The 82557-nt window shown below is 74.4% G+C and carries 59 protein-coding genes and 1 pseudogene; 27 read left to right on the top strand and 33 right to left on the bottom strand.

Annotated features, from left to right (window positions below; genetic code table 11):
- Together ACFWTC_RS26405 and ACFWTC_RS26400 are read left to right on the top strand one after the other, a co-directional pair.
- Positions 1 to 2757: ATP-binding protein (locus ACFWTC_RS26405; protein ID WP_383931857.1), on the top strand; the 2757-nt coding region annotated here is incomplete at its 5' end.
- Between the two features lie 42 nt (positions 2758 to 2799).
- Positions 2800 to 5307 (top strand): SpoIIE family protein phosphatase, encoded by a 2508-nt coding sequence (locus tag ACFWTC_RS26400; RefSeq protein WP_384028754.1) that lies wholly within the window; start codon positions 2800 to 2802, stop codon positions 5305 to 5307.
- Positions 5308 to 5314: 7 nt separating this feature from the next.
- Here ACFWTC_RS26400 and ACFWTC_RS26395 read toward each other — a convergent pair whose 3' ends face one another.
- From ACFWTC_RS26395 to ACFWTC_RS26385, 3 genes and pseudogenes are all read right to left on the bottom strand, one after another.
- On the bottom strand, positions 5315 to 5788 hold the full coding sequence (locus ACFWTC_RS26395) for an ATP-binding protein (protein ID WP_383931853.1): 474 nt from the start codon (positions 5786 to 5788) through the stop codon (positions 5315 to 5317).
- Between the two features lie 107 nt (positions 5789 to 5895).
- Positions 5896 to 7019: pseudogene (locus ACFWTC_RS26390) on the bottom strand (YihY/virulence factor BrkB family protein).
- A 93-nt stretch (positions 7020 to 7112) separates the two neighbouring features.
- Positions 7113 to 8096 carry a magnesium and cobalt transport protein CorA gene (locus ACFWTC_RS26385; RefSeq protein ID WP_384028748.1) on the bottom strand — a complete coding sequence of 328 codons (984 nt, stop codon included), beginning with the start codon at positions 8094 to 8096 and terminating at the stop codon, positions 7113 to 7115.
- A gap of 158 nt (positions 8097 to 8254) precedes the next feature.
- Here ACFWTC_RS26385 and ACFWTC_RS26380 point away from each other — a divergent pair, with 158 nt between their 5' ends.
- The 5 genes from ACFWTC_RS26380 (at position 8255) to ACFWTC_RS26360 (ending at position 12723) form a co-directional block, all read left to right on the top strand.
- Positions 8255 to 9247: a GlxA family transcriptional regulator gene (locus ACFWTC_RS26380; protein ID WP_383931847.1), complete on the top strand. Its 993-nt coding sequence runs from the start codon at positions 8255 to 8257 to the stop codon at positions 9245 to 9247.
- 192 nt (positions 9248 to 9439) lie between these two features.
- Positions 9440 to 10063 carry an isochorismatase family protein gene (locus ACFWTC_RS26375; RefSeq protein ID WP_383931845.1) on the top strand — a complete coding sequence of 208 codons (624 nt, stop codon included), beginning with the start codon at positions 9440 to 9442 and terminating at the stop codon, positions 10061 to 10063.
- A 186-nt stretch (positions 10064 to 10249) separates the two neighbouring features.
- Entirely contained in the window at positions 10250 to 10621 is a 372-nt protein-coding gene (locus ACFWTC_RS26370) for an STAS domain-containing protein (RefSeq protein ID WP_383931843.1), read from the top strand.
- A 78-nt stretch (positions 10622 to 10699) separates the two neighbouring features.
- Positions 10700 to 11158: an ATP-binding protein gene (locus tag ACFWTC_RS26365; protein WP_383931841.1), complete on the top strand. Its 459-nt coding sequence runs from the start codon at positions 10700 to 10702 to the stop codon at positions 11156 to 11158.
- A gap of 455 nt (positions 11159 to 11613) precedes the next feature.
- Complete coding sequence (locus ACFWTC_RS26360) at positions 11614 to 12723, top strand: enoyl-CoA hydratase/isomerase family protein (protein ID WP_383931858.1); 1110 nt, start codon at positions 11614 to 11616, stop codon at positions 12721 to 12723.
- A 115-nt stretch (positions 12724 to 12838) separates the two neighbouring features.
- On the opposite strand, the gene ACFWTC_RS26355 is transcribed toward ACFWTC_RS26360, so the two are convergent.
- Positions 12839 to 15115: an ATP-binding cassette domain-containing protein gene (locus ACFWTC_RS26355; RefSeq protein ID WP_384028746.1), complete on the bottom strand. Its 2277-nt coding sequence runs from the start codon at positions 15113 to 15115 to the stop codon at positions 12839 to 12841.
- A gap of 103 nt (positions 15116 to 15218) precedes the next feature.
- On the opposite strand from ACFWTC_RS26355, the gene ACFWTC_RS26350 reads away from it, so the two are divergent.
- Positions 15219 to 15989 (top strand): TetR/AcrR family transcriptional regulator, encoded by a 771-nt coding sequence (locus ACFWTC_RS26350; RefSeq protein WP_384028744.1) that lies wholly within the window; start codon positions 15219 to 15221, stop codon positions 15987 to 15989.
- Between the two features lie 54 nt (positions 15990 to 16043).
- Here the strand turns inward: ACFWTC_RS26350 and ACFWTC_RS26345 are convergent, their stop codons facing one another.
- The 10 genes from ACFWTC_RS26345 to ACFWTC_RS26300 all read right to left on the bottom strand — a co-directional run bounded on the left by ACFWTC_RS26345 (position 16044) and on the right by ACFWTC_RS26300 (position 37435).
- Complete coding sequence (locus tag ACFWTC_RS26345) at positions 16044 to 16985, bottom strand: SDR family oxidoreductase (protein ID WP_383931835.1); 942 nt, start codon at positions 16983 to 16985, stop codon at positions 16044 to 16046.
- 10 nt (positions 16986 to 16995) lie between these two features.
- Positions 16996 to 18294: an MFS transporter gene (locus tag ACFWTC_RS26340; RefSeq protein ID WP_384028742.1), complete on the bottom strand. Its 1299-nt coding sequence runs from the start codon at positions 18292 to 18294 to the stop codon at positions 16996 to 16998.
- An 11-nt stretch (positions 18295 to 18305) separates the two neighbouring features.
- On the bottom strand, positions 18306 to 19529 hold the full coding sequence (locus tag ACFWTC_RS26335) for an alkaline phosphatase family protein (RefSeq protein WP_384074673.1): 1224 nt from the start codon (positions 19527 to 19529) through the stop codon (positions 18306 to 18308).
- A 375-nt stretch (positions 19530 to 19904) separates the two neighbouring features.
- Positions 19905 to 21017, bottom strand: coding sequence for a galactokinase (locus ACFWTC_RS26330; protein WP_384028738.1), 1113 nt, complete (start codon positions 21015 to 21017; stop codon positions 19905 to 19907).
- A 107-nt stretch (positions 21018 to 21124) separates the two neighbouring features.
- Positions 21125 to 23026, bottom strand: coding sequence for a class I SAM-dependent methyltransferase (locus ACFWTC_RS26325; protein WP_384028736.1), 1902 nt, complete (start codon positions 23024 to 23026; stop codon positions 21125 to 21127).
- The gene (locus ACFWTC_RS26320) at positions 23023 to 24216 is read right to left on the bottom strand and encodes a glycosyltransferase (RefSeq protein ID WP_384028734.1); all 1194 of its coding nucleotides are present in this window, start codon (positions 24214 to 24216) and stop codon (positions 23023 to 23025) included. Before ACFWTC_RS26320 ends, ACFWTC_RS26325 begins: the two co-directional genes overlap by 4 nt.
- A complete protein-coding gene (locus ACFWTC_RS26315) occupies positions 24213 to 25064 on the bottom strand; it encodes an alpha/beta fold hydrolase (protein WP_383931270.1) in 852 nt (283 codons plus the stop codon). Before ACFWTC_RS26315 ends, ACFWTC_RS26320 begins: the two co-directional genes overlap by 4 nt.
- 6 nt (positions 25065 to 25070) lie before the next feature.
- On the bottom strand, positions 25071 to 25427 hold the full coding sequence (locus ACFWTC_RS26310) for an acyl carrier protein (protein ID WP_383931273.1): 357 nt from the start codon (positions 25425 to 25427) through the stop codon (positions 25071 to 25073).
- Entirely contained in the window at positions 25417 to 30063 is a 4647-nt protein-coding gene (locus tag ACFWTC_RS26305) for a beta-ketoacyl synthase N-terminal-like domain-containing protein (protein WP_384028732.1), read from the bottom strand. Before ACFWTC_RS26305 ends, ACFWTC_RS26310 begins: the two co-directional genes overlap by 11 nt.
- The gene (locus tag ACFWTC_RS26300; RefSeq protein ID WP_384028730.1) at positions 30056 to 37435 is read right to left on the bottom strand and encodes an SDR family NAD(P)-dependent oxidoreductase; all 7380 of its coding nucleotides are present in this window, start codon (positions 37433 to 37435) and stop codon (positions 30056 to 30058) included. The genes ACFWTC_RS26305 and ACFWTC_RS26300 overlap by 8 nt, the downstream gene beginning before the upstream one ends.
- Before the next feature lie 496 nt (positions 37436 to 37931).
- On the opposite strand from ACFWTC_RS26300, the gene ACFWTC_RS26295 reads away from it, so the two are divergent.
- From ACFWTC_RS26295 to ACFWTC_RS26280, 4 genes are all read left to right on the top strand, one after another.
- Positions 37932 to 38825, top strand: coding sequence for a LysR family transcriptional regulator (locus ACFWTC_RS26295; RefSeq protein ID WP_383931281.1), 894 nt, complete (start codon positions 37932 to 37934; stop codon positions 38823 to 38825).
- Positions 38826 to 38934: 109 nt separating this feature from the next.
- Entirely contained in the window at positions 38935 to 40245 is a 1311-nt protein-coding gene (locus ACFWTC_RS26290) for a putative Ig domain-containing protein (protein ID WP_384074670.1), read from the top strand.
- An 83-nt stretch (positions 40246 to 40328) separates the two neighbouring features.
- Positions 40329 to 41639 (top strand): cytochrome P450, encoded by a 1311-nt coding sequence (locus tag ACFWTC_RS26285; protein ID WP_384028726.1) that lies wholly within the window; start codon positions 40329 to 40331, stop codon positions 41637 to 41639.
- Positions 41640 to 41690: 51 nt separating this feature from the next.
- On the top strand, positions 41691 to 42344 hold the full coding sequence (locus tag ACFWTC_RS26280; RefSeq protein WP_384028724.1) for a GPP34 family phosphoprotein: 654 nt from the start codon (positions 41691 to 41693) through the stop codon (positions 42342 to 42344).
- 586 nt (positions 42345 to 42930) lie between these two features.
- Here the strand turns inward: ACFWTC_RS26280 and ACFWTC_RS26275 are convergent.
- From ACFWTC_RS26275 to ACFWTC_RS26250, 6 genes are all read right to left on the bottom strand, one after another.
- Entirely contained in the window at positions 42931 to 43140 is a 210-nt protein-coding gene (locus ACFWTC_RS26275) for a hypothetical protein (RefSeq protein WP_384028723.1), read from the bottom strand.
- Between the two features lie 52 nt (positions 43141 to 43192).
- Entirely contained in the window at positions 43193 to 44143 is a 951-nt protein-coding gene (locus ACFWTC_RS26270) for an anti-sigma factor domain-containing protein (RefSeq protein WP_383933033.1), read from the bottom strand.
- On the bottom strand, positions 44140 to 44700 hold the full coding sequence (gene sigK / locus ACFWTC_RS26265) for an ECF RNA polymerase sigma factor SigK (protein WP_383933035.1): 561 nt from the start codon (positions 44698 to 44700) through the stop codon (positions 44140 to 44142). The genes ACFWTC_RS26270 and sigK overlap by 4 nt, the downstream gene beginning before the upstream one ends.
- Before the next feature lie 86 nt (positions 44701 to 44786).
- Positions 44787 to 45146 (bottom strand): hypothetical protein, encoded by a 360-nt coding sequence (locus ACFWTC_RS26260; protein WP_383933037.1) that lies wholly within the window; start codon positions 45144 to 45146, stop codon positions 44787 to 44789.
- A gap of 238 nt (positions 45147 to 45384) precedes the next feature.
- Positions 45385 to 47730 (bottom strand): alpha-N-acetylglucosaminidase, encoded by a 2346-nt coding sequence (locus tag ACFWTC_RS26255; protein WP_384028721.1) that lies wholly within the window; start codon positions 47728 to 47730, stop codon positions 45385 to 45387.
- A gap of 99 nt (positions 47731 to 47829) precedes the next feature.
- Positions 47830 to 49518, bottom strand: coding sequence for a ricin-type beta-trefoil lectin domain protein (locus ACFWTC_RS26250; RefSeq protein ID WP_383932157.1), 1689 nt, complete (start codon positions 49516 to 49518; stop codon positions 47830 to 47832).
- Positions 49519 to 49712: 194 nt separating this feature from the next.
- Here ACFWTC_RS26250 and ACFWTC_RS26245 point away from each other — a divergent pair, with 194 nt between their 5' ends.
- Complete coding sequence (locus tag ACFWTC_RS26245; RefSeq protein WP_383932159.1) at positions 49713 to 50354, top strand: TetR/AcrR family transcriptional regulator; 642 nt, start codon at positions 49713 to 49715, stop codon at positions 50352 to 50354.
- 14 nt (positions 50355 to 50368) lie between these two features.
- Positions 50369 to 51310 carry a serine/threonine dehydratase gene (locus ACFWTC_RS26240; protein WP_383932161.1) on the top strand — a complete coding sequence of 314 codons (942 nt, stop codon included), beginning with the start codon at positions 50369 to 50371 and terminating at the stop codon, positions 51308 to 51310.
- Positions 51311 to 51322: 12 nt separating this feature from the next.
- Here the strand turns inward: ACFWTC_RS26240 and ACFWTC_RS26235 are convergent, their stop codons facing one another.
- Entirely contained in the window at positions 51323 to 51787 is a 465-nt protein-coding gene (locus tag ACFWTC_RS26235; protein ID WP_383932163.1) for a universal stress protein, read from the bottom strand.
- Between the two features lie 190 nt (positions 51788 to 51977).
- On the opposite strand from ACFWTC_RS26235, the gene ACFWTC_RS26230 reads away from it, so the two are divergent.
- From ACFWTC_RS26230 to ACFWTC_RS26195, 8 genes are all read left to right on the top strand, one after another.
- Entirely contained in the window at positions 51978 to 52343 is a 366-nt protein-coding gene (locus tag ACFWTC_RS26230; protein ID WP_383932164.1) for a hypothetical protein, read from the top strand.
- Positions 52344 to 52934: 591 nt separating this feature from the next.
- The gene (locus ACFWTC_RS26225) at positions 52935 to 54170 is read left to right on the top strand and encodes an ABC transporter substrate-binding protein (RefSeq protein ID WP_384028719.1); all 1236 of its coding nucleotides are present in this window, start codon (positions 52935 to 52937) and stop codon (positions 54168 to 54170) included.
- 176 nt (positions 54171 to 54346) lie between these two features.
- A complete protein-coding gene (locus ACFWTC_RS26220) occupies positions 54347 to 55240 on the top strand; it encodes a carbohydrate ABC transporter permease (RefSeq protein WP_383932168.1) in 894 nt (297 codons plus the stop codon).
- The gene (locus tag ACFWTC_RS26215; protein WP_383932170.1) at positions 55237 to 56112 is read left to right on the top strand and encodes a carbohydrate ABC transporter permease; all 876 of its coding nucleotides are present in this window, start codon (positions 55237 to 55239) and stop codon (positions 56110 to 56112) included. The genes ACFWTC_RS26220 and ACFWTC_RS26215 overlap by 4 nt, the downstream gene beginning before the upstream one ends.
- Positions 56113 to 56199: 87 nt before the next feature.
- On the top strand, positions 56200 to 59223 hold the full coding sequence (locus tag ACFWTC_RS26210) for an alpha-mannosidase (protein ID WP_384028717.1): 3024 nt from the start codon (positions 56200 to 56202) through the stop codon (positions 59221 to 59223).
- 209 nt (positions 59224 to 59432) lie between these two features.
- Positions 59433 to 61454, top strand: coding sequence for an FAD-dependent oxidoreductase (locus ACFWTC_RS26205; RefSeq protein WP_383932174.1), 2022 nt, complete (start codon positions 59433 to 59435; stop codon positions 61452 to 61454).
- Between the two features lie 94 nt (positions 61455 to 61548).
- Positions 61549 to 61962: a PaaI family thioesterase gene (locus ACFWTC_RS26200; RefSeq protein ID WP_383932176.1), complete on the top strand. Its 414-nt coding sequence runs from the start codon at positions 61549 to 61551 to the stop codon at positions 61960 to 61962.
- Between the two features lie 379 nt (positions 61963 to 62341).
- Entirely contained in the window at positions 62342 to 62794 is a 453-nt protein-coding gene (locus ACFWTC_RS26195) for an SRPBCC family protein (protein WP_383932178.1), read from the top strand.
- 400 nt (positions 62795 to 63194) lie between these two features.
- On the opposite strand, the gene ACFWTC_RS26190 is transcribed toward ACFWTC_RS26195, so the two are convergent.
- From ACFWTC_RS26190 to ACFWTC_RS26165, 6 genes are all read right to left on the bottom strand, one after another.
- The gene (locus tag ACFWTC_RS26190; RefSeq protein WP_383931381.1) at positions 63195 to 63365 is read right to left on the bottom strand and encodes an epoxide hydrolase N-terminal domain-containing protein; all 171 of its coding nucleotides are present in this window, start codon (positions 63363 to 63365) and stop codon (positions 63195 to 63197) included.
- Between the two features lie 141 nt (positions 63366 to 63506).
- Complete coding sequence (locus ACFWTC_RS26185; protein WP_383931378.1) at positions 63507 to 65096, bottom strand: alpha/beta fold hydrolase; 1590 nt, start codon at positions 65094 to 65096, stop codon at positions 63507 to 63509.
- Between the two features lie 243 nt (positions 65097 to 65339).
- Complete coding sequence (locus tag ACFWTC_RS26180; protein ID WP_383931375.1) at positions 65340 to 65864, bottom strand: hypothetical protein; 525 nt, start codon at positions 65862 to 65864, stop codon at positions 65340 to 65342.
- 199 nt (positions 65865 to 66063) lie between these two features.
- A complete protein-coding gene (locus ACFWTC_RS26175) occupies positions 66064 to 67134 on the bottom strand; it encodes an SCO0930 family lipoprotein (RefSeq protein WP_384028715.1) in 1071 nt (356 codons plus the stop codon).
- Positions 67135 to 67276: 142 nt separating this feature from the next.
- Complete coding sequence (locus ACFWTC_RS26170) at positions 67277 to 68692, bottom strand: NADH-ubiquinone oxidoreductase-F iron-sulfur binding region domain-containing protein (RefSeq protein ID WP_383931369.1); 1416 nt, start codon at positions 68690 to 68692, stop codon at positions 67277 to 67279.
- Positions 68693 to 68721: 29 nt separating this feature from the next.
- The gene (locus ACFWTC_RS26165; RefSeq protein WP_384028713.1) at positions 68722 to 69636 is read right to left on the bottom strand and encodes a hypothetical protein; all 915 of its coding nucleotides are present in this window, start codon (positions 69634 to 69636) and stop codon (positions 68722 to 68724) included.
- Positions 69637 to 70199: 563 nt separating this feature from the next.
- On the opposite strand from ACFWTC_RS26165, the gene ACFWTC_RS26160 reads away from it, so the two are divergent.
- The gene (locus tag ACFWTC_RS26160; protein ID WP_384074667.1) at positions 70200 to 71567 is read left to right on the top strand and encodes a PucR family transcriptional regulator; all 1368 of its coding nucleotides are present in this window, start codon (positions 70200 to 70202) and stop codon (positions 71565 to 71567) included.
- Positions 71568 to 71694: 127 nt separating this feature from the next.
- Here ACFWTC_RS26160 and ACFWTC_RS26155 read toward each other — a convergent pair whose 3' ends face one another.
- From ACFWTC_RS26155 to ACFWTC_RS26135, 5 genes are all read right to left on the bottom strand, one after another.
- The gene (locus tag ACFWTC_RS26155; protein ID WP_383931360.1) at positions 71695 to 72513 is read right to left on the bottom strand and encodes an RNA polymerase sigma factor; all 819 of its coding nucleotides are present in this window, start codon (positions 72511 to 72513) and stop codon (positions 71695 to 71697) included.
- Positions 72514 to 72677: 164 nt separating this feature from the next.
- Positions 72678 to 74039: a DUF1996 domain-containing protein gene (locus tag ACFWTC_RS26150; protein ID WP_383931357.1), complete on the bottom strand. Its 1362-nt coding sequence runs from the start codon at positions 74037 to 74039 to the stop codon at positions 72678 to 72680.
- Between the two features lie 9 nt (positions 74040 to 74048).
- Positions 74049 to 74750 (bottom strand): DUF4142 domain-containing protein, encoded by a 702-nt coding sequence (locus ACFWTC_RS26145; protein WP_383931354.1) that lies wholly within the window; start codon positions 74748 to 74750, stop codon positions 74049 to 74051.
- Between the two features lie 415 nt (positions 74751 to 75165).
- The gene (locus ACFWTC_RS26140; protein ID WP_384028710.1) at positions 75166 to 76311 is read right to left on the bottom strand and encodes an ABC transporter substrate-binding protein; all 1146 of its coding nucleotides are present in this window, start codon (positions 76309 to 76311) and stop codon (positions 75166 to 75168) included.
- Positions 76312 to 76430: 119 nt separating this feature from the next.
- Positions 76431 to 79214 carry a SpoIIE family protein phosphatase gene (locus ACFWTC_RS26135; protein ID WP_383931348.1) on the bottom strand — a complete coding sequence of 928 codons (2784 nt, stop codon included), beginning with the start codon at positions 79212 to 79214 and terminating at the stop codon, positions 76431 to 76433.
- Positions 79215 to 79424: 210 nt separating this feature from the next.
- Here ACFWTC_RS26135 and ACFWTC_RS26130 point away from each other — a divergent pair, with 210 nt between their 5' ends.
- Entirely contained in the window at positions 79425 to 80525 is a 1101-nt protein-coding gene (locus ACFWTC_RS26130) for a PP2C family protein-serine/threonine phosphatase (RefSeq protein ID WP_383931345.1), read from the top strand.
- 75 nt (positions 80526 to 80600) lie between these two features.
- On the opposite strand, the gene ACFWTC_RS26125 is transcribed toward ACFWTC_RS26130, so the two are convergent.
- Entirely contained in the window at positions 80601 to 81398 is a 798-nt protein-coding gene (locus tag ACFWTC_RS26125; protein ID WP_383931342.1) for a hypothetical protein, read from the bottom strand.
- 4 nt (positions 81399 to 81402) lie between these two features.
- On the opposite strand from ACFWTC_RS26125, the gene ACFWTC_RS26120 reads away from it, so the two are divergent.
- From ACFWTC_RS26120 to ACFWTC_RS26110, 3 genes are all read left to right on the top strand, one after another.
- Positions 81403 to 81699, top strand: a complete 297-nt coding sequence (locus ACFWTC_RS26120) for a winged helix-turn-helix domain-containing protein (RefSeq protein ID WP_384028708.1) — start codon at positions 81403 to 81405, stop codon at positions 81697 to 81699.
- Between the two features lie 411 nt (positions 81700 to 82110).
- Positions 82111 to 82284, top strand: coding sequence for a hypothetical protein (locus ACFWTC_RS26115; RefSeq protein ID WP_383931336.1), 174 nt, complete (start codon positions 82111 to 82113; stop codon positions 82282 to 82284).
- Between the two features lie 46 nt (positions 82285 to 82330).
- Positions 82331 to 82480, top strand: a complete 150-nt coding sequence (locus ACFWTC_RS26110; RefSeq protein WP_384028706.1) for a hypothetical protein — start codon at positions 82331 to 82333, stop codon at positions 82478 to 82480.
- Positions 82481 to 82557 lie beyond the last annotated feature (77 nt).

The raw sequence follows: 82557 nt of genomic DNA, 5'->3' as shown, positions 1-82557 counted from the left end.
AAGACGACGATCAACACGATGGTCGACCAGCTGTCGTCGTTCGCGGCGGAGGTGACGCGTGTGGCGCGCGAGGTCGGCAGTGAGGGCCGGCTGGGTGGTCAGGCCGAGGTCGAGGGCGTGTCGGGTACGTGGAAGCGGCTGACGGAGAACGTCAACGAGCTGGCCGGGAACCTGACCCGGCAGGTCCGTGCGATCGCGGAGGTGGCCAGCGCGGTCGCCGAGGGCGACCTGACCCGGTCGATCACGGTGGACGCCTCCGGTGAGGTCGCCGAGCTCAAGGACAACATCAACTCGATGGTCGGCTCGCTGCGCGAGACGACCCGGGCCAACCAGGTACAGGACTGGCTGAAGTCCAACCTGGCGCAGATCTCCGGCCTGATGCAGGGCCACCGCGACCTCGCCGTCGTCGCCGAACTCGTCATGGACGAACTGGCCCCCCTGGTCGACGCCAGCTACGGGGCCTTCTACCTCGCCGAGGAAGCCGACGGCGAAACCTGGCTGTCCCTGATCGGCTCGTTCGGACGGCCCGCCGACCACCCCGCCGCCCGGCGGGTGCGCCGCGGCGAGACCCTGGTGGGACAGGCGGCCCGCAGCCGCCGCATCCTCACCACCGACAACCTGCCGCCCGGCTACCTGATCTCCTCCGGGCTCGGAGCGGCCGCCCCCGCCAACCTCATCGTGCTGCCCATCCTCGTCGAGGACCAGGTCCTCGGGGTCATCGAGCTGGCCACCTTCAACTCCTTCACCCCCGTGCACCGCGACTTCCTCGGGCGCCTGATGGAGACCGTCGGCGTCAACGTCAGCACCATCGTCGCCAACGCCCGTACCGACGAACTCCTCGGGGAGTCACAGCGCCTCACGGGCGAACTGCAGGCACGGTCCGAGCAGTTGCAGGTCCAGCAGGACGAACTCCAGCGGTCCAACGCCGAACTGGAGGAGAAGGCCGCCCTCCTCGCCACGCAGAACCGCGACATCGAGACGAAGAACCTGGAGATCGAGCAGGCCCGCCAGGAACTGGAGGACCGGGCCCAGCAGTTGTCGCTGGCCTCGAAGTACAAGTCCGAGTTCCTCGCCAACATGAGCCACGAGCTGCGCACCCCGCTCAACAGCCTCCTCATCCTGGCCCAGCTCCTCTCGCAGAACCCGAGCCGCAACCTCACCCCCAAGCAGGTGGAGTACGCGGGCATCATCCACTCCGCCGGCTCCGACCTCCTCCAGCTCATCAACGACATCCTCGACCTGTCGAAGGTCGAGGCGGGCAAGATGGACGTCAACCTGGAACGGGTCTCGCTCAAGCGGCTCCTCAACTACGTGGAAGCCTCCTTCCGGCCCCTCACCAGCCAGAAGGGCCTCGACTTCGACATCACGAGCTCGGCCGGCGTACCGGTGGACCTGCACACCGACGACGCGCGGCTCCAGCAGATCCTGCGCAACCTGCTGTCCAACGCCGTCAAGTTCACCGAGAGCGGCCGGGTCCAGCTGCGGATCGAACCCGCGAACGCCGCGGAGCTCCCCGAGGAACTGGCCCGGTCCGGGTCCGTCGTCGCCTTCAAGGTCGTCGACACGGGCATCGGCATCGCCGAGGAGCAGCTGGAGGTCATCTTCGCGGCGTTCCAGCAGGCCGACGGCACGACCAGCCGCAAGTACGGCGGCACCGGACTGGGGCTGTCCATCACCCGGGAGATCGCCCGGCTCCTCGGCGGCGTGGTCACCGCGAGCAGTGCGCCGGGCGAGGGGTCCACGTTCACGCTGTACCTGCCGGTGTCGCGCCCCGACTTCGTCGAACGGGACGCCGAGGTCCCCGCGCTGGAGGGCGCCGCACCCGACTCCGCCGACCAGGGCGAGAGCGCCGCGGACGCCGGCGGGGACCGCCACCCCCGGCGGCTCCTGGTGATCGAGGAGCGCAGCAACGGCCTCCTCAGCCTCGTCGCCGAGAGCGCCGCGGCCGACCTGATCGCCGGACGGGCCGCCGTGGGACCGTCCGACCGGGTCGAGGTGGTCGCCGCCGTGACCGCCGCGGACGCCGCCGCCGTGCTCGCCCAGTCCCCGTTCCACTGCGTGGTCCTCGAACTGGGCTCCAGCGGCGAGGCCCTGAGCTTCCTCCGCGCCATGGCGGGGGACTCCGCCCTGGCGTCCCTGCCGGTGCTGGCCCACGACAACCGGCGCATGACGGGGGACCAGCAGCGGGAGGTCGCCCGGCACGCGACCGGCCAGCGCCTGGAGATCCTCTCCAGCCTGGACGAACTGCGCGAACGGATCACCCTGCACCTCTCGGTGGACCGGCTCGGGGACGTCCTCCCCCTCGTCCGGACCGAGGCCGAGACCGCCCCGTCGGAGCAGGCCTACATCGAACCCGGCCTCGCCGACATGTCCGTGCTGGTGGTCGACGACGACCCGCGCAACCTGTACGCGATCAGCGGCATCCTCGAACTCCACGGCATCCGGGTCCTGCACGCCGAGAACGGCCGCAAGGGCATCGACACCCTGATGAGCACCCCGGGCATCGACCTGATCCTGATGGACGTCATGATGCCCGAGCTCGACGGGTACGCCGCGACCGCGGAGATCAGGAACATGCCCCAGTACGCGGACCTGCCCATCATCTCGGTCACCGCCAAGGCCATGCCCGGCGACCGCGAGAAGAGCATCGCCTCCGGATCGAGCGACTACGTCACCAAGCCCGTCGACGCGAACGACCTGATCGCCCGGCTCCGCCGCTGGCTCCTGCCGCAGGACACCTCGGGCTCCCGTGCCTGACGTTCCCGCCCCCACCGCCCCCACGGAAGAAGCCGACCTCCGGTGAACAGCGCCCACGACGAGTCCGGAGCCCCCCGGCGCCCCGTCCCGCCGCCCGGGCAGGGCGGCGCCGCGGACGTCCCGGCCGCGCGCCGCACCGCGGAGCACGACGCCCGCGCGACGGCCGGGGACGAGGGGGCCCCTCCCCACGGCCGGCCGGCCGGCGAGGTGGGCCGGCTCGCCGCCACCGTGGAGCGGCTGCGCCAGGAGGCCCAGGAGGCCCAGTGGGCCGCCGACGGGCGCGCGCTGATCGAGATGGCCAAGGGGATCCTCGTGGGCCGGCTGGGCTGCGGGCCCGCCGAGGCCTCCCGGCAACTGACCCGGCTCGCGGCGCAGTCGGACGTCACCGTCCTCGGCCTGGCCGTCGACGTCATCAACCAGGCCGCCCGCGACCAGGTCAGCGCGGTCGCCGCGCAGTTCCTCAAGTCCGCGGACGGCGAGCCGTCGACCGCGGGGGACCCCGCCCCGGCGGTCCGGCTGAGGGCCGCGGAGAGCCGGGCGCTGGCCGCGACCGACTCCCAGGCCGTCGCCACCGCGCTGCTGGAGAACGCGCTCGGACCGCTCGGCGCGTACGGCGTCGCCATCTGGCTCGTGGGTCCGGACTCCTCGCTCGCCCTGGTCGGCCAGGCCGGGTTCACGGAAGAGGAGGCAGCCCGCTGGCGCTACGTCCCCCCGGAGGTCGCCACCTGCGCCCGGCTGGCGCTGCACAGCCGGGACCTCGCCGTGGTGCCCTGCCTCTCCGACGCGGGGATCCCGACGATCGGCCGGCGCCAGTACCCCGACGGCGGACGCGTCGTGGTCCCGGCGGGGACCGGGGGGCGGATCCACGGGGTGCTCGAAGTGAGCTGGCCGGACCGGCTGCCGCCCCAGCCGCCTCAGGTCCTGCGGCAACTGGAGGCCCTGGCCGAGCTGTGCGCCCACACCCTCGGGGACCGGCCCCCGCAGGAGCACCCCCGGTCCGCGGGCACCCCGTACCCGGCGGGCGTCGCCGGGCCGGCGGGGGTCGCCGAACTGTTGGACCTCGCCGACCACCTCCACGACCCCGTACTGATCCTGACCCCCCACCTCGACGCGGGCGGGCAACTGGCCGACTTCCGCATCCACCACACGAACAAGCGGTTCGTCGACCCCGCCGGCCGCCCCCGCTCGCTCGTCACCGGCGCGCACTTCCTGGAGGCCTACCCCGCCGCCGCCGAGGCCGACGGGCTCTTCTCCCGGCTGGAACGGGTCTACGCCACGGGCGAGCCGTGCCAGGCGCCGCGCATGACCCTGACCGCCTTCGTCGGCGAGGTCCCCCTCACCTCCGTCGCCGACGTCGGCATCAGCCGGCACGGCGCCGCCCTCCTGCTCGTCTGGAAGATCGAGGACGAGGCCGCGCGGCTCGCCAGCCTCCTGCAGCACGCGCAGCGCCTCGGCCGGGTCGGCGGTTTCGAACAGGACCTCCGGACCGGTTCCATCACCTGGAACGGCCAGCTCTTCGCCCTCTTCGGGCTTCCCGAGACCGCCCCTCCCGTCCCCTTGGAGGACCTGGCCGCCCACGCCCACCCCCACGACGTCAACTCGATCGGCCGCTTCCTGCGCACGCTTCTGCACCGGCTCCGCGAGTCATCGGTGGACTTCCGCCTGCGCCGCCCCGACGGCATCATCCGCCACATCCGGATCGTGGCCGAACCCGTTCTGGACGAGCGGGGGCGGCTGCGGTCCGTACGGGGCGCCTGCCAGGACATCTCGGCGCAGCACTGGACCGAGGTGGCCCTCGCCGCCACGCGTGACCAGCTCGCCAGCAGCGAGGCCGCTTCCGCGGACCGCACCCGGCTCGCCCTCCAGCTCCAGCAGGCCATCATGCCCCCGGCCCCGGCGCCCCTGGAGGTCCCCGGCATCCGCATCGCCGTCCGCTACCGGCCGGCGGAGTCGCAATCGCTCGTCGGCGGCGACTGGTACGACTCGGTCGTGCTGCCCGACCAGAAGATCCTCATCAGCGTCGGCGACGTGGCCGGGCACGGCATCCAGGCGGCCACCGGCATGGTCGTCCTGCGCAACGCGCTGCGCGGCCTCGCCGTGACCGGCGCCGGCCCCGCGCAGCTGCTCTCCTGGCTGAACACCGTCACCTACCACCTCACCAGCTACCTGACCGCGACCGCCGTCTGCGGGATCTACGACCCGGCCACCCGCTCGCTGCGCTGGGCGCGCGCCGGCCACCTGCCGCCCGTCCTGGTGCGAGGGGGCAGTGCCCGGGCGTTCCCGCTGACCTCCGGGGCGCTCCTGGGGGCCATGCCCGACGTGGTCTACGCGGAGGAGGAGGTGCAGCTGGAGCGGGAGGACGTCCTGCTCATGTACACCGACGGGCTCGTCGAACGCCGGGACGTGTCGGTGATGGACGCGCTGGCCCAGCTGCTCTCCGTGGCCTCGCGGCCGGCCGACTCGCTGGAGAAGCGTCTCGACAACCTGCTGACCTACAGTGCGTCCGACACCGACGACGACACGTGCCTCATCGGGGTCCAGGTGCACTGATCGGTGATCAGTCCGGTGCGGGTCCGCCCGCCGGACGGTCGGCCTCGGTCAGCGCGATCGCGGCCGTGACCCGCTTGCCGGCGCCCTCCGGCCGGACGCGGAAGCTCCGGGCGGCGGCGATGACGATCTCCAGGCCGTGCTGGCCGATGCGGTACGGGTCGGGCGTCAGGATGCCCGGAGGCGTCGGGTTGTCGTCCCTCACGCCGATCTCGACGGCGCCGTCCCGGACCTCCAGCGCGAGGAGGTAGGGGCCGGGGGCGTACTTGCGGGCGTTGGTGACCAGCTCGCTGACCACCAACTCGACGGTCTCCAGGACGTTTTGCGACACGGGAAGCCCGTGCTTGTCCCGTACGTCCGCCAGGAACGAGCGGGCCAGCTCCCGTGCGGCCGCGACCTTCTCGGTGCCCTTGAACGCGGCGGTGACCGATATGGGGCGATGGGTCCACATGCGCCGGTCGCTGCCCTCCGCCGATTCGTTCATCGGTTCCGTCCCGCTCGCCCGGCACGCACACCCGCGCGGGGACGTCTTCCCGCGCATTCTACGGACACCGCCGGACGGCGCGCTCCCGGGGCACCGGCTGGACCGGGTCACTCCATCCGGCGGCGGTCCTCGTCGCTCCAGGCGCGGGTGTCGCGGGGCCGGACGTACGGCTCCTCGTCCGCGGGCATCCCCCCGGCGATCGCGCGCTGGCGGGCCATCTCCGCGTCGAACTCCAGCCCGAGGAGGACGGCGAGGTTGGTGATCCACAGCCACACGAGGAAGACGACCACACCGGCGACCGTGCCGTACGTCTTGTTGTACGAGGCGAAGTTCGCGACGTAGAAGGCGAATCCGGCCGAGGCGGCCATCCAGATCACCAGCGCCAGCACACTGCCCGGAGTCACCCACTTGAGGCCGCGGCCCTTGGCGTTCGGGGCGGCCCAGTACAGCAGCGCGATCATGATCGTGACGAGGAGCACCAGGACCGGCCACTTCGCGATCGACCACACCGTCAGGGCCTGGTCGCCGATGCCCAGGGCGGCGCCCGCCTGCCGGGCCAGGCCGCCGGTGAAGACGACGATGAGCGCGCTGGCACAGGCCAGGACCATCAGGGTGACGGTGAGCGCCAGGCGCAGCGGCAGCACCTTCCACACCGGCCGGCCCTCGGGGATGTCGTAGACGGCGTTGGAGGCGCGGATGAACGCGGCGATGTAGCCGGAGGCGGACCACACGGCCACGACCAGGCCGACGACCGCCAGCAGCGATCCGACGCCGCTGTTGCCCTGCAGCTGGACGACCGCGTCGCTGATCACGTCGCGGGCGGAGCCGGGAGCCAGCTGCTGCAGGTTGTCCAGCACCTGTTTGGTCGCCGACTCGCCCGCCATGCCCAGCAGGGACACGAGGACCAGGAGGGCGGGGAAGAGCGCGAGGACCCCACCTGTTTGGTCGCCGACTCGCCCGCCATGCCCAGCAGGGACACGAGGACCAGGAGGGCGGGGAAGAGCGCGAGGACCCCGTAGTAGGTCAGGGCGGCGGCGCGGTCGGCGAGTTCGTCGTTCGTGAACTCCTTGACCGTGCCGCGCAGGACGGCGAGCCACGACCGTGCCGGGAGCCCGGAGGGCTGGTCGGGGGCCCGCTCCTCCACGTCCCGGTCCGGGCCCGCCTGGTCGTCCCTGCCGGTGTCGGGACGCGCGTGCCCGCCGTCCCGGTCCGCCTTCGCGATGTGTGTCATTCCCCGCGGGTTACCCGTTCGGCGGCAGTCATGTCCGTACCGGGGCGGTCATGTCCGTACGAGGGCGGCGGCGGTGGGCGGAACGCACCGGCCTCACAGCCAGCCGTTGCGGCGGAAGGAACGGTAGAGGGCGCCCGACGCGGCCGCCATGAGGCCGACGGCCAGGGGGTAGCCGTACGTCCAGCCGAGCTCGGGCATGTGCGCGAAGTTCATTCCGTACACCCCGGCGACCATCGTCGGGACCGCGAAGATCGCCGCCCAGGCGGAGATGCGCCGCATGTCGTCGTTCTGCCAGGTGCCCACCCGGGCCTGCTGGGCGTCGAGGACCGAGTTCAGCAGCTCGTCGAGGGTGCGGACCTCGATGTCCGTGCGGTGCAGGTGGTCGGCGACGTCACGGAAGTACGGGACGATCTCCGGCGGATGGTCCTCCTGGCCCAGCCCGCTCAGCAGGCCGCCCAGCACCGGGACGAGGGGCTGCACCGCGTCACGGAACTCGCGGACCTCCCGCTTGAGGGAGTAGATGCGCTCCGTGTGGTCCACGCGCGAGGTGGAGAAGACCTGGTCCTCCAGCCGGTTCAGCGCGCTGCGCACCCTGGCGGCGGCGTCGCTGTAGGCGTCGACGATGACGTCCAGGACGGCGTGCAGGGCGGCCCAGGAGCCGAGGTGCAGCAGGTCGGGGTCGGCGTCGAGCCGGCGGGCGGCCTCGGGGCAGGGGTCGACCGTGCCGTGCCGCACGGTGAGGAGGTAGCGGGGGCCGACGAAGAGCATCATCTCGCCGGTCTCCACCGCGGCCTCCTCCTCGACGTACCAGAGGGTCTTCAGCGCGACGGCCAGGACGTCGCCGAAGCGCTCACGCTTCGGGCGCTGGTGCGCGTGGACCGCGTCCTCGACGGCCAGGGGGTGCAGGCCCAGCTCCTCGGCCAGCTGCACGAGTTCGTCCTCGGACGGATCGGCCAGGCGCACCCAGCCGAACTCGCCGTCGCCGAGCCCCCGCAGCCGCTTGAGGACCAGCTGGCAGGCCTCGTCCTCCACGGCGCACTCCACGGTCTCCGACCGGTCCGCCCGCTTCCCGTACACCACGCATTCCATCCCCCGCGCATGCTTCGGCGCTCCGGATTCATGCGCGGCCGCCCGTGTGGCGTGCGTCCCGCGGCTGGATGTGCGGATGTCCGGATGTCCGGATGTGACAGGGAATCGTCATTGCGGCCGTCGGCGGGCGGGCCGAGGATGGGGGCATGTCCCCTTCGCACCGGGTCGTCATCGCGGTCTTCCCCGATGTCGACCTCCTCGACGTCACCGGCCCGGCCGAGGTGTTCGCGCTGGCCAACCGGGAGACCGGCGGCCGCGCCGGATACCAGGTCCGCCTGGCCGGAACACTCGCCGGCGAGGTCCGCACGTCGGCGGGGGTACGGCTGCTCACCGACCTGACCTTCGACGAGGTCGGCGGACAGGTGGACACCCTGCTGGTGCCCGGCGCGGTCGACCTGACCGGTGACGGCCCGGTGGCCCGCGTCGACGCCGGGGTCGTGGAGTGGGTGAGGGTGACCGCCCCGCAGGCCCGGCGCGTGGCATCGGTGTGCGTGGGAGCGCACGTGCTGGCCGCCGCGGGACTGCTCGACGGGAAGACGGCGACCACCCACTGGTCGACGGCCGCCCAGCTCGCGGCCGACCACCCGGCCGTCACCGTCGACCCGGACCCGATCTTCGTCCGCACCGACCGCGGCCGGCTGTGGACCGGGGCCGGGATCAGCGCCTGTCTGGACCTCGCCCTGGCCCTGGTGGCCGAAGACCTCGGGGAGGACGTCGCCCTGTCGGTGGCGCGGCAGTTGGTGATGTACCTCAAGCGCCAGGGCGGCCAGAGCCAGTTCTCCGTGCCGCTCAGCAGCCCCGCCTCCGAGCGGCGTGACATCGACGCACTGCGCCTGTGGATCGCCGACCACCTGGACGAGGACCTGTCCGCGCCGGCCCTGGCGGCCCGGATGTGCCTGAGCGAACGGCACTTCGCCCGGGTGTTCAAGCAGGAGACGGGCACCAGTACGGCCGACTACGTCGCCGCCGCCCGGGTGGAGGCGGCCCGCCGGCTGCTGGAGCGCACCGACCGCCCCCTGGAGCAGGTCGCCGCCGTCGCCGGTTTCGGCTCGGCCGAGACCCTGCACCGCGCCTTCCGGCGGCAGCTCGCCACGACCCCGGGTGCCTACCGCCGCCGTTTCCGCACCCGGTCCTCCTGACCCGTACCTCCTGACCGGTACCTCCTGACCGGTACCTCCTCGACCCGTACCCCGTGACCCGTACCCCCTCGCCCCGGTCGCTCCGACCCGGACCCCCCCGATCCCGCCGCCACCGGAACCCCGGTACTCCCGGCCCGCATGCGGGCCGCCCGGCGGCTCCGCCCTGCCCGAAACCCCTTCGAAAGGCTCCCGATGAACGCGATCCACCCCTCCACGACCCTGCGCGACGTGATCGGCCTGGACAGCCGCCCGCCCCGCCTGGCCGAATCCGCCCTGATCATGATCGACTTCCAGAACACCTACCGCACCGGGGTCATGGCCCTCGAAGGGGCCGAGGCAGCGCTCGCGGCGGCCGCCCGCCTGCTGGAGCGCGCCCGCGCCGCGGGCATCCCGGTCGTCCACGTCGTCAACGACGGCGGCGAGGGCAGCCCGTACGACATCCGGGCCCACATCGGGGCCGTCAGCGACGAAGTCGCCCCGACGGACGGCGAACCGGTCGTGGTCAAGCAGTTCCCCGACTCCTTCCACGCCACCGTGCTGGAGAAGACGCTGCGCGACCTCGGCGTGGTCCCGGAGGGCGGCGCGAGCCTGGTCCTGGCCGGCTTCATGACGCACATGTGTGTCAGCCACACCGCCCAGGGCGCCTTCCACCTCGGCTACCGGCCGACCGTCGTCGCCGACGCGACCGCCACGCGGGCCCTCACCGCCCCGGACGGCTCCGTCCTGCCCGCCACCGCACTCCAGGCCGCGGCCCTGACCACCGTCACCGACCTGTTCGGCACCGTCGTCCCCACCGCCGACGCCCTCCCCGCCTGACGGAGCCTTCCGGTCGGCGCCGCTCACGCCATGTCGGTTGCCGCGCGGGCGGTGGTTCCTCCGTACCCTTCTCGTCAGGCTTCCGTCACCGCAGCCGCCCGGCCCCGTCCCGCTTCCCGTCAGGGCGCAGGCGTATCGCCGCGGCTTTCGGGAAGGGGCATGGACGAGATGGAAGGGTGATGCCGGATGGTTGGCGGAGCGGACAGCGAGCGCTTCACCGTCGCGGTGCGGGCGGTGGACGGAGTCGTCGTCCTGGAGCTTGCGGGCGAGCTGGACCACGACACCGCGCAGCCCCTGCGCGAGGCCCTGGACGCGGCGGTCACCCCCGGTGGCCGGCTGCTGGTGGACCTGGCGGGGCTGGGCTTCTGCGATTCCACCGGCCTGAACGTGCTCCTCCACGGCCGGCTCACGGCCCGGGAGGCCGGCGCCACCGTGGAGCTGGCCGGTTTGCGCGGGTCGGTCTCCCGGATGTTCCGCATCACTGGCGCGGACGGGGTCTTCCCCGTACACGCCAGCGTGGCGGAGGCGCTGAGCCCGGCCGCCGGTCCGCCCGGCTGACGGGCGCTGCCGCGGCCGCGTACGGACCACGCCGACGGCACCGGCCGGCCGCCACCCGACACGAGGAGTCCGATCGCCATGGAACAGCGGGGGTCACCCGGCAGGACCTGGTACCTGGGGCTGGACGGCACCACCGACGTCGTGACGCGCAGCCGCGACTTCGCGCGCCGGGCCCTGACCGCCTGGCGCTGGCTCCCGGCTTCGGCGGAGGACGAGCAGGCGGCCGCCGACGACGTCCTGCTCCTGGTCTCCGAGGTGGTGGCCAACGCCTGCCTGCACGGGGGCGGACCCGGTTCCCTGGTGCTCGACTGCACCGAGGAGCGGCTCCGGATCGAGGTGACCGACGGCAACCCCGCGCCGCCGGTGCCCGTGCGCCCCCCGGCCCCGGACCGGCGGGGGCGGCCGGGCGGGCACGGGCTGCTGATCGTGGAGCGGCTGGCCCGCAGCTGGGGCTCGCGCCCCTGGTCGGGCGGGAAGTGCGTGTGGGTGGAGGTGGCCGTTCCCTCGCCGGTGCTCCGGGCCTGGTCGGCGGGATGAGGGGCGGACGCCCACCGGTCCCGCGCCGGGCTCGGGCCAGGCGCTGCGCCTCGGTCCCCGTGAGCGGCTCGCCCGCCTCCACCCCGTGCAGCAGCCGGGCCAGGACCTCCGCCCCGCGCAGGTCCGGGGGAGCACCACGTCGGGGGCCGGCGCGGCGAGGGCCCCGGTGTCCAGGGTGTACGACGAGGAGCCGCTGTGCGCCGCCCCGCCCCCGGCCTCGGAGATCTCCCGGCTGGTCAGGTTCAGGGTCAGGGCCAGGGTCTCTGCGGCGAACTCGGCGGCCGCGGCCACGGGCACCCCGGCGACCGCGGCCGGCGGCCGGTCGCACGCGTGCGACCGGCCCACGAGATCGGCGGCGAGACCGGTTCGGCGACGATGTCGGTGGCGGCGGGCAGCAGGGAGACGATGCGTATCCCCCGGCCCCGAGCGGGCGCGGACATACTGGCGGGGTGAAGATCGAAGACGACAACGCCGTCCTGTTCGACGTGGAGGGCCACACCGGTGTGGTCACCCTGAACCGGCCGAAGGCCCTGAACGCCCTGACCCGCCCCATGGTGGTGCGCATCGACGAGGCGCTGGCGGCCTGGGAGCACGATCCGGCGATCGCGCAGGTCCTGATCCGCGGTGCGGGTGAGCGGGGGTTGTGCGCGGGGGGTGACATCCGGGCGATCTACGAGGACGCGCGGGTGGGCGGGGGTGGTTCGGCGGAGTTCTGGCGGGACGAGTACCGGTTGAACGCGCGGATCGCGGGGTTCGCGAAGCCGTACGTGGCGTTGATGGACGGGCTCGTGATGGGGGGCGGGGTGGGTGTGTCGGCGCACGGGAGCGTGCGGATCGTCACGGAGCGCTCGCGGGTGGCGATGCCGGAGACGGGGATCGGGTTCGTGCCGGATGTGGGTGGGACGTATCTGCTGGCGCTGGCGCCGGGGGAGTTGGGTACGCATCTGGCGTTGACGGGCGCGGTGGTGGGCGCGGCGGACGCGTTGGTGTGCGGGCTGGCGGATCATTTCGTGCCGTCGCAGGCGTTGCCGGGGTTGGTGGCGGATCTGGCGGCGGCTCCGGTGCGGGAGGTGTTGGAGCGGTACGTGGCGGTGCCGCCGCCGGGTGTGCTGGCGGAGCGGCGGGGGTGGATCGACGCGTGCTACGCGGGGGATTCGGTTGAGGAGATCGTCGAGCGGTTGCAGGGGCACGGTGATCCGGCCGCGAAGGAGGCGGGGGAGACGCTGCTGGCGAAGTCGCCGACCGCGGTGAAGGTGACCCTGGCGGCGTTGCGGCGGGCGGCGGTGCTGGGTCCGTTGGAGCGGGTGCTGGAGCAGGAGTACCGGGTGTCGTGCAACGCGTTGGCGTCGGCGGACCTGGTGGAGGGGATCCGGGCGCAGGTCATCGACAAGGACCGGGCGCCGCGCTGGTCCCCGGCCACCCTCGGAGAGGTCACCGACGCCGATGCGGCCCGCTACTTCAGCCCCCTCGGCGCCGGCGAACTGCGCCTCGCGGACGCCGGGACCGAGGCGGGGGACGGGCCGGGGTCGGGCGCGGAGCCCGGGCCGGGCGACGGCCGCGGCTGAGCCGGACCCGGGCGCGGGCCGTCCGGAACCCGGCCCGCGCCGAGCGCACCGGACGCGCCCTCGGTGTGCCCCGCTCGGCGTGCCCCGCGCCCCGCCCCCCGCGCACCGCGGCGGGCTACGAGGAGACGTACTCGCGCAGGTGGCGGGCGGTCAGCGTGTCCGACCCGGCCACCAGGGCCGCCGGAGTGCCCTCGAAGACCACCTCGCCGCCGGCGTGCCCGCCGCCCGGCCCGATGTCGATCAGCCAGTCCGCGTGCGCCATCACCGCCTGATGGTGCTCGATGACGATCACCGAGTTGCCGTCGTCGACGAGCCGGTCCAGCAGGGCGAGCAGCTTGTCGACATCGGCCATGTGCAGCCCGGTCGTCGGCTCGTCCAGGATGTACGTCGAGGACTTCTCCGCCATGTTGATCGCGAGCTTGAGCCGCTGCCGTTCCCCGCCCGAAAGGGTGTTGAGCGGCTGACCGAGCCGCAGGTAGCCCAGCCCCACGTCGGCCAGCCGGCCCAGGATCGCCCGCGCCTGTCCGGTGGTGAAGAACTCGCGGGCCTCCGCCACCGGCATGTCGAGCACCTCGCTGATGTTCTTGCCCCGCAGCTCGTACGTGAGAACCTCGGGCGTGAACCGCTTGCCCTCGCACTCCTCGCAGACCGAGGACACCCCCGCCATCATCGCCAGGTCCGTGTAGACGAGCCCGAGGCCGTTGCACTTCGGGCAGGCGCCCTCCGAATTCGCGCTGAACAGCGCCGCCTTGACGCCGTTGGCCTTGGCGAAGGCCGTACGGATCGGGCTCAGCAGGCCGGTGTACGTAGCCGGGTTGGACCGGCGCGAGCCGCGGATCGGCGACTGGTCGGCGACGACCACCCCGTCCTGCCCGGCCAGGTAGCCGTGGATCAGCGAGCTCTTCCCGGAACCCGCGACCCCGGTCACCACCGCCAGCACCCCCAGCGGAACGTCCACGCTGACGTCCTTCAGGTTGTGCAGGTCGGCCCCCTTCACCGACAGCTGCCCGCGCGGCGTGCGCACCGACTCCCGCAGCCGCGCCCGGTGTTCGAGGTGGCGGCCGGTGAGCGTGCCCGAGGAGCGCAGCCCGGCGACGTCGCCCTCGTAGCAGAGCTCGCCGCCCGCCGTGCCCGCGCCGGGACCGAGGTCCACCACGTGGTCGGCGATCGCGATGACCTCCGGCTTGTGCTCCACCACCAGCACCGTGTTGCCCTTGTCGCGCAGGCGCAGCAGCAGGTCGTTCATCCGCCGGATGTCGTGCGGGTGCAGGCCGATGGTGGGCTCGTCGAAGACGTATGTGACGTCCGAGAGCGAGGAGCCCAGGTGGCGGACCATCTTGACCCGCTGCGCCTCCCCGCCGGAGAGGGTGCCCGAGGGGCGGTCAAGGCTGAGGTAGCCCAGCCCGATCTCCACGAGCGAGTCCAGGAGCTCCCGCAGGCTCGTGAGCAGCGGTGCCACACCCGGGTCGGCGAGCCGCCGGACGAACGTCGCCAGGTCGCTGATCTGCATCGCCGAGCATTCGGCGATGTTCAGGCCGTCGATGCGCGAGGAGAGCGCGGCCGCCGAGAGCCGGGTGCCCCCGCAGTCCGGACAGTCCGTGAAGACCACGGCGCGGTCCACGAACGACCGGATGTGGGGCTGCATGGCCTCGCGGTCCTTGGCGAGGTAGGTCCGCTGGATCTTGGTGATCAGACCCTCGTACGTGAAGTTGTTCGAGCCGACCTTGACCTTCACCGAGTCCTTGTGGAGGAAGTCCGCCCACTCCTGCTCGGTGAAGTCCTTCAGTTTGGTGTCGGGGGAGTAGAAGCCCGAACCCGCCATGACCTGCCAGTACCAGGAGTCCACCGCGTATCCGGGCACGGTGATCGCACCCTCGTTGACGGAGAGCTCCCGGTCCACCAGCTGGTCGACGTCGATGTCGGAGATCTGGCCGATGCCCTCGCAGCGCAGGCACATGCCGTCGGGGGTGTTGAAGCTGAAGGCGGTGGAGGTGCCGATGTGCGGGGTGCCGAGGCGGGAGAAGATGATCCGCAGCATGGTGTAGGCGTCGGTGGCGGTGCCCACGGTGGAACGGGAGTTGGCTCCCATCCGCTCCTGGTCGACCACGATGGCGGCGCTCAGGTTGTTCAGACCGTCCACGTCCGGCCGGCCCAGGGTCGGCATGAAGGACTGGATGAAGGCCGTGTACGTCTCGTTGATCATGCGCTGCGACTCGGCGGCGATGGTGCCGAAGACGAGGGAGGACTTTCCGGAGCCCGAGACGCCCGTGAAGACGCTGAGGCGGCGCTTGGGGATGTCCAGGGAGATGTTCCGGAGATTGTTCCCCCGGGCTCCGCGGACCTGGATGACCTGATGGCTGTCGGCGTCATGACCGGCGGCGTCGATCTGCACGGAACTCCTCGCGGTGGCGGCGGCGCGGCTTATTTCGTACACCGTACTCTATACGCTGTAGTGAGTTCCCGGCCCGCGATCGACCGAACCCGAAGGAGTCCGTATGGCGAAGGACCGGAGCGGCGCGGGCGACCCCGTCCGCACCCTGCGGCTGCTCTGGCGCGAACCCGGACAGGACCCGCCCGCGCGGCGCGGACCGCGGCAGGGCCTGACCGTGGACGCCGTCGTACGGGCCGCCACCGACCTCGCCGACGAGGAGGGGCTGGACGCTCTCACGATGCGGGCGCTCGCCCAGCGGCTCGGAGTGACCCCCATGACCCTGTACACCTACGTTCCGGGCAAGGCCGAGCTGCTCGACCTCATGCTCGACGGGGCCTACCGGGACACGGGCAGCGGGGGGAGCGACCTCGGCGAGCCCTGGCGCGCCAAGGTCACCCGCGTCGCCGAGGACAACCGCGCCCTGCTCGAACGCCACCCGTGGATCGCCGACCTCGCCGTGACCCGCCCGCCGCTGGGGCCGGGCGTCATCGGGAAGTACGACCGCGAGCTCGCGGCCTTCGACGGAATCGGCCTGAGCGACGCCGAGATGGACGCCGCCCTGACCCACCTGCTCGGCTTCGTCCACGCCAACGCCCTCGCCGCCGCCGACGCCGCAGCGCACAACAGCCGCCAGAGCGACGACGAGTGGTGGGCCGTCAGCGCCCCGCTGCTGGAGCGGGCCATGGACCCCGAGCGCTATCCGCTGGCCGGCCGGGTCGGCAGCACGGTCGGGGCCTACGACCCCGAGGCCGTCTGGGCGTTCGGCCTGCGGTGCGTGCTGGAGGGGCTGACCCGGATGGTCGAGGCCGCCGCCCCGTCCACCCGCCGGGGCTGAACCGGGTCCGCCTGGTGGCCGCGCCGTCTTGGTGGCCCCCGTCCCGTGCCGGGGTCAGCGGTAGCCGGTGGCGTCAGCCGGGTGGCCCGGGTCCTGGACCTCGACCATGTACCGCCAGGCGTCCGGGCGGCTCCCGTCGAGGTCGGTGAAGCCGTACTCCCCGGCCAGCTGCCCGCTGGAGAGCGACTGCCCGTTCCAGCGCGCCACCTCCGGGTCCGCGGCGAGCGCCGCGACCGCCCGGCCCACGTACGCCGGGGTCTCGGAGATGCCGAAGTGCGGGACCTTTTCCAGTGCGTCCCGCCAGTTCGCCTCCGTCACCCCGAAGGTGTCGAGCATCATCTCCGAACGCAGCCAGCCCGGGGTCAGCGCCACGGCCGTCACCCCGCGCGGCCCCAGCTCGTGGCCCAGCGCGAACGCCATCCGCAGCACGGAGGACTTGGCGATGTCGTAGAAGAACGACACCCGGTAGCGGCTCGCGTTGTACTCGGCCGTGCCGTCCGTCATCTCCACCACGAGCCCGCCCGGCGTGCGCAGCAGCAGCGGCACCGCGAAGTGGCTGGTGATCGCGTGGGTCTCCACCGCCAGCCGCAGCAGCCGCAACCCCTTGTCCAGGTCGTGCTCCCAGACCGTGCTGTCCCACTCGAAAAGGAGCTCGCCGCCCCAGATGTCGTTCACCAGGACGTCCAGGCGGCCCTGCTCGGCGTCGATCCGGCCGACGAGCGCCTCGACCTCGCCCGGCACCAGATGGTCCGCGACCACCGCGATGCCCTGCCCGCCCGCCGCCGTGACCAGCTCGGCGGTCTCCTCGATCGTCTCGGGCCGGTCGTACTCCGAGCGCCGGTCGCGGGTGCTGCGACCGGACACGTACACGGTCGCGCCCTGCGCGCCCAGCTGGACCGCGATGCCGCGGCCCGCTCCCCTCGTCGCCCCGGCCACCAGGGCGACCCTGCCCTCCAGCATCCGCTGCCCGTTCGATGTGCCCTGTGCGTCAGACATGCCCCCGACCCTACGTCGCCCCGCCCGCCCCCCGCCCGCCGAACGCGGAGGTCGCCGCCAGGGCGAGCAACAGCCCGCAGGCCGCGGCCGCCAGCGCGGCACCGGGCCCCCACAGCGTCCAGGCCGCCCCGAACAGCAGCGAACCGGCGAACCGGGCCAGCGCCTGCGCGGTCTGCAGCACGGCGAGGCCGGTGGTCCGCAGTCCGGCCGGCAGCAGCGGCGCGGCGGCCGCCATCAGCACCCCGTCGGTGGCCGCGTAGAACAGGCCGAGCAGCGCCACGACGGCCAGGCCCGCGCCGGCGAGGGCCGGGCCGGCGGGCAGCGGAGCCAGGAGCAGCAGGCACGCGCCGAGCAGCAGCAGGTGCCCGGCGAGGAAGACGCGGCGGCGGCCCAGCCGGTCGGCGAGCCGGCCCACGGGCAGCGCGGCCAGCAGGAACACGGCCGCCGTGCCGACGGGCAGCAGCGGGAACCAGGCGAGCGGCAGGTCGAGCCGCCGCTGGAGCAGGAGGTAGAGGAAGGCGTCGCCGACGGTGAACACGCCGAGCGCGGTGGCGGTCAGGCAGAGCCGTCGCAGCTCCGGCAGGCGCAGCAGGCTCCGTACGGCGGACGCGGGCGGCGCCGCGGCCGGGGCAGCCGGCACGCGGGGAGTCGGCGCCGGGAGCGCGGGTGCCGGCGGCGCGGGTGCCTCGCGTACGAACAAGGCCAGCAGTACGACCCCCAGGACGCCGAAGCAGCAGCTCACGGTGAACACGGCGTCGTATCCGTCGGCCGCGACCCACAGCACCTCGAACGCGGCCAGCGGCCCCAGCAGCGCGCCCGCGGTGTCCATCGCGCGGTGCACGCCGAAGGCCCGCCCCTGCTCCCCGGGCGCACAGGACAGCGAGATCAGCGCATCGCGGGGCGCGGTGCGCAGGCCCTTGCCGGTCCGGTCGGCGGCGAGCACCGCCGCCACCGACCAGGGGGTGGTGACGGTGAGCAGGGCCGCTTTGCAGGCGGCGGACAGCGCGTACCCGGCGCCCGCGACGAGCTTCCGCCGGCGGGTCCGGTCGGCGACCCGCGCGCCCAGCAGCCGCAGCAGCGCGGTGGCGCCCTGCTGCAGCCCGTCCAGCGCGCCGAACGCGAGCGGGGACATCCCGAGCCCGGCCACCAGGTACAGCGGCAGGACGGCGGTGACCATCTCCGCGGAGACATCCGTGACCAGGCTGACCAGGCCGAGCGCGAAGACGGTGCCGGGGACGGCCCGCACGGGGCCCGTGCGCGACGGGGTGTCCGCGGCGATGTCCGCCGCCCTGCCGGTCGACAGGTACACGGAGGCCTCCCTTAGAACCAGTTGAGGGTGAGGGGGAAGGTGGTGGTTGCGGTGGTGGGGGTGGCGTCGGTGGCGGTGGCGGTGATCCGGAGGGTTCCGGTGGCCCAGGGTTTGCCGGTGATGCGTCCGGTGGCGGGGTCGAGGGTGAGGCCCCAGGGGAGTCCGGTGGCGGTGTAGCGGACGGGGGGTTTGGCTCCGGTGGTGGTGAGCTGGATGGTGCAGGTCTGGTTGAACGTGCAGGTGCGCGGGCCGGGGTCGACCAGCTTGAGCCCGCCGGGAGTCGGGGTGGGGGTAGGAGTCGGGGTCGGGGTGGGTGTGGGTGTGGGAGTCGGCGTGGGCGTGGGTTCCGTGGAATCCGCGAACACCTCGCTGATCGGCTGGACGTTGGCGGCGTTGCCCGCGTGCGTCGCCGTGCCGAAGAGGTCCTCGAAGGTCCGGAGCAGGTGGTGGTGGTTGAAGGCCGTCGCGTACCGGCCCGGCTTGACGTGCGCCCCGTGGAAGACCGTGGCGATCTGGTTGGAACCCAGGTAGTTGTCCTCGTCCCAGGTCAGTACGAGCAGGCTGTTGTTGGCCTTCGCCCACTGCGCGTAGGCGTCGAGGTGGGTGCGCGTCCAGGTGTCACCGGTGGCGACCGGGCAGGAGTGCATGTCGTTGCACTGGTTGGGCACCACGAAGGACAGGTCCGGCAGCGCCGCGAAGTTGCCCTGCGGGAACTGCGCCCAGGTCTTCCCGGTGTTCAGCGGCACGTTCTTGAAGGCGAACCACGGATTGTGCTTCTGCGCGTACTGGCCGCTGGTGCACGCCGTGGAACCCTCGGACGGCAGGTCCTCGTTGTACGTCGCGAACGTCTTGCCGGCCGCGATCAGCTCCTGCCCGAGGTTGGGCGCGGTCATCGACTGCGGGGCGTAGCAGCCGTCGCCGGTGATGCCCTGGGTGGAGCCGGAGAAGAGGTTGAAGTAGTTCGGCTGGCTGGGGTGGGTCAGCGCCTTCATCCCGGTCAGGCTCGCGCCGCCGTTGGCGAGTTGGTTGATGTACGGGGCGTTCGCGCTGCCGATGATCTCGCCGTACTGCTTGTTCTCGTAGACGACGACCACCACGTGGTCGTACGCCGGCAGCGCGGCCGTGGCCGTCGCCGTACGGGCGGGGTCGGCTCCCGCGGCGGCCTGGGAGCCGGCGATGGTGAACGCGGCCAGCAGGCCGAGCGCGCCGAGCCCGGCCACGAGCGCGGACCGCACGGCCCTGCGGCTCGCTGCCGCTGCCGATGCCGCGGGCGCGGGCGAGGGGGACGGGGGCGGGGGTGGGGGTGGGGTGACGGGCATGGGTGGTGCCTCCTCGTGGTGGTCGCGGAGCCCGCGGCATGGCGGATCCGGGTGTGCGGGTGTGCGGGTGTGGGCCCGGGTGGCCCGGGTGGCCCTGGATGGGGTCCCGGGCCACCCGGCGGTTCGTCGGGGCCGTCGCCGCGCGGGCCTGGGGCGGTGCCCTCGGTGGCCCGGGCGGCGACCGTGGCCGCCAGGCCGGCGGTCCCTCGGTCCGGCCGGGTCGGGGTTCCGCGTGCTGCCCGGGACCGGAGGGGGCCCCGGGCCGGCCGCAGGCCCCGGACGGGCGGGGCGCTATTCCTCGCGGCGGGCCGGGCCGGCCACGGCGATGTTCAGGAACCGGGGTACGGGGCGCCCCCGTTCGCGGAACTCCGCCGCGACCGCGGTGCGCACCGCAGCCAGCCGTGTCTCGGGCAGCAGCACCAGCACGCTGCTCCCCGGTCGCGGCCCGGGCGGCCAGGTGCTCAGGGCTCCGGCCCGCCGGGCGCAGGCCACCGCCCGGGCCAGTTCCGCCTGCCGGTCGGCGGCGCCCGAGCGGCCGCGTACCGCCATCAGCACCAGGCGGGCCCGTGTGGCCGCCGGGTCGAAGGCCACGTACCGCGGGGGCCGCGCGTCGTCCCGGCCCGGCAGCAGGGCCTCGCCCGGGCGGGCGAAAAGCGCCGCGCGGCGCAACGCCCCGTCCCCGTCGGGCAGGGCCCGGTCCAGCAGCAGGGCGAGGTGCGCGCGGTCGGGCTCGTCGCCCGCCGGGGTGTGCACGTCGACCACGGCCAGCGCCACCGCGCAGTCCGCCGGCTCCGCCGTGGCCAGCCCGGCGGCCGGCGTGAGGGAGCCCTGGACGTGCAGGTCGGTCCCGCCGCGGCCGAAACCGGCCCGGGCGAGCTCGCGCAGCAGCGCGTACGGCCGGGCCGCCCAGGCGGGGGTGTCGGGCGGCGGCCCGGTCAGGGCGAGGGGTACGTCGCAGCTGTCCGCGGGGTGGGCGAGCGAGCTGAGCCGCACCAGGCCGTCGGTGCGCGGCGCCGCGGCCGCGGCCACCGGCCAGCCGGCCGCCGCGACGAGCCCGGGGGAGTGCAGATGGAAGGCGTACGGGGCACTCCAGACGGCGGCCGGGGGCCGGCCGTGCGCGGACTCCAGGGCGTACGCGACGAGCCGGAACAGCGGATCGGCGCTTGCCCGCCGCGCGATCCCGCCCCCGCCGGACCCGGCCTCCCCGGGGCGGCCCGGGCCACCGCCGGTGGGGCCGGGCGCCGGGTGGCGCGCGCCGGTCGCGGTGGAGGTGGCGTGTTCCGGGCGCGGGGGGTGCTCGGTGGGGCCCGTGGGTGCCGGGGGGCTGGTTGCCGGGCCGGGGTCGTTCGGGAGGGGTTCCGTCGCGGGGCTGCGGACGGGCTCCGCGGCCGCCTGGGTCCGCACGGTCGCGCCGCTCCCGGCCGGAGCGGGTGCCGTAGGGGGCGCACCGCTTCCGGCAGGCCCCGCCGGGGCGCCGGCGGGGCGGCCCGCGATGCCCGGGCCGGGCCGGGTCATCGGGGCGCCTTGCGGGCCAGGAGGCGGTAGGCGTTGCCGCCGTCCGTACGCCGGGCCGCCGCCGAGCGCACCGCGTCCAGCACCGCCGCGCCGACGAAGGAGGGCAGCGCGGCGGCCCGTACCGCGCGGGCGAGGGCCCGTCGGCCCGGGCCGGGGGCGGGGGCGGGGGCCCACGGCCGGTCGGGGTCGGGGGCCAGCCGGGTCGTGGTCAGGGCCACGGCGCCGAAGAAGTCGTTCCCCTGGTGGGCCGGCCCGTGCTCCTCGGCGAGGACCGTGAAGCCCCGGTCCGCCAGCGCCTCGCGCAGGTTCCCCGCCGGAATGAGGTGCTGGTGCTGCGGCTGGAACCACGGCAGCCAGGCCGGGCCCAGCAGCCGGGCCATCCGCGATTGGGGGTCGGGGAGTTCGATGGCCAGGAACCCGCCGGGGGCGAGCACGGCGGCCGCCGCGTCCAGTTCCGCGAACGGGTCCCGGGTGTGCTCCAGGTAGTGGTACATGCTCACCACCTCGTACTGGCCCGCCAACTTCTCGGCGAATTCCGGGAACTGGCCCTGGTAGCCCGTCTCCACCCAGCCGCGCCGCTCCGCCCCGCGGACGCCGTCGCCCATGTCCAGCCCGTCGAACCGGGTGTCCGGCCAGACGGCCCGCGCCGCGTTGCAGAAGTGCCCCTGACCGGTGCCGACGTCGAGCCACGACCCCGGGGCCGTGTGCGGCCTCAGCATCTCGGCCCGGCCCCGGTAGGCGGCGCCGAGCCGCCCGAAGACCGTGCCGGCGCCCTCGCCGCCCCGGCCGTCGTAGAAGTCGCGGTAGTAGAACTCCAGCCCCTCCGGGCTCAGTCGGGGGTTCTGGAAGACGTGCCCGCAGCCCCCGCACTGCTCCAGCGTGAACCGGCCCGGCTTGCCCTGGAGCAGGTCCGGCACCCGGACCCGTACGGTGAGCTCCCGGGAGCCGCACCAGGGGCAGTCCGGCCGCCTCGGTTCGAGGAACCGTTCGGTCCCGGCAGCCAGTTCGGCCCGGTACGCCTCGGCGCGCGCCGCGTCCGCAGCGTCCGTTCCGGTGGGACGGGCGGCGGCCGCCGCCGTACGCAGGGCCGTGCCGAGGGAGCGCACCGGCCGGGCGGCCGTGGCCGGCGCCAGGTCCGCCGGGTGCAGCGGGCTGCCCGGCCCGCCGAGGACCAGGTACGGCTGGAGCCAGTACAGCCCCGCCGCGGCCGCTCCCCACCGGCCCTGGCGTACGGCGACGCCCGCCAGCAGGGCCAGCCCGGCCAGCTGCGCGGCCGCCAGCGCCCCCGGCGGCAGCCCCTGGGCCCGCAGTTCGGCCGCCCGGACCACTCCGCCCGCCCCCTCCGCCGCGGCCCGACCGCAGCTCAGCCCCGGGGCGATGGCCAGCCCCGTGGCGTCGGGGGCGTACTCCTTCAGCAGCCGCGTCAGCTCCAGCAGCCGTACGGGCTCGGGCGGCGGCCCGTCGGGGTCCACCCCGGCGCGCGCCAGCACCCCGTCGGCCACGAGGACGGCGTACCCGGCGCCCCGGCCCTCGCCGAGGCGGTCCTCCCGGTAGCGGGCGGGATCGACCAGTCGCAGCAGCCCCAGCGCCCGCTCGGCACCGAGGTCCCCCGGCAGCAGGTCCAGCACCGCGAGCCCCTCCCGGTCGGCGTGGGCGCACGCGGCGAGGAAGGTCGCGGCGTCCGCCTCGACCCCCCGGGCGGTCAGCAGCCGCCAGCCGGAGGCCCGCGGGACCCCGGCGGCCGCACCCGCCGGCGGCAGGGGCAGTACGGGGACGGCCCGCAGCCTGCGGGCGGCCCGTACGGTGCCGGCACCGAGCACGGCCAGCAGCGCCGCGGAGGTCCACGGGATCCGGACCGGCGGGCGCCCTCGGCCCGGGGGGAGGGGGGATGGCGTCATAGCAGCTTCTCCAACCGGTCGGCCGCGGCGGCGGCACCGCCCGCCGCGGCGAATGAGGCCTGGATCCGCCGGGCGCCCCGGCGGGGGCCGGGGTCGTCCAGCACGGCCGTGAGCGCGTCGCGCAGTTCCTCGGCCCGGGTCCGGCCGAACCGCACCCGGACCCCGGCGCCGGCCGCGACGACCTGCCGGGCCACGATCGGCTGGTCGTCGCGGATCGGCGCGACCACGAGCGGCAGCCCGTGCGCGAGGGACTCGCAGACGGTGTTGTGCCCGCCGTGGCAGACCACGGCGTCCAGGTGCGGCAGCAGCTCCAGCTGCGGCACGCTCTTCCGGAGCAGGACGTTCGCGGGCACCGACCCGCCCGGCGCGACGGCCCGCACCAGCGCGGCCGGGGCCGCGAGGACCAGCTGGACCTCGCCGGCCAGCCGCTCGGCGGCGCCGAGCACGGCGCCGTAGAACCGGCCGCCGGCCTCCTGGTTGAGGGTGCCCAGCGACACGAGGACCCGGCGCCGGGCCGGGTCCAGCCGCCGCCACGGGAATCCGGGCGCGGCCGGCCGGGCGCCGAAGGCGGGACCGACGAAGGCGTAGTGGGACGGGAACTCCTGGTCCGGTCCGACCAGTTCACGGCTGGAGAACACCACGACCAGCCGGTCCGAGAAGAGCGGGTCCCAGTCAGGCACCGCGTCCGGGCCGCCGGCCCCGCACTCCGCGAGCAGCCCGGACACCTGGCCGGCCACCCACGCGCCGACCTTCGGGAAGTCGGCGAAGGGACGGGTGAGTTCGGCGGAGGTACTGGCGGAGGTCACCCACGGCACCCCGAGCCGCCGGGCGGCCAGCGGCCCGGCGAGGGCCTGCTGATCGGCGACCACCACGTCCGGCCGGAAGGCGCGCACCGCCCCTGTCACCCCCGGCACCATCGCCCGGGCCAGCGGGACGAGGGCCTCCTCCCAGAGGAAGCGCAGTGCGGCGATCCCGCGCAGGTCGCGCCAGCGGGCGTGCAGCAGCGCGTACCCGCCGCCGGCCTCCTCCCCGGCCGGCAGGACGCGGGCGTTCGGGGGCAGCAGCCGGGCCAGGGCGCCGGCCGGCCCGGTCCAGGCGATCTCGTGCCCCCGGGCAGCCAGTTCGGCGCCGACGGCCACGGTCGGATTGACGTGCCCCGCGAGCGGCGGCACCGTGAAGAGCACCCTCATCGGGCCGACGCCCCCGCCCGCGGCCGCCGCGCCGCTCCCGCGGCCCGCGCGGCCGCCGCGGCCGTCGCGTCGAGGTGCGCGAGGACGGCCGACCGCAGCGCTCCGCTGCTCTCCTTCAGCACGTCGTGGCCGAGCCCCGGGAGGACCTTGACCCGGGCGGCCCGCGGGGCGTGACGGGCCAGTTCCCGCGCGCCCGGAACCAGTTCGGAATGCTCCCCGCACACGATCAGCAGCGGGCAGGCCACCCGGGCGTAGTCGGCCGGGGTGAACGTGCGGCCGGCCGCCACGTCGTCGATGAGGGAGGTCCGGTTGAGCAGGTCGTCGGCGATGGCCGTGAGGTGGGCGGCCTTGCGCAGGCGCAGGGTGAGCAGCTCGGCGGGCACCGGGCTGTCCTCCAGGCTGAGGGCGGCCGCCGACAGGGTGTCCACCATGTTCTCCATCCAGGCCCCGTCGAGGAGGGGTTCGAGGAGGGTGAGCCCGGCGACCAGGTCGGGCCGGGCGAGGGCGGCGTGCAGGGCGAGGGTGGCGCCGTAGCTGTTGCCGACCAGGTGGACCGGGCGCCGGCCGAGGCCGAGCGCGCCGAGCAGCGTGAAGAGGTCCCGCACGGCGGTCCCGGTGTCGTAGCCGGTGGGCGGGCGTTCGCTGCGGCCGTGGCCGCGCAGGTCGTAGAGGACGGTGCGGTGCCCGGACAGCGCCACGGGGACGGCCAGCGGGCAGTAGAAGGAGGACAGGTTGTCGACGACCAGCCCGTGCAGGAACACGACCACGGGACGGCCCGGGCGGTCGGGGCCGGTGGCGGGCGGCTGCTGTACGTGGAAGCGGACCGGGCCCGCCGGGACGAAGGCCACGGCGGCTCAGCCGTCCGTGGCGGGGACGCCGGAGGCGCCCGTCGCGGCCGGGGCGAGGGGGGCTGGGCCCGCCGGGGTCCGGGTGAGGGAGGCGTGGGTGATCCGGCCGATGTGGGTGACGAGTTCCCCCACAGACATGGCGAGGATGTCGTCCATGTCCTTCTCGGCGAGGAAGCCCATCAGGTCGACGCGGGAGCCGTACCGCTGGTGCAGCAGCTCCGCCAGGGCCACGAACTCGATGCTCTCCAGGGCCAGGTCCTCGTTGAACGTCGTCTTCATCGTGACCTCGTCCGCGAGGAGGTACTCGTCACCGACGATCTCCACGAGCATGCCGGTGATCTCGGCGAGGATGTCAGCTGCCATGACTGGTCTCCGTGAGGTGGAAGGGGACGGGGGACACCGCCGCGGGGTGGGCGGTCCAGGCGACGACGTGGTCGGCGGGCGGGCCCGCGACGAGGGCGGTGCGGACCGGGTGCGGGTGCCCGTCGGGGGACAGCACGCGCAGGCCGCCGGTGTCCGGGTCCCCGGCCACCCGCCAGTCGCGCGGGCGGCCGCCCAGCCCCGTGCCCCCGGCCTTGGCCGCGGCCTCCTTGGCACACCACAGGGCGGTCAGCGCGGCCGGCAGACCGGTGCCCCCGCGGGCGGCCAGGTCCTCGGCGAGCCGGAGCTCGTCCGGCCCGAGCGCGACGCGGATCAGCGCGCCGGGGTCCCCGGTCACCGGCTCCACGTCGATGCCGACGGTCCGGGAGGGGTGGGCGAGCGCGACCGCCACCCGGTCCTTGTGCGCGAGCGACAGCCGGAACCCGCGGACGAGCGGCCCCCCGGCCAGGGGCCGGCCCGCCGGATCGTTGCCGACCGGCACCTCCGCCGGGAACACCGGCCCCGCCCCGCGCTCCCACAGGAGTCCGCGCAGCGCGTCCTTGGCGGCGATCCGGCCCAGCAGCCAGGGGGTCCGCGCCCGCGGCGACAGCCGCTCGTAGGCGAGGCGCTCGGCGGCGCCGAGGTAGCGGCGCATCACCAGCTCCTGCGACGCCGGGTCGGTCCAGCGGCGCCGGGCCAGGCACCAGCCCGCGGGCTGCGCCTCACCGATGCCGCACACCTCCGGCGTGAACTTCATCGGCCAGACCCGCTCGTCGGCCCCGAACCGGCGGTACGTCCAGCCGTCGATCCGGGCCCACACCCCGCCGTCCGCCCGGCGCAGCTCCAGGTCCCCGCGGACGGTGACCTCGCGGACCTCGCGGACGCGGGCGGTGGCGCCGACCAGCTCGCCCGGGGCCGGCGGGGGACCGGCGTACCGGATGCGGTCCACGGTGGCCGGGAACACCAGACGGTCCACCGGCAGCCGCAGCTGCATCCAGTGGCCGAACAGCTGCCCGGCGGCGTCCAGCAGCGCCCCCGGGTCGGGGAGCGCCCGCAGGACGCCCTCGATGCCGTCCGAGCCGACCGTGCGCACCTCGTGGACCCCGGCGAACCGCGGTCCGTGGAACATCCACCGGTCGCGGTAGAGCGCGTCGGCGCTGACCGGGGCCGGACCCGGGCCGGACAGCGGGGCCGGGTCGGGCGCGGGGAGCTCCCCGTACCGCGCGCCGAGCAGGACGACGGTGTCCGCGTAGCCGCCGAGGGAGACGCGGACCCGGCCCGGCCCGTCGTCCCGGACGGTGACGTCGACGTCGACGGCCGGTTCGACGGGGAGCCACCGCAGGGCGCGGACCTGCGCGTGGCCGACGACGTGCAGGCCGGGCGGGGCGTGCCGCAGGGCGGCCCGCTCCGCGAGCTCCAGCATGGTGGTCATGGGGACGACGGGGAACCGGTCGGAGTCCTCGGCCCAGTCGTCGGGCTGGAGGTACACGCAGTGGTCCCGTACGTAGGGCAGGGCCGCGAGCGAGAGGTGCAGGCGCTCCACGCGGGCCGGCCCGGCCGGTACGGGCGGGCGCACGGGCGGCGGTACGGGTACGGCCACCGGCGCGGCCGCCTCCCGGACCGGACGGGGCTCCGGCGGGGGTGCGGCCGACCAGGCCGCGGTGACGCTCAGGGCGGCCGAGCGGGTGTCGTCGAGGACCGCGTCGAGGGCGGACAGCAGCACGGGCCGGGGCGCGGCCGGTCCGGGTGGCGCGGTGGGTTGCGACGGCGCGGTGGGTCCCGGTACCGCGGGCCGCAGGCCGCCCAGGGCGGTACGGGCCGCCCCGCCGAGGCGGACGAGCGGCGAACCGAGGTCGAGCGGCACCGCCCGCCCGGCGGCGGCGGGGACGGCCCGAGCCCTGACGCCGGCCGCGGGGACGGCCGCGCCGGGGGCGGCCGGGGGGACGCCCCCCGGTCCGGCCGCCGCCGGGGCGGCGCCCGGCCGGGGCTCCGGCGTCGCCGGGCCCGTGGACAGCAGCTCCCAGCGCGGCTCGCGACCCTCCGCCCACAGGGCCGCACAGGTACGGCGCAGCGCCGCCAGACCCGGCAGCCGGGGGGAGGCGGTGGACACAGACAGGTGGGGCCGCTCGCGCAGGGTGTCCTCGACGAACCCCGGCAGGCCGCCCGGGCCCAGGGTCACGAACGTGCGCACCCCCGCGTCCTCGTACAGCCGCAGCACCAGCTCGCGGAAGCGCACCGGCTCCAGCAGGTGGCGGACCACCAGCTCGCGCACCTCCTCCGGCTCGGCGGGGAACGGCGCACCCGTCGTCGCCGACCAGACGGGCAGGGTGCCGGGCCGCAGCGGCAGCCGGCCGAAGGCGGCTCGGACCTGGCCGAGGTACGGCTCCCACATCGGGGTGTGGAAGCCCGACCGGAACGGGAGCTCCTGGCCGTGCACCCCCTCGGCCCGCAACCGCCGCACCACATCCGCCACTTGGTCCGGGTCCCCGCACACGACCGACTGGTGCGGGCAGTTGTCGTGGCTGACCACCACCCGGTCCAGGCCGTGCAGGGCCGCCTCCGCCCGCCGGACACCACACCCCAGCGCCGCGTACACCAGGTCCGGGACCTTCACCGAGCCGGGCCGCAGGGAGTCCAGGAACGTGTCGGCCGCGTCCTGCGGGTACATCCCGGCCGCGACCATCGCCGCCCACTCGCCCAGGCTGTGCCCCGCCAGCACGTCGGCGTCGATCCCCACCCCGGGCAGCACCCGGGCGAAGAACCGGCCCGTGGCGATCGCGTCCAGCGCCCGCCGCTCCAGCGCCCCGTCCCGGGTCAGCCGGGGCCGGTCCAGGCCGAGCCGGTCCGCCACATCGTCCAGGACGGGGGCGAACTCCGGTTCCAGCCCCGGGAAGAGGAACGCCACCCGGCCGGCCGGCGGCTCCGGCGCGAACCACACCTCCCCGCGCCCCCGCCAGGGCCGGCCGCGCGCCACGACCTTCGCGGCCAGCGCGAGCCGCTGCGGCGTCGGCCCGGCCACGGCGAGCCGGCACGGCCCGGACCCGCCGGACACCGGGGACCCGGCCGCCAGCCGGGCCGCCAGCTCCGCCGGCCGGTCCGCCGCCATCAGCAGGACGTCCTCCCGCGCCGCCGGACCCACCGGCACGGCCGGGCCGGCCAGCGGCAGGAAGCGCCGCACCTGAGCGGCGGGGCGGGACGCGGCGCCGGGGGCCTCCTCCAGCACCACGTGGGCGTTGATCCCGCCGAAGCCGAAGGCGTTGACCCCCGCCCGGCGGGGCTCCGGACCGCGTTCCCACGGCTCCGCCGCCGTCACCGGCCGCATCCGGGTCAGGGCGAGGCCGGGGTGCGGCTCCTCCAGGTGCAGGGTGGGCGGCAGCACCCCCTCGTGCACCGCGAGCGCGGCCTTGATCAGACCGGCCATGCCGGAGGCCTGCATGGTGTGCCCGAGCATCGACTTCACCGAGCCGAACCCGATGGTCCGGCCGCCGAGCGCGGGCGGCCCGAACACCTGGGCCAGGGTGTCCAGTTCGGCCGCGTCGCCCACGGGCGTACCCGTGCCGTGCGCCTCCAGCAGCCCCAGTGCGCCGGCCGCCCGGGGATCGAGGCCGGCGTCCTGCCAGGCCCGCTCCAGCGCCCGTACCTGGCCCGCGACGAGGGGGCTCATCAGGCTGGCCGCCCGGCCGTCACCGGCCACCCCGGTGCCCCGGACGACCGCGTAGATCCGGTCCCCGTCCCGTTCCGCGTCCGCCAGCCGTTTCATCAGCACCACTCCGGTCCCCTCGGACAGCAGGGTCCCGTCGGCCCGCCGGTCGAAGGGCCGGATCCGCTCGCTCGCGCTCAGGGCCCGCAGCTGCGTGAACACGCTCCACAGCGTGGCGATGTGGCAGTGGTGCACCGCTCCCGCCACCACGGCGTCGCACCGGTCGCCCGCCAGCAGCCCCACCGCCTGGTCCACCGCCAGCAGCGAGGACGCGCAGGCCGCGTCCAGGGTGTAGGCGGGGCCCCGGAAGTCCAGCCGGTTCGCCGTCCGGGCCGCCGTGAAGCTGGGCACGAGACCGATCGACGCGTCCGGCCGCTCGGGGCCCAGCGCCTCCTGGAACGCCGATCGCACCGCGGCGATCCGCCGCTCGCCCAGCTCGGGCACGACATCCCGCAGGGTCTGCGCCAACTGGTGTGCCGTACGCACCCGTTGATCGAGTCGGGCGGTGGCCACGCCCATGAAGCCGCCGCGCCCCAGCACCACCCCGATCCGCGCGCGGTCGGCCGGCAGCCGCGCGTCCCCGCCCGCGTCCGCGACGGCCTCGGCCGTGGCGTGCAGGGCCAGCATCTGGTCCGGCTCGGCGCCCTCCACCGCGGCGGGCATGATCCCGAACCGGGTCGGGTCGAAGGCGGCGAGCCCGTCCACGAACCCGCCGCGCCGGCAGTAGAACCGGTCGCCGACCGCCGGTCCGGCGGCGCCGCCCGGGTCGTAGTACACCTCCGGGTCCCAGCGCCCGGGCGGGACGTCGCCGATGCAGTCCGTACCGGCGAGGAGGTTGCGGCGGTAGGCGGCCAGGTCCCCCGCACCGGGGAACACCGCGCCCATCCCGACGATCGCGGCGTCCGCCGGGCGCGGACCGCGCCGGCCCCGGTCAGCCACGGCCCCCGCCCTCCCCGGCCATCAGGACCACCTGTACGTCGTCCCCGTACGCGAGTTCGGCGAGGAACGCCTCGGTGCCCGCCTCCGGCGCGATCAGCGGGATCCCGCGCCGCGCGTACGCCCGCTCCAGCTCGGGGGTGACCATCCCGCCGGCCTCCGCCGCCCAGGGGCCCCAGTCCACGGACAGCACGCGCCCCGGGAAGGACTCCGCCCACGTGCGCGCGAGGCCGTCGAGGGCGTCGTTCGCCGCGGCGTAGTCGCTCTGGCCCCGGTTGCCGTAGACGCCCGCGACGCTGCCGAACAGCACCAGGAAGCGGGGTGCGGGCACCGGGCCGTGCTCGGCGGCCGCGGCGGCCAGGTGCCGGGCGCCGGCCACCTTCGTGTGGAACACCTCGGCGAACGCGTCGGGTGCCTTGTCGCACAGCAGCCCGTCGCGCAGCGTCCCGGCCCCGTGGACGATGCCGTCGAGCCGGCCGTGGCGGGCCCGTACGCCGGCTACGACGGCCCGGACCGCCCGCTCGTCCGTGACGTCCGCGCAGTGGTAGCGGACGGAGGCCGCCACCGCGCCGAGGGCCGCGAGGGTGGCCCGCACCTCGCGCGCGGCCAGGATGCGCGAGGCCGCCGCCTCGATCTCGGCGGGCCTGCGCAGACCGGTGGCGATCAGTGCGGCGCGCAGGGACACCCGGTCGAGGGCCGGGCCGAACCCGTCGCCCTCCGGCGGGGGTTCGGGGGTGCGCCCGATCAGCTCGACGTGGCATCCGGGGCCGGAGCGGGCCAGCGCGAGCGCCGTCCGCGCGGTGATCCCGCGGGCCCCGCCGGTGAGCAGCACCACCGAGCCCGGGGCGAGTGGCGCCGCCCCCGGTCCGGTCCGGGCCAGCGGTGCGGCGACCGGCGTCCGGGTGACCCGTACGCCGTCGGCGGTGTACCCGACGGAGGCCGGGCCCTCCCCGCCGGTGGCCGTGGCGCGGTCCGCGTCGGCGGCCGTGGCTCGGTCTGCGCCGGTGGCCGCGTTGGTGGACGCATCGGTCGTCGGGCCGGTGGCCGTGCCGGCCGGTGTGCCTGTGGTCGTACCGGCGGGCGTGCCGCTCACGGCCGAGCCCCCGGGGCAGCCGCACGCGGCGTCGCAGGCGCAGCCCAGTTCGGCCAGGAGCTGCGCCGCGATGCGCTCCGGGTCCTCCTTGGGGTGGACCTCCACCGCGCGGACCAGCCGCCCCGGGAACTCCAGGGCGCAGCTGCGGGCGAAGCCGTGCAGGCCCGCGCCCGGTGTGCCGGGCGCGGTGACGAGGAGCAGCCGGGGCACCCCGCCGGTCAGGGCGCGCTGCAACCCCGGGAAGACCTCGGGCAGTACGGGCTCGGCACCGGCCCGCAGCGCGGACAGGTCGACGATCCCGTCGTACCCGGCCGCGGCCTCGGCGAGCAGGTGCACCTCGGCGCCGTGGGCCCGTACGGCCCCGCCGAGGGCGGGCGCCACGCCCTGGCCGTCGCCGACGATCCCGATCCGCAGGCCGCGCAGCGCCCCGGGGCTCCCGGCAGGGGCCGGCGCGGGCCGTACCTCCACCCGCAGCCGGCTGACCGGAGCCACGGCCGGCGCCGTCACCGCCGCCGCGACCGGAGCCACGACCACGACCGCCGCGGGCGCCGGCTCCGGCCGGGCGGGAGGCGCGGGGTCCGGGCGGACGTCCGGAACCGGTGGTGGGCCCGTGGCGGCCGCCCGCGAGGTGACCCACTCGACGATCCCGCGCAGGGTCTTGATGCGGGACAGTTCCTCGACCGCCGACTCGGTGGAGCCGCCGGGGTCCTGGGGGAGGCCGATCCGGTCGGCCAGGGCGCCGATGATCTCGACGCGCTTGATGGAGTCCACGGACAGGTCCGCCTCCAGGTCGAGTTCGGGGTCGAGCATCTCCCGGGGGTATCCCGTCCGGGCGTGGACGATCTCCAGCACCACGTCCATCACCTCCTCGGCGGAGCGCGGACCCCGGCCCGCGGCGCCGCCGGCGCGGACCCCGTCCGGCGGTGCCGGGCTCGCGGGGGCCGCGGACCACGGAGCCGGTTCGGGCGCGGGGAGCGGCTGCGGCGCAGGCGCCGGTACCGGTACGGCAACCGGCACCCCGTAACCGTCCGCCGCGTCGGCCGGGTGCGTCGCGGGCCGGCCGCCGGGCGTCGCGCCGAGGTACCCCAGCAGGACGTCCCGCTGTGCCTCGACCAGGGCGCGCGAGCCGCGGAGGTACTCCAGGACCGCGGCCTCCCGCGCGCCGTCGCCGCCGGCCGCAGCCGCGCCGCCGCCTCCCCGCGGGACCGGGACGGGAACCCCCGCCGAGGTCCCCGCCGGAACCCCCGCCGCGGTCGGGGCCGGGGCGGTGGCCGGGCTCCCCGGCCCGCCGACCGGTCGGTCCGCCGCGGGCAGGCCCGCGGCGGCGTGGATCCGGCGCGCGGGCTGGAGTCCCCCGGCGACCGGGGCGCCGTCCGCGGTGCGGACCAGATGGCCGTCGACCAGCCAGCCCGGGCGGCGCGGGGCCCGCTCCGGGAGCCGGCCGGTGCGGCCGCGGAACAGGGCCTCCGGCGCGACCGGCACGCCCGCCGCCGCCAGCTCCGCCAGCGCCGACACCAGCCGCACCAGGCCGTGTTCGCCGGGCACGTCCAGCGGGACCGCCGTGTGCGGCCGGCCCCGCAGGACGCGGCCGACCAGGCCGCTCAGGACCCGTCCCGGGCCCGCTTCCACGAAGGTCCGGACCCCGGCGGCGTACATCGCCTCCACCTGTTCGGCGAACCGCACCGGCTCCGCCACCTGCCGTGCCAGGAGGGCCCGTACGTCCTCGGCGGCCGCCGGGTACGGTCCGGCCGTCGTGTTCGACCAGACGGGGACGGCGGCCGGTCGCAGTTCGGTCCGGGCCAGTTCCGCGGCGAGCGCCGCGCTCGCCCCCGCCACCACCGGACTGTGGAACGCGCAGGCCACCGTGATCGGCTCCGCCGTCAGGCCCGCCACCCGCAGCGCGGCCACCGCCCCGGACACCGCCGCCGTCGGGCCCGAGACCACGCACTGCCGCGGCGCGTTGTGGTTCGCCACCGTGCACCCGGTACGGGCGGCGATCTCCCGCACCTCCTCCGGGGCGGCCGCCACCGCCGCCATGGTGCCCGGGTCCGCCCCGGCGGCCGCCACGATCGCCTCGGCGCGGCACGCGCTCAGCCGCAGCAGGCTCCCGGCGTCGTACGCGCCCGCCGCCCACAGCGCGGTCAGTTCCCCGTACGAGTGCCCGGCCACGCAGTCGGGCCGGACGCCGAGCGCTCCGAGCAGCCGGTGCGCCGCCGATCCGGCCAGCCCCAGGGCCGGCTGGGCCACCCGGGTGTCCGTGACCGCCGCCCGCTGGGCCGCCCGGCCCCGCGCGGTGAACGCCGACGGCGGGAACACCGCGGACACCACGGCGTCCGGGGCCTCGTCCAGCAGTGCCCGCAGCGCGGGGAAGGCGGTGAACAGCTCGCCCATCATGCCGATGCGCTGACTGCCCTGCCCCGGGAAGAGGAAGGCCACCTGCCCGGGATCCGCCGCCTCCTCCCGTACGTGGACCCTCGCGCCGGCGGCGAACGCCCGCGCCCGCTCCAGCCGGACCGCCAGCTCGTCCAGGTCGGCGGCCACGACCGCGACCCGGATCGCACCCGGGCCGGCGGCGCTCTCCGCGGCGAGGTCCCGCAGGGTCCAGGGCCGCCCGGCCGCGTCGTTCTCCTCCAGCCGGGCCGCGAGCCGGGCCATGGCGCGGCCGGCGGCCCGCCGGTCCTGCCCGCGGAAGCAGAACAGCTCGGCGGGCCACTCCTCCACCCCGTGCGCCGGCTCCTCCGCACCCGCGTAACCGGCCAGCACCGCGTGGTAGTTGGTGCCGCCGAAGCCGAAGGCGCTCACGCCCGCGATCCGCCGCCCCGGAGGCGCCGGCCAGGGCCGGGCCTCGGCGTCGAAGAAGAACGGGCTGCTCTCCGCCCGCCAGGCCGGGTTGGGCGTCTCCAGGTGCAGGGTCGGCGGCCGGACGCCCGCGTGGACCGCCCGGGCCGCCTTGATGAGCCCGGCCAGCCCGGCCGCGCACTTGGTGTGCCCCAGCTGCGACTTCACCGAACCGAGCGCGCAGGCCCCGGGGGCCGCCCCCGAGGCGGCGAACAGCTCGGTCAGCACGGTGAGTTCCGTACGGTCGCCGACCACCGTTCCGGTGCCGTGCGCCTCCACCAGGCCGACCTCGCCCGGGGCGATCCCGGCCCGGGAGTACGCCCGCTCCAGCGCCCGCCGCTGCCCCTCCGGCCGGGGCGCGGTCAGGCCCAGCGACCGGCCGTCGCTGGCGGCGCCGACGGCCTTGACGACGGCGTACACCCGGTCCCCGTCGCGTTCGGCGTCCGCGAGTCGCTTGAGGACGAGCGCCCCCACCCCCTCGCCGAGGGCGATCCCGTCGGCGTCCGCGTCGAACGGCTTGCACCGCCCGCCGGGGGACAGGGCCCGGACGGAGGAGAAGAGGAGGTAGTCGTTGATGCCGTTGTGCACGTCGGCGCCGCCGCACAGAACCATGTCGCTTTCGCCGTCGCGGAGTTGCCTGCAGGCGAGGTCCAGCGCGGCCAGCGAGGAGGCGCAGGCGGCGTCGACCGTGCAGTTCGCCCCGCCGAGGTCGAGGCGGTTGGCGACCCGGCCGGCGATGACGTTGGCGAGGACCCCGGGGAAGGAGTCCTCGGTGAGCCGGGGCAGGTGTGCGTCCAGTTCGGGCGGGAGCGCGCCCAGGTAGGAGGGGTACAGGGCGCGCAGCCCGTAGGCGCCCGCCAGTTCGGTGCCCGCCTCCGCGCCGAAGACCACCGAGGTCCGGGACCGGTCGAAGGCGCGGTCCTTGTCGTAGCCGGCGTCCGCGAGCGCTCGCGCCGAGATCTCCAGGGCCAGCAGCTGGACCGGTTCGATCCCGGCCAGCGAGGCCGGCGGGATGCCGTGCGCGAGGGCGTCGAAGGGGACGGGGCCGAGGAAGCCGCCCCAGCGGGACGGGGTGCGCTCACCGGCGCGCGCCGGGTCGGGGTCGTAGTAGAGCGCGGGGTCCCAGCGCTCGGCCGGGACCTCGGTGACCGCGTCGGCCCCCTCCAGGATCCGGGCCCAGTAGGCGGCCAGGTCCGGGGCACCGGGGTAGGCGCAGGCCATGCCGACGATGGCGATGTCCAGCGGGTCCGGGTCCGCCGCCGCGGGCCCGGGAGCGGCGAACGCGCGTGCCCGCCGCTCCAGCAGCTCGGTCGCCCCGTCGGTGACCTGCGCGTGGAGCGCGGCCACGGTGGTGGTCCCGGACCGCAGGACCGCGGCCTGCCCGAGCATGAACAGCCCGTCCGCGTACTGCTGTTCCTCGCCGACGGACTCCAGGCCGCCGTCCTCCCCGGCCGTGGCCGCCGCGACGGCGCCGGCGGTGGTTCCGGGCGTGGCCGCCGTGACGGCGCCGGCGGTGGTTCCGGGCGTGGCCGCCGTGACGGTCACGGGGCGGCGCAGACCCTTGCTGGCGATCCGCAGCCGCCCCAGGTTGAGCCGCTCCAGCTCCTCCCACACCTCCCGCGGCTGCGCGCCGCTCTCCGCGAGCCGTACCCGGGTCGCCTCGAAGGTCTCGGCGTACGGGGTGGCCGCGCAGCGGGTGGCGTGGCCGGGCGCCGTGCGCAGGAGCACCGTCTGCGTGCACTCCACCGCGGCCCGCTGGAAGCGCGGCAGCACCGCCCCCGCCGCCACGGCCTCCTCCGTGAACAGGTAGGCGGTACCCATCAACACACCGGTCCGGGCCCCCCGCTCCGCCAGCGGCGCGGCGGCCGCGGCCGCCATCGCGGCGGAGCGCGCGTCGTGGATGCCGCCCGCGAACAGCACGTCGAGCGACTCCGGTTCGGGGCAAGCGAGCAGCCGCTCGATCTGCTCCTCCCACAGCGGGAACGAGGCGCGCGGCCCGACGTGCCCACCGCACTCCAGCCCCTCGAACACGAAGCGCCGCGCGCCCTGGGCGAGGTACCGCTCCAGCAGTCCCGGCGAGGGCACGTGCAGGTGGGTCCGGGTCCCGGCGGCCTCCAGCGGGGCCGCCTGCGCCGGGGTGCCGCCCGCGATGACGGCGTACGGGGGGCACACCGCGGCGACGGCCGCCAGCTGCTCCCGGCGCAGCTCGGGCGGGGCGAAGCCGAGCAGGCCGACGCCCCACGGGAGGTCCCCCAGCCGCTCGGCGGTCTCGGCGAGGAGGCGGCGCACGTCCGGGCCCGCCATCACCGCGAGCGCCAGGTAGGGCACCCCGCCCGCGGCGGCCACCGCCCCGGCGAAGGCCGCCCGGTCGCTCACCCGGGTCATGGGGCCCTGCGCGACGGCCGGCGGCCGCCCGGACGTCCGGGCCCGTACGGCGGCCGCGAGGTGGCCGGGGACGGCCTCGCGCACGGCCCGGAGCACCCCCGCGGTGGTCCGGTGCCGGGCGGCGAGCCGGGCCGCCGAGGCACCGTCCTGCCCGACCGGCAGCAGCTGGCCGTGCAGGTCCCGGGCCCCGAGCAGGGCGGCCACCGGCCCCTCCGGCGGGGTCAGGCCGGGCCGGGCGTACACGCGGTGCCCGTCCGCCAGCCGGGTCTCCGAACCGTCCATCGCCCGCAGCGCGTCGGTGACTTCGGCGGGCAGCCCGGGCTCGCCCTCCGCGGTCAGGGCGAGCTGTACGTCGAGCAGCACCCCGGCGGCCCCGCCCGCGACGGCCGCCGCCGCGGTGTGCGGCCCGATCCCGCCGTGCGCCCGTACGGGCACCCCCGCGAGCCGGGGGTCGGCGAGCAGCTGCTGGAGGAGCACGAAGGTGGTGGCGGCGCCGACCCGGCCGCCCGCCTCGTGCCCCTTGGCGACGAGGGCCCCCGCCCCGGCGGCCACGGCGGCCAGCGCCTCCGCCGGGTCGGTGACCTCGGCCCACACCCGGGGCCGCCCCTCGGCCGCCGACCAGGCCGCCACCCGCTCGGCGGTGTGCGAGGCGGGGTCGGCGAGCAGCACCGTGTCCACCGCGGCGGGCAGTTCGTGCGGCGCGAGCGGGCAGCCCGCGGGCACCCGCACCCCGTGGCGGCCGCCGCGCAGCCTGCGGGCGACCTCGGCGAGGCCGCGCCGCGCGGCACCGTCGTCCCGGCCGAGGTCGAGCAGGCCGAGAAACCCGGCCCGTTCGGCGGCGGTCACGATCCGCGGGTGGGGCTCCTCGAACGGGCTGACCGCGACGACCAGGTCCCGGGGGACGGGTCGCGGGGACGAGTCGGCGTGCGCGGAGGGGTCGGCACGCGGGGACGAGGTGGCGTGCGGGGCCGGACCGGGTCGCGGGGACGGTTCGGGCGGGGAGGACTCCGGCCGGGGAGAGGACTCGGGCTGGGGGGACGGACCGGGGTGGGGGATCACGGGGCGCTCCTCTTCCAGTGCTGTGTGACATGTCGCAGACAGGGCGGAGGACGGGGGGAAGCGGGTGGCGAGCGAGGTCCCCCGGCGAGGCGGCGGAGCCGGGACGTGCGGGACGTGTGCGTCGGCCGGGCTGCCCGCCACAGAGGGGCGGGATCGAACCGTGGTCTAAATCCCTGACGCCGGGATGCATCGTGCGGTGGCCGCCCCGCACTGTCAACGGGCATGCGGAGGAGGACGTTTCGCCCGAACCGGGCCTCCGGACCCGCTTGGACGGCGCGCGCCCGGCCCCGCGGAGGGCCGCTCCGGGGCGGTGGCCTGCGGCGTTGTCCGGGCCGGCCGGCCGTCCCCGGCGGGCGGTCGCGCGGGCCGCGCGGCGCGGGGTCATGCCGCACCGGTATACCTCGTCACCAACCCGGCATGTGCGCCACCCCGAGTCGTACGCTTGTTCACCCGACTCGCTCTTACGGGTACAACCTCGCAAGGTTACCGTCCGGTCATGACCCCCACTCTCGCGCAGCTTCGCTACCTCGTCGCCGTCGCGGACTGCCGCTCCATCACCGGCGCGGCGGCCTCGGTCTTCGTTGCCCAATCCGCCCTGTCCCGGGCCGTCCAGGCCATGGAGCGCGACCTCGGCGTCGAACTCCTCGCCCGACGGGGAAGGGGGGTGGACCTCACGCCGGAAGGGGCCCGGGTCGTCCGGCTGGCCCGCACCGTGCTCGACGCGGTGGAGGCCATAGACGACATCGGCACCCCGCACTGCGGGGACACCCGGGCCGTCCTCACCCTCGTCACCACCCCGACCCTGGCCCTGGACCTGGCCTCCGACCTCGTCCCGGCCTTCACCGGACGTCATCCGGGCGTCGACGTCAGGCTCCAGCAGTACGACAGCCGCGAGACCCTGCTCCAGGAACTCACCCAGCATCGGGCCGAGTTGGCCCTCGTCGACCTGCCGGTCGACAAGGAACTGACCACGCACTACATCCAGGAGCGCGAGGTGGTGCTCATCTCCCCGGCCGGCTCGGGGCTGCCCGACCCCATGCCGTTCCGCCTCATCGACGGACTGCCGATGGTGCTCCCGACGCCGGGGACCGGCCGGCGCACCGAGCTGGAGGCCATGTTCAGCTGCCTGGGCGTCCGCCCCGTGCCGTCCCTCGAGGTCGACGAACGCCTCGCCTGGGTGACCGGCGTGACGGACGGGCGGGGCTCCCTCATCTGGTACCGGGACGTCGTCCAACGGGCCTTCGGCAGCCGGGCGGAGGTCCGCTCCTTCACCCCGCCCCTGCTGCGCCCGGTGGGCATCGCGCACGCGCGCAGACCGCTCAGCCGCGCCGCCCGCGCGTTCATCGCGCACGCCCGGCACGACGCCCCCGTACGGGAGCCCGCGCGCTGAACGCAGCGGCGGCGGCGGGCGCAGCCATGCCGACCGGGCATTGAACGGTGCTCGAACGGTGAGGAGTTGCCTCTGGCGTTCGGCGTTGACGGGCCGTCACATGGTGGGCATGCCCCGACTCCTCACGCCCCCGCTCGCCGCGGCGCTCGCCACCGCGGTCCTCGCCACGATCCTGCCGGCCGTCGCCTGGGCGGCCGGCTCCGCCACCGTCACCACGACCGCCTCCCCGGCCGCTCCCGCACCCCCCGTCGTACGCCAGGCCGCGGCCGGGGAGGCGGCGGCGCCGGAGCGCGCGTGCACCCTCCCCGGCGGGCTGGCCGAACTCAGCGGTCTCGCCGCGAGCCGCCGGCACCCGGGCGTCTTCTACGCCGTCAACGACAGCGGCAACGCCAACCAGGTCCTCGCCGTCGACTGCACCGGCGCCACCGGAGTGCTCCGGGCGACCCTCACCGTGTCGGGTGCGGGCAACACCGACTGGGAGGCACTGGCGATCGGCAGGGACGCCGCCGGCGGCCCGGTGCTCCTCGTCGGCGACATCGGCGACAACCTCGGCGCCCGCACGGAGATCACCGTCCACGGCTTCGCCGAGCCCGACCGGCTCGTCAACGCCTCGGTGATGCCCGCGACGTACCGCTTCGCGTACTCCGACGGCCGGCACGACGCCGAGTCCCTGCTCGCCGATCCCGCCACGGGACGGATGTACGTCGCGAGCAAGCTCATCGGCGCCGCCGGCCGGCTCTACCAGGCCCCGATGCCGCCCGTGACGGGACAGGTCAACACCCTGACCCCGGTCCGGCCGGGGCCCGTCTTCGCCACCGACGGCGCGTTCTCCCCGTCGGGGGCCTCGTACGCGCTGCGCAGCGGCGGTCCGCTCGGCGCCAACACGGCCTCCGTGTACGACACGGCGGGGACGAGACTGGCGGACGTCGCCCTGCCCGCCCAGTCACAGGGCGAGACGCTGACGTACGCCGACTGCGCCAGCCTGCTCGTCGGCTCGGAGAACGACACCCAGCTCTGGCGCGTCCCCCTGCCGCCGGAAGCCACCCCGGGCTGCGACACCACCCCGACGCCGACGCCGACGCCGACGCCGACGCCGACGCCGACGCCGACGCCGACACCAACCCCGACCCCGACTCCTACCCCCACCCCGACTCCCGGCGGGCTGAAGCTGGTCGACCCCGGCCCGCGCACCTGCACGTTCAACCAGACCTGCACCATCCAGCTCACCACCACCGGAGCCAAACCCCCCGTCCGCTACACCGCCACCGGACTCCCCTGGGGCCTCACCCTCGACCCCGCCACCGGACGCATCACCGGCAAACCCTGGGCCACCGGAACCCTCCGGATCACCGCCACCGCCACCGACGCCACCCCCACCACCGCAACCACCACCTTCCCCCTCACCCTCAACTGGTTCTGAGGCGGGGCGGGGCGGTCTTGTACAACACGAGGCCCAGGCAGCACTGTTGACCGTTACGCGCCCATCAGGTCAGGAGAGCCGGCTTGTCCCGTCACCTTCCGGACGTCCCGAGCGACCCGGACGCCCCGCACGTGATCGATCCCGCGGGCGGCTGCCCGCACGCCCTCAACGCCCGGCTGCGCGCCCGCGGAGCCGTGGCGGAGGTCGTCCTCCCCGGCGGCGTCGCCGGCGCGGTCGTCCTGGGCCACGAGGAGCTCAAGGACTTCCTGGCCCGCGACGACGTGGCCAAGGACGCCCGGCACTGTCCCGCCCTGCACGACGGAACCATCCCCAGGGACTGGCCGCTCCGGGTCTTCGCCAACGCCCAGGGCATGCACACCGCGGACGACGCCGACCACCGCCGGCTCCGGGCGCTGGTCGGCAAGGCCTTCACCGCCCGTCAGGTGGAGCGGCTGAGGCCGCGCGTGGAAGAGCTGGCCGACAGCCTCCTCGACGACCTCGGCCTGGCCGCGGCAGCCGCACCGGACGGGGTCGCCGACCTGCGCGAGCACTTCGCCCTCCCGCTCCCGATGAGCGTCATCTGCGAGCTGCTGGGCGTCGACCCGGAGCACCGGGGCCGGCTGCACCAGCTGTCCGACACGGTGATCGTCGCGACCGACACCACCCCCGCCGAGGCGATGGCCGCCGTACGCGAGCTCGTCGGGCTCATGGGGACGATCGCCGCGGCCCGCCGTGCGGCCATCGCCGCCGGCGCCGGGGGAGAGGACCTCACCAGCGCCCTGATCGCCGCCCGCGAGGGCGACGGCGACCGGCTCAGCGAGGCCGAGCTGATCGGCACCATGCGGCTGGTGCTCGTCGCCGGCCACGAGACCACCCTCAACCTCATCAGCAACGCCGTCCGCGCCCTGTGCACCCACCGCGACCAGCTCGCCCTGGTCCTGGCGGGCAAGGCCACCTGGTCCGCCGTGGTGGACGAGACCCTGCGCTGGGACGGGCCCGTCAGCTGGTTCCCCTTCCGCTATCCCACCCGCGACCTCACCGTCGACGGCACGGTGATCCCGCGGGGCACCCCGGTGCTGGCCGGGTACACCGCTGCCGGCCGGGACGCGGCCTTCCACGGCCCGGACGCCGACCGCTTCGACGTCACCCGCCCCACCGCCGCCCGCCACCTCTCCTTCGGGCACGGCGCGCACTACTGCGTCGGCGCCCCGCTCGCCCGGCTGGAGGCCACCATCGCCCTGGAGCGGCTCTTCACCCGCTTCCCCGACCTCGACCTGGCGGTCCCCGCGCCCGAACTCCCGCAGCAGCGCAGCTTCATCGGCAACAGCGTCGAGGCCCTCCCGGTCCGTCCCGTCCGCGATCCCGCCGTTCCCTCCGGGGAACCCCGCCGGTGATCCGGGCGTCTCTGTGGGTACGGGGGATCACGGAGCACGGGGGTGGCGGATATGACGATCACGCTGGCTGAGGAGATCATGCTGCTGTCCCTGGACGACGAGTCCGGATCGGCAAAGCGCCGGGAGGCGACCGGCTGGGCGGTGGCGGGCGGGATCCTGCTCGAACTGGTCCTGGCCGAAAGGGTCTCGATCGCGGGCAAGTACCTCGAACTGACGGACCCGACCCCGACCGGGGACCGGCTGCTCGACGGCCGCACGGCCCTGATCGAGACCTGGCTGCGGGGCCGCGGCAAGCGCCGGGTGACGGACTGGCTGACGAGGGACCAGCCCAAGGCCGTGGCGGCGGCGCTGGAGAGCCTGTGCGAGCGCGGCGTGGTCGTGGAGGAGAAGCGCAAGGCGCTCGGCGTGTTCCCGGTCCGCCGCTACCCCGAAGCCGACGGCACGGTCGAAGCCGAACTGCGCGAGCGCCTGCGGTCCGTCGTGCTCGACGGCGCCGAGCCGGACGAGCGGACGGCAGGCCTCATCGCACTGATCCACTCCGCCAAGCTGCACAGCCTGGCCTTCCCCGACAGCCGGCCGGGGCCGGTCGCCGCGCGGACGGCGGAGATCGCCGCAGGACAGTGGGCGGCCGCGGGCGTCCGCTCCGCCATCCGCGACATGCAGCTGGCGATGGTCGTGGTCACCGTCGCCGTGGTCGGCAGTTAGGGCGCGCTCGGCGGGGTGAGTTCCGCGCTCTGCCAGCCCAGGGCGTCCGGGTACATGCCGATCCAGGTCTGGAAGTTGTGGCCGCGGGCCGGGCGGACGAGGGTCCTGACCAGACGCCGGTGCCCGCGGCGGCCGCGCTGAAGGCCTCCAGCTGTTCGGGCGGGCTGTCCTTGTCCTGCGCGGACGTGGCCAGGAACAGGCCGACGTCCGTCTTCCCGGCATGCCCGACCAGCCACATCGGGCTGTTCCGCTCCCGCAGGGCCCGGTCGGGTACCACCTCCAGGTCGCCGGTCAGCGGATCCGGGTCGAGGGCCGCGCCCGCCCGGAACGCCTTCGGGTACTGCAGCGGCAGCTTGGCCGCGCAGAAGCCCCCCGTCGAGACGCCCATCAGGCCCCGGCCGCCGGGGGCGGGACAGCGCCGCCACCGACCCCAGCACCCCGAAGCCGCAGGCGAGGGCGATCCCGGCGGACAGGCGGCGTACGGCGAGCAATCCGGTGGCGACGGCGAGCGCGGCCAGCAGCACGGGGATCCCCGCCGTCAGCACCGGCTTGTCGGCCGTGCCGAACTGCCGGACCGCCCACTCCTTCAGGCCGGGGGAGTGCGGTCGACCACCGCTGCGCCGACGGCGGTGACCGGGGAGGCCTCGGGCCGTACGGCCGCGGCGACCAGCCCGCCGACCGCCAGCGCGGCCACCGCCGCGAGCAGCCCGCTCACGGCGCCCGCCGCGCACCCGGGCCGGATGCGGTCCTTCCCGGTGTCCCCGGTGTTCCCGGTGTTCCCGGTCGTGCCGGTCATGGGAGCCCCCTCGCGGGCTCGTGCCGCGGTGCCGTCCCGCGGGGCCGCCGCGTTACGGGGCCCCGGGCGCGGGGAGGGCCAGCACCATCAGCGGCTCGGTGGTCGGGGCGGGGGAACCGCCCGCGGGTTCCAGCGTGACCCCGACCGCGGTGGATCCGCTCACCGGGCCGGTCATCAGCTCCGGGGCGCCGGGCCGCGCGGGGTCCATCAGCCCCGCCGGACGCATGGCGCCCGCCGGGTCGGCGAACCACAGCTGGTACACCCGGCCCGCCGGCGGGGCCGGCATCCCGGAGGCCACGAACACCGCGCGGTTCCGGTCCTCGGAAACCACGACGGTGCCGGTACCGCCGTTCGCGAGCCGGCCGGTGACGGGCGTGGCGTCCGGGGCGGCCAGCACCCCGGCCAGCTCGGCGGCCCGGGCCTCGGCGCGGCGCGCGTCCTGCCGGGCCGTACCGGCCTGCTCCGCTTGCCAGACCGCGACCCCGCCGAGCCCGGCGACCGCCGCGAGGGAGGCGGCCAGCGCCCACCGCAGCCAGGGCCTGCCGGGCCGCGCGTGCCGGACGCGGTCCCGGGCGGGTGCGCCGGGCTCCAGGGGCCCCACAGGCTGCACGGGCCCCACAGGCTGCACGGGCTCCACGGGCTGCACGGGCCGGTCGGTTCCGTAAGCGCCGCGGGGATCCTGGGCTCCCGTCGCCCCCGGCGCCTCGGGGACCAAGCTGGACGTGTCCGGCTCCCCGGGGGTGGTGCCTGCGTCGGCCCCTGCCGCAGCCGATCCGGCAGCCGGGAGCTCCCGGACCCGGCGCATCACCGCGTCGAACAGCTCCGGCGGCGGGCTGACCGCGACGGCCCGCCCCAGCAGTGCCACCGTCGCGGCCAGTTCGCGCACCTCCCGGGCGCACGGCGGGCACGTCTCCAGGTGGGCCTCGAAGGCCGCGCGCTCCGCCGCGGGCAGCGCGTCCGCCACGTACGCGCCCGTCGCCCCGTGCATGCTCTCCGTACTCATCCGTCGCTCACCCCGAGACAGTCCCGCAGCCGCAGCAAGCCGTCCCGCAGCCGGGTCTTGACGGTACCCAGCGGCACCGACAGCGACTCGGACACTTCACGGCAGGTCAGCCCCCGGTAGTAGGCCAAGGCCACCGACTGGCGCTGGATCTCCGTCAGAGAGCCCAGGCAGCGCCGCACCCGGTCCCGCTCCTCGCGGTCCTCGACCGCCTCGCTCACCTCGTCGAACTCCGGCAGGGCCGCTTCCAGCCGCGCCGCCCGCCGTTCCCGGTCGGTCGCCGCCTGCGCCGAGCGGACCCGGTCCACCGCCCGGCGGTGGGCGATGGTCAGCACCCACGTGCGCACACTGCCCCGGTCCGGCCGGTACCGGCCGGCGGAGCGCCAGACCTCCACGAGCACCTCCTGGGCCACCTCCTCGGCCTGGGACCGGTCGCGCAGGACCGAGAGCGCCACGCCGAGCACCGAGCCGCTCACCGCCTCGTACACGGCGGCGAAGGCCGTCTCGTCGCCCTTGGCGACCCGGCCGAGCAGGGTGCCGAGCTGGTTCACGTCGTCCACGGCCCGATCCTCCCGGATCCTTCCGCTCAAGTGGTGATTCGGAGCCGGGGCCCCGCCGGACTGCCCCGGATGTTCCACCGGCCGCGTCATGCAGGCGGCCGTCCGGCACGGTCCGCCGCGCGGCGGACCATGGCCTCCAGGCAGGGGTCGGAGCCTCCTCCCCCCGCAGCGTAGTGCCCGTCCCGGGCGGCGGCCTCCCCGGCCGCGGGCCCGCCGTCCCGCGGCCCCTCCGGGCCGGTCCGCCGGGCGGTGATCCCTCCGCGCTTGCGCAGCTCCACCACCCCGTCGGCGAGGAGCGCCAGGTGCTCCGGCGGTGCGGCGGGGACCCCGCCCGCGGCGCCCTCCCGGCCACCGGTCCGCTCGCCGGGGCACCCGTCCCGTTCGTCCTCGTTCGCGCCCCGCTCGCACCCGTCCCGCTCGGGCCGGTCCTGGTCGGACTCGGACATGGTCGGGCCCCCTCCTGGCGGTCGGCCGCCGCGGATCCACGGCGGCGCGACGGCGACGGCAGGGGCGGCCGCCGGAGTCCTCCGGCGGCCGCCCCTGAATCGTTGCGGGTCAGTGAACCCAGGGCCCGCGCCGCCCCGCGGGCCGTCGGCCGCCCGATCACCCGAACGGGTACGAGGTTCCCCCGGGAGGATGGAGCTCATCGGAGGAGCCGGCCGTGCCCGCCGCGCAGGGTGTAGATCAGCGGGCGGCCGCCGCCGGGAGGAACGCCGCGACGCCCGCGGCCAGGGCGTACGGGTCCCCGCTCGGCCGGTCCGGGTGCCGGGTGGTCCGCCGGGCCCAGGCCTCCTCCTCGGCGTGCCAGTCGATCTCCCGCGGCGCGGTACCCCCGACGAGCGCCTCCTCCAGCGAGCCGAAGTACAGCTCCCACCGCGGTCCGTACAGCTCCGAGACCAGACCGCTCCACTCGCGGTTCGCGTAGTCGTGCAGGAAGCCGCCCTCGCTCGTGCCGCGCCGGCCCCACACGCTCAGGATCGAGCGGGCGTCGTACTCGTACCGGTCCCGCTCGGCCTCGTCGGAGCCCCGGGAGCGGGCCGCGCCCAGCCAGCCGCCGAGCAGGAAGTTCGGGTCGGATCCGATCAGCTCGTCCAGCCGGTTCTCGGCTCCCCGCCATTCGGCGGTCAGCTCGCGGAAGCCGTCCAGGTCCTTGGCCTCGTACGCCGCCTTGATCTTCGGCAGCAGCACCCGCGAGTGGTTGGCGAGCGCCTGCCGCGCCGTGTCCACCAGGTCGAAACGGTACGCGCTGGACCCGCGCAGCCGCGGATCAACCCGCAGCAGGTGGTCCAGGGCCTTGCGCACCGAACCGGCCGGGTAGCGCATGGACTTGGGACTCCAGTACGCCGCCCCCACCGCGGTCAGGCTCGGCCGGGCGGTGAACAGGCTGTCCTGGGACTCCGACCACAGCCCCGAGGAGGTGCTGTACGGCCCCGTGCGCAGCTCCTCCCAGGCCGCGGCGGCCGCCGCGTCGGGGCGGCCGTACCGGCGGGCCGCGAAGTCCGCGAACCACTTCCGCTGGTCGACCGGCCCCGGCTCCCAGGCCAGGTCGGTGAAGAGGTCGAACGCCGCCGGGTTGGTCCCGGTGGCCTCCGGGAGGTAGGCGGTGCCGCTGAGCGCACTGCCGCTCTTGGCGCGCCAGGCGGGGAAGCGCTCCAGCCACACGGAGGTGTTCGCGCCGACCGTCGTGTGCCCGCCGAAGTTGTAGATGGTGCCCATGGCGTACGGGGCGCCGCCCCAACGGGTCTCGCGGTCCAGGCGGTTGTAGCGGTCGGAGAGCCCGTCGAGGATCAGCAGCTTCGAGGTGTCCACCCCGGCCAGCAGTTCCGCCGTCGGGTCGTCCTGCCAGCCCAGGACCGCCCACACGGCACCCGGATGGGCGGCGTGCAGGGCCCGCTGGATCGCCCCGGCGGCGGACCGCACGTCCACCGCCCCGGTCTGCCCGCCCTCGTGCAGCGGGCTCATCCGGTACATCGTGCTGTCCCCGAACACCGCGCGCTGCTCCGCGTAGTACGCGGCGGCCAGCTTTCCGAACGCCGCAGTGGCGGGGTCCAGCCAGTCCGGCCGGTCGAAGCCGGCCCAGTCGCCCTGCGGCACGGTGCCGGCGCCGGGGTTGCGCGCGGTGAACTCCGGTGGGACCGTGCCGAAGTAGCCCGGCAGCACCGGCGTCATCCCCAGCCCGCGCAGCTGCTCCGCGATCCGCCCGCCCAGCGCGGCGCGTTCGCGCATCAGCCGCTCCGTGACCGGGCCGCCGAAGCCGCTCAGGTTCTGCAGCAGCCACCAGCTCTGGTGGCCCGGGCCGGGGATCCACGCGCGCAGCTCGGCGGCCGAGTAGCCGAAGCCCTGGAGCGCCCGGTAGTACGGGTACTCGGCGCCCACCTGTACGAACACCTCGTTCACCCCGTGCAGGGCGAGCAGGTCGATCTGCCGCTGGTGCTCCTCGAAGCTGCGGTACGGGCCCGCGTACCCGTCGTCGGTGTCGTTCAGCGCGTACCGGTGCGGGACGACCGCGCTGCGGGTGACCGGCGCGGGGACGGCCGGCAGCGTGGCGGGCAGCATGCCGATGCTGTCGCCCGGCCAGCCGATGTCGACGCCGGCGACGTGCTGGAGGTACCAGCCGACGCCGGTGAGCAGGGTGGCACCGGTGGAACCGCGCACGGTGACCGCGCCAGCCGCACCGGAGACCGTGAAGGTGTCGGCCGCGGCGCCGGTGTCGGGCACCAGGGTGAACTGCCCGGCGTGGCGCGGCAGCAGCCGCCCCAGGGCGGCCCGCGCGGGAGCGGGGTCGAATCTCCGCGGCCGGGGCGCGCCGGTCCGCGCGCCCGCCCGTACGGCAGCCCGCACATCGGCGCGTACGCCAGCCTGCGCATCGGCCCGCGCGGGCGGTCCGGCTCCCGGGGCGGCCGCCCCGGGAGCGGCTCCCGCGCACAGCAGGGTCAGCAGCGCCGCCGGCAGCGCGGCGAGGGCGACCGGGCGGGGCGGCGGAAGCCGCCGCCCGCCGGGTGGCGTCGGGTTCGTCGTCGGCTGGGTCATCCGCTCGGCCATCCTCGGGGTCGTCCGCTTCCTCGTCCGCTGCTCGTCCGGCCCGGCGGCCGGCTGCTCGTCCGGCCCGGAGACCCGGTCCGTGCGCGATCAGACCGGCAGGGCCCAGGCCTGGTCGACCCGGTGGTCGCCGCAGGCCTCCAGGCGCAGCCGCTCGGCGGGGGCGTCCGGGGTCGCCGCCGCCGCGGGCGACGTCAGGCACAGGCCGCTCGCCGCGTCGGTCAGGGTTCCGGCGCGGTCGTGCGTCCACTCCTGGCCGGGCTCCCGCGACTGCCGGGGCGCGCAGGCGGCCAGTTCCACCAGCCCGTCCCCGCCCGCCGTCAGGCACTTGCCGGCCAGCCGCAGGGTGTTGTCGCGGCCCACCGTCCACCGCTGGTCGGGGGCGCCGGTGCAAGCGGCCATGACCACCGCGCCGACGCCGGTGGTGCTGGCCCCGTCGGTGCACTTGGCGGCGCCGCCGACGACCTGTCCCGTCGGGACCGCCTCGGCGCAGCCGCGCGGGGTGAGCCGCCACACCGCGGTGTCGTGCGCGGCCAGCCGCCCGGTCAGCGCGTCCGGCACGTTCCGGCGCTCGCCGCTCCACAGGTCCTTCGCGTCGGCGCTGCAGCCGGACAGGCCGACCTCGTCGAGCGGCACGCTGATGTCGCGGGCGCTGCCCGAGCGGTTGAGGACGGCCACCGCGCGGTCGCCGTTGGCGAGGTCCCGCGTCAGGATCTCGAAGGTGGCGTTGGAGGAGACGACCGCGCCCTGACGGCCCAGCGGGTCCTGGTCCAGCTCGATGAGGTCGGTGTTCCCGAGCGCGGCGAGGCCCTCGGGCGTCAGCTCGGACACCTGCGAGGACAGGATGAACGGGGCCGCCATCATGGCCCAGAGGGCGACCTGGCTGCGGCCCTCGGCCGCGGTGAGCCCGGGGGCGCCCGCGATCAGGAAGTCCGGGTCGTTCCAGTTGCCGGGACCGGCGTACCGGCCCAGCCAGCGGTTGTAGCCGTAGTTGCCCATCACCGAGCTCCAGCGGGAGGTGGCGGGCGCGGCCGGCTTGTACACCTGGATGTCTCGGCCCTCGCGCCACAGCTGGCCGGTCTCGCCGACCCAGCCGAGCACCCGGTGCCAGTCGGCGCCGCCCCACTCGCCCTGCTGGAAGTAGGCGGGCGCGGAGGCCGACAGCACCATGTCGCGGCCGCTCTCGCGCAGCCCCTTCGCGACGGCGTGGTAGGCGTCGCGGTAGGCCTGCTCCTTCGTCGTCCCCGGCGGCACCCAGAGGTTGCAGCCGTCCATCTTGACGTAGTCGACCTTCCAGGAGGCGAACTGCCGGGCGTCCTCGGCGTAGTGGTCCGCGCCACCGCCCTGGGGGGAGCCGCTTCCGGGGTACTTCTCGCAGGTGAGGTACCCGGCGTCCTGGTAGATGCCGAACTTCAGGCCCTTGGCGTGCAGGTACTCGCCGAGCCAGGCCATGCCGTGCGGGAACTTCTCCGTGTCGACGACCAGCGCGCCCTGCGCGTCGCGGCTCTTGGTCATCCAGCAGTCGTCCACGGTGACCGTGTCGTAGCCCTTGGCGGCGAGTCCGGTGGACACCAGGGCGTCCGCGTTCGCGACCACCGTGGCCTCGTCGATGTCGCACATGTAGTGCGCCCAGTTGTTCCAGCCCATGGGCGGAGTGAGCGCGAGCGGGGTGTCCGAGGTCGCGGTCGGCTCGGCCGCCGCGGGGGCGGGGGCGAGCGCGAGGGCGAGCAGGGCGGCCGCTGTCAGGCAGGGGAGCGTCGCACGCAGGCGAGGCGGCACGGAGACTCCTTGACGTGGGGCTGTCGTGGACGTGGGGCTGTCGTGCGCCCAGTGCAGCGGCGTGGCTACCCCCTGTCAACGCATGTCGATGGTTATCGCACAATGACCAGCAATATGGCCGCAGTCGGCATCACGCGAAGGAGTGACGGAGCCACGCCGACAGATGAGATACATCGTATGTTACGGTGTATCTCATGCCGAGACGATCAATGGCCCTGGACCGCGCGACACCCGAGGTGATCGCCGTGGCCGCCCTGCGCGTCCTCGACGAGCACGGGCCCGAGGGCCTCAGCTTCCGCGCGCTCGCCGAACGGCTCGGCGTCTCGCACGCCACCGTCCAGCGCCGCTGCACCGACCTCGCCGGGCTGCTGGACCTGTGCACCGAACACCTGGCCGCCCAGCTCCCCGAGGTTCCCGCCGGCACGGACTGGGCGCAGGCCACCGAGCAGCGCTTCCGCGCGCTCTACCGGCTGCTCGTCGCCCATCCCGGGCTGCTGGTGCTGCGCGGAGGCCGGCCCTGGCTCGGGCGGCAGCTCCTCGCCCGGCTCGTCGAGCCCGCCCTCGCCGACAGCGTGGCCGCGGGAATGACGCCCGCGGAGGCGATGACCGCGTACCGCCGCATGTACCTGCTCACCCTGGGCAGCGCCGCGTTCGTGGACCACCGCGACCCGGAGGGGGCCACCGCCGCCTCCCGCGCGGCCCTGGCCGCGCTGGACCCGCAGGATTTCCCGGTGCTGTCCGGCGGCCTGGCCGACGTACTGCCGCCCCTGACGGACCACGAGGTCTACCACGGCGCCCTGCGCCAGCTCATCGACGCCGCCCGGCCCACCTCCTGACGGGGAGACCTCCCATGCATCCGGAACAGCAGCTCGACTACGCGGCCGTACGCGCCGCCGCCGACCGGATCGCCGGCGGCATACGGCCCGTCGCCGTGGCCCCGGCCGCCGACGGGGTCTGGTACGCGCTGGAGCACCTCCAGCACACCGGCTCCTTCAAGGCCCGCGGCGCCCGCAACTTCCTCGCCGCCCACCACCGCGCCGGCACCCTCCCGGCCGCCGGCGTCACCATCGCCTCCGGCGGCAACGCGGGCCTCGCCTGCGCCTGGGCGGCCCGCGCCCAGGCCGTGCCCGCCACCGTGTTCCTGCCCGCCAACGCACCGCGCGTGAAGGTGGAGCGGCTGCGCGGCTACGGGGCCGCGGTGCGGCTCGTCGGCGAGCGGTACGCGCAGGCCCTCGAAGCCTGCCGGGAGTTCGCCGCCGAGAGCGGGGCCCTGAGCAGCCACGCCTACGACCACCCGCTCATCGCGGCCGGCGCCGGAACGCTGCTCGACGAGATCCGGGCCGCGCTGCCCGGGCTGGACACCGTGGTCGTCGCGGTCGGCGGCGGCGGACTGTTCGCCGGAGTGGCCACCGCCGCGCGCGAGCACGGCGTACGGGTGATCGCCGCGGAGCCGGAGAACTGCCGGGCGCTGAACGCAGCCCTGGCCGCGGGCCGGCCCGTGGACGTCGAGGTCGACTCGGTCGCCGCCGACTCCCTCGGTGCCACCCGGGTCTCGGCGGACGCGCTCGCGGCCGCCCGGCAGGGGAACGTGCGGTCGGTCCTCGTCCCGGACGCGGCGATCACCGCCGCCCGCCACTCCCTCTGGGAGGAGCACCGCCTCGTGGTCGAGGCGGCCGCGGCCACCGCCGTGGCGGCGCTCCGGGGCGCCCCGGAACCGCTGGGCGAGCGGGTCGCGGTCATCCTCTGCGGGGCCAACACCGATCCGGGGGACCTGGTGACCCCCGGCGCGTGAGGTGAGGTCCCGTCAGCCGGCGGGCGTGCCCGGGGCGTCCGCGCGCACCACGACCACGCTGCTGCCGGCGTACTGGACCACCTGCTGGCTCACCGAGCCGAGCAGCGCGCCCTTGATGCCGCCGTAGCCGCGGCTGCCGACGACCGTCAGCTCGGCCTCCGCGGACGCGTCCACCAGCACCCGGGCCGGCGCCCCGTGCTCGACCCGGCGGAAGACGGGCACGCCGGGCGAGGTGCCCACGGCCTCCGCCACCGTGTCGGCCAGCTTGAGGCGGGCGGCCTCCTCGGCGGTGACCAGCTCCGCCCGCGCCACGTCCGGGGCCACCCCGAACGGGTTGGTGTTCCACTCCCAGCTCATGACGGCGTGCACCCGGGCGCCGCTGGCCTTGGCCTGGCGGACCGCCCAGCGCAGGGCCTCCTTCGAGTGCTTCGAACCGTCCACGCCGACGACGATCAGCGGCAGGGCGGGCTCGCTCATGGTGCTTCCTCTCGGTCCGTCCGGATGATCCCTTCTCTCCCTGTATACACGGGAGAGGGGGGGCCGACCTCGAACGACGATCGTCGCGCGGGCCGACGACTTTCGAGGACGGTGCCGGGTCCCCGCCCCCTGCGAAGGTCGGAGCGTCACGGTGAACGGCACCGGACGCGGCACGGCATGGAGGAACGGCGTGGCTCAGCGCAAGGGTTGCCTGATCGGGTGCGGCATAGCGGCGGTGGTGGGCGTCGGCGTCATCGCGGCCCTGGCCTTCGGGGCCACCAAGATCCTGGACGCCGCGGACAAGACCCTGCTCGACCCGAAGGTGTACGCGGCGGCCGAGGTCGGCCGGCCGGAGCAGGAGCTGCGCGACCGGCTCCCTTCGGGCGAGACGTTCATCAAGTCCAGCCTCAAGGACGGCGGTCCCGCCGAGCCGGCTGGCAGCACGTGCTCGTGGTACCTGTCCGACGGCGATCCGGTGGGCGGCACGGAGACGGTGTTCCGCTTCTGCTTCAAGGACGGCAAGCTCGCGGAGAAGGTCCAATACCTCATGAAGTAGGACCGCCCCACCCCGTACCTGCACCCCGTACCCGTACCCGTACCCGTACCCGTACCCGTACCCGTATCCGCGCCGCGCCTGGTATGCCGCCGCGAGCGGCGTCCGCCGGGCCGGGTCGGGGAACGCCGGTGTCCCCGGCCCGCTCAAGCGGGCGGAGTGGAAGGAGCGGGGTAAAGCGGTTTCGCCGCGCGGGTAAAGCGCATTAGTGCCCGCCGGCGTCAACCGTCGACAAGAAGTCAAAGTGCGATGGTGCGGCAGGTGTCGGCGCCCTGTCGACACCCTGCTCGGCTGTCCTCGTACTAAAGCGCATCAGCGCAGTTCGAGGCGGTGTCGGAGGGGGTTCCGGAGGGGGCTCGGCACCCTTTCCCCGAAAGGGGGACCCGGAGGCCACCGGCCATCGGGACCTCCGCCTCGTTGACGCGATCCCGCTTTCGGACGACCGTGGTCACCGCCATCCGGCAAAGGGGCCGGACTTCTGTGAAGGCGGCGACGATGATGCGATCGAAACCGACCCGTACCGCTGTCGCCATGCTCGTGGCCGGCACACTCCTGTCGACTTCCGCGTGCGGTCTGAGCGGTGGAGCCGGAGAGGTGGACGAGGCGGAACGGACGGGCAGGGTGTCCGGCGAGATCAGGTTCCGCACCCTCCAGCTGAAGCCCGGGTTCACGTCCTACGTGCAGGGCGTGATCGACGCCTTCGAGGACAGGTACCCCGACGTCGAGGTCACGTGGGAGGACGTCCCCGGCGACGGCTACAACGAGAAGCTCGTCGCCGACGCCCAGGCCGGCGCCCTCCCGGACGTGGTCAACCTCTCCACCGACTCCTTCCAGCTCCTCGGGGACCGCGGCATGCTCGCCGACGTCGCCAAGCTCGACGGGGCACTGGCCGAGGACTACGTGCCAGGCGCCTGGGAGCAGTTCAAGCTCCCCGGCAAGGGCGACGCCGTGTACGCCTACCCCTGGTACGTGACCCCGGAGATCCTCACCTACAACAGGGAGCTCTTCGAGCGGTCCGGCCTGGACCCCGCCAAGCCGCCCACGAGCGTCGAGCAGTTCTTCGACTACGCCGAGCGGATCGCCGCCGGCTCCGGGGGCCGGTACGCCGCCTTCATGGCCGATCCCAAGGGCCGGCTGCCCGGGGACTGGCAGAAGATGGGCGTGCCGATCCTGAACGAGCAGCGGGACCGGTTCACCTTCGACACCGACCGGGCCGTCGCGTGGGTGGAGCGGATGAAGGACCTCTACGCCAAGGGCGCCATGCCCCGGGAGTCCCTGCTCACGTCCGCCGACATCAACCAGCTCTACGGCAGCGGCAAGCTCGTCTTCGGCCCCGGCTCCCCGGGCTTCGTCAAGGACATCAAGCAGAACGCCCCGCAGGTCTACGCGAACACCCGGGTCGCCGGGGCCGTCACCGGAACGCTCGGCCACATCGGCATCTACGCCCAGTCGCTCGGCATCAGGAAGGACACCGCTCACCTCGACGCGGCGGCCGCGTTCGCCGCGTGGGTCACCAACGGGCCCAACCAGGTGGAGTTCTCCAGGAAGGCCACCATCTACCCGTCCAACGCCCGGGGCCTCGCCGACCCGCTCTTCTCCGACCGGGGCGACGGGAAGGACGCGGAGACGGTCGCCCGCGCGGTCGGCGCCGAACAGCTGAAGAGTGCCGCGCTCGACGCCAACACCCCGGTCCAGTGGACCAACCAGGTCGGCGACGCCGTCGTACGGGAGGTGCAGAGGGCCATCAAGGGCGAGCAGGACCCCCGGTCGGCGGTGCGCAGGGCCCAGGAGGAAGCGAACCGGCTGCTCGCCGACGCGACCGCCGGATGACCGCGGCGGGGGAGGCGGGACCGAAGGCGGTGGCGGGACCGGTAGCGCCGCCTGGACCGGAAGCGGCGCCGGGGCCTGGAGCGCCGCCGGGAGGGAAGGGTGCGGCGCCTGGAGGGAAGGGTGCGCGCGCCGCCCGCAGGGACGAGGCACGGCGGGGCAGGCGCGCGAAGGCGGCCATGGAGGCCGACACGGGGCTGGTGCACCGCTCGTGGTGGACCCCGTACCTGTTCCTCGCGCCCGGCCTGGTGATGGTGTGCCTGTTCAGCCTCTGGCCCTTCGTCAACACCGTCGTCCTCTCCTTCACCGACGCCCGCATCCTGCGCGGCGGCACCTTCGTCGGCTTCGCCAACTACACCCGCGCCTTCGCCGATCCCGACTTCTGGGTCGCGGCCGGCAACAGCGTGCTGTACCTCGTGGTCGTCGTGCCGTGCCTGGTCTTCCTGCCGCTGGCCCTCGCCGTCCTCGTCCAGACCGAGATCCCCGGCATCGGCGTCTTCCGCTCCGCCTTCTACACCCCGGTGATCGCCTCGGCCGTGGTCGTCGGCCTGATCTGGCAGTGGGTGCTGCGCAGCGACGGGCTGGTCAACACCGTCTTCCGGAGGCTGTCCCTCGTCTCCGAGCCGATCCCGTTCCTGACCGACAGCACCATGCTGCTCGTCTCCGCGATGATCGTGACGGTGTGGAAGGGCCTCGGCTACTACATGGTCTTCTACCTCGCGGCCCTCGGGAACGTCCCCGCCTCGCTCCACGAGGCGGCCGCGCTCGACGGCGCCGGCACCGTACGCCGCTTCCTCAGCATCACCGTCCCCCAGGTGAAGCCGATGATGCTGCTGGTCGCCACCCTCTCCGCCATCTCCGCGCTCCGCGTCTTCACCGAGATCTACATCCTCGGGGGCGAGAGCGGCGGCCCCGGCGGCGGCTCCCGCACCCTGCCCTTCCTCATCCGGCAGGTCGGCCTGGGCTTCGCCGGGGAGACGGGCTACGCCTCCGCCCTGTCCATCCTGCTGTTCCTCCTGACCCTGGTCTTCAGCCTGCTGGGCCGCCGCCTGTCGAAGGGGGACGAGAGGTGAGCGCACCGTCCCCTCCCGGAAGCCGGGCGCCCCAACGCTCCCGCGCCGACCGCAGGCGCCGGTGGATCGGCCGCACCGGCCGGTACGCGACGCTGCTGGTGACGCTCGCCGTCATGCTCGGACCGATCGTCTGGCAGTTCCTGACCTCGATCCGCGGCCGCACCGAGAACGTGTACGACGGGGTGCTGCCCTCGCAGCCCACCCTCGACAACTACGTCCGGGTCGCCGAGTCCTTCCCGCTCCTGCAGTACACGGGCAACACCCTCGTCGTCGCGGCCCTCGCCGTCGCCTCGAACACGCTGTTCGCGGCGATGGGCGGGTACGCCCTCTCCCGTGCCGCGTGGAAGGGCCGCAAGGCGGTGTTCACCGTGCTCGTGGCGACCCTGATGTTCCCGTTCGAGTCCGTGATGATCTCGATGTTCCTCACGGTCCGGGACATGGGTCTGGTCGACACCCTCATCGGCGTGTGGCTCCCCGGGGCCGTGTCCGTCCTCAACATCATGGTCATGCGGGCGGCCTTCCTGGCGGTGCCCAAGGAGGTGGAGGAGGCCGCGGTGCTGGACGGCGCCAACGAGTGGACCCGCTTCACCCGGGTCTTCCTGCCCTCCGTCAAGGGAGCCCTGGCGGTCGTCTGCATCACCAGCTTCATGGGCGCCTGGGACGACTTCCTGTGGCCCCTGCTCGTCCTCACCGACAGCGACCACTACACCCTGCAGCTGGGGCTGAAGACGCTGGCCGGCGCCACCACCGTGAACGACCAGCGGCTCATCGCCGCCGGTGCGATGGCGGCGCTGATCCCGATGATGCTGCTCTTCTTCGCCCTCCAGCGCTTCTTCTTCAAGGGCGTGGGCGACGGAGCGGTCAAGACCTGAGCCGCCGCCCCCGCCCCGCCCTCGCCCCGCCTCCGCCCCCCGTCCCGTCCGCCCTCCGTACGCATCCGCCTCCCTGGAGCAGCCGTCATGCACGACGACCGCAGCATCGCCGAACACCGCCTCCGCCGGGTCCTCAAGGAGCGCATCAAGCCCGCCGTCCACACCCGGCCGGTCCCGCTGGCCGTGGAGCGGTGGGAGGCCCCCGGCGAGCCCGTCCCCGTCGCCGAGGGACTGGCGGCGGCGTACGGGCCCTGCGCGGTCGGCGACGCCTGGGGCCCCGCCTGGGGCACCACCTGGTTCAAGGTCACCGGCACCGTACCGGCCGAGTGGGCCGGCCGTACGGTGGAGGCCGTCCTCGACCTCGGCTTCGACCGGATGATGCCGGGATTCCAGTGCGAGGGCCTGGTCCACCGGGCCGACGGAGCCGAGGTCAAGGCGCTCAACCCCGCCAACGACTGGGTGCGCGTCGCCGACCGGGCCGAGGGCGGCGAACGAGTCGAGTGGTACGTCGAGGCCGCCTCCAACCCCGTCCTCGTCGACCACGCCGCCACGTACGAGGGGGACCGGCAGACCAGCGGCGACCAGCCGCTCTACCGGCTGGCCCGGATGGACCTGACCGTCTTCGAGACCGAGGTCTGGGAGCTGGTCCAGGACCTGGAGGTGCTCTACGACCTGATGACGCAGCTCGGCACGGGCGACGCCCGCCGGTACGAGATCCTGCGCGCCCTCGACGCGGCCCTCGACGCCGTGGACCTCGGGGACGTGCCCGGCTCGGCCGCGTCCGCCCGTACGCACCTCGCCGCGGCGCTGGCGGCGCCCGCCCACGCCTCCGCGCACCGGATCAGCGCGGTGGGCCACGCCCACATCGACTCCGCCTGGCTGTGGCCGCTGCGCGAGACGGTCCGAAAGGTCGCCCGCACCGCGTCCAACGTGGTCGCGCTGATGGACGAGCACCCCGAGTTCGTGTTCGCCATGTCGCAGGCGCAGCAGCTCGACTGGATCAAGACCTACCGGCCGGAGCTGTTCGAGCGGATCAAGAAGAAGATCGCCGACGGCCGGTTCGTGCCCGTCGGCGGGATGTGGGTCGAATCCGACACGAACATGGTGGGCGGCGAGGCCATGGCCCGCCAGTTCCTCTACGGCAAGAAGTTCTTCCTCGACGAGTTCGGCATCGACACGCACACCGTGTGGCTCCCGGACTCCTTCGGCTACACGGCCGCCATGCCGCAGATCGTCAGGCTCTCCGGCTCCACGTCGTTCCTGACCCAGAAGATCTCCTGGTCCCAGGTCAACGCGTTCCCCCACCACACCTTCCGGTGGGAGGGCATCGACGGCACCCGCGTCTTCACGCACTTCCCGCCCGTCGACACCTACAACTCCGACCTGGGCGGCGCCCAGCTGGCCCACGCGGCCCGCAACTACCGCGAGAAGGGCCGTGGTTCGCGCTCGCTGGTCCCCTTCGGCTGGGGCGACGGCGGCGGCGGCCCCACGCGCGAGCACCTCGCCCGCGCCCGGCGCCAGCGGGACCTGGAGGGGTCCCCGCGGGTCGAGATCGAGCGCCCCGACGCCTTCTTCGAGAAGGCCCGCGCCGAGTACGGGGACGCCCCCGTCTGGGCCGGCGAGCTCTACCTGGAGCTCCACCGCGGCACCTACACCTCCCAGGCCAAGACCAAGCAGGGCAACCGGCGCAGCGAGTCCCTGCTGCGCGAGGCCGAGCTGTGGGCGGCCACCGCCGCGGTGCGGGAGCCCGGGTACGCCTACCCGTACGAGGACCTGGAGCGGATCTGGAAGACGGTGCTCCTGCACCAGTTCCACGACATCCTGCCCGGGTCCTCCATCGCCTGGGTGCACCGCGAGGCGCGCGCCACGTACGCGGGGCTGGGGGAGGAGCTCCGGGGGATCACCCGCGCCGCGCAGAGCGCGCTGGCGGGGGCGGGCGACCGGGAGCTGGTCTTCAACTGCGCCCCGCACGCCCGGCGCGGCGTCCCCGCCGGCGGCGCCGGCCGCCCCGCCGGGACCGGAGAACCGGTCACCGTGGAGGAGCGGCACGGCGGCGGACACGTCCTGGCCAACGGGCGGCTGCGGGTGGAGTTCGACGGCCGGGGCCTGATCGTGTCGGCCTACGACCTCGAAGCCGGCCGGGAGTCCGTCGCGCCGGGCGCGGCCGCCAACCTGCTCCAGCTCCACCCCGACTTCCCGAACATGTGGGACGCCTGGGACATCGACGCGTTCTACCGCAACAACGTCACCGACCTCGTGGACCTGGACGCCCTGGAGGTCACCCGGGACGGCCCGGCGTCCGCCACCGTCCGCGTCACCCGCTCCTTCGGCTCCTCCTCCGTCGTCCAGTCGGTGACGCTGCGCTCCGGCGCCAAGACGGTGGACATCGTCACGGTCGTGGAGTGGCACGAGACGGAGAAGTTCCTGAAGGCCGCCTTCCCGCTGGACGTGAAGGCCGAACGGTCCGCCTCCGAGACGCAGTTCGGGCACGTGTACCGGGCCACGCACATCAATACCTCTTGGGAGGCGGCCAAGTTCGAGATCTGCGCCCACCGCTGGATCCACGTGGAGGAACCCGGCTGGGGCGCGGCGCTGCTCAACGACTCCACGTACGGGCACGACGTGACCCGCGACGTACGGCCCGACGGCGGCCAGACCACCACCGTACGGCTCTCCCTCCTGCGGGCCCCGCGCTACCCGGACCCGGAGACCGACCAGGGTTCCCACACCCTGCGCTTCTCGCTGGCGCCCGGCGCCGGCATCGCCGACGCGGTCCGCGAGGGCCACGCGCTCAACCTGCCCGAGCGCACCCTGACCGGCGCCGGCCCGGTGGCGCCCCTGGTGGCCGTCGACGACGACGCGGTGGTCGTCGCGTCGGTCAAGCTCGCCGAGGACCGCGGCGGCGACGTGATCGTCCGCCTGTACGAGTCCCGGGGCGGCCGGGCCCGGGCCACCCTCGCGGCCGGCTTCCCGCTCGCGGCGGCGGTTGAGAGCGACCTGCTGGAGCGGCCGCTGGAGGGAACGGCGGTCGGCCCGGCCGCCCCGGCGGGTACGGTCCCGCTGACACTGCGCCCGTTCCAGATCGTCACGGTCCGCCTGCGCCGCGCCTGACGGGGGCGCGGCGCAGCCGGGGCGGCCCGCGGGGGAGGCCGTCCCGGCGGCGCCGCGGCCGTGAACTGCGCCACAGGGGCCTCGGCCCGGGCCCGTGGTTGCGGGTCCGGGCCAGGGGGAACGTCCGCATTCGGTTATGCACCTAGTTGCAAAACCGGCCCCGGCTCGCTAGAACAGGGTCATCACCCCCGCGCGAGGAGGCGCCCCCCATGTCGCAGAGCCGGTACCCGCACCTGTTGAGCCCCCTGGACCTCGGTTTCACCACGCTGCCGAACCGCGTGGTCATGGGCTCCATGCACACCGGCCTGGAGGAGCACGAGGGCGGCTTCGAGCGCCTCGCCGCCTTCTACGCAGAGCGCGCCCGCGGCGGGGTCGGCCTGATCGTCACCGGCGGCATCGCCCCCAACGACGCCGGCCGCCCCTTCGAGGGCGGCTCCCGCCTCACCACCGAGGAGGAGGCGGCCGAGCACCGGGTGATCACCGAGGCCGTGCACGCCGAGGGCGGGAAGATCGCGATGCAGATCCTCCACTTCGGCCGCTACGCCTACCACAAGGACCTGGTCGCCCCCAGCCCGCTCCAGGCCCCGATCAGCCCGTTCGTCCCGAACGAGCTCACCGACATCGAGGTCGAGCGCACGGTCGAGGACTTCGTCCGCGCCGCCCGCCTAGCGAAGCTCGCCGGCTACGACGGCGTCGAGATCATGGGCTCCGAGGGCTACCTCGTCAACGAGTTCATCGCGGCCGCGACCAACCGCCGCACCGACCGCTGGGGCGGCGCCTACGAGAACCGCGTCCGCTTCCCGCTGGAGATCGTCCGGCGCACCCGCGCGGCCGTCGGCGACGACTTCATCATCGTCTACCGCCTCTCCATGCTGGACCTGATCCCGGGCGGCTCCACCCTCGACGAGGTCGTCCGCCTCGCCAAGGAGGTCGAGGCCGCCGGCGCCACCATCATCAACACCGGCATCGGCTGGCACGAGGCCCGCATCCCCACCATCGCCACCTCCGTCCCGCGCGGCGCGTACACCTGGGTCACGAAGCGGCTGATGGGCGCGGTGAGCGTCCCGCTCGTCACCAGCAACCGCATCAACACCCCCGAGATCGCCGAGGAGCTGCTCGCCGACGGGCGCGCCGACCTGGTCTCCATGGCCCGGCCCTTCCTCGCCGACGCCGACTTCGTCGCCAAGGCCGCGGCCGGCCGCGCCGAGACCATCAACACCTGCATCGGCTGCAACCAGGCCTGCCTGGACCACACCTTCAGCGGCAAGATCACCAGCTGCCTGGTCAACCCGCGCGCCTGCCACGAGACCGAACTGGTCCTCGCGCCCACCCGGCTGAAGAAGAGCGTCGCCGTCGTCGGCGCCGGTCCCGCCGGGCTGGCCTGCGCAGTCTCCGCCGCCGGCCGCGGCCACGCCGTCACCCTCTTCGAGGCCTCCGGGCACATCGGCGGCCAGCTCGACGTCGCCCGCCGCATCCCGGGCAAGGAGGAGTTCGAGGAGACCATCCGCTACTTCGGCACCCAGCTCGTGGAGAGCGGGGTGGAGGTCCGCCTGAACACCCGCGCCGACGTGCGGACGCTCGAAGGCTTCGACGAGGTGGTGGTCGCCACCGGAGTCTCCCCCCGGACCCCCGGCATCGAGGGCGTGGACCACCCCAGCGTCGTCAGCTACCTCGACGTGCTGCGCGACGGCGCCCCGGTCGGCGAGCGCGTCGCCGTCGTCGGGGCCGGCGGCATCGGCTTCGACGTCGCGGAGTTCCTCACCGACAGCGGCGAGGGCGCCTCCCAAGACCCCGCCGTGTACTTCCGGCACTGGGGCGTGGACACCTCGTACGCCGGACCCGGCGGGCTCACCGCCCCCGAGCGGCCGGCCCCGCCGCGCCAGGTGCACCTGCTCCAGCGCAAGACCACCAAGGTCGGCGCGGGACTGGGTACCACCACCGGCTGGATCCACCGCGCGGAGCTCAAGCACCGCGGGGTCGTCTCCGTCGCCGGGGCCTCCTACGACCGCATCGACGACGAGGGCCTGCACATCACGGTGGGCGGCGAGCAGCGCCTCGTACCCGCCGACACCGTGGTCCTGTGCACCGGCCAGGAGCCGCGGCGCGACCTGTGGGAGGCGCTGCGCGAGGCGGGCGTCGAGGCGCACCTGATCGGCGGCGCCGACGTGGCCGCCGAGCTCGACGCGAAGCGGGCCATCCGCCAGGGCACGGAGCTGGCCGCCGGCCTCTGAGCCGCAGGGCCTGCGACCGGGAGATCCTCCCGGGGATGATCCTTCGCGCTCCAGGGTGTTGTGGCGGCCGGGTCCCGGCCGCCACAATCTCCTGGTGACGCTGACACCGGCAGACGCAGAGAAGATCCTCGCCGACCACTTCGCCCCCTGGGTGCTCTCCCTCGGCCTGACCGTCCAGGAGACCGGGGAGCGGCACGCCGTGCTGCGGCTGCCCTGGTCCGACACCCTGGCCCGGGACGGCGGCGGCCTCTGCGGACAGGCCCTGATGGCGGCCGCCGACACGGCCACGGTCATCGCGCTGTCCGCCGCGCGCGGGGAGTACGGGCCGATGACCACCGTCCAGCAGTCGACCAGCTTCCAGCGGCCGGTGGTCGGCGTCGACGTGCTGATCCGCGTACGGGTCACCAAGCTCGGCCGGCGGATGGCCTTCGCCGACGTCACCATGACCCCCGAGGGCGCCGACGAGCCGGCGGCGACGGCCTCCACGGTCTACGCCCTGCTCGGCTGAGACCCCTCCGGCGCCGCTGGTGGCGCCCCGGTGCCGCCGCGTCAGCTCCCGGCGGCGACCGACGCGGCCGGCCCGACGCCCGGGAGGCGTTCCGCCCGGGCCCAGAGCCGTGCGTTCGCCGCCCGCTCCCGGGGCCCGGCGGGTGATCCGGGCCTCCGTGGTGGGGCCGACCGGCCCGAAGCGTCCGCCGGGTCCGTAGTAGCCGCCCGCCGCCGCGTCCGGGCTCGTAGCGGCGCCGGGACTTCGGCGCCACCCTGCGCGCGGGACGCTGGAGGTGCTGCCGTCCGGCCTGTTGGCGCGCTCCTGAGCCGCACCTCTGCGATCGTGGACCACATTGCGGATCGCGCCGCGGACCGCACGGGTCGCACGAGGAGTGGACATGTCCGGACAGTTCGAGGCGAGCGTGGAGATCGACCGGCCGATCGAGGCGGTCTTCGCCTACCTCGCCGACGGGCGCCACGACCCGGAGTTCAGCCCGCGGGTGCAGAAGATCACCAAGACGCCCGACGGCCCGACCGCCGTCGGCACGGTCTTCCGCAGCACGGTCAAGGACGCCGGCATGAAGACCGGCCGCGAGTTCCGCATCACCGCGTACGAGCCGCCGGGCCTGATCCGCTGGACGGAGCAGACCAAGAACCTGGTCACCGCGTCCGGCGGCTACGACCTCGAAGCCCTCACCGGCGGCCGCACCCGGGTCCGGATCTTCAACGTCCTGGAGGGTCACGGCATCGGCAAGCTGCTCGTCGGCCTGGCCGTGAGCGCGGCCCGCAAGGACGCCCCTGACTTCGGCCGCCGCATCAAGGCGGCGGCCGAAGCCTCCCTCGCCCCCTAAGGGGTGTCGTGCTCCCGCGGTGGGCGGGGTGCACCGCGCCCGCCCACCGGGTGCACCGCGCCCGCCCGTGTGACCAATGTGAACGTCCGTGACGGGTACGGCTGGTGGGGTGGTCGCCGCCGTGGTGGGCAGCAGCGCGGAGCCGGCGGCCGAGCCGGCGAGGAGCAGGGTCGAGCGGCGCGTGATCACGATCCACCTCGGGACGCGGCGAAACCTGCGACCACCCACCGTAGTTGGTCCGGCGGTCCGCTCAGCCCGCGGGCGCGGACCGGTAGGGGCGGAAGAACGCGCGCAGTTCCTCCGCGTACAGCTCGGGTCCCTCGAACGGGGCGAAGTGGCCGCCGCGCACCGGCCCGGTGACGCGCACGACGTTCGCCGTGCGGTAGTCGAACCCGTCCGCTCAGTACGCTACGACCTCGCGGAGATACGCGAGGTCGGTCCCGAGCGACCAGCCGGCCTCCCGGAGCGAGTCCGGCCATCGCGTCGCGCGCAGCCGCGCCCGGAGGTCCTCCAGCGCCGCGGGCGCGGTCTGCGGGGTGAACGGCACGGGGCGGGGCAAAGCGTCCGGCATGGGGCGCATGCCAGTGCGCCGGTCCCCGCCCGCCCGGTGACGGCGCGGACCGGGCACCGCCCGCGGTGGCGCCGACCGAAGCACCGCCCGCGACGGCGCGGACGGTGCCCGGTCCGCGGTGCTCCGCGGTGTGCCGACCGGTCAGCGGGTCAGGAACCGTTCGGGCCCGGCCGGGAACGGCACCTGCTTCGACGGGTTCCGGGAGAGCCGCTGCCCGGGGTCGGCCGGCGGGCTCTGGCAGGTCACGTCCTCGGCGGGCAGCCGACCGGTGGACAGGTAGCCGTTGACCACCGGGTTGACGCAGGAGGCGGGGTCGATGAGGTACACGGCGTGGCCCTCACCGCCGGCCGCCAGCACCATCCGCGAGCCCTTGAGCGCGCGGTGCAGGCCCTGGCCGCTGGAGAGCGGGGTCTGCGAGTCCCACTCGTTCTGCACCGTCAGGACGTTCGCCCGCTTGTTCATCGGCGTGGCCGACTCGACCGGCCGGTCCCAGAAGGCGCACGGCTTGATGTTGGACGCCATGTCCCCGTACAGCGGGTACTTCGCCTTGTCCTTCGCCGCGTCCCGCGCGTACTGCTCGGTGTAGCGGGGCCAGGCGCCCGTGTCCCCGCACAGAACCGACCACAGGACGGCCGTGCCGTTGTCCGCGACCGGCTGCGGGTCGGCGGCCCGGCCGCCGGCGATCAGCTTCCTCAGGTCCGGCGCGGCCTGGCCGCCGGGCGGGAGGGTCCCCTCGGCCGCGGCCTTGAGCTGCTTGACGATGGCCGAGGCCTGCGCCGGGTAGAAGAAGACGGCCCGCGCCGCCCGGATGTCGACGCCCGTGAGCTTCGTGCCGAAGTAGTCGATCGGCTCCCGGTCCGCGCGCGCCACCAGAGCCCAGAACGTCTCCGACACCGCCCCGGGCGTCGTGCCGAGCCCGTACTGGTCCGAGCGCTCGGCCGCCCACCGGGTCCACCGCTCGTACGCGGGCTCTGCCTCGGTCGCCCACACCTGGATCATGCCGCGCCAGATGCGCTGCGGGTCCACACCGCTGTCCAGGACGAAGCGGTCGGTCCGCTGCGGGAACATCTGCGAGTACACCGCGCCGAGGTAGGTCCCGTACGAGTAGCCCACGTACGAGATCTTCCGCTCGCCGAGCACCGCGCGGATCGTGTCCATGTCGCGCGCCGTGTTGCGGGTGGTGATGTACGGGATCACGTCGCCGGACTTCTCGCGGCACTTCTCCGCGACGGTACGGGCCCAGGCCACGTCCGCCGCGTACGTCTCGGGCCGGTACGGCCGGTCGATGGCCTCCTCGGCCGGGGTCAGTCCGCAGGTGATCGGGCTGCTCCGGCCGACGCCGCGCGGGTCGAAGCCGATGAGGTCGTACCGGTCCCGCACGTCCTTCGGCATCAGCTCGTTCATCACCACCGGGTCGTGGAGCCCGCTGCCGCCCGGCCCGCCGGGGTTGAGCAGCATGACGCCGTGCCGCTTGGCGGGGTTCCCGGTCTTCAGCCGGGATATCGCGAGGTCGATCGTGCGGCCCTCGGGACGCCGGTAGTCGAGCGGGACCTTCAGAGTGGCGCACTCGAGCGAGGCCGGCTGGTCCTGCGCGCAGCGGTGCCAGGCGGGCTTCTGCTTCAGGTACGCCGCCTCCGGGGCGGCGGAGGCCTGTGTCGCGCCCAGCAGGGGAAGCGCGGTCGCGATGAGACCGGCGGTGGTGAGCAGTGGTGCGAGGCGTTTCAGACGCACGGGCGGTTCCTCAGGGTCGGGAATTCGATGAATTCGCGTACCCGTCCACCTTGTTGCATGCATCAGCGGGGCCGAATCATCCCGAAGGGTCGGTCCCTGTGCGCCTCATGAATGAGCTGAAATCCGGACAACTGGCCGACACGCCGTGTTCGTTGTGCGGGACCGCCGTGCGGGGGAGGCTTCGCGCCGGCGTCGTGACGAGCCGGTACGGGTCCGGGCGAGCCACACCGGCGCCGTGGTCCGTCAGTGGTCCGTGTGGTCGGCGCCGTTCTCCAGGGAACCGCCGATCCGGCCGCGCAGGCCGCCCAGGGCTTCCGCCGACTGTGCGGTGACCACCCACCGGTCGCCGACCAGGTAGAGGCCGCCGTACGCCTGCGCCTCGGTCAGCCAGGAGCGCAGGCCCTGTTCGGCGGCGAAGGTGGCGATGCGGAAGGGGCCCTGCGTGCTCTCGCAACCGCCTTGGCGCAACTCCTCGGCCTGCACGCTGACTTCGGCCGCGCATCCGATGGCGGCGGCGATCTCCTCGATCGTGGTGGAGGGGGTCCCGGGGGAGGGCGCGCCGGACGCGGGCCCGGTCTTCGCCGCCGGGTGGGCCGAACCGTGCCCGGCCCCGGGGTGCGCGGCCGAGGCCCCGGAGCAGCCGGCGCTCAGCAGCGTGGCGCAGACCGCGGCGAGCGCCGCGAGTGCGTGCCGCGGCCGCCGGATCCGGCGGATCCTGCGGATCCTGCACGGTCGGATGTCGTCGCGCTGCGGGTCGGTCCTCGGCATGGGTACCTCATCGGCTGGTCGGAAGGACGGCCGCGGTGCCCCGGGCGCGGGGAGGTCGCCCGGGACACCGCGAGTAAGGGGTGCGGGATCGTCCGGACCGCCCTTTCGGGTCGGGCCCGGCCCGCGAGCGACGGCCTGGGTGCTGTCGTCCAACCGGCCCAGACCGCTCGGGGATGCTTCGGGATCAGCGCGGGCCGGTCTAGCTCACGGCCTTGGCCTTCTTGCCCTTCTCGGTCACGGCGAACCAGAGGCCCTGCTTGTTGTGCCCGGTGATGTCACCGGCTTCCTTGTCTCCGGTGAACGAGTAGACGGGCCAGCAGTCGATCGTCAACTGCTCGCTCCCGTCGGGCCTTTTCACCGTCCCGATCAATTCGGCGGCAATTCCCTTGACCTTCGTCTTGTCGACCGGCTTGGCGGGCTTCCAGGTGTCCAGGCAGGCGCCGACGCAGCCGATTTTCATCGGCCATGCGCTGTCCTTGTCGAACCGGTAGAGCGTCCGCCCCTCCGCGTCGGCGACGATGGTGCCCAATACGGCATTGGCGCGGGCGGAGAGCTCGATCGCCGCTTCCTTCTGCTTCTCCTCGGACGCCTCCGGTGCCGGGGCGGGGGCGGGGGCCGCGCCGGTGCCCGATCCCTGGCCCTCCCCCTTTCCGCCCGCCGCGGCCGGCTTCCCGTCGGCCCCCAGGACGTGCCAGGTGCCGCCGACGCCCTCACCGAGCGTGTCCCCGGGCTTGGTGTCCTTCGCGTAGCGGTACACGGGCCACCCCGCGAGCGTCAGCTGCCGGGTGCCGTCGGCGCGGGCGACCGAGCCGAGCAGGCCCGCGTCGATGCCCGCTCCGGCCTTGGCGTCGTCCGCCGCCACCGCGGGCCAGACCTTGGCGCAGTCGCCCTCGCAGTTCGACTTGGGCGGCTTCGGCGTGTCCTTGTCGAAGCGGTAGAGCGTCAAGCCCTCACCGTCGGTCACCGCGGAGCCGAGCCCGGGGACGTCCCGCAGCTTGAGCTCCCCGGCCGGACCGGCCTTGGCGGCCGCACCGGCCGCGTCGGGGGTGACGCTGCCGTAACCGGCGCCAGCGCCAGCGCCAGCTCCCGCCTCCAGCTCGGCCCCGTAACCGCCGTTCGAATCGTTGGCCGATCCGAGCTGTTTACCGGAGCCCGCCGGCTGTACTGCACTCGCATTTCCGGAGGACGTGTCGGCGGCCCCGCACCCTGCGGTCAGCAGCAGTACCGCTACCGCCGATCCGGCGATTACTCCACGACGCCTTGTGTTCACGATCTCTCCTTCAATTCGGTTCCGTGTTCTCGTGCCTTCGCTCATTGATACGGGGCCCGAGTCGGCGGGAGTTCATATCCCAGGGAATTTGTCAGATCGCGCCAACATTGAACTCGCAAGCCGTCCGCGGCCGTTCACGGCGTCATTCCAGGATGCGCAGGGCGAGCGCCGGGCAGCGCCGCACGGCGCGCAGCGCCTTCGTCCGCAGCGGGCCCGGTACGGCCATGGACGCCTCGGCGGGATAGCCGTCCGCGTCGAGCCGCACCACGTCGGGGAGGATGTCCACGCACAGCCCGTGCCCCTTGCACAGCGTCCAGTCCACGACGAGCCGTTCGGGACTCTCGTCCTCGGGCAGCGGCAGCGCCCCCAGGACCCGCCTCCCGCACCCGCTGCCGAGTGCGTGGTCGCGGAACTCGTCGGGGAACGCGGAGAGGGCCGAGGCGACGAAGCGCGACGTGCCGTCGGGATGGCTGCACGCACCGCGCTTCATGACGCCCGCCATCCGGGTCTCCAGCATCTCCAGCGCCGCCCTGCCGCCTCCCCGCAGGGCCTCGTCCAGTACGTCGGCCAGCGCGGGCAGGCCCCGTACGCAGGGGCCGCACTGGCCCGCCGTCTCGTTCGCCATCCAGCGGGTGACCCGCGCCACCTCGCCCATCGGGCAGGTGTCCTCGGGCAGCGGGAGCACCGCTCCCGCGCCCAGTCTCGCGCCGAGGGACTCCAAGGACTCCCGGGAGATCTCGGCGGTGCGGGCGGATCCGGGGTCCAGCCACTTGCCGTGGTAGCCGCCGACGAGCACGCCCTGGCCGGGCGCGGTGCCGCACAGCTCCAGGACGTACGCCATCGAGGTCCCGGCAGGTACTTCGACGACCGTGGCGCCCGCGACCGTCAGCATGATGGTGCCGGGCTCCGACGGGAGCCCGACCGTCCGGAAGTCCAGCGCGCCGATCCGTGCGGCGAGGGCCAGCTGGGCGAAGGTCTCGGTGTTCGACAGCAGGGTGGGCACGCCGCCCAGTCCCCTCTCACTGGTCCGTACCTTCTGCCCGGAGGGGAGGGTCGGACCGCCGTTCAACCCGCTGATCATCGCGGTGCCCTCGCCCGTGACGAAGCGTTCGGGAAGCCGTCCCACGCGCACTCGGCGGCCGGACGGGCCGCGCTCCGCGATGGCCTCCCGCACCGACTGCTCCACGTCGTCCCGGGTGACGGCGACCACGACGTCCTCGGCGTCGAGCGCCGCTGCCGCCAGCAGGGCTCCGTCGATGACCAGGTGCGGGGCGTGCAGCAGCAGGGCCTTGTCCTTGAGGCAACTCGGCTCCCCCTCGCTCCCGTTGACGACGACCGCGGTCCGGCCGTCGCGGCCCCGGGCCGAGCGCATCACGGCGCGCAGCTTCCGGTGGAAGGGGAAGGCCGCCCCGCCGCGCCCCCGCAGGTCGATGTTGTCGGCGAGTTCGACGAGCTCGTCCGGGCGGTAGAGGGGGAGCGAACCGTGGGTCGTCAGGTGCGCGACCCGGTCGAGCCGCGGCACCTGGTCGAGTCCGGCCAGCAGCCGGGGAGCGCCCACACAGCCGAGGCTGGGGCGCGGACCGCCGCTCACAGCCACCGCTCGCGGGCGGCGAGGCGCTCGGCCGGAACGTCCTGCGCTCCGGAGGCCTGGTTCGGGATGTAGACGGTGGCGACGTACGGCGGGTTCGTGGCGACGTACGGGGAGTTCGTCGCGACGTACGCCGTGTTCGTGGCGACGAACGGCGGGTTCTCGGGCCGGGGCGGCGGCGGGGCGGGCTGCGGGGTCGGCCCGTCGGCACCGCGCTCCGGACGGGTCCGTGCGAAGGAGGCCTGCCTCAGCCGCGTGGGCGCGATGCCCGGCTGCGCCGGCGGCCGGGAACCCGTGCCGTCCATGCGGGCCTTGATGCGCAGTGCGACGAGGGTGGCGACGCCGATCAGGCACAGGGCGTAGGCCACCGTCACCCAGCCGCTGGCCGAGCGGCCGGACTTCAGCCCGTGGACCAGGGAGGCGCCCCAGGCCGGGTAGGCCCCGAAGTGCAGGACCCGCCACCACAGCGAGCGGGTCTTGGTGGCGAACACGCTGCGCAGCGCGCCGGACACCGCCACGGACACGAACAGGTAGCCGGCCAGGGTGCCGAGGCCGATGAGCACCGGTTGGTCCACGTCGGTGAAGGGGAGGGCCGCCGCCGTGGCGGTGGTCTGTGACTTTGCGACCTTGACCCAGATGTGCAGGGCCAGGAAGCCCAGTCCGGACACGGCCAGGCCCCGGTGCACGCCCTGGGCGATCAGCCGGTGGCCCGAGCCGAGCAGGGTGCGGTCGGTGGCCACCAGTCCCCACAGGACGGTGGAGGTGAGCGAGACGAGCGAGAGGACGCCCGCTCCGAAGTCGAGGAAGTCCCACAGCTGGGTCAGCGCGCCCGCGCGGGCGGCGATGACGAGGGTGACGACGGCCGCGCCGGCGGCGGCGGCCACACCGGGCCGCAGCCGTCCGGACGCGGGCAAGAGGGAGGGTCGCCGAACGGCCCGCCTGCCGGCGGCCGGAGCCGTCGCCGCAGCGTGGCGGCTCCGGGAGCGGGCTCTGTGCGAGCGTGGCATGTGGGGCTGGGACAGGGGCATCCAGATCTCCTGTGCGCCTGGGATCCGAGCACTCCACCGGCGCTCGGCACCCGGGGGTCGTGGTCGGTAGTGCCCGGCAGCGCTGTGAACTCCTGCGCCGGCCGAGGAGCTAGGGGCCGGAGTGCAGAAGCATCGTGGAGCGGTCAGGCGGCACCACGGGATTTATCGAAACGTGATAATTTCTCGCACCGCGTCTCCGGGGCATCGAACAACACCGGAAGATTCCCCTCCAGCGGAGGTTGTGACAGGCCCCCGCACCGCCCGCCATCTACGCGTACTCGTCGGTAAAGACACGGCAAAGTCGCGGGACCGCAGATGGCCGGACCCCTCTAGGAGGGAGTACGAGGGCCTCAAGTCTCCATGTCAGACGCCACTGTTGACAAGGAGTCAACCTCGGCGGGCTTGCCGCACTCCGGGCAGGCCTCACCCCGGCACGAACGAGGAAAACGATGTGCGAACTTCTGAACCGCATCTGGTCCCGCCCAAGAGGCGAGTGGACCCGCGTCCTGCGCAGGGAACTTCCCACGCTGGCCGCCGAGATAGTGGAGGAGCTTCTGCATGGAATTCCGGGACTTTCCACTCTGGTCTATGACAACGATGCCCTCGACGACGAACTGCTCAGACAGTGCGTGGAGGAGGCGCTGCTGAACGCCCTCGGCTATCGCGACGCCCAGCCCCAGACACATGCCCAGTCCCCTTCCCCGACCCACCCGCCGGCGCGGCCCGCAGTGCCGCGCCTGTCCAAGGTGCCGTCGCAGGTACGACCGCGGATCGCGGACGTGAAGGACAGGGACAGGGACAAGGAGAAGGACAAGGACAAGGACAAGGACAAGGACAAGAAGGAGGATCGACACGACGGTCGGCAGACCGTTCTGGAACACACCCGCGCAGACACCCGTGACCGTTCCCGGGAACACAGCCGCGAGGACGGACCCGGCGGCGGGCACGGACCCGGCGGGCACGGAGCCGGCAGCGGCCACGGAGACCCGCGCGGCGACCGGCCGGAGCCGGCCACCGTGCCCGACGGGGCGCGCCAGGAACTCTTCAAGGCCCTCACCGACGACCGGCAGGCGTCCGAGAGTTCCCTGGGCGAGCTCGCCGAGGCGGCCGGCTGGCCCCTCCCGCCCGCCGTGCGCGCCGTGGCGCTCGCCGCTCCCGGCGACGCCCAGCAGCTCGCGGCCGTACTGGACGACACGCTCGCCGGCATGTTCGCGGGCCGCCCCTGCCTGCTCGTCCCCAGCGCCGACACCGATACCAGGGCCCCGCTGGAACTGCCCCTGCGCGGCCGCTTCGCCGCGGTCGGCCACGCCGTACCGTTGCGCGACACGGCGTCCTCGCTGCGCTGGGCGGTGCGTCTGCTCGCCCTGACCCCCAACCGAGGAGGGCTGGACGCGCGGCCCGTCTTCGTCGACGACCACCTCTCCACCCTGCTCCTCCTCCAGGACGAGCCGCTGGCCCACGCCCTCGCCGCCCGCTGGCTGCGGCCGCTCGCGGACCTCACCCCGCGCCAGAGCGAGCGGCTGGAGGTGACGCTGCTCGCCTGGCTGGAGGGGGGCGGCGCCCCCGAGGCGGCGAAGGCGCTGAGCGTGCACCCGCAGACCGTGCGCTACCGCATGCGCCAGCTGGAGAAGCTCTTCGGTACCGGCCTGCGGGACCCGCGCACCCGCTTCGAGCTGGAGATGGCGCTGCGCAGCCGCCGGCTGATGGCCCAGGTGCGGCGCCAGCACTCGCGGGTGGGCCGCCGGGCGGCCCGTGTGGTCACCGCCGACTTCCCGGCCCTGGCCGTCGGGAGGATGGCCCGCGTCAACGGCCTCTGACCCGCGGCGCGGCCGCGCCCGTACGAAAGGAAGGGCCCCGGCCCGGACCCGTCTCAGCGGGGTCCGGGCCGGGGCCCTTCGTACGGGGGACGGCCGCTTCGGAGCCGGGGCGAGCGCCCGACGGCTCCTAGCGTGCGGCGAGGGGGGCGGACACCGCCCCGCGCATCGTCGCGTTGAGGTCCAGGAGTTCCGTGTAGGCCCGGGCGCAGCCGCCGCACCCGGACAGGTGGCGGGCGAGCTCGCGGGACAGGTGCGCACCGCCCCGGCGGACGGCGGGGCCGAGCCGGCCGGCGTAGTGGCGGCACCGGCCGTCGGCGGCGGCTTCCACGTGGGCGCGCAGGTACGCCTCCCGCAGTCCCTCCCGGGCCCGGAACGCCAAAGAGGTCACCGCGCTGGGCGTGATGCCCAGCAGCGCGGCGACCTGGTGCGGGGAGACCCCCTCGACGAGCGTGTGCCACAGTACGGTCCGCCATCGCTCCGGCAGCCCGGCGAACGAGCGGGCGACGAGCCGGCGGTCCTCGCCCGCCACCCACTGCTGTTGCGGGTCGCCGCCGACCGGGCCCGGCTGGCGCCAGGTGTCGAAATCGGAGGTCAGCAGGGTCCGGCCGGCGCCGTCCCGCCACTGGATGGCCGTGTGCCGGACGACGGACAGCAGGTACGAGCGCCACGGACCCCGCGGTCCCGCGCCCGCCCGGACCGCCTGGAAGGTCCGCAGGAAGGCCTCCGACACCAGGTCCTCCGCGTCCTGCGGAGACCGGCAGCAGGTACGGGCGTACGCCAGGGCGGCCCGCCGGTGGCGCCGGTAGAGCAGGGCGCAGACCGCCGGGTCCGCCTCGCCCGCGCCGTACCCGCGGCGCAGCAGCAGCGTCAGTTCCGCGTCGGAGGGCGGGGGCGCGGCCCCGCCCGGGGTCCGCGGGCCGGCCGCGCTGTCACGAGAGCCTGACATGCCACTCCTCGGAGGTCGGGACCCGGCGGGACCGGGGGCCGCGGGGGCGGTGCAGGCCCGGAGCCGGCTCCGGACCGACACCCATCCCGGACCGGGCGCGATCGTGGGGGGAGGGGGGCGACCGGCCCGGGAGCAGGGGACCGCGCGGTGCGCGGTGCGGGGTGTCAGCGGCAGACGCGACCGCCGTTGATGCAGTTCACCGCCTTGTTCATCAGCCCGTTCGACATCACGTTGATGAAGTCGCCGTGGTCGGTCACCGGCTTGTGGAGCTGCTCGGGGAAGCTGTCGACCGCGAACCGGGCACCCGGTGCGACGCCGTACGTGATCCGCTGCACCAGCTGCGGGATGGCGGTGAACCCGTTCGGGCAGCGTCCGGCCTTGTCCGGGAAGGCCACGTGGGTCCGGTGGTTGGCGCTGTCGGCGTTCTTGCCGTCCCAGCAGCTCTGGAAGGTGAAGGTGCGGACCACGTCGCTGCCCTTGGGGCAGATCGGGTACTTGTCCTTCAGCTGGCGGTTCTCGAAGCCGGTGCAGCTCCACGAGGCGTTGGCGTTGGCGGTGCCGTTGGTGAAGGCCTTGGCGTCACCCGTGATGACGCGCAGGAACCGGGGCATGGTCTTGACCTGGCCGACCGGGCTGCCCTTGAAGGTCATCGTCACCTGCTTCGGCTGCAGGATCGTGCCGACGTTGCCGTCCTGGCCGCCGCCGGGAGCCTGGGCGTCCCGCTCCGCCTTGCCGTCGCGCAGCCGCAGGACCGGCCAGTAGTAGGTGGACTGGTCTCCGTTGGTGCAGGTGGTGCCGGAGGCGGCGAGGCTGTTGTTGGTGGAGAACGCGTCGGTGGTCTTGTTGCCCACGTAGTCGTGCATGTGGTGCGCGCCGTTGGAGACGCCGGGGGCGACGATCACGTTGTCCGGGTTGAAGTGCTTCTCCTCGTTCCGCCCGCAACTGGAGCTGAAGGAGCCTTTGGAGGCGCCGGACTGGGCCGCGGGGGTGCGCACGTTCGGCCGTACCTTGCTGATGTTGACGAAGTCGCTCTGGGCCGGGCCGCCCTTCTGGCCGATGCTCTTGGCGGCGCTCGCGTCGGCCGCCTGGTTGGCGTCGGCCGGGGCCTGCTTCATCTCGCAGCCGCTGAGCGCCTTCAGTTCCTCGGGCTTCTGCGCGCCGTTGTCGCCGATCGCCCCGGCCACCTTCTCGATGGTCTTGCCGCGCTGGTCGCGCAGCTCCCCGAGGAGGGCGTCCCCCTTGGCCTGGCCCGCGGCGAGCCGCTTGTAGGCGTCGGCCACCTGGGCGTCGAGCTCGGCGAGGTTCTCGCCCACCTGCACCTTCGCCTGCTCGGGGACCGCGGTGAGCTTGTCGCCGACGTCGGGGCAGTCGATGGTGGCGACGGACTTGCCCCCGCGGTTGTCGTCCTGGCCGGCGGAGGCGTTGCCTGCGACGACGGCGACTCCGCCACCGCCCAGTACCAGAGCGGAGACCACGGCGAGGAGCTTGTTCGAGATCCGGGGGCGTTTGTGGCCTTTTTGGCTCATGTGATCACTTCACTTCGTCGATCGGACATCGGAGGGGAGTGCGGGGGCGCCCAGGAGGGCGACGGGCTTGGGGGAGGGGGGCGCGGGCTGGTCGGACAGGGTGTCGAAGTCGACGAGCCCGCTCGCCTCCAGCACCGAGATGTGGTCCAGGACGGTGGCGTTGGCGGACGTGGCGAGGGCGCGGACCATGGAGTTGCGGGTCTGGGCCCGGATGCTGGCCACGAGCGCGAAGACCTTGCCGTGCGCCCGGCGCAGGAGCTGGACGAACAGCCGCTCGTACTGCTCCCCTTGACCGGCGGCCGTCATCTGCGCGAGCCAGTCCTGCTGTTGCGCGGAAGGCTGGTCGGGCAGCGCGACGCCGAGTGCCTGGCCGACCTGGATGACCTGCCGGTCCAGTTCCGTGTGGCCGTCGACCAGGTGGTCTCCCGCCGTGCGGATGGAGGGGCGGGTACCGCGCTGCTGGGCCTGCTTGCCGGCAGGCAGTTCCCACAGTCCGGCCAGGCGCACCTTCCGTATGAAGTCGCGGTCCGCCGGGGTCAGCGGCCCGTACGCCGTACTCATGATCCCGGCGCCGTCGTCGTCGCCGGCCGGTCCCGCCGCCGAGGCGGAGGCGCGGCCGCCGAAGCTCTCCACGGGGATCAGCAACGCGATCAGCGTGACGGCGAGGGCGGCGATGACGACACCGCTTCCGATCGTGTATCTCGTGGCCACCGACAAGCCGCTGGCGGATCGCCGCCGGAATGACAGCACTGTGCCTCCTTGCTCAGGGCCGGGAGGGGTGCGGGGGCTGGAGGTTCCGCACGTGCCGTGCGGTGCACGCCCGCATTCCCGGGGTGCCACGGGACGCTAGTGCCCCATGTGGTGCCGTCACTGCCGGACCATCACCATTGGATAAACATCCGGGCAAGTACCCGGAAGGCTGGTACCTTGCCGCGTTCCCCACCGGAACCGAACCCCGCTTTCCGCGCCCCCGGACGCGGGCCGGGGGCGCGGGGCAGGGCGCGGCCGTGGGCGTCGTACCCCATCGCTGTCCGGGACCCCAGCCCAGCCGCCGCCCGCCCCGGACCCGGCGGGCAAAACGGGCACGGGGCGCCAGGGTGTCCTTTGGACACGACGTTCTCGGTCCTCAGCCCGAGACGGCCTCGGCCCAGCCGCGGTTGACGGCCTCTCTGGCCTTCTCCGTCTGCGCCTCCGTCGGAAACGTCGGCGTGCCCTCGACCGTCGGCAGTTTCTCGGCGGCGGTCTTGTCGAGGGTTCCGTCCTTCTCCATGGCATCCACGAGGACGGGGCGTGCATAGGCGCCGAGCCTGAGGTTCTGGCCTTCCGGGCTGAAGACGTACTCCTGCCACAGACGTGCCGCCGCGGGGTGCGGGGCGTCCTTGTTCACCCCGTTCGCGTAGTACTCGGCGAAGCTGCCGTCGAAGGGGATGGCGGTCCGCCAGTCGACGTCCGCGCCCTTCTCACGGAATTCGTCGGCGTATCCGAGGTTGAGGAAGTCCCAGTCGATGCTGATCGGGGTCCGGCCCTTCGTGATCGTGGCCGGTGAGGATTCGACCGGGATGTAGTTGCCGTTCCTGCTGAGCTCGGCGAAGAAGTCGAGACCGGGCTGGATGTCGTCGAAGGAACCCCCGTTCGCCAGGGCCGCCGCATAGACTCCGGCGAAGGCGGAGCCGGATTTGGTGGGGTCGCCGTTGAGCGCGACCTGGCCCTTGTACTCGGGCTTGCGCAGATCGGCGAAGGTCGCGGGGCAGGTCTTGACGCGCTTGGCGTCGCAGCCGATCGAGATGTAGCCGCCGTAGTTGTTGTACCAGCGGGCCTTCGGGTCCTTCTGTTCCTCGGGGATCCGGTCGAACGCGGCGACCTTGTACGGAGCGAGCAGGCCCTGCCGGGCCGCAGACTGCGCGAACGATCCCCCGACGTCGATCACGTCGGGGGCACGGCCGTCGCTTCTGTGCTCGTTGAGGGCGTTGATCTCGTCCTGGCTGGTGCCTTCCGGGTTCTCCACCATGACCGTGATCCCGTACTTCTTCTCGAAGCCGTCGATCAGTGCGCCGTAGTTGGCCCAGTCCCTCGGGAGCGCGATCGTGTTGAGCGAGCCCTCCTTCTTCGCCGCTGCGGTCAGTGCCGCCGTGCCGCCGGCGTCCGCGGCCGAGGTGGCCACCGCGGGCGCTCTGGGCGCGGCAGTGGGCTTGTCTCCGCAGGCGGCGAGGGGCGCCGCCACGAGGGCCAGGCAGGCGGCGACAGAGGCTGTCCGGAGACGGGGTGTGGGCACAAAGGCTCCATAACGGTCGCGTACTGATCGAGGCCAGCGTACGTTCGGCCGCCTCGCCCGCGCAGTCCCAGACCGTGGTGTTCGCTGTCTTCCTGCGGCTGCCGTACCGGCGCGCACGTTTAGAACCCCTCGTCGGCCCACCCGGCCAGGAGGGCCTCCCCGAGGTCCGTCGCGGGCGGCGCGGCCCCGTCGTGGAGGACCTGCTCGCTCCAGATGATCTTCCCGCGGGCGGTGTAGCGGGTGCCCCAGCGCTCGGCGAACTGCGCGACGAGGAACAGGCCGCGGCCGCCCTCGTCGGTGGCCTCGGCCCGGCGCAGGTGCGGGGAGGTGCTGGACCCGTCGGAGACCTCGCAGATCAGGCTGCGGTCGTGCAGCAGCCTCACCCGGATGGGCTCGGTGCCGTAGCGGATGGCATTGGTGATCAGCTCGCTGAGGATGAGTTCCGTGGTGAAGGCGATGTCCTCCAGGCCCCAGTCCGCCAGTCGGCGGGCGCACGCGTTGCGCACCGGGGACACCGCCGCGGGCTCGGGTTGCACGTCCCACTCGGCGATCCGCGAGGGGTCCAGCAGGCGGGTGCGGGCCACCAGCAGCGCGACGTCGTCGCCGGGTTTGGTGTCCAGCATCGTGTCGATCACCGCGGTGCAGGTTTCCTCCGGGGTGCGGGCGGGCCCGGCCAGGGCGGCGCGCAGCGCTGCCAGGCCCGCGTCCGGATCGCGGTCGCGGCTCTCGATGAGCCCGTCGGTGAAGAGCGCCAGCCGAGAGCCTTCGGGGAGGGTGACCGTCACGGTCTCCATCGGCAGACCCGCGCCCAGGCCCAGCGGCGGGGAGACGGGCACCTCGGGGAAGGACACGGTTCCGTCGGGGCGGACCAGAGCGGGTCCAGGATGCCCGGCGGTGGCGGCCGTCACCTGCCCGGAGACGGGATCGTAGATGGCGCACAGGCAGGTGGCCCCGGTGATCCCCTGCCACTCCTGCTGGTCGGTGTCGATGTGGGTGACCAGCTCGTCCAGGTGGCTCAGTAGTTCGTCCGGGGGCAGGTCGAGGGTGGAGAAGTTGTACACGGCGGTGCGCAGGCGGCCCATGGTGGCGGCGGCGTGGAGACCGTGGCCGACGACGTCGCCGACCACCAGGGCCACGCGGGCGCCGGGCAGCGCGATGACATCGAACCAGTCACCGCCCACACCGGCCCGGGCGGGCAGGTAGCGGTGCGCGACCTCGACGGCGGACTGCTCCGGTACACCCCGGGGCAGCAGGCTGCGCTGCAGGGTGACGGCCATGTTGTGCTCGTGGGTGTAGCGGCGGGCATTGTCGATGGACAGAGCCGCCCGGGCGGTCAGCTCCTCCGCGAAGGACACGTCCTCCTCGTCGAACGGCGGGGAGTCCTGCTCCCGCCAGTAGCCCGCCATCCCCAGCACCACGCCCCGGGCCCGCAGGGGAACGACGATCAGGGAGTGGATGCCGCGCTCCAGGATCTGCAGGGCGTTGACCTGGTTCTGGGCCCGCCAGCGGTGGGTGGTGCGCAGGTCCGCCTCCAGGACCGCACGGCCGCCTGCCAGCCCGACGGCCATCGGACCGGTGGGAGCGAACCGGATCAGCTCGCCGACGGGGGAGAGCGGATGGTCGCCCTGTAGGCCGACGACGGCGGTGCGGCGCATCTCGGTGACCGCCTCGGGCGGCTCCTCGCCGCGCAACACCCGGTCCAGCAGGTCGACCGTGACCACGTCGGCGAACCGCGGGACCGCCACCTCTGCCAGTTCCTCCGCGGTGCGCTCCACGTTCAGCGTCGTTCCGACCTGCACCCCCGCGTCGTAGAGCAGCTTCAGCCGCTCGCGGGCCACCTCGGCCCTGCCGGAGAGGGCCCGCAGCTCGGTGGTGTCCCGCAGCGTGACGACGGTCCCGGCCTTCCCGTAGGGGGCGGTGGGCCGGATGTTCACCGCCAGCAGCCGATCGGCTGCCATGTGCAGCTCGTCGGTCGCGGAACGGCCCGATGCGATCGGACCGGCGATCCCCTCCTCCAGACCCAGGTCCGTGACGGGGAGCCCTTCCGCGTCCACCGGCAGATCCAGCAACCGCCGCGCCTCGTCATTGGCCAGCAGCAACCGCCCACCGCCGCCGACGATCAGTACGCCCTCTCGCACGGCGTGCAGCACCGCGTCGTGGTGCTCGTACATCCTCGTCATCTCGGCCGGTCCCAGGCCATGGGTCCGGCGCAGCAGCCGTCGGCTCACCAGAGCGGTTCCGCCGGCGGACAGGGCGAGCACCGCGGCTGCGCTGCCGGCGACGACCGGCAGCTGCCGGTTCACCATGCTCTGGACGTTCTGGACCGTGACCGGGGAGGAGACGACGGCGATGACGCGGCCGTCGGAGTCCTTGACCGGGACCACCGAGACCACGGACTGGCCCAGGGACCCTTCGAACGTCTCGGTGAAGGACGTGCCGGCCGCCGCCTTGGAGAAGGGGCCGACGACGCGCTTCCCGATCTGTCGAGGGTCGCTGTGGGTGAGGGTGACTCCGTCGAGTGAGTATACGTTGATGCCATCGACCCCGGCGATCTTCCGGGCCGCCTCGGCGCTCGGCTGCAACACCGCGCTCGGATGGGGGCTGCGCAGGGCCGCGGCGATGCCCGGAGATTCCGCGAACGTTCCGGCGGCGGCGAGCGTACGGTTCCGGGCGTCCGACATGGCGGCGCTCCGGGCCTGCACCACGAGCGCCGCCACCGCAGCGGTGACGAGAAGCACCACGACGGCCAGCTGCAGGAGGAACACCTCGCCGGCCACGCTGCGCACGCTCAGCAGGGAGGACAGGCGCTGCGGCCGCCGCGACGCCCTCTTCCTGGGGGAAGGGGAAGAGCTCGTGGTCGAGTCGAGCAGCCAACGCCGGACATGTCCAAGAAGGTCGCTCATACTTCATTTTCTAACCTCTGCGGGTCATCGGCAGCGGGGAGCGACGGGCGCCCGGCAGCAGCGATCCCGGCGCCCACGGGGATCGGTGCACTGCAGTGGCGGCCATGCGGGGGGGCGAGGCAGTCTGTACTCATGAGAGCGCCTTTGCGCTCGCCCCCTGGACCGGGAGCCGGCGGCCACCACCAGGTCCTTTTCGCCCTAGCGGAGTGCGTGCCCTTCGTGATCGCCCTGCTGGTGCTCCTCGTCGAGCTCACGCCGGCGCACGTCGTGTACACCGGCCCCCTGCTGGTCGCTACACCCGCTCTGGCGGCGGTGACGATGGGCCCCCGGGGCACGCTCGCGGCGACGGGAGTGGCCGTCGGCGTCAGTGTGACCACCGCCACCTACAACCACGCCTGGGGTGGTCAGCAGGTCTACACGAACTTCCTCGCCCTGTTCCTGGTCTCGGCGGCGAGCTTCATGACGAGCCGCGCCGCGCGCACGCGCCAGGAGAACGAGCTCAACCAGGTCCGCCGGATCGCCAAGGCCGCCCAAGAGGTCCTGCTGCGGCCGGTGCCGGACCGGCTGGGCCCCGTACGGGCGGCCAGCATGTACCTGGCGGCAGAGACGGGGGCGCAGATCGGCGGCGATCTGTACGACGTGGTCCAGACCCGGTACGGGGTCCGGATGATCGTCGGGGATGTCCGGGGCAAGGGACTGCCCGCCGTACGGGCCGCCGCGGTCGTGCTGGGCGCATTCCGGGAGGCCGTGCACTACGAGGACGACCTTGTGGAGGTGATCAACCACTGCGGAGCGGCCCTGCGGCGGGACGCCGTCGTCGGGGGCGCGGGCGCGGCCGACGGTAACGACGCCCTTCTCGAGGGATTCGTCACCGCGCTCGTGGCTCAGATTCCCGACAGCCCTCACGTCGAGGTGATCAACCGGGGCCATCCGCCGCCGCTGCTGCTGCGCAACGGCGCGGTCCGGTCCTTGCTGCCCACCGCCCCCCTGCCGCCGCTCGGTCTCGAGGAATTCATCAACGGCCCTCCCGGACGCACGGACCGTTATCCGTTCGCACCGGGGGACCGGCTGCTGTTGTGTACCGACGGTGTCATCGAGGCTCGCGACCGGGACAACACCTTCTTCGACCTGCCCGAGGCCATGGTGACCATGCGCGACCACACCCGGCAGGCGTTCCTGGACGGCCTGCGCGAGGCATTGCTCCGCCACACTCAGAGCCGCCTGGCGGACGACGTGGCGGTCGTCCTCCTCGACCGGCGCGAAGACGAGGAACACGGGTCGACCGGCGGGCCGGCCCGGGGTCCGCGGTAGGCCCCGTGGTCACGCGCCGGCCAGGGCGCGCCTGGCGCCGGTTGCCCGGTTCGAGGGCGGCCGGTCCGGGGGAGGTCAGTTGGTCAGCCCGCCTGCGGCAAGCCGATCCCTCATGCCGCTCACCAAACCCTTGCCCGAACAGTCACCTGCGGTGAGCAGCTCTTCGAAGGCCCGGAGACGACGGAACGTGTCGGCGTACACGGTCTGCTTCTCCAGGGGAAGCTGGAGCACCTGGAGACGCCGGATGTCGACCCTGGACGAACTGGAGGCGTGGGTGCCTGCCTGGCGCCCGTTGGCCGGCGCGCACAGACAGCCGGCGAGGAAGTGGGCTTCCAGCTTCTTCCCATCCACCCGCACGATGGAGAGCTGAGGGCCCAGGGCCATAGGCGGTCCTTCGTGGACCCACGCCTTGAAGGCTCGAGCCACCCCGGCGACCACGACGTCGCCCTCCTCGGCGATGGCCGGAGCCGAGCCGGTGGGGACCACCCCGCTGGGAGTGCCGTCGTGCAGTAGGTCGGCGATGGTGAGGAGCGGAACGGCGGCCCCGCGACCCGTCGCGGCAGACTCCGGCGGCTGCTGGCCGGCGCGCAGTGTCAGTGCCCCGGCTTTGACGAGGTCCCCCACCGTCGTCGTGGTCTGTGACGTCCCGGCTTCGAAGTCGAGTGCGGACAGACGCCGCGCATGATCGGCCAGATCGGTCAACAACGACCCGAACTCGTCCCACCTGCCGACGAGTTCTTCACGCCAGGGTTCGGACGTCGCCGCGGTGTAGCGCCCCGGAGTGACGTCCACCTCGTCGTCGAGAAGGTCGAGGAGGGGGACACGCACGGCGCCCTTCGGCGGCTCTTGGTCCAATTGGTCGAGGGTCGCCATCGCGGTGAGTACGAACGAACCGAGGCCGTCCCAGTCGGGGCCCGGCTCGCGCGTCCCCGACCACGAGGAGGAACTCGGCAAGGGCCCGTCAGCACACGGCTTCGAGGATGAACGGTGGACTCTTGTCAGGGTCCAGACGGTGATCCGCCGCCGCCGGCTGCGCCTGAGCCTGTCGGTAGCGACGGTATGGCGGCTGCTGAAACGGCACGACTGGTCCTGGCAGGCACCCGCCCGCATAGCACTCGAACGCGACGAGCAAGCGGTGGAGTTGTGGAAGATGGAGGTGTGGCCAAAGGTGTAAGCCTCGCGGTGGCGTGTGGGGGCTGGATCGTCTTCGAGACGAGGCCGGATTCTCCATGACGCCGCCCCGCGCCCGCACCTGGGGCCGGTGACCTACCAGTTCACCACCTAGCCTGTCAGTGCCGTGATGAACACAGTCAAGGGAACTGGTACCGAGATCTCAGCCGCGATATCCGTCGGTACAACGGTGTCTCCACGCTCGCCGAGTACAGCGCGGCCGTCACAGCACACCCTGCCGAGCGCGGCCACTCGGCGCGAGAAACTCGCCCGGCCCAGCCCCAGGTCGACATGCTTCACGTTCCAGAACCCGCCGGGAGTAGGCCTGACAGCCCCTCTGTCGGCCCGGCGACCAACGATGCGGCCGTGATCCTTTTGATGTGGCTGGCAGAGCGAGTCGCCCGCCACCGACTACGTGAGCATCGCCGAATTTGCGGAGCGGGACAGCCCGGCGTATCCGTCAGCAGTCGCGGCGGCCGAATTGCTCAAAGGGAGAGGGCAGATCTACCTCATTCCGACCATGCGCAGCACGGTCACACTCCAACTCACCGCGCTGGGGCTGCTGGAGGGAGGGCGGCATCGCTCGTGACCGCCGCCACGCAGGGGATCGCCACGACCACGCCTTCAACGAACTCGTGACCAGGGCATGGGGGTCGCCCCGTGCGGAACTCGACTTCAAACGGTTCGTGGCCACCACGTACTACCTGGGCGACCTCCCCAACGTCGACACGGTCATCGACGCGGCCCGGGATCTCGCAACTCACGGGCTAAGGCTTGTCCCGTAAATGATCTACGAGTCGCCTCGGGCGTGGTTGGCCGTGTGGCGGTCCGCTCGCCTATCCGGCGAGGGCGAGGTTGTGCA

Source organism: Streptomyces sp. NPDC058619, from assembly GCF_042717785.1.
Lineage (GTDB): Bacteria > Actinomycetota > Actinomycetes > Streptomycetales > Streptomycetaceae > Streptomyces.
Note: the sequence above shows the minus strand (reverse complement) of the source record. Positions and strands in the feature narration are given on the sequence as shown.

Excerpts from the sequence above, each read along its gene's own strand:
- ACFWTC_RS26395 (WP_383931853.1), bottom strand. The coding sequence starts at position 5,788 with ATGAACGAATCGGCGGAGGGCAGCGACCGGCGCATGTGGACCCATCGC.
- ACFWTC_RS26380 (WP_383931847.1), top strand. The coding sequence starts at position 8,255 with ATGTCCCCTTCGCACCGGGTCGTCATCGCGGTCTTCCCCGATGTCGAC.
- ACFWTC_RS26375 (WP_383931845.1), top strand. The coding sequence starts at position 9,440 with ATGAACGCGATCCACCCCTCCACGACCCTGCGCGACGTGATCGGCCTG.
- ACFWTC_RS26370 (WP_383931843.1), top strand. The coding sequence starts at position 10,250 with ATGGTTGGCGGAGCGGACAGCGAGCGCTTCACCGTCGCGGTGCGGGCG.
- ACFWTC_RS26365 (WP_383931841.1), top strand. The coding sequence starts at position 10,700 with ATGGAACAGCGGGGGTCACCCGGCAGGACCTGGTACCTGGGGCTGGAC.
- ACFWTC_RS26350 (WP_384028744.1), top strand. The coding sequence starts at position 15,219 with ATGGCGAAGGACCGGAGCGGCGCGGGCGACCCCGTCCGCACCCTGCGG.
- ACFWTC_RS26345 (WP_383931835.1), bottom strand. The coding sequence starts at position 16,985 with ATGTCTGACGCACAGGGCACATCGAACGGGCAGCGGATGCTGGAGGGC.
- ACFWTC_RS26325 (WP_384028736.1), bottom strand. The coding sequence starts at position 23,026 with ATGACGCCATCCCCCCTCCCCCCGGGCCGAGGGCGCCCGCCGGTCCGG.
- ACFWTC_RS26320 (WP_384028734.1), bottom strand. The coding sequence starts at position 24,216 with ATGAGGGTGCTCTTCACGGTGCCGCCGCTCGCGGGGCACGTCAATCCG.
- ACFWTC_RS26310 (WP_383931273.1), bottom strand. The coding sequence starts at position 25,427 with ATGGCAGCTGACATCCTCGCCGAGATCACCGGCATGCTCGTGGAGATC.
- ACFWTC_RS26295 (WP_383931281.1), top strand. The coding sequence starts at position 37,932 with ATGACCCCCACTCTCGCGCAGCTTCGCTACCTCGTCGCCGTCGCGGAC.
- ACFWTC_RS26290 (WP_384074670.1), top strand. The coding sequence starts at position 38,935 with ATGCCCCGACTCCTCACGCCCCCGCTCGCCGCGGCGCTCGCCACCGCG.
- ACFWTC_RS26280 (WP_384028724.1), top strand. The coding sequence starts at position 41,691 with ATGACGATCACGCTGGCTGAGGAGATCATGCTGCTGTCCCTGGACGAC.
- ACFWTC_RS26275 (WP_384028723.1), bottom strand. The coding sequence starts at position 43,140 with ATGACCGGCACGACCGGGAACACCGGGAACACCGGGGACACCGGGAAG.
- ACFWTC_RS26270 (WP_383933033.1), bottom strand. The coding sequence starts at position 44,143 with ATGAGTACGGAGAGCATGCACGGGGCGACGGGCGCGTACGTGGCGGAC.
- ACFWTC_RS26260 (WP_383933037.1), bottom strand. The coding sequence starts at position 45,146 with ATGTCCGAGTCCGACCAGGACCGGCCCGAGCGGGACGGGTGCGAGCGG.
- ACFWTC_RS26255 (WP_384028721.1), bottom strand. The coding sequence starts at position 47,730 with ATGACCCAGCCGACGACGAACCCGACGCCACCCGGCGGGCGGCGGCTT.
- ACFWTC_RS26245 (WP_383932159.1), top strand. The coding sequence starts at position 49,713 with ATGCCGAGACGATCAATGGCCCTGGACCGCGCGACACCCGAGGTGATC.
- ACFWTC_RS26240 (WP_383932161.1), top strand. The coding sequence starts at position 50,369 with ATGCATCCGGAACAGCAGCTCGACTACGCGGCCGTACGCGCCGCCGCC.
- ACFWTC_RS26235 (WP_383932163.1), bottom strand. The coding sequence starts at position 51,787 with ATGAGCGAGCCCGCCCTGCCGCTGATCGTCGTCGGCGTGGACGGTTCG.
- ACFWTC_RS26220 (WP_383932168.1), top strand. The coding sequence starts at position 54,347 with ATGGAGGCCGACACGGGGCTGGTGCACCGCTCGTGGTGGACCCCGTAC.
- ACFWTC_RS26210 (WP_384028717.1), top strand. The coding sequence starts at position 56,200 with ATGCACGACGACCGCAGCATCGCCGAACACCGCCTCCGCCGGGTCCTC.
- ACFWTC_RS26205 (WP_383932174.1), top strand. The coding sequence starts at position 59,433 with ATGTCGCAGAGCCGGTACCCGCACCTGTTGAGCCCCCTGGACCTCGGT.
- ACFWTC_RS26195 (WP_383932178.1), top strand. The coding sequence starts at position 62,342 with ATGTCCGGACAGTTCGAGGCGAGCGTGGAGATCGACCGGCCGATCGAG.
- ACFWTC_RS26190 (WP_383931381.1), bottom strand. The coding sequence starts at position 63,365 with ATGCCGGACGCTTTGCCCCGCCCCGTGCCGTTCACCCCGCAGACCGCG.
- ACFWTC_RS26180 (WP_383931375.1), bottom strand. The coding sequence starts at position 65,864 with ATGCCGAGGACCGACCCGCAGCGCGACGACATCCGACCGTGCAGGATC.
- ACFWTC_RS26160 (WP_384074667.1), top strand. The coding sequence starts at position 70,200 with ATGTGCGAACTTCTGAACCGCATCTGGTCCCGCCCAAGAGGCGAGTGG.
- ACFWTC_RS26155 (WP_383931360.1), bottom strand. The coding sequence starts at position 72,513 with ATGTCAGGCTCTCGTGACAGCGCGGCCGGCCCGCGGACCCCGGGCGGG.
- ACFWTC_RS26150 (WP_383931357.1), bottom strand. The coding sequence starts at position 74,039 with ATGAGCCAAAAAGGCCACAAACGCCCCCGGATCTCGAACAAGCTCCTC.
- ACFWTC_RS26135 (WP_383931348.1), bottom strand. The coding sequence starts at position 79,214 with ATGAGCGACCTTCTTGGACATGTCCGGCGTTGGCTGCTCGACTCGACC.
- ACFWTC_RS26125 (WP_383931342.1), bottom strand. The coding sequence starts at position 81,398 with ATGGCGACCCTCGACCAATTGGACCAAGAGCCGCCGAAGGGCGCCGTG.